The 115,343-nt window shown below is 52.1% G+C and carries 103 protein-coding genes (2 of these 103 running past the window's edge); 50 read left to right on the top strand and 53 right to left on the bottom strand.

Annotated elements, in window-relative coordinates; all coding sequences use genetic code 11:
- Positions 1-971: the 5' portion of a methyl-accepting chemotaxis protein gene (locus ACN1CO_RS14325; RefSeq protein WP_419139496.1), read on the bottom strand. The gene continues 688 nt to the left of window position 1, outside the view; the window shows 971 of its 1,659 coding nt (coding positions 1-971); its start codon is at positions 969-971; the stop codon falls past the left edge of the window.
- Positions 972-1,522: 551 nt separating this feature from the next.
- On the opposite strand from ACN1CO_RS14325, the gene ACN1CO_RS14320 reads away from it, so the two are divergent.
- Positions 1,523-1,939, top strand: a complete 417-nt coding sequence (locus tag ACN1CO_RS14320; protein ID WP_419139495.1) for a hypothetical protein — start codon at positions 1,523-1,525, stop codon at positions 1,937-1,939.
- A 65-nt stretch (positions 1,940-2,004) separates the two neighbouring features.
- On the opposite strand, the gene ACN1CO_RS14315 is transcribed toward ACN1CO_RS14320, so the two are convergent.
- Positions 2,005-2,238 carry a DNA polymerase V subunit gene (locus ACN1CO_RS14315; protein WP_419139494.1) on the bottom strand — a complete coding sequence of 78 codons (234 nt, stop codon included), beginning with the start codon at positions 2,236-2,238 and terminating at the stop codon, positions 2,005-2,007.
- Positions 2,239-3,198: 960 nt separating this feature from the next.
- On the opposite strand from ACN1CO_RS14315, the gene ACN1CO_RS14310 reads away from it, so the two are divergent.
- On the top strand, positions 3,199-4,416 hold the full coding sequence (locus ACN1CO_RS14310; protein WP_419139493.1) for a diguanylate phosphodiesterase: 1,218 nt from the start codon (positions 3,199-3,201) through the stop codon (positions 4,414-4,416).
- Between the two features lie 172 nt (positions 4,417-4,588).
- Positions 4,589-4,798 carry a CsbD family protein gene (locus ACN1CO_RS14305; protein ID WP_064738984.1) on the top strand — a complete coding sequence of 70 codons (210 nt, stop codon included), beginning with the start codon at positions 4,589-4,591 and terminating at the stop codon, positions 4,796-4,798.
- 150 nt (positions 4,799-4,948) lie between these two features.
- Here the strand turns inward: ACN1CO_RS14305 and ACN1CO_RS14300 are convergent, their stop codons facing one another.
- Both ACN1CO_RS14300 and ACN1CO_RS14295 read right to left on the bottom strand, forming a co-directional pair.
- Positions 4,949-5,437, bottom strand: a complete 489-nt coding sequence (locus ACN1CO_RS14300; RefSeq protein ID WP_419139492.1) for an Hsp20 family protein — start codon at positions 5,435-5,437, stop codon at positions 4,949-4,951.
- A 175-nt stretch (positions 5,438-5,612) separates the two neighbouring features.
- Positions 5,613-5,852, bottom strand: coding sequence for a transcriptional regulator (locus ACN1CO_RS14295; protein WP_090967092.1), 240 nt, complete (start codon positions 5,850-5,852; stop codon positions 5,613-5,615).
- Between the two features lie 369 nt (positions 5,853-6,221).
- On the opposite strand from ACN1CO_RS14295, the gene ACN1CO_RS14290 reads away from it, so the two are divergent.
- The 4 genes from ACN1CO_RS14290 (at position 6,222) to ACN1CO_RS14275 (ending at position 10,576) form a co-directional block, all read left to right on the top strand.
- Positions 6,222-6,446, top strand: coding sequence for a DUF3606 domain-containing protein (locus ACN1CO_RS14290; RefSeq protein WP_419139491.1), 225 nt, complete (start codon positions 6,222-6,224; stop codon positions 6,444-6,446).
- A gap of 521 nt (positions 6,447-6,967) precedes the next feature.
- Positions 6,968-8,752: an EAL domain-containing protein gene (locus tag ACN1CO_RS14285; RefSeq protein WP_419139490.1), complete on the top strand. Its 1,785-nt coding sequence runs from the start codon at positions 6,968-6,970 to the stop codon at positions 8,750-8,752.
- A gap of 195 nt (positions 8,753-8,947) precedes the next feature.
- Positions 8,948-9,154: a YdgH/BhsA/McbA-like domain containing protein gene (locus ACN1CO_RS14280; RefSeq protein ID WP_419139489.1), complete on the top strand. Its 207-nt coding sequence runs from the start codon at positions 8,948-8,950 to the stop codon at positions 9,152-9,154.
- A gap of 234 nt (positions 9,155-9,388) precedes the next feature.
- Positions 9,389-10,576: a diguanylate phosphodiesterase gene (locus ACN1CO_RS14275; RefSeq protein WP_419139488.1), complete on the top strand. Its 1,188-nt coding sequence runs from the start codon at positions 9,389-9,391 to the stop codon at positions 10,574-10,576.
- Between the two features lie 1,388 nt (positions 10,577-11,964).
- On the opposite strand, the gene ACN1CO_RS14270 is transcribed toward ACN1CO_RS14275, so the two are convergent.
- Entirely contained in the window at positions 11,965-13,038 is a 1,074-nt protein-coding gene (locus tag ACN1CO_RS14270) for a RepB family plasmid replication initiator protein (protein ID WP_419139487.1), read from the bottom strand.
- A gap of 1,968 nt (positions 13,039-15,006) precedes the next feature.
- Between ACN1CO_RS14270 and ACN1CO_RS14265 the strand changes: the two genes are divergently transcribed.
- From ACN1CO_RS14265 to ACN1CO_RS14235, 7 genes are all read left to right on the top strand, one after another.
- Positions 15,007-16,209, top strand: a complete 1,203-nt coding sequence (locus ACN1CO_RS14265; protein ID WP_419139486.1) for an AAA family ATPase — start codon at positions 15,007-15,009, stop codon at positions 16,207-16,209.
- Complete coding sequence (locus tag ACN1CO_RS14260) at positions 16,206-17,177, top strand: ParB family protein (RefSeq protein WP_419139485.1); 972 nt, start codon at positions 16,206-16,208, stop codon at positions 17,175-17,177. Before ACN1CO_RS14265 ends, ACN1CO_RS14260 begins: the two co-directional genes overlap by 4 nt.
- A 219-nt stretch (positions 17,178-17,396) precedes the next feature.
- The gene (locus tag ACN1CO_RS14255) at positions 17,397-18,323 is read left to right on the top strand and encodes an aminoimidazole riboside kinase (protein ID WP_419139484.1); all 927 of its coding nucleotides are present in this window, start codon (positions 17,397-17,399) and stop codon (positions 18,321-18,323) included.
- Positions 18,324-18,483: 160 nt separating this feature from the next.
- A complete protein-coding gene (locus ACN1CO_RS14250; protein WP_419139483.1) occupies positions 18,484-20,019 on the top strand; it encodes a carbohydrate porin in 1,536 nt (511 codons plus the stop codon).
- Between the two features lie 67 nt (positions 20,020-20,086).
- On the top strand, positions 20,087-21,457 hold the full coding sequence (locus ACN1CO_RS14245; protein WP_419139482.1) for a sucrose-specific PTS transporter subunit IIBC: 1,371 nt from the start codon (positions 20,087-20,089) through the stop codon (positions 21,455-21,457).
- Complete coding sequence (locus ACN1CO_RS14240) at positions 21,457-22,866, top strand: sucrose-6-phosphate hydrolase (protein ID WP_419139481.1); 1,410 nt, start codon at positions 21,457-21,459, stop codon at positions 22,864-22,866. Before ACN1CO_RS14245 ends, ACN1CO_RS14240 begins: the two co-directional genes overlap by 1 nt.
- 29 nt (positions 22,867-22,895) lie before the next feature.
- Complete coding sequence (locus tag ACN1CO_RS14235) at positions 22,896-23,900, top strand: substrate-binding domain-containing protein (RefSeq protein ID WP_419139480.1); 1,005 nt, start codon at positions 22,896-22,898, stop codon at positions 23,898-23,900.
- Positions 23,901-23,919: 19 nt separating this feature from the next.
- On the opposite strand, the gene ACN1CO_RS14230 is transcribed toward ACN1CO_RS14235, so the two are convergent.
- The 4 genes from ACN1CO_RS14230 to ACN1CO_RS14215 all read right to left on the bottom strand — a co-directional run bounded on the left by ACN1CO_RS14230 (position 23,920) and on the right by ACN1CO_RS14215 (position 27,700).
- Positions 23,920-25,110, bottom strand: a complete 1,191-nt coding sequence (locus ACN1CO_RS14230) for a cytochrome P450 (RefSeq protein ID WP_419139479.1) — start codon at positions 25,108-25,110, stop codon at positions 23,920-23,922.
- A 22-nt stretch (positions 25,111-25,132) separates the two neighbouring features.
- Positions 25,133-25,678 carry a chorismate mutase gene (locus ACN1CO_RS14225; RefSeq protein WP_419139478.1) on the bottom strand — a complete coding sequence of 182 codons (546 nt, stop codon included), beginning with the start codon at positions 25,676-25,678 and terminating at the stop codon, positions 25,133-25,135.
- Between the two features lie 321 nt (positions 25,679-25,999).
- Positions 26,000-27,166 carry a zinc-dependent alcohol dehydrogenase gene (locus ACN1CO_RS14220; protein WP_419139477.1) on the bottom strand — a complete coding sequence of 389 codons (1,167 nt, stop codon included), beginning with the start codon at positions 27,164-27,166 and terminating at the stop codon, positions 26,000-26,002.
- Positions 27,167-27,700 carry an SRPBCC family protein gene (locus tag ACN1CO_RS14215; RefSeq protein ID WP_419139476.1) on the bottom strand — a complete coding sequence of 178 codons (534 nt, stop codon included), beginning with the start codon at positions 27,698-27,700 and terminating at the stop codon, positions 27,167-27,169.
- A gap of 228 nt (positions 27,701-27,928) precedes the next feature.
- Here ACN1CO_RS14215 and ACN1CO_RS14210 point away from each other — a divergent pair, with 228 nt between their 5' ends.
- Positions 27,929-28,174: a hypothetical protein gene (locus tag ACN1CO_RS14210; protein WP_419139475.1), complete on the top strand. Its 246-nt coding sequence runs from the start codon at positions 27,929-27,931 to the stop codon at positions 28,172-28,174.
- A gap of 2 nt (positions 28,175-28,176) precedes the next feature.
- Here ACN1CO_RS14210 and ACN1CO_RS14205 read toward each other — a convergent pair whose 3' ends face one another.
- Positions 28,177-29,088, bottom strand: a complete 912-nt coding sequence (locus ACN1CO_RS14205) for an N-acetyltransferase (RefSeq protein WP_419139474.1) — start codon at positions 29,086-29,088, stop codon at positions 28,177-28,179.
- 359 nt (positions 29,089-29,447) lie between these two features.
- Here ACN1CO_RS14205 and ACN1CO_RS14200 point away from each other — a divergent pair, with 359 nt between their 5' ends.
- On the top strand, positions 29,448-29,657 hold the full coding sequence (locus ACN1CO_RS14200; RefSeq protein ID WP_419139473.1) for a hypothetical protein: 210 nt from the start codon (positions 29,448-29,450) through the stop codon (positions 29,655-29,657).
- 397 nt (positions 29,658-30,054) lie between these two features.
- Entirely contained in the window at positions 30,055-31,638 is a 1,584-nt protein-coding gene (locus ACN1CO_RS14195; RefSeq protein WP_419139472.1) for a diguanylate cyclase, read from the top strand.
- 22 nt (positions 31,639-31,660) lie between these two features.
- Here the strand turns inward: ACN1CO_RS14195 and ACN1CO_RS14190 are convergent, their stop codons facing one another.
- The gene (locus tag ACN1CO_RS14190) at positions 31,661-33,442 is read right to left on the bottom strand and encodes an EAL domain-containing protein (RefSeq protein ID WP_419139471.1); all 1,782 of its coding nucleotides are present in this window, start codon (positions 33,440-33,442) and stop codon (positions 31,661-31,663) included.
- Between the two features lie 352 nt (positions 33,443-33,794).
- Here ACN1CO_RS14190 and ACN1CO_RS14185 point away from each other — a divergent pair, with 352 nt between their 5' ends.
- The 3 genes from ACN1CO_RS14185 to ACN1CO_RS14175 all read left to right on the top strand — a co-directional run bounded on the left by ACN1CO_RS14185 (position 33,795) and on the right by ACN1CO_RS14175 (position 38,383).
- The gene (locus ACN1CO_RS14185; protein ID WP_419139470.1) at positions 33,795-35,174 is read left to right on the top strand and encodes a methyl-accepting chemotaxis protein; all 1,380 of its coding nucleotides are present in this window, start codon (positions 33,795-33,797) and stop codon (positions 35,172-35,174) included.
- A 416-nt stretch (positions 35,175-35,590) separates the two neighbouring features.
- Entirely contained in the window at positions 35,591-35,830 is a 240-nt protein-coding gene (locus ACN1CO_RS14180; RefSeq protein WP_419139469.1) for a transcriptional regulator, read from the top strand.
- Between the two features lie 423 nt (positions 35,831-36,253).
- Positions 36,254-38,383 (top strand): EAL domain-containing protein, encoded by a 2,130-nt coding sequence (locus ACN1CO_RS14175; protein ID WP_419139468.1) that lies wholly within the window; start codon positions 36,254-36,256, stop codon positions 38,381-38,383.
- A 45-nt stretch (positions 38,384-38,428) separates the two neighbouring features.
- On the opposite strand, the gene ACN1CO_RS14170 is transcribed toward ACN1CO_RS14175, so the two are convergent.
- On the bottom strand, positions 38,429-38,998 hold the full coding sequence (locus ACN1CO_RS14170; protein ID WP_419139467.1) for a GNAT family N-acetyltransferase: 570 nt from the start codon (positions 38,996-38,998) through the stop codon (positions 38,429-38,431).
- A gap of 167 nt (positions 38,999-39,165) precedes the next feature.
- On the opposite strand from ACN1CO_RS14170, the gene ACN1CO_RS14165 reads away from it, so the two are divergent.
- The gene (locus tag ACN1CO_RS14165; protein WP_419139466.1) at positions 39,166-39,735 is read left to right on the top strand and encodes a pyridoxamine 5'-phosphate oxidase family protein; all 570 of its coding nucleotides are present in this window, start codon (positions 39,166-39,168) and stop codon (positions 39,733-39,735) included.
- Between the two features lie 289 nt (positions 39,736-40,024).
- Positions 40,025-41,503 (top strand): YsnF/AvaK domain-containing protein, encoded by a 1,479-nt coding sequence (locus ACN1CO_RS14160; RefSeq protein ID WP_419139465.1) that lies wholly within the window; start codon positions 40,025-40,027, stop codon positions 41,501-41,503.
- A gap of 24 nt (positions 41,504-41,527) precedes the next feature.
- Here the strand turns inward: ACN1CO_RS14160 and ACN1CO_RS14155 are convergent, their stop codons facing one another.
- A complete protein-coding gene (locus ACN1CO_RS14155) occupies positions 41,528-41,731 on the bottom strand; it encodes a hypothetical protein (protein ID WP_419139464.1) in 204 nt (67 codons plus the stop codon).
- 26 nt (positions 41,732-41,757) lie between these two features.
- Positions 41,758-42,234: a hypothetical protein gene (locus ACN1CO_RS14150; protein WP_419139463.1), complete on the bottom strand. Its 477-nt coding sequence runs from the start codon at positions 42,232-42,234 to the stop codon at positions 41,758-41,760.
- 1,062 nt (positions 42,235-43,296) lie between these two features.
- On the opposite strand from ACN1CO_RS14150, the gene ACN1CO_RS14145 reads away from it, so the two are divergent.
- Positions 43,297-45,834, top strand: coding sequence for an excinuclease ABC subunit A (locus tag ACN1CO_RS14145; RefSeq protein WP_419139462.1), 2,538 nt, complete (start codon positions 43,297-43,299; stop codon positions 45,832-45,834).
- Positions 45,835-45,992: 158 nt separating this feature from the next.
- Here ACN1CO_RS14145 and yefM read toward each other — a convergent pair whose 3' ends face one another.
- Positions 45,993-46,244, bottom strand: a complete 252-nt coding sequence (gene yefM, locus ACN1CO_RS14140; RefSeq protein WP_419139461.1) for a YoeB-YefM toxin-antitoxin system antitoxin YefM — start codon at positions 46,242-46,244, stop codon at positions 45,993-45,995.
- Between the two features lie 473 nt (positions 46,245-46,717).
- Here yefM and ACN1CO_RS14135 point away from each other — a divergent pair, with 473 nt between their 5' ends.
- The 4 genes from ACN1CO_RS14135 (at position 46,718) to ACN1CO_RS14120 (ending at position 49,935) form a co-directional block, all read left to right on the top strand.
- Complete coding sequence (locus ACN1CO_RS14135) at positions 46,718-48,763, top strand: S-type pyocin domain-containing protein (RefSeq protein ID WP_419139460.1); 2,046 nt, start codon at positions 46,718-46,720, stop codon at positions 48,761-48,763.
- Positions 48,763-49,020: an immunity protein gene (locus tag ACN1CO_RS14130; RefSeq protein WP_419139459.1), complete on the top strand. Its 258-nt coding sequence runs from the start codon at positions 48,763-48,765 to the stop codon at positions 49,018-49,020. The genes ACN1CO_RS14135 and ACN1CO_RS14130 overlap by 1 nt, the downstream gene beginning before the upstream one ends.
- A gap of 362 nt (positions 49,021-49,382) precedes the next feature.
- Positions 49,383-49,628, top strand: coding sequence for a pyocin (locus ACN1CO_RS14125; RefSeq protein WP_419139458.1), 246 nt, complete (start codon positions 49,383-49,385; stop codon positions 49,626-49,628).
- A 16-nt stretch (positions 49,629-49,644) separates the two neighbouring features.
- A complete protein-coding gene (locus ACN1CO_RS14120) occupies positions 49,645-49,935 on the top strand; it encodes a hypothetical protein (RefSeq protein WP_419139457.1) in 291 nt (96 codons plus the stop codon).
- Between the two features lie 166 nt (positions 49,936-50,101).
- On the opposite strand, the gene ACN1CO_RS14115 is transcribed toward ACN1CO_RS14120, so the two are convergent.
- The 6 genes from ACN1CO_RS14115 to budA all read right to left on the bottom strand — a co-directional run bounded on the left by ACN1CO_RS14115 (position 50,102) and on the right by budA (position 57,685).
- Positions 50,102-50,941, bottom strand: a complete 840-nt coding sequence (locus ACN1CO_RS14115) for an MBL fold metallo-hydrolase (protein WP_419139456.1) — start codon at positions 50,939-50,941, stop codon at positions 50,102-50,104.
- Between the two features lie 164 nt (positions 50,942-51,105).
- Positions 51,106-52,419, bottom strand: coding sequence for a CitMHS family transporter (locus ACN1CO_RS14110; RefSeq protein ID WP_419139455.1), 1,314 nt, complete (start codon positions 52,417-52,419; stop codon positions 51,106-51,108).
- Positions 52,420-52,757: 338 nt separating this feature from the next.
- Positions 52,758-54,209, bottom strand: coding sequence for a flagellin (locus ACN1CO_RS14105; protein ID WP_419139454.1), 1,452 nt, complete (start codon positions 54,207-54,209; stop codon positions 52,758-52,760).
- Between the two features lie 205 nt (positions 54,210-54,414).
- Positions 54,415-55,188, bottom strand: a complete 774-nt coding sequence (locus ACN1CO_RS14100; protein ID WP_419139517.1) for a (S)-acetoin forming diacetyl reductase — start codon at positions 55,186-55,188, stop codon at positions 54,415-54,417.
- Between the two features lie 20 nt (positions 55,189-55,208).
- Positions 55,209-56,888, bottom strand: a complete 1,680-nt coding sequence (gene alsS / locus ACN1CO_RS14095) for an acetolactate synthase AlsS (protein WP_419139453.1) — start codon at positions 56,886-56,888, stop codon at positions 55,209-55,211.
- 14 nt (positions 56,889-56,902) lie between these two features.
- Complete coding sequence (gene budA, locus ACN1CO_RS14090; RefSeq protein WP_419139452.1) at positions 56,903-57,685, bottom strand: acetolactate decarboxylase; 783 nt, start codon at positions 57,683-57,685, stop codon at positions 56,903-56,905.
- 104 nt (positions 57,686-57,789) lie between these two features.
- On the opposite strand from budA, the gene ACN1CO_RS14085 reads away from it, so the two are divergent.
- Together ACN1CO_RS14085 and ACN1CO_RS14080 are read left to right on the top strand one after the other, a co-directional pair.
- Positions 57,790-58,683 carry a LysR family transcriptional regulator gene (locus ACN1CO_RS14085; RefSeq protein ID WP_419139451.1) on the top strand — a complete coding sequence of 298 codons (894 nt, stop codon included), beginning with the start codon at positions 57,790-57,792 and terminating at the stop codon, positions 58,681-58,683.
- Between the two features lie 72 nt (positions 58,684-58,755).
- Positions 58,756-59,001, top strand: coding sequence for a hypothetical protein (locus ACN1CO_RS14080; RefSeq protein ID WP_013356609.1), 246 nt, complete (start codon positions 58,756-58,758; stop codon positions 58,999-59,001).
- Positions 59,002-59,050: 49 nt separating this feature from the next.
- Here ACN1CO_RS14080 and ACN1CO_RS14075 read toward each other — a convergent pair whose 3' ends face one another.
- From ACN1CO_RS14075 to ACN1CO_RS14060, 4 genes are all read right to left on the bottom strand, one after another.
- On the bottom strand, positions 59,051-62,095 hold the full coding sequence (locus tag ACN1CO_RS14075; RefSeq protein ID WP_419139450.1) for an efflux RND transporter permease subunit: 3,045 nt from the start codon (positions 62,093-62,095) through the stop codon (positions 59,051-59,053).
- Entirely contained in the window at positions 62,092-63,225 is a 1,134-nt protein-coding gene (locus ACN1CO_RS14070; RefSeq protein ID WP_419139449.1) for an efflux RND transporter periplasmic adaptor subunit, read from the bottom strand. The genes ACN1CO_RS14075 and ACN1CO_RS14070 overlap by 4 nt, the downstream gene beginning before the upstream one ends.
- A 93-nt stretch (positions 63,226-63,318) precedes the next feature.
- Positions 63,319-64,488, bottom strand: a complete 1,170-nt coding sequence (locus ACN1CO_RS14065; protein WP_419139448.1) for a sensor histidine kinase — start codon at positions 64,486-64,488, stop codon at positions 63,319-63,321.
- Positions 64,485-65,180, bottom strand: coding sequence for a response regulator (locus ACN1CO_RS14060; protein WP_419139447.1), 696 nt, complete (start codon positions 65,178-65,180; stop codon positions 64,485-64,487). The genes ACN1CO_RS14065 and ACN1CO_RS14060 overlap by 4 nt, the downstream gene beginning before the upstream one ends.
- A 129-nt stretch (positions 65,181-65,309) precedes the next feature.
- On the opposite strand from ACN1CO_RS14060, the gene ACN1CO_RS14055 reads away from it, so the two are divergent.
- Together ACN1CO_RS14055 and ACN1CO_RS14050 are read left to right on the top strand one after the other, a co-directional pair.
- Positions 65,310-66,098 carry a MipA/OmpV family protein gene (locus tag ACN1CO_RS14055; protein ID WP_419139446.1) on the top strand — a complete coding sequence of 263 codons (789 nt, stop codon included), beginning with the start codon at positions 65,310-65,312 and terminating at the stop codon, positions 66,096-66,098.
- A gap of 8 nt (positions 66,099-66,106) precedes the next feature.
- A complete protein-coding gene (locus ACN1CO_RS14050) occupies positions 66,107-66,229 on the top strand; it encodes a hypothetical protein (RefSeq protein WP_419139445.1) in 123 nt (40 codons plus the stop codon).
- Positions 66,230-66,302: 73 nt separating this feature from the next.
- Here the strand turns inward: ACN1CO_RS14050 and ACN1CO_RS14045 are convergent, their stop codons facing one another.
- From ACN1CO_RS14045 to ACN1CO_RS14030, 4 genes are read right to left on the bottom strand one after another with little or no spacing between them, the layout of a single operon-like run.
- Positions 66,303-66,617, bottom strand: coding sequence for a PTS lactose/cellobiose transporter subunit IIA (locus ACN1CO_RS14045; protein ID WP_419139444.1), 315 nt, complete (start codon positions 66,615-66,617; stop codon positions 66,303-66,305).
- On the bottom strand, positions 66,614-68,014 hold the full coding sequence (locus ACN1CO_RS14040; RefSeq protein ID WP_419139443.1) for a glycoside hydrolase family 1 protein: 1,401 nt from the start codon (positions 68,012-68,014) through the stop codon (positions 66,614-66,616). Before ACN1CO_RS14040 ends, ACN1CO_RS14045 begins: the two co-directional genes overlap by 4 nt.
- A gap of 18 nt (positions 68,015-68,032) precedes the next feature.
- Positions 68,033-69,361, bottom strand: a complete 1,329-nt coding sequence (locus ACN1CO_RS14035; protein ID WP_419139442.1) for a PTS sugar transporter subunit IIC — start codon at positions 69,359-69,361, stop codon at positions 68,033-68,035.
- Positions 69,358-69,687: a PTS sugar transporter subunit IIB gene (locus ACN1CO_RS14030; RefSeq protein WP_419139441.1), complete on the bottom strand. Its 330-nt coding sequence runs from the start codon at positions 69,685-69,687 to the stop codon at positions 69,358-69,360. Before ACN1CO_RS14030 ends, ACN1CO_RS14035 begins: the two co-directional genes overlap by 4 nt.
- A 286-nt stretch (positions 69,688-69,973) precedes the next feature.
- On the opposite strand from ACN1CO_RS14030, the gene ACN1CO_RS14025 reads away from it, so the two are divergent.
- On the top strand, positions 69,974-70,927 hold the full coding sequence (locus ACN1CO_RS14025) for a LacI family DNA-binding transcriptional regulator (protein ID WP_419139440.1): 954 nt from the start codon (positions 69,974-69,976) through the stop codon (positions 70,925-70,927).
- Between the two features lie 12 nt (positions 70,928-70,939).
- On the opposite strand, the gene ACN1CO_RS14020 is transcribed toward ACN1CO_RS14025, so the two are convergent.
- The 3 genes from ACN1CO_RS14020 to ACN1CO_RS14010 form a co-directional block, all read right to left on the bottom strand.
- Positions 70,940-71,824 carry an ROK family protein gene (locus tag ACN1CO_RS14020; protein ID WP_419139439.1) on the bottom strand — a complete coding sequence of 295 codons (885 nt, stop codon included), beginning with the start codon at positions 71,822-71,824 and terminating at the stop codon, positions 70,940-70,942.
- A gap of 222 nt (positions 71,825-72,046) precedes the next feature.
- Positions 72,047-73,327, bottom strand: coding sequence for a beta-ketoacyl-ACP synthase II (gene fabF / locus ACN1CO_RS14015; protein WP_419139438.1), 1,281 nt, complete (start codon positions 73,325-73,327; stop codon positions 72,047-72,049).
- Between the two features lie 237 nt (positions 73,328-73,564).
- The gene (locus tag ACN1CO_RS14010) at positions 73,565-74,179 is read right to left on the bottom strand and encodes a TetR/AcrR family transcriptional regulator (RefSeq protein ID WP_419139437.1); all 615 of its coding nucleotides are present in this window, start codon (positions 74,177-74,179) and stop codon (positions 73,565-73,567) included.
- A gap of 265 nt (positions 74,180-74,444) precedes the next feature.
- Between ACN1CO_RS14010 and ACN1CO_RS14005 the strand changes: the two genes are divergently transcribed.
- On the top strand, positions 74,445-75,278 hold the full coding sequence (locus ACN1CO_RS14005; protein WP_419139436.1) for a winged helix-turn-helix domain-containing protein: 834 nt from the start codon (positions 74,445-74,447) through the stop codon (positions 75,276-75,278).
- Positions 75,275-75,772, top strand: coding sequence for a FidL-like protein (locus ACN1CO_RS14000; protein WP_419139435.1), 498 nt, complete (start codon positions 75,275-75,277; stop codon positions 75,770-75,772). The genes ACN1CO_RS14005 and ACN1CO_RS14000 overlap by 4 nt, the downstream gene beginning before the upstream one ends.
- 64 nt (positions 75,773-75,836) lie before the next feature.
- Here the strand turns inward: ACN1CO_RS14000 and ACN1CO_RS13995 are convergent, their stop codons facing one another.
- The 11 genes from ACN1CO_RS13995 to ACN1CO_RS13945 all read right to left on the bottom strand — a co-directional run bounded on the left by ACN1CO_RS13995 (position 75,837) and on the right by ACN1CO_RS13945 (position 87,495).
- Positions 75,837-76,268 carry a DcrB-related protein gene (locus ACN1CO_RS13995; protein ID WP_419139434.1) on the bottom strand — a complete coding sequence of 144 codons (432 nt, stop codon included), beginning with the start codon at positions 76,266-76,268 and terminating at the stop codon, positions 75,837-75,839.
- Positions 76,261-78,444, bottom strand: coding sequence for a peptidase domain-containing ABC transporter (locus ACN1CO_RS13990; protein WP_419139433.1), 2,184 nt, complete (start codon positions 78,442-78,444; stop codon positions 76,261-76,263). The genes ACN1CO_RS13995 and ACN1CO_RS13990 overlap by 8 nt, the downstream gene beginning before the upstream one ends.
- A gap of 17 nt (positions 78,445-78,461) precedes the next feature.
- Entirely contained in the window at positions 78,462-79,721 is a 1,260-nt protein-coding gene (locus ACN1CO_RS13985) for an HlyD family secretion protein (protein WP_419139432.1), read from the bottom strand.
- A 25-nt stretch (positions 79,722-79,746) separates the two neighbouring features.
- Positions 79,747-81,069 carry a TolC family outer membrane protein gene (locus ACN1CO_RS13980; RefSeq protein ID WP_419139431.1) on the bottom strand — a complete coding sequence of 441 codons (1,323 nt, stop codon included), beginning with the start codon at positions 81,067-81,069 and terminating at the stop codon, positions 79,747-79,749.
- Between the two features lie 35 nt (positions 81,070-81,104).
- Entirely contained in the window at positions 81,105-81,767 is a 663-nt protein-coding gene (locus tag ACN1CO_RS13975; RefSeq protein ID WP_419139430.1) for a response regulator, read from the bottom strand.
- Positions 81,768-81,823: 56 nt separating this feature from the next.
- Complete coding sequence (locus ACN1CO_RS13970) at positions 81,824-82,885, bottom strand: fimbrial protein (RefSeq protein ID WP_419139429.1); 1,062 nt, start codon at positions 82,883-82,885, stop codon at positions 81,824-81,826.
- 12 nt (positions 82,886-82,897) lie between these two features.
- A complete protein-coding gene (locus ACN1CO_RS13965; RefSeq protein WP_419139428.1) occupies positions 82,898-85,486 on the bottom strand; it encodes a fimbria/pilus outer membrane usher protein in 2,589 nt (862 codons plus the stop codon).
- Positions 85,487-85,512: 26 nt separating this feature from the next.
- Complete coding sequence (locus ACN1CO_RS13960) at positions 85,513-86,250, bottom strand: molecular chaperone (RefSeq protein WP_419139427.1); 738 nt, start codon at positions 86,248-86,250, stop codon at positions 85,513-85,515.
- Positions 86,251-86,310: 60 nt separating this feature from the next.
- Positions 86,311-86,874, bottom strand: coding sequence for a fimbrial protein (locus tag ACN1CO_RS13955; RefSeq protein WP_419139426.1), 564 nt, complete (start codon positions 86,872-86,874; stop codon positions 86,311-86,313).
- Between the two features lie 72 nt (positions 86,875-86,946).
- Positions 86,947-87,168, bottom strand: a complete 222-nt coding sequence (locus ACN1CO_RS13950) for a hypothetical protein (RefSeq protein ID WP_419139425.1) — start codon at positions 87,166-87,168, stop codon at positions 86,947-86,949.
- Between the two features lie 9 nt (positions 87,169-87,177).
- Positions 87,178-87,495 (bottom strand): hypothetical protein, encoded by a 318-nt coding sequence (locus ACN1CO_RS13945; protein WP_419139424.1) that lies wholly within the window; start codon positions 87,493-87,495, stop codon positions 87,178-87,180.
- 1,029 nt (positions 87,496-88,524) lie between these two features.
- On the opposite strand from ACN1CO_RS13945, the gene ACN1CO_RS13940 reads away from it, so the two are divergent.
- The 3 genes from ACN1CO_RS13940 to ACN1CO_RS13930 all read left to right on the top strand — a co-directional run bounded on the left by ACN1CO_RS13940 (position 88,525) and on the right by ACN1CO_RS13930 (position 90,131).
- The gene (locus ACN1CO_RS13940; RefSeq protein ID WP_419139423.1) at positions 88,525-89,115 is read left to right on the top strand and encodes a transcriptional regulator; all 591 of its coding nucleotides are present in this window, start codon (positions 88,525-88,527) and stop codon (positions 89,113-89,115) included.
- 36 nt (positions 89,116-89,151) lie between these two features.
- Positions 89,152-89,787: a helix-turn-helix transcriptional regulator gene (locus ACN1CO_RS13935; protein WP_419139422.1), complete on the top strand. Its 636-nt coding sequence runs from the start codon at positions 89,152-89,154 to the stop codon at positions 89,785-89,787.
- Between the two features lie 113 nt (positions 89,788-89,900).
- Positions 89,901-90,131 carry a hypothetical protein gene (locus ACN1CO_RS13930; RefSeq protein WP_419139421.1) on the top strand — a complete coding sequence of 77 codons (231 nt, stop codon included), beginning with the start codon at positions 89,901-89,903 and terminating at the stop codon, positions 90,129-90,131.
- Between the two features lie 224 nt (positions 90,132-90,355).
- Here ACN1CO_RS13930 and ACN1CO_RS13925 read toward each other — a convergent pair whose 3' ends face one another.
- Together ACN1CO_RS13925 and ACN1CO_RS13920 are read right to left on the bottom strand one after the other, a co-directional pair.
- Complete coding sequence (locus ACN1CO_RS13925; RefSeq protein WP_419139420.1) at positions 90,356-90,676, bottom strand: NirD/YgiW/YdeI family stress tolerance protein; 321 nt, start codon at positions 90,674-90,676, stop codon at positions 90,356-90,358.
- A gap of 38 nt (positions 90,677-90,714) precedes the next feature.
- Positions 90,715-93,570, bottom strand: coding sequence for an autotransporter outer membrane beta-barrel domain-containing protein (locus ACN1CO_RS13920; RefSeq protein WP_419139419.1), 2,856 nt, complete (start codon positions 93,568-93,570; stop codon positions 90,715-90,717).
- Positions 93,571-94,177: 607 nt separating this feature from the next.
- Here ACN1CO_RS13920 and ACN1CO_RS13915 point away from each other — a divergent pair.
- Both ACN1CO_RS13915 and ACN1CO_RS13910 read left to right on the top strand, forming a co-directional pair.
- On the top strand, positions 94,178-94,426 hold the full coding sequence (locus ACN1CO_RS13915; protein WP_419139418.1) for a DUF333 domain-containing protein: 249 nt from the start codon (positions 94,178-94,180) through the stop codon (positions 94,424-94,426).
- Between the two features lie 701 nt (positions 94,427-95,127).
- Positions 95,128-99,273: a S6 family peptidase gene (locus ACN1CO_RS13910; RefSeq protein ID WP_419139417.1), complete on the top strand. Its 4,146-nt coding sequence runs from the start codon at positions 95,128-95,130 to the stop codon at positions 99,271-99,273.
- A 179-nt stretch (positions 99,274-99,452) separates the two neighbouring features.
- On the opposite strand, the gene ACN1CO_RS13905 is transcribed toward ACN1CO_RS13910, so the two are convergent.
- From ACN1CO_RS13905 to ACN1CO_RS13895, 3 genes are all read right to left on the bottom strand, one after another.
- Positions 99,453-99,656, bottom strand: a complete 204-nt coding sequence (locus ACN1CO_RS13905; RefSeq protein ID WP_031593862.1) for an Hha/YmoA family nucleoid-associated regulatory protein — start codon at positions 99,654-99,656, stop codon at positions 99,453-99,455.
- A 252-nt stretch (positions 99,657-99,908) separates the two neighbouring features.
- On the bottom strand, positions 99,909-100,340 hold the full coding sequence (locus ACN1CO_RS13900) for a PACE efflux transporter (RefSeq protein ID WP_419139416.1): 432 nt from the start codon (positions 100,338-100,340) through the stop codon (positions 99,909-99,911).
- Positions 100,341-100,976: 636 nt separating this feature from the next.
- On the bottom strand, positions 100,977-101,987 hold the full coding sequence (locus ACN1CO_RS13895; protein ID WP_419139415.1) for a LacI family DNA-binding transcriptional regulator: 1,011 nt from the start codon (positions 101,985-101,987) through the stop codon (positions 100,977-100,979).
- A gap of 108 nt (positions 101,988-102,095) precedes the next feature.
- Here ACN1CO_RS13895 and ACN1CO_RS13890 point away from each other — a divergent pair, with 108 nt between their 5' ends.
- From ACN1CO_RS13890 to ACN1CO_RS13875, 4 genes are all read left to right on the top strand, one after another.
- Positions 102,096-103,109 (top strand): Gfo/Idh/MocA family oxidoreductase, encoded by a 1,014-nt coding sequence (locus tag ACN1CO_RS13890; RefSeq protein WP_419139414.1) that lies wholly within the window; start codon positions 102,096-102,098, stop codon positions 103,107-103,109.
- Between the two features lie 143 nt (positions 103,110-103,252).
- On the top strand, positions 103,253-103,789 hold the full coding sequence (locus ACN1CO_RS13885) for a tetratricopeptide repeat protein (RefSeq protein WP_419139413.1): 537 nt from the start codon (positions 103,253-103,255) through the stop codon (positions 103,787-103,789).
- 87 nt (positions 103,790-103,876) lie between these two features.
- Complete coding sequence (locus ACN1CO_RS13880) at positions 103,877-104,326, top strand: sigma-70 family RNA polymerase sigma factor (RefSeq protein WP_419139412.1); 450 nt, start codon at positions 103,877-103,879, stop codon at positions 104,324-104,326.
- Positions 104,323-105,108 (top strand): anti-sigma factor family protein, encoded by a 786-nt coding sequence (locus ACN1CO_RS13875; RefSeq protein ID WP_419139411.1) that lies wholly within the window; start codon positions 104,323-104,325, stop codon positions 105,106-105,108. Before ACN1CO_RS13880 ends, ACN1CO_RS13875 begins: the two co-directional genes overlap by 4 nt.
- 33 nt (positions 105,109-105,141) lie before the next feature.
- On the opposite strand, the gene ACN1CO_RS13870 is transcribed toward ACN1CO_RS13875, so the two are convergent.
- A complete protein-coding gene (locus ACN1CO_RS13870; protein ID WP_419139516.1) occupies positions 105,142-105,711 on the bottom strand; it encodes a YceI family protein in 570 nt (189 codons plus the stop codon).
- A 699-nt stretch (positions 105,712-106,410) separates the two neighbouring features.
- Between ACN1CO_RS13870 and arnB the strand changes: the two genes are divergently transcribed.
- The 7 genes from arnB to arnF are packed head-to-tail and all read left to right on the top strand — an operon-like array spanning position 106,411 to position 113,760.
- Positions 106,411-107,547, top strand: coding sequence for a UDP-4-amino-4-deoxy-L-arabinose aminotransferase (gene arnB, locus ACN1CO_RS13865; protein ID WP_419139410.1), 1,137 nt, complete (start codon positions 106,411-106,413; stop codon positions 107,545-107,547).
- Position 107,548: 1 nt separating this feature from the next.
- Positions 107,549-108,532 carry an undecaprenyl-phosphate 4-deoxy-4-formamido-L-arabinose transferase gene (gene arnC / locus ACN1CO_RS13860; RefSeq protein WP_419139409.1) on the top strand — a complete coding sequence of 328 codons (984 nt, stop codon included), beginning with the start codon at positions 107,549-107,551 and terminating at the stop codon, positions 108,530-108,532.
- Positions 108,529-110,508 carry a bifunctional UDP-4-amino-4-deoxy-L-arabinose formyltransferase/UDP-glucuronic acid oxidase ArnA gene (gene arnA, locus ACN1CO_RS13855; protein WP_419139408.1) on the top strand — a complete coding sequence of 660 codons (1,980 nt, stop codon included), beginning with the start codon at positions 108,529-108,531 and terminating at the stop codon, positions 110,506-110,508. The genes arnC and arnA overlap by 4 nt, the downstream gene beginning before the upstream one ends.
- Complete coding sequence (gene arnD, locus ACN1CO_RS13850) at positions 110,508-111,410, top strand: 4-deoxy-4-formamido-L-arabinose-phosphoundecaprenol deformylase (RefSeq protein WP_419139407.1); 903 nt, start codon at positions 110,508-110,510, stop codon at positions 111,408-111,410. Before arnA ends, arnD begins: the two co-directional genes overlap by 1 nt.
- Positions 111,410-113,077 carry a lipid IV(A) 4-amino-4-deoxy-L-arabinosyltransferase gene (gene arnT / locus ACN1CO_RS13845; RefSeq protein ID WP_419139406.1) on the top strand — a complete coding sequence of 556 codons (1,668 nt, stop codon included), beginning with the start codon at positions 111,410-111,412 and terminating at the stop codon, positions 113,075-113,077. The genes arnD and arnT overlap by 1 nt, the downstream gene beginning before the upstream one ends.
- Entirely contained in the window at positions 113,078-113,398 is a 321-nt protein-coding gene (gene arnE / locus ACN1CO_RS13840) for a 4-amino-4-deoxy-L-arabinose-phosphoundecaprenol flippase subunit ArnE (protein ID WP_419139405.1), read from the top strand.
- Positions 113,395-113,760 (top strand): 4-amino-4-deoxy-L-arabinose-phosphoundecaprenol flippase subunit ArnF, encoded by a 366-nt coding sequence (gene arnF, locus ACN1CO_RS13835; RefSeq protein ID WP_419139404.1) that lies wholly within the window; start codon positions 113,395-113,397, stop codon positions 113,758-113,760. Before arnE ends, arnF begins: the two co-directional genes overlap by 4 nt.
- Before the next feature lie 102 nt (positions 113,761-113,862).
- On the opposite strand, the gene ACN1CO_RS13830 is transcribed toward arnF, so the two are convergent.
- The 4 genes from ACN1CO_RS13830 to ACN1CO_RS13815 form a co-directional block, all read right to left on the bottom strand.
- Entirely contained in the window at positions 113,863-114,063 is a 201-nt protein-coding gene (locus ACN1CO_RS13830) for a hypothetical protein (RefSeq protein WP_419139403.1), read from the bottom strand.
- 17 nt (positions 114,064-114,080) lie between these two features.
- Positions 114,081-114,557, bottom strand: a complete 477-nt coding sequence (locus tag ACN1CO_RS13825) for an HAD family hydrolase (RefSeq protein ID WP_419139402.1) — start codon at positions 114,555-114,557, stop codon at positions 114,081-114,083.
- A 253-nt stretch (positions 114,558-114,810) separates the two neighbouring features.
- Positions 114,811-115,152, bottom strand: coding sequence for a helix-turn-helix domain-containing protein (locus ACN1CO_RS13820; RefSeq protein WP_419139401.1), 342 nt, complete (start codon positions 115,150-115,152; stop codon positions 114,811-114,813).
- On the bottom strand, positions 115,133-115,343 hold the 3' portion of the coding sequence (locus ACN1CO_RS13815) for a type II toxin-antitoxin system RelE/ParE family toxin (protein WP_419139400.1). Its footprint extends 170 nt past the window's final position; the window shows 211 of its 381 coding nt (coding positions 171-381); its start codon lies off the right edge, out of view; it ends in the stop codon at positions 115,133-115,135. Before ACN1CO_RS13815 ends, ACN1CO_RS13820 begins: the two co-directional genes overlap by 20 nt.

Below are 115,343 nucleotides of genomic sequence, written 5' to 3'. Positions count from 1 at the left end.
AGGCTGCTGGCCTGTTGCGCACCTTCTGAGTTCTGTCGCACCGTTTCGCTCAGTGTTGCCATACTGGCAGACGTCTGCTCCAGGGAGGCCGCCTGCTCTTCCGTACGCGCAGAGAGATCCTCATTGCCCGCCGCAATCTGCGTTGAACCGGTACTGACCGACTGTGCGGCATGACTGACCGAGAGCAGCGTGCCAGAAACGCGCGCCAGCAGCTGGTTAAATGCCATTGCCGTTTTGCCGATCTCATCTTTGCTGCGAACGTCGGCAGTATGGGTCAGGTCAAGCGTATGGCTGACCTGCGTCATGGTATTCACCATGCCTGAGAGGCTCTTTTTGATGCCGAGAATCACTTTAGCGGAGAAAGCACCCAGTATCAGAATGAGCAGCAGTGAGCCGCCAGACATCGTCCACAGCGTCTGACTATAAATGCGCTTGTTTTCCGCTCTGAGCTGTTCGCCAATATCGATGTTCAGCTGAATCTGACGGGTGAAGTCTGCTTCCAGTTTGCGTGCAGCGGCACCAATACCATTATCACTCTGTAATAATGGCAGTGTGACCGCATCATTGTGGGCGCGTGAGGCGGCAAGGAATGCTGGCAACGCGCTGCGGACCGCATCCAGGTTTTTATTAGCCTGCACGGTCATCTCTTTATCTTCATCGCTGGAGATATCGTTAGCCATATAATAATCATTGAGAGACTTAATCTGCGTCAGCAGGTTCTCAATACGCTCTTCCGCCGCCGGGAATTTAGTCGCGTCACTGGTGCTGTGATGGCGGTAAAGCGCAATGCCTAACTGATTGGTCACGCTAATCGATTTATTGAGATCGCGAATGCTGGGTATCGCGTTCACCTGTACATATTCAAAACGTGACTGAAAGCCCGAAATTACGGATAAAGAGATAATCACCAGTGCAATCAGTGACATTGCAAGCAGTGAAAAAATCAATACCAGACGTTGTGTAATAGACATACTTGCCCCCGGCAAAAAAGATTAATTTAAACATGGTGTAAAGCTGAATCGTTTATATCGGCGCTTGTCGGCAGGCCTTTAATTAATCGCATGCGATATATTTTTTTATTTTTTCTTGCGAATGGAACAAAGTGTGCCAGGCAGAAAAATACTCTGACCTTTCCTGACTTTCATTTTGACACACCCTCTTATACCTCATCATATTTATGAAATCGCCCACATTGCCGGGAAGCGGTTTTCTACTGCCGAATGGTCATAATTACGCGTCAGCTAACATGCATCGGAATCTTATGATTAGCCTGCTAATTCAACAGGGTGGCTGACGATAACTGTTAATAAGCGGATGTTTTAACCGCATTATATCTCGCAGCAGATTCAACAATGACAGGGTGGAGAAGCGGAACAGCCGGAGAGAACAAAAGCCTGTATGTCTGGCTGACATCAGATCCTCTGATAAGTGAATGACGGACTGCCCGATGCCTGGGGAGGTCCATTTGAGATTTTAGCCATTCGTGGCAGGACCAGATTAAATCAGCGAAAACACTGGCGGAATGCTGATTCTGGTCTATGCTCACTGGCCCGACCAGGCTTTAGTCTGTTGGATAGCAATAACGCTTAAAATAAAAAAGGTAGTTGTCATGGATTTAGCCACATTTGAAACCAGAACGGGTCTTTGGCCACACATGCAGTTCACAGATGTTGAATATGAACTTTGCAGCACTGGCGTTGAGATCTATGCCATTGATGTCAGTCGTCAGACCAAGAGCAAGCTGTTTATCTGTCGCGTCACCAGCGAACAGCAGGCAGCAGCGCTGACCGCTCAGTTCAAAGAGTGGTTACCAAAGTTAAAGCTTAAAAAACGCAAAGTTGCCCTGAATCTGGCACGCATGGCCTGCGATAAGAGCTATCCCGTCAATCCTAAATTCCAGGATCGTTCTGACATGCGTCGGAACACCTCCAGGCTCTGATGCCCGCTTCAGCCTGCGCATGTCATCGCAGGCAGGCTGAAATGGATCCGGTTCTGTGGCGCGTTTTAATCACGCGCCGCAGGAACCTGAAACAGCCGCCATTCACCATCCTCAATCGAGATATCACTGAAAGTGGTGATATGCATCTCTATCCACGTATTCGCGGCGCGAAGCGTGTGAGGTGAATTACGCTGTTCCAGTTCAGCGACAAAATCCCGGGTGCTTACTGTGCACAGACCGGAATTATCCCTCTTCATCGCCTCTCTGAATGCTAACCAGACTTCATCATCCTGTGACATCTCATTTACCTCACAATGACTCTCAGTTCAGAACAGACTGTATATATAAACAGTATAATTATTTCCTGAAGGGGTCAAGTCTGTGCGGAAAACCTGATGCAGCTCGCTATGCGACGTCTGGATTATGGCCATTTTTAGCATAAGCATATGACTGGAAGGGACTTTAATCCTAATCTTAGAAATCGTTTTCATACCACATTAACTCTTTGATTAAAAAAGATAACTGGCATTATTAGCTTTTTAATTATTTGATATCTAAATAAAAAAAGGGTTAACCGTAGCGGCATAAAGTCCGGTTTTGCCTTATCTTTAAATGGCTCTGTAATGAAATCCACTTCTTTTACAGAGTGAATTGACTCCTACCCTTGCCCCCTTTTACAGGGGGCACTTTTTCAGATAACGCAGATGTCGACATCTGCCTGTCATTGCTGACCGGCAACGCTCACGCGTTCCGGAAAAATGTGGTGATGATGTTAATGGACTGTCTGAAAAAATGGTGGATTTGTAACCTTATACTTCATTAGCTAAGCTTAAATCATAAGCTGCTCAAAACAGCTGATTGAATATCAAAGCATTTTTCTGAAATATCAGAAAAACTGATTTTTACCCGTATGAAAACCTTGCCATAACGACATGGTAAGGAGAGTAAAAAACGCGTAATAATCAGGCACTATCGGATTGACCGGCGCCTCACCAGGGATGCCGTAACGTTATAATAATGCGCTATATCTGCTGTTCGCCCCCGCTTTTGCGGGGGCTTTTATTTCCACGCTATTTCTGTGCCCGCTTCCTGTCGCAGTATGCTCTGCTTTGAAGTTCCTCCCACTCTGAAGTATTCCCTGAACCTATGGTCAGATTGATGACGTAAGCAGAACGGCATAATGGCTGTAGTTGTGCCCTTAACCATCAATATTTCTGTGGTATGGTTAATCAGTAACTTCCTGCCATATGAGTCTGCTTATGCTCTCCACCCTTATTTACCGTAGCCAGCTTTCGGATACTGTCTCGCCAGAGAGATTAAAGGCGTTGGTGGAGCATTCCAGTATCAAAAATGCCGCGGCTGAGGTCACCGGGATCCTGCTCTATGACGGGCGGCACTTTTTTCAGGTGCTGGAGGGGACCGTTGATAATGTGCATGCCGTATTCGAGCGTATCAGCCAGGATGATCGGCACTTTAACCTGATTGAACTGATGCGGGATTACGCGCCCGCCCGTCGGTTCGGCCATGCCGGAATGGCCTTGTTTGATTTGCGTGACTATGAGAAGCACACCGTAGTGGATGCCCTGCTGAAGCGGGTTACCCTGAATGATGAGCGCATCAGACATGACCGGGTCGTGAAGTTCCTGCGTTCGTTCGTCGAGGGACGGGATAAAGAGACGTTTATCGGGATCGATCCCGCCAGTCACTGGACGCTGACCACGCCTGTTACCGCCAATGTTCAGCCATCCTGGCAACCGGCACCAGATCAGCGCTGTGAATTCGCGCTCCAGCCTATCGTGGATACCACGAATCGCCAGATTGTTTCCTGCGAAGCCCTGATACGCGGTCTGCACGGCGCCTCACCCGCAGACTATTTTTCACAGCTGCAGGAAAGCGAGCGCTACCAGGCCGATCTGCACTCTAAAACCTACGCTTTCCAGCTGGCCAGACATCTGGGATTAAGGGAACAGACGCTCTCTGTCAACCTGCTGCCCATGTCGCTGGTGGTCATCGACGATGCGGTTGATCATCTTATCCAGCAAATCAGACAGCAGGGATTACGGCCCGAACAGGTAGTAGTTGAAGTCACTGAAGATGAAATCATTTCGCGCTTCGACGAATTTCAGTTTGCGGTTCAGCAGCTGAAAGCCGCCGGAATCAGCCTTGCACTTGACGATTTTGGTGCCGGTTTCGCAGGCCTGTCGCTGTTAGCTGATTTCCAGCCCGACAAAGTGAAAATCGATCGCAAGCTGATTACCGATATCCACCGCAGTGGTCCGCGTCAGGCGATTGTGCTGGCCATCCTGAAATGCTGCCAGGCGCTGGAGATTACGGTCATCGCGGAAGGCGTTGAAAAAATTGAAGAGTGGCTCTGGCTGGAAGGTGCCGGCGTCCGCTATTACCAGGGTTTTCTTTTCGCGCGCCCTGCCCTGAATGCGTTGCCTGCAGTGAGCTGGCCAGCACGCCGCCCGGTGTAAATACAACTGAATTAATCTCCCTTTCCCTCCCCTTTTGTTCAGAGTTTGACCCGGCTCACACCGCCTCGCTGCAAAAAGCAAAAGCTGTGCCATGCTTGATCCATCTGAGAGCCAACCGGCAAAACAGATACTCATCAGGTCCCTGGATAACAACCGAATTGGGAGAATCACCATGAACGAAGATCGCATTAGCGGTAACTGGAAGCAGTTCAAAGGTAAGGTTAAGGAAAAATGGGGTGATCTTACGGATGATGATATGACCGTGGTCGAAGGGAAACGCGATCAGCTGGTCGGTAAAATTCAGGAACGCTATGGCTACGAGAAAGATCGTGCTGAAAAAGAAGTGAAAGAGTGGGAAGATTCCAACAAGTACCACTGGTAACGCGTTCTTAATCGCCGGGCGTCTCTGCGCCCGGTAACTGTCCTGCCGCTTTCATCCCTGTCTAATCGCCTGTCATGCTGACATCGCAGTCTGTTGCAGTGAGTGATCAAAAAGGCGGAAACAGCCTCTGCCATTTCCGCCCTGTTCCCATTACTGATGTTCAAGAGTACGCGGTCCGCCGATCGAAATGGGGATACGTCGCGGTTTCTCGCTCTCTGGTATTTCCTGGATCAGATCGATGTTAAGTAAGCCCTCCGCCAGAGTCGCTCCGGTGACCTTCATGTGCTCCGGAATAGAAAAGCTCAGCTGGAAATCGTGTCGGGAAATGCCACGATGGATCCAGCTGCTGTTCTCCTCCCGTGCCTCGCCAGAGGTATCCTGGGATGTTTTTTCTCTGTGCCCCGCCACAGAAAGCCGTCCGCCACGTAGCTCAATCTCCAGTTCATCCTCTTTCCAGCCGGGTACGCTGACGGTCAGCGCATAGCGGTTATCCTCAACCCGCTGCAGATCGTAAGCGGGAGCGGTGGTTACCGGGCTGTCGCCAGTCAGCTGACTGAATAATTTATCGATGCGGTTAAAGCGGTCTGAAAACACAGAATCAGCCAGCGAAGGGAAAACGGAAAATTGTTGTACTGACATAGTGATAATCTCCTGAACAGGTTCATCCAAAAGTTCATCTGACCGGTATCATATTTCCGGTCATCTCCATAAATAGGGATTCGTTGTCAGCTTTCAAGTCGGGAAATAAAATTTTTTTACCGTTAACTAACAGCCGGTTACCAGCGAAATAAATGTCAGGGTATTAACGCAGCCGCTATTTCTTGCTCTGAGGTGTCAGAACGAAATGAGGATGACGGCCAGCCAGTAATAACAGCAGCTCATATTCGCCCTGACTTAATAATGTCGGGTTACCAGCGGCTTCTTTGGTTTGCCATACTCTCAGGCTAAGGTCAAAACGCTCAGCAGCGCTCTGTTGTGACAACCCGGCGGCAAGGCGAAGTTCACGCACGTTACTCTGGACAATCACAGGCGACTGGGGGGGACGATTAACCAAACAAAGACTCCTTCAACATGATGAAAATGCAAAAGCACAGCCCTTCGCGATCAATAAAAGCGAAGCGACCTGAAAGCAGCAAGGATGACAAGACCAGAGAATAATTGACTATTTTGAATAAATGTCAAATTTCAGGCTGAACATTTATCCCTGTTTCTCTGTAAGCGAAGCGGCATATTTCGTGCTGACAGCGACTTTTCTATTTCCTTAGAGTGCCTTATTCCTCCCGCCAGGAATTATCCTGTTATTTGCCTTAAGGGTGATTCAGGGATTAATCCGCTACCTCAATGCTTCTTTCTTCATCAGGATAGATGTTTAGCCTGAGGTTGATGTTCAGGCTGCATCATTGAAACCAGAGGAGGATAATAAATGAAAAATCCTATCCAGCGTCGTTCGCCAGACGATCTGTCGCAGGTGGAAATTCGTGAACAGTGGCAAATCACCTACTGGACTCAGGAGCTGGGGACAACCCAGGAAAGGCTGACACGCGCCATCCGCGAGCGAGGCCCGACGACAGAACAGGTCCGTGACTGGCTGGAACAAAACCCGCCGCCACGTCGCCCAACTCAAACCTCAAACGGCATCAAAGGTTAACCTGATTGCTGACTGAAGCGCTGGATAACCGCCAGCGTCGCGGTGGATGGGCCTGCATCAGCCAGGAGTGCGCTGACAGGTCATATCTGCCGTTCTGTGCCACTTCCCGGCTTTTGCTTTGTGTTTTAGGAGGTTACCGCCTGGATCAATCTGCAGTCGTGCTCCTCTCTCTGGCAGCAGGCACATTTCATGGCAATAACAGATTTATAATTAACGTTAACTCTCCTGAATAGTTATTCATCGCCTGACGGGAAATAAACATTAAGCATGCTGAAAACCGCCTGCTGCATATATAAAATGAACTGTTGTAAATAACCGGACGCCTCTTCGATTAAATTTTCGAATCGTAAACACCCATTTTATGCGTTAAAGAAAATATTAAGAGACACCCGCCGCGTAGTCACTTATCATCAGCATGAAAATAAAAATCACACCATATTTCCTGCCGCCCGAATCACATTTCGCTCCGGACAGTTTTCTTTTTTCGCTCCGTAATCAGCCGGTGCGGGGGTTCTACACACATGCTTAACAATCTCAACGGCGACAATGAACGCCGAAGCCGCGCTTTACAGGCGCTGCGCGACCCTGATGAAAGCCGCGATGAAGTGCTGCGGAAATTTGTCCGGTTAGCCAGTCAGGCCCTGGGTATACCAGGCAGCTTTATTTCTGTGCTGGATGATGAGTTTCAGACCGTACGCGCATCACACAATTTTGATCTGCAACGCTCAACGCGTGCGGACTCACTCTGCCGTCACGTGGTTGACAGTGACAGCGCGGTAATCGTCCCTGATACGTATCATGATGCGCGTTTTGTCACGCATCCGCTGATCACCGGGTCTCCCTTTATTCGCTTTTATGCCGGTGTGCCGCTCAAAACCCGCGACGGTATTATTCTGGGCACGCTCTGTGTGACCGACACTCAGCCACAGGCATTTGCCAGTGATCAGGTGACAACACTGACGCTGCTCTCCACGCTGGTGATGTCCTTCCTGGAAGCCTGGCATGCGGCTGGGTTTACCGATCCGGTGACCGGGCTACCTAATCGTCAGCGTCTGATACGGGATTTGCAGTATCTTGCCGTGACCGGCGATACCACGCCACGCCGTCTGGTTCTGATTGATTGCATCGATATGTCGCGTGCTTACGAACTGGCACGCTCTATGGGTATGACGCCGGTTGAGAGTCTGCTGAAAGATATGGCCACCTTGCTGCCGCTGCGCCTGCGTCCAGCGGTTGGGGAAATGATCTACACCGTGGCCACGGGCCGGTTTGCCATCCTGACTCGGGCGGACAGCCGACTGAGTGCTGCCTGGGTAGCCGGTCGTCTGGAAGGGATTAGTGCAGACATGGATGATGGTCTTTCAGTCGCACTCACTCCTCATACCGGTGAGGCTGACTTTGTTGCGGGCAGCATGCCAGCTTCTGAAATATTACGTCGTGCCGTCAGTGCACTGAATGATGCAGTCGGCAGGGGGCTACCCTCTCAGCGTTTTAACGCCGAGGCAGAAACCCAGCGTTCAGAAGATTTCATGCTGATGACCGATCTTAAAATGGCGTTACACGAGAACACCGGGCTTTATGTGGTCTATCAGCCGAAAATTTGTCTGCAAAGTGGTAAGCCGGTGGGTCTGGAAGCGCTTATCCGCTGGCTGCATCCCAGCCGGGGTGAACTCTCTCCTGGCGCGTTTATCCCACTGGCTGAACAGACCGATCTGCTCTCTGTGCTGACTGCCTGGATTATCGATCAGGCGGTCGAACGTCTTAGTCGGTTGCGTAACAACTGCATTCAGTTGCCGTTGACGATAAACGTCAGCGTACGCGACTTTGCGCGCGAGGGATTCGCTTCAGCGCTGGAAAGTAAGATGGTTAAGTCTAAGCTTCCGACCTCTTTGCTGGGAATCGAATGTCTTGAGACCGAACGCATCCTTGAAAGCCCGACCGCTCTGCGCGGACTGGAGATGCTCAGAGAGCGAGGCTTCACCATTTCACTGGATGATTTTGGCACCGGCTACAGCAATATCAGTTATCTGCGCCGTATGCCGCTGGATGTGATTAAGCTGGATCGTTCCCTGATCAGTGAGCTTTCCTCTGATACTGCTTCACGCATCATTGCCCGCAGCATTATCGCCATGCTCAAAGAGCTGGACTACACCGTGGTGGCAGAAGGGGTGGAGTGTCCGGATGCCGTGACCTCGCTGACTGAGTATGGCTGCGATCAGGCTCAGGGCTATTTCTATTCGAAGCCGCTGAACGAAGAAGCGCTGGATCACTGGCTTCACTGGAAGCTGCGTGGCGAATGTCATTAAACGGGCGGAAACGTGATCTGCTATCAGATCGCGCTTCACACATCAGGTCTTCTCAGACAACCCTTCTTCGAAATTCAAAATATTTGATTAACTTCAGCAAAACTTCGCTATTTCAGTCCGACATGATCGCGCCTATGATTCATTCCATCGAGGCAGAACGCCTCACCCTGAATAAAATAAGCTGAGGAACTGACCATGAAAACCATCAAAACTTTCGTTGCTGTTACCGCACTTCTGGTTTCTTTCGGTAGTTTTGCCGAGAGCATTACTGCTACCGGTTCGACACTGGATGCTGCTGAAGCGAAAGTCGCGGCGCAGGCCAAAGATGCTGGCGCATCCTATAAAATCACCGGCGCACGTGTTGATAATCGTGCTTATGTCTCTGCTGAGCTGATTAAATAACGTTTTTTCTTTAATATGATGAGGCTGCCATTACGGCGGCCTTTTTTATTATTCAGAAAACATCCGTTGGTTTACGGGGATTAATTTATACCCTGAAAAGTATTTCGGGAAATAGCCGCTTCGCTTACTGCCACCTGCTCTGGTGCAGTCTGTGCCACGGCAGAGAAGTAGAGATGAAACATTTTTTGAACAATGTTAGCGTGTCCGCAACAATCATATAAAGCGGAGCTGCACATGCTGACCACCATAATATATCGCAGCCATATTTCAGATGACTTTCCCATCAAAACCCTGCCCGCGATGGTCGACAATGCCAGCAAAATTAATGCGGCTCACGACGTAACCGGCATCCTGTTATTCAATGGAACCCATTTTTTTCAGCTGCTTGAAGGACCGGAAGCGGGCATTCAGGCGGTCTATCAGCGAATCTGTGCGGATCGGCGGCACCATAATGTGGTGGAACTGATGCGCGACTATGCGCCCTGCCGCCGCTTTGGTAATGCGGGTATGGAACTCTTCGACCTGCGTGAACACGATCGCTCATCGCTGCTGCAGGCAGTGCTGGAAAAAGGGACGTCGAAATATCGCCTCACCTATGATGATCGGGCACTGCAATTCCTGCGTACCTTTGTAGAATCCCGCGAGAAAGAGAACTACTACGAAGTTCTCCCGCCAGGTTACTGGGAGTTTATTTCTGAACACAATGATGTGCCGGATTCCCGTCCTGAGACAGAAGGCGTCAGCTTCCGCCCGGTGGTGGATCCCCTCGCTCGTCAGGTTACCGCGATTGAAGCGACCACTCTTCGGCCTGCATCCTCCGACGAGTTACTGGGCGAACAGCTTTATGTTAACGATCTGGAAAATGTGAAAAAGACGTTTGCCCAAGCGGGCCTGGTCTGCCCGGACGGTATGACACTCTATGTCAGCCTGCTACCGATGACACTGGTGGTGATACCCGATGCCGTCGATCAGATTGTCACCGCCATTCTGCAGGCGGGACTGGTGCCTGAACAGGTCGTTATCGGCGTGAGTGAAACTGCGGTGATCTCGCAGCTGGAGGCTTTTTCTGAAGCGGTGCGCATGCTGAAAGCGGCCGGGATCAGTCTGTCGATCGACAATTTTGGTGACGGATCGGCGGGATTGTCTTTGCTGACTCACATTCAGCCCGACCGTATTCGTATTGATGCCGGTATCACCCGCGACGTTCATCGCAGTGGGCCAAAGCAGGCGGTAGTGCAGGCGATTATCAAATGCTGTTCAGCGCTCGAAATCACCGTCATTGCGGCGGGCATTTTACAAGCCGAAGAGTGGATGTGGCTTGAGGCCGCAGGTATCATCAATTTCCAGGGCACGCTGTTTGCCGCTGCAGGCCACTACGAAGCGCAATCCGTTGCCTGGCCGGAATACCGGGAGGCAATGTAACAAACGCTGTCCGAACGGTGATTAAGCGGTATGCAAGAGAGCGGCCGCTTTTTTCGCCGTTGCCTGGTCTGAGATTACAGAGCGGCAGCCAGTACAGACCACAACTTATCCCCCTCCTCCCACCGTGTTCATCGCAACTCATTCCGATGATCAAAATCCGGTGACTCTGCCTGTCGATACCTTTCTTATGGCTCAGCTCACTGCTGCCTGCGTTTCTGATAACCACTATAGAGAGTAAATTTACCTGTTTAACTACTATGGAGAGCGGTTACGCCGTCACCGATCTGCACTTAAAGTATCAAAATGGAACGGATATCCACTGTAGCGAGTAAATTGCGCTTTACATGTGATCAGCAACCACTGTAGTGAGTAACAGGAGACGTTACTGAAAAGCACCAACTTTTGCAGCTGATATTATGATGATCTTAACGGCTAAATGAACTGCTCTATCTCACAGCAACCACTGTAGCGAGAAGAATCAGCATGAGAGCAGACTCAAGCAGCGGCTAAAGCCCCCTGTATGAGCTCTAAGGTAAAGAATTCCTGCCCCGCGCCTGTTCTGAGGTTGAAGCAGTACCTCTGTCATTAAAAGTATCTCTGGCAGCTAACCACTATAGTGAGTAATCATTCACCTGTGTTCTGATTTATTAATCTGACAAAGAAACCGCTTTCAACGGTGTAAATTGATAGTGAGTGCTTACTTTTAATGGAATGATCTTGAAAGAATCATAGGATAGAGATCATGACAACCACTATAGCGAGTAGATTTCTTGTTTCTGGTCCCACTTAGTAACCACTGTAGCGAGAATTTTTCCTGCTTCAGCGCGATGCTCTGATCATTTACTGACCGAGCTGGTCATTAAACAGTCTGGCAACCACTGTAGCGAGTGATTTTCTCGGCGGAATACCACAAAACACACACCTTCAGAACAGAAGACATGAAAGATAACCACTATAGCGAGTAAAACAGTCATGTTGCTTTCCCTCACAGAACTCGCCAAGGCTTTACTGTCCCACCCCTAGCCTCGCCTGAATCAGTTAAATGGAAACAGGATAACCACTGTAGCGAGTAAAAACAGAGGCCATTTCTGGCTATGTATCCTGGGCCCTTACCGCTGAGGCTAGTGAGTAACCACTGTAGCGAGTAAAGATACTTCCAGAAGCTTAAAAGGTGTTCGTATAGAAGTTAGTTAGCGCGGCTACAGATGAGCTTACAGGGAGGATCAAAACGTTACTGATTCGCAGACAACCACTGTAGCGAGTAAAATACTCGCTACAGTGGTTGTTGAATATTCTCAGTTAAGGCGACCGTTTTCTTAGCCAAAAAGAATATTTCCTGAACCTGAAGCAGGCCCGGACGCCACCCGGCGAGAGTCGGCAACAGGGCATTACTGCTTCTTTTGCTTCCTGATTTTGTTAAGTAATTCCTTTTCCTCACGCGAAACCATCACCAGCTCACTGCTCTCCTCTTCAATCCCCAGCTCAGGCGGGCTGACGTCAATCACGCCAGGATCGATATCAAGATCGTCAAAATCATCCATCTCATCATCGATCAGCCCTGATTGACTGAGCGGCAGTTCAGCCGGGCGCAGCTTAGGATGGCGGTAATGGACCCAGAAGTAGACAGACGAGCCGCGTCGGGTTTCGGTGTAGTCCAGATATCCAATCTCTTTTAACTGCTCCATCGCCTTTCTGACGGTCGCATTCTGGGTAATCACGCGCGAGGTCAGGTTAAGTCTGGCGCGCAGACGCGCCATAGATATCGGCGCAGGCTTCGGCGGAAGGCTCTCAATGAAGGTGTAGAGCGCCTGAGCGGACTCTTTGCGAGCCAGCTCATTGATGGCTTTAAGCTGCAACAGAACCTTTCTGTCGAACTGATACAGCTCAAAGATCTTGGGATCGGCCTGCAGCGTGACCGTGTCCTTTTTGATGCTGTATTTAGCGGACTGCACCAGATGCGTCGTGTAGTTCTCTCCGCCCTTGCTGGTAAAAGTCAGCGTATTGGATGCAATACGGGTCAGAGACGCGTCCAGACGGCTCCTGAGCTTCGAGGAGAGCCTTGCTGAGGGTATGCCACAGAGTTTGGCGAATTCGACGAAAGAGAGCGTTACAGTGTCTCCCAGACACTCATGCGTCGCGAATGCACGAATGATCCCGACCCAGGTTTTAAAATCATTATCCATATCCAGGCGGGCACCCAGAATCTTAATGTTGTCATAGCCTTCCGACCTGACCAGGGATAACTGCTTAAGATCCTGCGTCACATCCATGGAATTCATCTGGTTCTTCTGACTGCGCGCAGTAGATTTCAGTGTCGGAACAAATAAACCAAGCCGCATCAGCGCAACCGGCTGCACGGTGTTGTTACTATTGGGGGTAAGAGTAACAACTTCACCTGTACGTTTGTCTGTTTCGCTAAATGCATCAGCTATGTTCAGGATATCTGGTTCTTTTCTTGGCATTAGGAAGATCCGTGATGTGAACAGGCGAGACCCGCTGTTACTCGATACAGTGGATACTATCACTCACTACAGCGGTTAATCTACTCGCCATAGTGGTTATTTCTCTCGATACAGTGGTTACTTTACTCGCTATAGTGGTTAGTGAACCTGTCTTAACACAGACACACCAGGGCCTGGCACTCGATGGGGATCTTTCAGGAACTTATTAGGATCTTAAAAGGATCTGTTATTGGATCTATTCAGTGGATAACCCGGTAAAAATGCCAGCTAAAAATCCCTCAGATGCCCTGCCTTTACCCAGGAGCACCCTGTTTCATCACAGACGGTCGGTAAAACCTGAGCAACTGAGTCTGAACAGGGTTATGCACACGCTAAAAGGCCGTTTACTCGCTACAGTGGTTGTTGGTTACTCGCCAGCGCGGTTGCTTTACTCACTATAGTGGTTGTTATACTCCCTATAGTGGTTATTCTTCTCGCTACAGTGGTTACGAACACCCTCTCAGGCCATGTGCCACAAGGCTTCAGGCACTGTAGGGATCTGTTAGGGATCTCAATTTGATCTATTGAGGATCGACCAATTGGATCTGACCTGTGGATAACGGGGATAAAACAGACAAAAATAAGGTAATAGTGGAGTCGCAGATGGAACTGATTATTTAATAGCTATAGTCAGCTCATGATTAGCCACGAACAGTGGCAGGAAGGTTAACCATGAAGGTGGTTTAAAACAGAGCGTAAGAATTACACAGCTCGAATCCCCCTAATGACAACTCAAAGAGTAAGGCTATTCGATTTTGATTGAGAATACTTACGATCTAATCAGTGCTAACGTGAGTTTTCACCCTGAATGAATCACTTTATCTATATGATATATAAGTATTTATTTAATATTTTCATGATGAAAACACCATAAAATTGGCTTTAAAACAAAATCGCTGATTCATAGATGCAGATATATTGCTAAAAACAATAAGTTTGTACTTTGAAGCAGATAAGCCTGACCTGGTCAGAGACTTCGGGCAATAAAGCCCGCCATCAGTAATCCTACCCCAATCAACATAAAGAATTATTTGAAGAAGACTGCGGATGTGAATGGCTTTATTAATACGGAAGTAAAGTGAGTCGCTCAAGGCTTTAGATTTAGAAGTGACTGATCAAAAGATTTTGACAGGAAATCAAACAAAGCTCAGAAGCATTCGGCATCTCTCATTCACTATGAATACCCTGTTGAGAATTGAGACCCGCCTTCCGATTATATCCCCCTGCCCTCGTTCATAAGAATCGCCGTTCCGCTGGTATTTAAATGAAACCACTCAAGTGACTGGGGGGATATAGCCATACTAGGTTGCTCAGACTATCACTGACTAAAGAACAGAATCATTCTCCGATATAAGAAAAATCGCTACAAAGCAATGTTGAAATACAGCAATCCAAAGTATGCAGGAATCATAATGAGGAAGGGGCAAAAGAGATTGAAATGAGGGATGTGATTAAAGAGAGTGGATGATAGAGACAACTTTGAATCCACCGACTTTACCTTCAAACCCGGTGCTCAGAAATGAAACCGTATACTGGGTAAAACGTCCTTCATATCAAATTTCCACCATTAGATTTCACATTCATCTATATGATTTATAATGTAATTTTTATGATTTTCACGGTGAAAACACCATTCCTGTTACCTGAAAATGATTATGCTGCTCTTATATTAAAAAACCATTCTCGGAAAACTCATCCGACGAAATGAAACCCGGGAAACTCCCCCAAACCGATTTCCTGGCTTCATCAAGAATCACATCAACTGACATAAAGCAGTACTCCAAAAGCATCCTGCTTCGAAATCCGCAGGTCTCTCATCCCGGCCTCACTATCCCGCACAAGAAATCCAGGTTTTTGTCATTTTTGTTATACATTGGCAGGTATATCCTTTTTATGTAGTATGCAAAAAACATTAACGCAGAGGGGCTTATGAAGCGTGATTATGGTGGAGTGCTGGAAATGGCCACACGGGCCAATTCCATGTTACATGGATTGAGTAACCACATTGAGCAGCAGCGTCAGGAATTTAACCAGACTGGTTTTTATCAGACCTTCTCGCGCAATGCTGTCGCGAATATGCCTTTGCTGAGTAAGCATGCCGTTGTGGCCGCCATTAATGATATGGAAGCAGCGGGCTATCAGTTTGGTAAGAAACAGACCGGTAGTACTTCGCAATATGCCCTGACCATCGAAAACGTGGTCGACATCTATGCGCATCGTAAAATACCAAAATATCGCGATCGTCACGATGGACCCTTTGTCGTCTTTGTTGTCAGCCTTAAAGGCGGCGTCTCTAAAACCGTCAGCACCGTCACACTGGCTCACGGTATGCGCGCCCATCCTTCTATGCTGCACAATGACCTGCGTATCCTGGTTATCGACCTGGATCCACAGGCATCGAGCACGATGTTTCTGAGCCACACTAATAGCGTAGGTTCTGTTCTGGAAACGGCAGCGCAGGCAATGCTCAACGATCTCGATGCAGATCAGCTCCGTGCACAATTTATCAAGCCGACCGTCATGCCTGGCGTGGATGTTATCCCGGCTTCTATCGACGATGGTTTTGTTGCCAGTGACTGGGAAGAGCTGGTGGCTGAACATCTGCCAGGCGTTGCACCTTCAGAAGTATTGCGCCGGAACGTGATTGATCGCCTGGCGGGAGATTACGATTTTATCTTCCTTGATACCGGTCCTCATCTCGATTCCTTCATGCTGAACGCGATTGCGGCCAGTGATGTGCTGCTGACACCGACGCCGCCGGCGCAGGTCGATTTCCACTCCACCATGAAATATCTGACGCGTTTGCCGGAAATGCTGGAGCGTATTGAGTCCGAAGGTATCGAACCACGGCTCAAAGCTAATATCGGCTTTATGTCTAAGATGACCTCTAAACATGATCACCTGACTTCGCAAAGCTATGCCCGGGAAGTGTTTACAAAATCGATGCTGGACTGCAGTTTACCGCGACTGGATGGCTTTGAACGCTGCGGGGAATCTTTTGATACGGTGATCAGCGCCAATCCTTCCTCATATCCGGGCAGTGCAGATGCTCTGCGCAAAGCGAAATATGAAGCCGAGCAGTTCTCAAGAGCTGTGTTTGACCGCATCGAATATATCAGGAGTACTCTGTGAGCAAACCTATACAGCGCATTGGCCGCAAGTTTGGTGATTCTGCTATCGCGAACATGATCGATAGCAGCAGCCAGTCGCGCACCTTTACGTTGAAGTCGGGCGCGAAGGCGACCTTTGTGCGCCAGCTCATCCTGCACGATGATATTGAAACCCGAACCAGCGTTGATCCAAAAATAAACGGCCGTGATCAGAGCACGCTGACACCGGAATCGCTTCAGGAGATCACCCGCACCATAACACTGCAGCAGTTCTTCCCGGCTATTGGTCGCGTCAATGATGACAGGATTGAGATCATGGATGGCTCGCGCCGCCGCGCCGCGTGTATTCTTTCCGGTGCCAGTCTGGAAGTGCTGGTCACCGCAGATGAACTGAGCCTTAGCGATGCGCGTCAGCTGGCTGCGGATATTCAGACGGCGAAAGAGCATAACCTGCGTGAGTTAGGTCTGCGCTTTATGCTGATGAACGAAAATGGCATGAGCAAATCAGAGATTGCTAAAGCCGAAGGTATCTCGAACGCCAAGGTCTCTCGTGCGTTCCAGGCGGCATCTGTACCCGCTGAGTTTATCGAACTCTTTCCGGTTGTCTCTGAGCTGACCCTCCAGGATTACCAGTTGCTGCTTGACGTCTGGGAAGAAGCGAAAGCAGAAGCGGTTGAGATCTCTGCGTTAGTCAGTGAGATCCAGCAAAAGCTGAATGAAGATGATTCACTGCAAAGCGCCAACGCGGATGATAAGAAGAGCGCTATCCTGAGCGGCTTCAAAAGCGCTCGTCGTCAGTTAAAAAAACCGTCACCTGTCAGCAAAACCGTAACGGAGAAACTGGCAACGTTTACCACAGCCAATACCTATGCGCGTCGTAAAACCAATGACGAGAAGCGCACCGTGCAGTATGAATTCAGTCGTCTGCCGAAAGAGATTGCTGAACAGATCGATGCGTCGATCAGACAGATACTCTCCACGCTGAAGTAATTAACATCACACTTTTCCGATAACCAAACCGGCCGCTGCGCCGGTTTTTTATTATGTTATCAGGCGTCGCTACAAAGCAGCTCTCCATACCCGTCTCCTTAGAAAGACAACCTCTTCTGTAAATACCCATCACTTCCGCATCGTAACGCTTGAACTCATTACGGTTTAACGCTATAGCTAAAACGGTTTAGCTTTCAGGTTCAACCAAAGGAGTTTTTTATGTCTGTTCGCGTATGGTGCCTCGGGGATGCCGTGGTCGATTTGCTACCCGAAATGCCGGGTCGCCTGATGCAGTGTCCGGGCGGAGCTCCCGCCAATGTCGCCGTTGGAATTGCCCGTCTGCAGGGAAACAGCGGTTTTATCGGCAGGGTAGGTGCTGATCCCTTTGGTGAGTTTATGCGGCAGACGCTCAGTGAGGAGAAAGTTGATACCCGCTATATGATCGCCGATTCACAGCACCGCACCTCAACCGTGGTGGTCGGGCTGGATGAGCAGGGCGAACGTTCATTTACCTTCATGGTGCGACCCAGTGCTGACCTGTTTCTTGAACCATCGGACCTGCCCGCGTTTCAGCATGGAGAATGGCTGCACTGCTGTTCGATCGCCTTAGCAGGTGAACCCTCACGTACCGCAACACTGACCGCTATGAAACAGGTCCGGGCGGCAGGTGGTCATGTCAGCTTCGATTTAAACCTGCGTGAAGACCTCTGGCCCGATCCGACACTGTTGCATACGGTGGTGAATGAAGCACTCAGTCATACCGACGTGGTCAAACTCTCCGATGAGGAACTTGATTTCCTCTGTCCGGGTCAGGAAGCGGCTGTCAGCATGCCGCAGTTGGCCGAACGATTTGGCATTCGCTTATTACTGGTGACGCGGGGCAGAGAAGGGGTGATGGCCTGGTATCAGGGCCAGATTACACACCATGCGACGACGCCTGTGGACAGCGTTGACACCACGGGTGCAGGTGATGCCTTCGTGGCCGGATTACTCTGGGGACTGGCGAAGTCGGGTCTGCCTGCCGATGAGTCACAGCTCGCCAATTGTCTTGCCAGTGCACAACGCTGTGGCGCACTGGCAACTACCGCGAAAGGTGCCATGACTGCACTTCCGTGGCTCCATCAGCTGGACGATCTGGCTGACTAATCGTCATCTGACAGCCCTGTTTTGCGAGCTATCTCACATTCACTAAACCGGTTTAGCTATTTTCATTGCAGAGGGAAATTACCCATGGCTATGATTTGCGCCTAAACCGGTTTAGCAAAAAATACCGGTGATGATAGCCTCTCCTCAGGGATATAAAAAAATGAAAAAAAGCACGTTAGCAGTGGCCCTCTCTACGCTATTCCTTTCCACATCCGTCTGGGCCGATCCCAGCATGAGCAGCATTGAAGCACGCCTTGCGGCGATGGAGCAGCGACTGCAGGCTGCCGAGCAGCGGGCGAATGTCGCTGAAACCCGCGCAGAAGTCGCTGAAAAGCAGGCACAGGTGGCTGAGAAGCAGGCTCAACAGCTGGCAGCCGTGCAGCAGCAGAACCAGACCTCTAACGCAGAGGCCGCGCAGCGCACCGCGAAGCTGGAACAAAAATCTGCCGATGAAGGTGGCTTTGAGTTCCACGGTTATGCCCGCTCCGGATTGCTGATGAACAGCTCAGCCGCCAAAACGCAGGGCGGTCCGACCGTCACCCCTGCCGGGGAAACCGGCGGCCACGTCGGGCGTCTGGGTAATGAGCCGGATACCTACGTTGAGCTTAATCTCGAACATAAGCAGACGCTGGACAATGGCGCGACCACCCGCTTCAAAGCAATGCTGGCCGATGGACAGCGCACCTACAACGACTGGACGGCCTCCAGTAGCGATCTCAACCTGCGTCAGGCGTTTGTCGAACTCGGCCAGCTTCCGACCTTCACCGGCGCGTTCGATAACGCAACCGTATGGGCCGGTAAGCGTTTTGATCGTGATAACTTTGATATTCACTGGATCGACTCCGATGTGGTGTTCCTTGCCGGTACCGGTGCCGGTATCTATGACATGAAATGGAGCGATCAGGCGCGCAGCAACATTTCGCTGTATGGCCGTACTTTTGGCGACATCGAAAACAATGAAAACACCGCGCAGAACTACATCCTGTCGCTGAATAACTTTGTCGGTCCGGTGCAGATGATGGTCAGCGGTATGCGGGCGAAAGATAACGATGACCGCCGTGATATCGACGGTCTCAGAGTCAAAAGCGATGCGGCCGAAACCGGTGTACATGCGCTGCTGGGACTGCATAACGATAGCTTCTATGGGCTGACAGAAGGCACATCGAAAACCGCGCTGCTCTACGGCCATGGCTTGGGCGCAGAGGTGAAGTCGATTGGTTCTGACGGCGCACTGCTGCCGGAAGCGAACACCTGGCGGCTGGCAAGTTACGGTATTACCCCGCTAGGCGGTGGCTGGCACATTGCGCCCGCCGTACTGGCACAGCGCAGTGACGATCGTTACGTCAAAGGTGACAGCTATGACTGGGCGACAGTCAACCTGCGGCTGATACAGGAAATTACCCAGAACTTTGAGATGCAGTATGAAGGGTCTTATCAGTACATGGACCTGCGTCCGGAAGGCTACAACAACCGTAACGCAGTCAGCGGCAGCTTCACGAAACTCACTGTTGCACCGACCCTGAAAGCCGGTGATGTCGGTGACTTCCTTAAGCGTCCGGAAATTCGTCTGTTTGCAACCTGGATGAACTGGGATCACCGGCTGGATAACTATGCCAGTGACGACGCGTTCGGCAGCAAAGGCTTCGAAGCGGGTGGCGAATGGAACTTTGGCGTACAGATGGAAACCTGGTTCTGACCGGGCGGCCCCGGATGCCGGGGCCTTACCACTACGCGGATAAAAACATAACGAGACTGAGGTGTGTATGGACTATGTAAAAATATCGCGGGCATTGCTGCCCCTGCTGGGTGGCAAAGAGAACATCGCCAGCGCGGCTCACTGTGCGACGCGGCTGCGGCTGGTGCTGGCAGATGATGAGAAAGCGGACACCACCGCGATTGGCCGGATCGAAGGCGTTAAAGGCTGCTTCCGCAATGCGGGACAGCTGCAGGTTATCTTCGGCACCGGCGTGGTGAACAAGGTCTACGCCGCCTTTATCGCCGAGGCGGGTATCAGCGAATCGAGCAAGTCTGAGGCTGCTGATATTGCGGCGCGTAAGCTCAATCCTTTCCAGCGCATTGCCCGCCTGCTGTCGAATATCTTTGTGCCGATCATTCCGGCGATTGTGGCGTCAGGTCTGCTGATGGGCCTGCTGGGGATGGTCAAAACCTACGGCTGGGTCAATCCGGAAAATGCGCTCTATATCATGCTGGATATGTGCAGCTCGGCGGCCTTTATTATCCTGCCGATCCTGATTGGCTTTACTGCAGCCCGCGAGTTTGGCGGTAACCCGTTTCTGGGGGCGACGCTGGGCGGCATTCTGACACACCCGGCGCTGACCAATGCCTGGGGCGTCGCCGCCGGTTTCCACACCATGAACTTCTTCGGCATTGAAGTGGCGATGATTGGTTATCAGGGCACGGTGTTCCCGGTGTTGCTGGCGGTGTGGTTTATGAGCATGCTGGAAAAGCAACTGCGTCGGGTGATCCCGGATGCACTGGATCTGATCCTGACGCCATTCCTGACGGTGATTATCTCCGGTTTTATTGCACTGCTGATTATCGGTCCAGCGGGCCGTATGCTGGGTGATGGCATCTCCTTTGTTCTCAGCACGCTGATTGCGCACGCAGGATGGCTGGCGGGACTGGTGTTTGGCGGGCTCTATTCGGTGATTGTCATCACCGGCGTCCATCACAGCTTTCATGCGATTGAGGCAGGACTGCTGGGCAATCCGTCGATTGGCGTGAACTTCCTGCTACCTATCTGGGCGATGGCGAACGTGGCTCAGGGCGGTGCCTGTCTGGCGGTATGGTTCAAAACCCGCGATGCGAAGATCAAGGCGATCTCGCTGCCCTCCGCGTTTTCAGCGCTGCTGGGGATCACCGAGGCGGCCATTTTTGGTATCAACCTGCGGTTTATGAAACCCTTTATCGCCGGATTAGTGGGTGGCGCGCTGGGTGGGGCCTGGGTTGTCTCAGTGCACGTCTATATGACAGCTGTCGGGCTGACCGGTCTGCCGGGCATGGCGATTGTACAGGCGGGTTCTATGCTCAATTATGCCATTGGCATGGCAATCGCATTCACCACCGCGTTTGTGATCTCTTACCTGCTCAAATACAAAACGGATTCTGAATAATGGCCTCATCAACACGTCTTGCCGCCATTCTGCAGGCGGTGATACAGGGCATGCCGAAGGCGCTCAGCGACAGCCACTATCCCGGCTGGCATCTGGCGCCGGTTACCGGGCTGCTTAACGATCCCAACGGCTTCATCCATTTTGACGGTCACTATCATCTCTTCTACCAGTGGAATGCCCTGGGCTGTGCGCATCAGCATAAATGCTGGGGACACTGGCGCTCAGCCGATCTGCTGCACTGGGAGCATCAGCCCATCGCCCTGATGCCGGATGAGGAGTATGACCGCAGCGGCTGTTACTCCGGCAGCGCGGTAGACGATAACGGTCGGCTCACGCTGATCTACACTGGCAACGTGAAGTTTGATGATGGTTCGCGGACTGCGTGGCAGTGCCTGGCGCAGCAGAACAGCGCAGGCGGTTTTGACAAATTCGGCCCGGTCATCGCTGTGCCGGAGGGCTACACCGGCCACGTTCGCGATCCCAAAGTGTGGCGTCACGAAGATCACTGGTACATGGTGCTGGCCGCGCAGAATACGCAGTTGCAGGGCAGGGTGCTGCTGTTGCGCTCTGCCGACCTGCGGGCGTGGGAGAATACCGGTGAGATCGCGGGCAGTGAACTGGGTGGTCTGGGCGCTGCGGGTTACATGTGGGAGTGCCCGGACATGTTCTCGCTCGGCGATAGCACGTATCTGATCTGCTGTCCGCAGGGCGTCGCGCCCCAAGAAAAGCGTTATCTGAACAGTCATGCCTGCGCCTGGCTGAGTGGCTCGCTGGATTATCAGCAGCCTGCCTATCAGCACGGCCCGCTGAACGAAATGGATGCCGGGTTTGAATTTTATGCACCGCAGACCACGCTGACCGCGGATGGCCGGCGTCTGCTGGTGGGCTGGATGGGAACGCCGGACGGTGAAGAGATGGCTCAGCCTACCGTCGCGCAGGGCTGGATCCATCAGATGACCTGTATGCGTGAACTGAGTTCACGCAACGGCCGACTCTTTCAGCAGCCCGTTGTTGAACTGCAGGCGTTGCGGCAGACAGAGCAGCACTATCAGGGCCGCGCCGAGGATGCGCCGCCGATCGGCGCACAGCGGCTGGAGCTGGAACTGGAAAGTCAGGGCGACATCGAACTCAACTTTGCCGATACGCTGATCCTGACGTGGCAGCAGAATGAACTGCGGCTGGCCCGTCGCAGCCTGGTGACGGGTAAATGGACGTACCGTTACTGGACCGGCGAAGCCCGCCGGTTGCAGATTCTGTGTGACCACTCCAGCGTTGAGATTTTCATCAACGACGGAGAAGGGGTGATGAGCAGCCGCTATTTTCCGGACCAGCCAGCGCTGCTGACCCTGCGCGGGCGCGCAGAACTGCAGGCCCGCTACTGGTCGTTACGTCGCTGCATGGTAGAATAAGCGCTTGTTTCATTAACCGATGCCTTGCCGTGAGAAAAACAAAACGCGTTACCATTAGTGACATCGCTGGCCTGGCAGGGGTTTCAAAAGCCACTGCCAGCCTGGTGCTCAACGGTCGTGGCGAAGAGTTACGGGTCGCGAAAGAGACGCGTGAGCGGGTTCTGACGCTTGCCCGGGAACACCATTATCAGCCCAGCATTCACGCCCGGATGCTGCATGACGCCCGCAGTCATACGCTGGGACTGGTGGTACCGGAAATCACCAACCACGGCTTTGCGGCCTTTTCACATGCGCTGGAAAATCTCTGCCGTGCAGCCGGTCTGCAGCTGCTGATCTCCTGCACCGACGAAAATGCCGGTCAGGAGATGGCCGTGGTCAACAACCTGGTGGCGCGTCAGGTCGACGGGCTAATTGTCGCCTCCAGTATGCTGAGCGACAGCGACTACGTCAGCCTCAGTGAACAGTTGCCGGTGCTGCTGTTTGACCGCCACATGAACAACACGAAGCTGCCCTGGGTCATCACTGACTCTGTAACGCCCACCACTGAGCTGGTAGAAAAGCTGGCGCGCGCCTGCCCGGATGAGATCTACTTTATGGGCGGACAGTCCGAACTCTCCCCGACCCAGGATCGTCTGGCGGGATTCAGAGAGGGACTAACGCGGGCGGGTGTGACGCTGCAGCCGGAGTGGATTATTCAGGGTAACTATCATCCCGGCAGCGGCTATGAGATGTTTGCCGCGCTCTGTGAGCGGCTGGGGCGTCCGCCTAAGGCGATGTTTACCGCCGCCTGCGGCCTGCTGGAGGGAGTGCTGCGCTACATGAGCGAGCATAACCTGCTGACCAGCGACATCCGTATCGCCAGTTTCGATGACCACTACCTCTATGATTCACTCTCGATTCCCATCGACACGGTAGAGCAGAATGTCCCGGCACTCGCGCAGGCCTGTTTCTCGATGCTGACCACCATGATCGCCGGTGAAGATCCGGTCAACAGCCAGCTTATCCTGCCAGCTACGCTACGGCTGCGCGGCTAATCGTCGGGCGTTGTCTTTTTTACCACTCGACCGGCAGGGCGCTGACGCCGCGCAGATTGGCCCGGTGATTGCGGCGAACGCCAGCGGTCACGGGTCGCATCTCTGGCAATCGGGTCAGCAATACCTTTAGCGCCACCTCCATTTCCGCCAGCGCCAGCCGGTAGCCCATGCAGTGATGGATCCCGCCCCCGAACGCCAGACAGCGTCCTTCATGCCGCCGGATATTCACCCGCTCCGGCGAGGTAAAGACACGTGGATCGTGATTGGCCGCGCCCAGACTCAGAAAGAAGCGGGTGCCGGGCGGGATTAGCTGGCCTGCTACCTCAATCTCTTCCAGAGTGGTGCGGTAAAGCATCTGGACCGAACTGTCGTAACGCAGACATTCCTGAATGGCATCGGGTATCAGCGCATGATTCTGCTTCAGGCACGCCAGTTCCTGCGGATGGTCATGCAGGGCCAGAAGGGTGTTGCAGAGCATATTTGACGTGGTCTCATGACCGGCAAGAAACAGCAGTATCACATTGGCGATAATCTCATCGTGACTTAACCGGTCGCCATCACTGCCGCTGCGCAGAAAAAGCGACACCAGATCACTGGCGGTGCTGTCACGGCGGGAGACGATCAGTGCGCTGAAGTAACTTTCCAGCACGGCAAACGCATCAGCGGCTTTCAGCAGATCTTCCTGACTGATTTGGGGGTCGAAAACGTTGACCAGCGCGGAGGTAAGACGGCCCAGTTCAGGCGCGTCCGACTCAGGGACATCCAGCATCCTGCAGATAATGCGCACCGGTAGCGGAAAAGCGAATGCTTCAACCAGATCGCAGGTGCGACGGCCTGCCAGCGCGTCCACCAGCTCATTGGCTACCGTCAGCGCCATCTCCCTGAGGGGTTTGGTCTCCCGGGCGCTGAACGCCTTCATGACCAGCGCTCTTAACCGGTTATGATCCGGCGGATTCAGCACCAGAAACATTCTGCTGATCCCCTGAAACAGCGGCATGTTGGCGGCGTCATCACCAAATCTCAGCCTGACACTTTCCATGTAGTTCTTACCGACCCGCCGATCGTTCAGCAGGGCATCCACCACCGCGTGACTGCCGCTGATGATGATCTTATCTCCCGCAGGAATAAGCGGTCCCTGCCGATGGAGTTTCCGATAAAGCGGAAAGGGATTGTCAGCGTAGTCGGGATTCATCAGTTCATGAAGCTGCATAGCTCACTCCGCTGGCTGAGTATTAATGCAACCGCTGAATGCGGGAGAGGGCAGCGAAGAGGCTGTTTTTATCACTTTCACTGAGGTTGGGGGCGGTGAGTTGTGAAATCAGAAACGCTTTGTCCTCCTGGGAGAAGGTGCCGGTCATCAGGCGCTGGCTGATCGCAGTCAGGAGTTGAGTATCCAGCTGTTCTATCTGCTTGCGGGTTTCGGCCAGATCCGAGACCGGGAGACCACTGTCCGGTGCTGACAGCCAGTCAGCCCGATAGCGATACTGAATCGCTTTGCTGGCGTTCATCAGCGCGTGAACAAACGGCTCCACGGAGTGCGGCTCAAGCCCGGCCTGCTGAGCGTTCTGCAGCATATGATCCAGCACGACCTGCTCGCGTGGCAGATCTTCGATGGGCAGATGATGCAGTGCTTTATAACCTGCCACCGCTTTCATCACCTGCATCCGTTCATTGAGCGCGGAAGAGAGTGATCCAAGAGAAACAGATGAAACCGAACCTGCATAGACGTTACTGCACATAAACAGTGAAGAGAAAAAAATTGCCACAAAGTGAGTCATTTGCCTGCTCCATTGATAAAAACTGGAACTAATTTAGGCATGAAAATGTCACTATGTGTGATTATTTTGTTTTCAAAATGTGAACAGGCGTTTGTGCATGCTGAATCCCTGCAGATAACTCATTTAAATGCGTTTTTTCATTTTAAATTCATGAAATTTTCACATACGCATGAAATTATGGCCGGTTACTTCAGGCTCAGTATGATTGTGGCTGACTCTCATAAACTGAATTTTCGCATCCGGAAAGGGGTGGGGTCTTTTGGCAGGAGGAAAGAGAGGTTTAGCAGGGCGGCAGTGCCGCCCGAATGAGTTGATGCGCTGTCAGGGAACGAACACGGCACGAACGCAGCCATCTTCTTTATGTTTGAACATCTCATAGCCTCGCGGGGCCTCTTCGAGCGGAAAACGATGCGTCGCCATAAACGCCGGATTCAGCTCGTTTCTGGCAACATGTTCCAGCAGACGGTGCATGTAACGTTGCCCGTGCTGCTGGGCAGTCCGAATCGTCAGACTCTTGTTGATCAGCAGCCCCAGCGGGAACTTATCCATCACGCCATACACCCCGAGAATGGCGATGTTACCGCCTTTACGGCAGGTATAGAGTGCCTGACGCAACGCCGCGCCGACATCCGTTTCAAGATGCAGCATCTGTTTCGTCTTGTCATAGACCTGGCTTAACCCTTCGCCACGCGCTTCCATGCCGACAGCATCAATACAACTGTCCGGGCCACGTCCGCCGGTTAACTCCAGCAGCGCTTCATTAATATCTACACTGGTGTAATCCAGCGTTATGCTGCCCGCGAAGTCTCGTGCCATTGCCAGCCGTTCAGGATAGCGATCGATACCGATGACCTGATGAGCCCCCATCAGCCAGGCGCTTTGCTGCGCCATCAGTCCGACACCGCCACAGCCCCAGACCACCACCGTGTCACCAGGATGAATATTACAGAAATCGGCCCCCATGTATCCGGTAGGGGTCGCATCAGAGAGGAACAGTGCCTGCTCATCGGTCACGCCTTCGGGCACCACGAAGCAATCATTGTCGGCAAAGGGCACGCGAACATATTCTGCGTGTGAGCCGGCATAACCGCCAAATGCGTGGCTGTAAGCGTAGATGCCACCCGTCGCATGGCCCAGCACCGTTTCGCCTTTCTCCCACTGCGGATGGGTATTGTCACAGCAGGAAGGCAACTGATGCTGGCAATACCAGCAGGAGCCACAGGAGATAAAGGAGGGCACCACTACCCGATCGCCGCGCCGGATATTTTTTACCGCGCTGCCGACTTCCACCACCTCTCCCATGAATTCATGACCCAGGATGTCGCCCTCCCGCATACTCGGGATAAGACCGTCAATAACATGCAGATCAGAGCCGCAGGTGGTGGTGAGCCTGACGCGAATGATGGCGTCGTGGGGGTTAATCAGACCGGGATCGGCCACGGTTTCAACACTTAAAGCGTTAATACCATTCCAGCAGAGTGCGCGCATTTACTCCTCCTTATCCTGACGTTCGCTATGGCGACCCGCAGGCTGCCCCTGCAGCGTTGGGATCTCACCGGTCTCAGCCAGACTTTTAAAGCGATGTAACGCTTTGCTGGCCACCTCTTTCGGTAGCAGATCAAATAACTGAGTCACCTTTTTCCCCAGTACGCCACCGGGCGGGGTGAAGTGCAGCGTCAGTGCCAGTTCAGTGCCCCAGTCACCCGGCGCCGGGCGCATCCGCAGTTCACCTTCATTGGGGATGTCGGCACCGTCAAGGGAGCGCCAGGCGATAATTTCGCCTGGCTGTGCTTCAACAATGCGGGTCTCCCAGCGGTAATGCTTACCCAGCGGCCCCTCAATCTGCCAGTGCGCATCGCTTTTATTGACCGGCGTTACGCTGGCGAAGTGGCTCATGATGCGGGGCAGGGTATCGGGCTCAAGCCACAGGTGAAAAAGCTCGGTAGCGGGCAGGCCGACAGTAATCCAGCGCCGCAGTGTGAGGGTATTATCACTGGCGGTTGTCAGAGATGTTGTTGTCAAAACGTCCTCCGATAGTTCTCTCAGTGGAACAAAATCACTGAAGTTGAGTTAAGGACAGCTGGTGGAATATTGCGAGCGAAGCCGCGCCATTCAGGTCATGTCTGCGATGCGTAAAATGTTTTACGATGCGTATCGGGGCGTGCGCACAGGAAGGCGTAATACCGAACCGGGTTCAGGTATAATAGACGCCGCCAGTGTGGTCGTTTTTAGCAGCAAAAAGAGGGTGATATGTCGGTAACTCAGGCTTGTACCGGTGGTAATAATGTCGCGGAATTAGTTGAGAGTCTGGAAAAACAGGCGGCCAACCGATCAGATGCGAACTGGCATCGGGGGCTGAAAAGCAGCACCAAAATCGCCCTGGAAAAAATTAATAGTGCGTTTGATGCAAAATGGATCAGCGCAGAAGAGAGTCTGAGCCTGAAGCAGCGCATTTACAGCGTACAGGATAAGTTGATTGAGCTGGCTTTGTGGTGATTTCAAATAACGACAAGGTTCGGTGCCAAATCGGCTGGGGTGAAAAACTGGTACTTCAGCACGCAGCGCCGTCCGGCATTTTGCGCGCTTCGCAGTGAAGGGGTATTACCGGGCAGAATGGTGCCGGTCAGCAGCGCCTTCTCACCATAGTGATGATGAAGCTGCTGCAGTAAAAGCTGCTGAGCGCGCGCGGCAAGTCCACGGCCCTGATAGCCAGGCATAATCACTTCATCCATAATCTGAAACCCCTCAATGAAGGTCAGTGTCCGGCGAACACAAATCATCAGCCCAGCCACCATGCCCTGCCAGACAATTAAAAGCACATGTCCTCCAGCGATATCTTCCCGTAATTCCTGTTTGCTGGTTGCCATCAGTTGATCGCGCAGATGCGGCAACGTGTGCCAGCTGGCGCGATAGGCGTGATTAATTGCCTGGAGACAGGCGGGAAAATCTTTCCGTCCAGCCTTCACCAGTGAAATGTCTTCGCCGGGAGGCGCAGCGAGTGCAGCCGAATCGCTGATGAATATCAGTTGATCGTTTAACCCGATATCTGGATGGCTTGCCGGTAACAGGATGCGCAGCTTTAAAGGTTTCAACGGCTGCCACGCCTGCATGATGGCGCTGGCAACCGCGTAATCGATGGGCCCATCACGGGCCACGATCTCAATAAATGGCTGAGCAGGATCACCTCCCAGATAACGTGGCCCGGTAAGATAACGCTGGCCGTTAACCGTCAGTTCACGCTGCAAAAAGGTGTGCTGGGGCAGACCGGTTTCACGCCAGGGAAAGTCGGCGGAGAAATGATGATCGTGGCATCGGGTCTGCTGCTGCACCAGCCAGCCGGTAATCCAGTCGCTGAGACAGTCAGATGAGACAGGAACAGTACGGTAGAGCGACACCATATAATCCAGCATAAGATTCCTTATTGCCCGCCGTCAGTAATCTCCTGCCTCTCTCCGCGGTCTGTCACAACCGTTGCCGGATTGCAGATGAGGCTGCTGAGAGTGTAAACGATGTGCTCTGTTTATGACCATCTCAACCTGCCAGCCAGCAGCATTCCTTTCCTGCAGCAGGATGGCCGGATCAGAAATAGATGGTCAAATTAATTGATGAAATAAGGCAGAGTTGCCCAAAATAATAAATCAGAAATAGGAAGCATAATTTTTACGTAAATATTACGGAATCAGATAATCGGCACGCAATAAATAGATTATGCTAAAGAGGCTGTTCAATAATTATAAAATGTCCGATCTTTTTAACACCCGGGGGTTACATGGTTCATATTGATTTATGCACCAAAGAGGGCGTGATGAAAGCTTATGCTTTTCAGACGCCTGTGCAGGCAATGACCCTGCTCGAAAAAATTAAAGATGATGAATTTCAGTGGTTTAATCTGGAGTGGGATGGGCATCGCTTTAACTGTCCGCATCATTTTATTAAAAGACTCAGCAGCCGTTCTTATATCAAAGCATTCTGGCGTTAAAGCAATTTAAATGTTTATGTATATTCATAATTACCTGTTTCCGACGCTGACATAATTAAACTGTTCAACGCCTGTTTCAGCCGTAATGATAAACGGGGCAGAGCCTGTCCCGTTATTTTCAGCCCCGGAAGGCATTCTCATCGCAGTCAGCGATAATAATTGCGCGTCATCTGCACAGATCCCGGCTCAGTCAGTCTCATTATTACCGCTTAATCATTTGCTGTTTATCGTTGTCCTGCCCAGCTGAAAGCTAAACCCGGCTTTATGTAACGCCATACGATTTTGTGCTGCGCCCTGCAATACGTCTCGATCCTCTATAAATCCACGTCTGTTCTCCCCTTGACCTGCAGCGTCAACTGTTACACTCAAATGACACTTAATCCGGATCCTGACCGCAATGCTCCATGAAAAAATGCGCCTTCGTTCGCTGCTGACTTTGCTGTCTATTGGAGGCGTCATTCTGACCTCCGGTCTGCTGCTGAGCGCGCTGCTGCTGTTTCAGAAGGCCAATATCGAAGACAGCCTGCTTGAAGGGAACATTGCCTATGCCCGCAAACTGGCTGATACCACCGATCGTTACCTGGCGACAGCGCAACGTGAACTGGCCTGGAGTGCCTCGCAGATCAAAGAGCTGAGCAATACACAACGGCTTGAAGCAGAGACTGAACGCCTGCGCATGCAGTCGGGTTTTTTCAACTCGGTGGTAGTGGTCAATCATGATGCCATCATTGCGGCAATCTCACCCGATAGCCTGAATCTGATTGGCGTGAAGCTGCACTCAACGGCCAGCCTGCAGGCCATTGCGACTCAGAAGCCCTTTATCTCCGCGCCCTTTACCTCTGCCGCCGGTAACTATGTGGTGTTTTTATCTCAGCCGCTGTTCAGCGAAGAGGGCCATTACCTGGGCTACATTGGTGGCACCATCTATCTCAAAAAACAGAGCATGCTGAGTGAGATCCTGAGCCAGCATTTTTACACCAGAGGATCGACGGTCAGCGTAGTCAGCAATGAAGGGCTGATTATTTTCAGTCACGACCCGGCGCTGGTTGGGACAAAGATGCTGCTGAGTCTGGCACTTCAGAAGCGGCTTGCCACCACGGAAAGCGGACACTTCACGCTGGAGAATGACGGGCAAAACTATCTCACCGGCTATGGCACGCTGCATAAGACCGGCTGGAATGTGTTTATTACCGGAACCTCTGAAACGGTCAGGCATATTCTGATGCGCACAGCGGAAAGCGCCATCTGGTTCGTTCTGGGCATTATCATCGTGACAGCGGGCGTTATTGCATTTATGGCAGGTCGGATTGCTTCTCCACTGGAAAAGCTGGCGGACAGAGTACGCGATGGCGGCAGCGAAGCGCAGGCGGAATCCCTCGCCACGGTTAAAACCTGGTACTACGAGGCTGACCGGCTTAAAGAAGCAGTGCAGGAGCATCGCCACGCCGTGGCGGGCCACATGGCCGCGCTGAATGATGAGGCGATGACCGATCCACTGACCGGGCTTTGCAACCGACGCGGATTTTCGGTGCTGGCGACGCAGTCTGACAGCGACCAGGAACAGTGTGCCATCGCCATTGATATTGACCATTTCAAGAAGATTAATGACTGGTACGGGCATGATGCGGGCGATGCCGTTCTGGTGAGCCTGGCGGCGTTGCTGCGTCAGCTCTGCCGCACCGGCGATATCGTCAGCCGGTTTGGTGGCGAGGAGTTTATTCTGCTGCTGCCGCGCACCACGCTGGTGGATGCCGCCCGCACCGCAGAACGCATCCGTGAGACCGTCAGCGCCACTACCTTCCCGTTTGCCGGGACAGTGACGATATCAGCGGGAGTGGCTTCACGAGGTGAACAGGCTGGCGATCGCGAGGCTTTACTGCGACGTGCCGATGAAGCGCTCTACGAGGCAAAAGCGGCCGGGCGCAATACTGTGATGATTGCCGGGCCAGAGGGCTTCAGCGCGTTTGAGTTAAACAGTTAAGAATGGGGCAGGCGAGGGCGGCTCAGTACTTACTGCGTAACCGCCAGCCCAGCCACTCATCCAGCGCGGTTTCCGCCAGCGGCCTGGAGTAGAAAAAGCCCTGCGCCTGGTCGCAGCCGAATTCGGTCAGTACTTTTACCGTTTCTTCATTCTCCACGCCCTCAGCCAGCACCATGTAATCGAGATCTTTGAGCATCCCAATAATACTGCGGGCGATCACGCGCGATGCGGTGTCTGACGAGATTTCGCTGATCAGTGAACGGTCCAGCTTGATGACGTCCAGCGGCATGCGCCGCAGATAGCTGATGTTGCTATAGCCGGTGCCAAAGTCATCGAGTGAGATACCGAACCCACGCAGTTTCAGCATCTCAAGCCCCTGCATCGCGGTCGGGCTTTCCAGAATCCGTTCTGTCTCCAGACACTCAATACCCAGCAGTGAAACCGGCAGCTTCGCCCTGATCATCCGCTCTTCCAGTTCGTCGGCAAAACCGTCGCGGGAAAAATCGCTGCTGCTGACGTTAATGGTGATGGGCAGCTGAATATAGCTGTTGCGAAGCCGGGAGAGCCGGGCGATGGCGTGCTCTGTGACCCAGGTCGTCAGCTCGCTAAGCAACTCGGTTTGTCCGGCAACAGGTAAAAACTGTGCCGGTGACAGTTCACCTCGCTCCGGATGCTGCCAGCGGATCAGCGCCTCCAGTCCAATCGGCTTGCCGCTGTGCAGACAGATTTTAGGCTGCCAGGCGAGCCACAGCCCTTTATCCTGACGTATTGCCTTGGCCAGATCGTGCATCAGGGTGAAATCCTGGGTATGGCGGATATCGGTGGCCTCACTGAAGGGCATCGAGGCCACGTCGCGGGTAATGGCTTCGTGCAGCGCGCTGACTGCACGCCGCAGGATCTCCTGAGCGGGCATCTCTCCGGTTTTGAAACTTGCTTCCCCGGTGTGGGTCATCAGTCCAACTGACAGACCATCGCCGATATCCGCGCTGATCCCCGCCAGCCTTGTTGCCACCCAGTCGGCATTGAGTTTGCTCTCCTGACGTGTCAACAGGGCAAAGCGTCCGGTTGCCACGGTATAAAGCATCTCGCCCGGCGCAGGGCGCAGGCGCAGCGGCAGCAGTGTTGCCACATCTTTCAGCAGGCTTTCAACCGGCCCCATACCCATTGAACGCGCAAGCTCATAGGCGCGTGGCATATCAATACAGTCTATCAGCACCAGCCGCCGTGGCGTGGTGTCCCCGGAGGCGGCAAGAAACTGCAGATCGCGAATCAGACGCTGGCGGTTGGGCAGGCCGGTTACCGGATCGGCAAAACCTGCCGAGTGCCAGGCATCAAGAAATGACATCACCAGTGTCGCCAGCATTTTAAGCATCGCCACCTGATCGCCACTAAAGCGATGAGGTGCGGTGTCGGTCACGCACAGCGTACCCAGTATCAGACCGGTACTGCTTTTCAGCGGCACACCGGCATAGAAGCGGATATAAGGCGCGCCAGTAATCAGCGGATGTGCAGCAAAGCGGATATCCAGCAGCGTATCGGGCACCACTACGGTGGTATCGCTGTCCACGGCATGCCGGCAGAGGGAGTCCTGCCGTGAGGATTGGGTGAGTGTGAAATTATGCGCCGCCTTAACATACTGCATCTCATCATCCAGTACGGAGATAAAGCTGCCGGGAATACCGAGTGCCTGGCTGGCGAGCCGGACGAACTGTCGCAACACATCGTCACGACTTTCGTCGTTGCTGCGCAGCGCGTGCAGGGTTCGCGTGCGGCATTCGTCACCGACGCTAAGGCTCATAAGCATGGATTCCTCCGCACCGGCTGGTTACGGAGCGAAACTAAACAGAATTATTAAAGGATGTAGTGTCATGACTACAGGCTATTTCTGTAAAAAGATATAGCCGTTACGTTTTTATTTTTTATTACGTTGCACGTCACCGCTGGTCAGAATAGCAAATTCCTTTTCTTTAACGAAATATTTTCGTAATGACGATTCTATTATTTTGTCGTTAAAAACTATTAATTTCTTAAATATCCTGCCAGTATAGAAGGCATAAACATAGTGCACGATATAATAACGCATTAAAGTAGATGACATAACTTATTTTTGCTTACTTTTTTTTAACTACACCAATGACAACATCGGGGAAAACCTCATGAATTCACTCAGGCATTTCACTATCCGCCGCGTTGTTCTGTGGATGATGATCGTCTCACTGGGCGTCGTCGCGCTGGCTGGCGGTTACAGTAGCCAGGTCGTGCGCGACATCTTTCGTCAAACCGACCGCTCAGAGGCTCTGACGCAGCAGCTAGGCTTTCTGGCTCGCAGCGCTATTGTTATGCAGAGCGGGTCGCCAGTTGATATTAAGGCTCTCGTAGCCTTAACCCCGGCCGATGCTGACTGGGATAGCTTCCGTGCTGCACTTACAACCACGCCAGCAGAGTACGCATCCGTTGCCCGGGCACAGCTGGATAAATTGACGCAGCAGCTGGCTGAGAATCAGGCACCCCTGAAAGCTGACCGGCATCGGCTGGAAAACGTATTACTGGCAGCACTGATTGCGGCAGTAGCACTGCTGCTGTTCTGTGACCGTTACCTGGTTGTCCACCTGGTGCGTCCGGTAGGTAAAATTCGGGGTCATTTAAAAATCATTGCTGATGGTGATCTGACGCGCGAGCCGGAAGACCTGGGGCGCAACTGTGTCGGGCAACTGGTGCCGCTGGTCAAAGAGATGCAGCACAGCTTGTTGCAGACGGTCAGCGCTATCCGCGACAACGCAGCAATTCTTCATCGTGAAGCGGGTGATATCGCAACAGGTAACGCCGATCTCTCCGACCGGACATCCACTCAGGCCGCTGCGCTGGAGCAGACCGCAGCCAGCATGGAAGAGATCACCGTTACTGTGCGGCACAATGCACAGAATGCCCGTGAAGCGCGTGAACTGGCTGCCAGCACCACCAATACGACGCACCAGGGTGTGGAACTGGTTCAGACTGTAGCGGCAGCCATCGCCAGCATTGCGCAGGGTTCCGAAAAAATCCGGCAGTTCACCGCCACTATCAATGGCATCGCGTTTCAGACCAACATTCTGGCGCTCAACGCCGCTGTAGAGGCCGCCCGTGCAGGCGAGCAGGGTCGCGGTTTCGCCGTGGTCGCCAGCGAGGTCCGTTCACTGGCGCAGCGCAGTGCAGCTGCCTCTAAAGAGATTGAAGAGCTGATTGCCGATACCGTGAGTCGCGTTGATGATGGCCGTCGGGCTGCGGAGAGTGCGGGAACCACTATGGCTGCCGTGCTGCGAGGTGTTGACGGTGTCAATGAACTGATTGGCCAGATTGCGCTGGCCTCGGATGAGCAGAGCAAAGGCATCGCCCAGGTCACCGTCGCTGTGGCAGAACTTGACCGCGTGACGCAGCAGAATGCGACGCTGGTTCAGCATGTGTCAGCGACGGCGGGCAGTCTCAGCGGCCAGACCGAAACGCTGGGCAGCGTGATCACACGCTTCACCCTGCCTAATCATGCTGCCGTGCTGAATTAACGCATTATGCCGTCTAAAAAAGTCGGCTGGGCGAGTTCCGGTCAGGTATAGCCTGGCCGGATATTTTTTTGATCTGCAAATAATGGCTATCTGTACCGGAATAACAATTCACGATTATTCTTTATTTAAAAATTAAAAGAATGTGACCCTTTTTTGAGACTGTGATTGACGCCGATCATCATCTGGCCAGTATCACCCTTCAGAATGGCGAGTGTTATTTTCAGCAGCGCAAAAATTATCCGGCAGCAGGTTAAATATAATTACAGTTAATTTCTGTGGTTTTACTCATGCCTTGCGCTTTCCTGACGATTACGGATTGCCAGGCTTTTAAAACTTAACTCAAATTTATGTTTTGGCTGCAGGCAGGTTCTTTCGCCAGGCCTTCACACCGGGGCACCGTATGCGGAGCGTTTCATATGGGAAATCAGATTTTACAGCGGCCTGTCGCCGTACAGCACAACGTGCGTGAACTGCGCGTTGCAGCCGGTCTCTCTCAGGAGATTGCAGCAGAACGTTTTGACCTCAGCCAGCGCGTCTGGCAGACCAAAGAGGCATCGAAAAATCCGGCGCAGCTCAGTCAGGGCGAATATGAACTGCTGATGCTGCTGGCCGGAGAGCATCCGTATTTTGAACTGGTGCCGAAGCTGAAAAAGTAAGGCTGTCAGCCGCTATTTTCCTGAAGTTAAGTCATGCCAGGCCGATATATAAAGACAAGCGAAGCGTATTTAACGCTCGTCTGAAAGCCCTGGCCAGATGATTCTGGCGTGGTCCGCCATAAGCCGCTGATCCGCAGTAACCTCTCTGCCAGGCCAATCGTATTAACTGGCGCTTCTTTGTCTGCGGTGCCAGCTTCATCGGGCTCAGCGCGGCAACCCGTTGCTGCAGAGTTCACTGACGGGCCTTTCTTCCGGCAGCGGGTCGGCAGCCAGTTCTGCATGTCCTGTCTGATTGAACGTGTCCTCTTTACGCTGTGTCATGCCGGCCACAGCAGATAACATCAGAGGGGAGTTACGCTGAAACGTCCAGTTTATCATGATGCCGAGGCGGCTCGTCTCGACGCACTGAAGCAATATAATCTGATGGATTCACCGCCGACTGATGCGCTGGATCGCCTCACCACGCTTGCTGCGCGACTGTTTAAAGTGCCGGTTGCTTTTGTATCGCTTATCGACGAGAAGCGGCAGTTCTTCGCCTCCCGCTACGGTTTAAATATCTCCGGGACATCGCGTAACGTCGCCTTCTGCCACCATACGCTGGCAAAGGGCGATATCCTTTGCGTCCCCGACACGCTGAAAGATCCGCGCTTTCGCGAAAGCCCGCTGGTTCATGGTTACCCCTTTATCCGCTTTTACGCGGGCATTCCGCTTTCTACCCCGGATGGCCATCACATCGGCACGGTCTGCCTGACCGACAGTCATCCGCGTGAGCCACTGACCGTAGAAGATCGCAGGCATCTGACCGACATTGCCGCGCTGGTGATGGATCGGATGGAGATGCATCGTCTGGAGTTACTACGCTACACCAGCCAGCAGCGTCTTCAGGCGATCTCATCTACTTCACCTGATGCCATTGTCTGCACCGACCTGCGGCGCGGCATCACCTTCTGGAATCCGGCCGCCACGGCGTTGTTCGGCTACACAGCGGAGGAGATGAGGGGTCAGTACGTCAGCGAGCTGATTCCGGCGCGCTGCCAGACTGACTACCGCAATGAACTGGCCCGGATTAGCTCTGATGAGGCGGCTATCTCGCATCCCCGCTCATTGCAGATATGGGGTGTGACGCGAGATGGTCGTGAATTCCCGGCCGAGGTCTCTTTCTCAGGCTGGCGCGAAGAGGGCGAACGGCTGGTGGGCATGATCATCCGTGATGTCACGGCCCGCTATGAGAGTGAGGCACGGCTCTGTGAGCTGGCTTCAATGGATATGCTGACGCGTCTCGCCAGCCGTAGCGCGTTTATGGAACAGGTCGGACAGCTGACCACCGCGGGCGTGCCCTATACATTACTGATGACCGATCTCGATGGTTTCAAAGAGGTCAACGATACGCTGGGACATGCCGCCGGGGATGCGCTGCTGTGTCACGTCGCCGAACAGATTCGGGCGGTGTGTGCGGGTGCTGTGACGGCTGCGCGGCTGGGTGGTGATGAATTTGTGATCCTGTTAGCAGGCGGCAGTGCAGAAGCGGCAATCACGGCAGAAAAACTGATTGCGGCGGTACAGACGCCGTTCCGCTATCACGACTCGCCGGTGGTGGTCGGTGCCAGCACCGGCATCGCCTCTTACCCTGAGCATGGGCGCGATCCTTCTGCGGTGATGTCCGCTGCTGACCTCGCACTTTATCGCGCCAAGGCGTCAGGCAAAGGCTGCAGTATCCTGTTTATGCCCGCGTTTCGTGAAGCAGAGCAGCAGCGCCGCCGCTTTGAGCGCGAACTGGAAACCGCGGTGCGCCAGCAGCAGTTCACGCTTTACTATCAGCCCCGCTTCGATGTTGAGAGCGGAAAGCTGGTTGGCTGCGAGACGCTGGTGCGCTGGCAGCATCCGACGCGCGGGCTGCTGTTGCCTGCCGAATTTATCGGCATGCTGGTTAAGAGTCCGCTTTCAGTGACGCTGGGGGAGTGGATCATCCGCAGTGCCCTGGCACAGGTCCGGCAGTGGCAGGTTCGTGCGCCTCAGCTTCGCGTCAGCATCAACCTCTTTCCGCGCCAGCTGGCAGGTAACAGTCTGGAAGCGGTGATCCGTGAAAGCGCCGGCGGCGATGCTGGCTTCGTTGAGCTGGAAGTGGATGAGCCACTGCTGGCAGTGCTGGTGCAGGATATGCCGGTTCAGGTTGAAGCCGTTCGCCGGACCGGTGCCTCGTTTGTTATCGATCATTACGGACGCACGCTCGGGGCCATTAACCTGCTGCGTTATAGCTTTGTGGCAGGCTTTAAAATTGATAAGTCGCTGACGCACGAGCTGGGTTCCAGCATGCGGGTGCGGATGATGTTCCGGGCCATTACCGCGCTCGGCAAAAGCCTGGGTATCCGGGTGGCCGCAGAAGGTGTGGAAGACAAAGAGCAGATCGCTTTTGTCACCACCGCCGGATGCGACATCATGCAGGGCAATGGCCTGTGCCGGCCAATGACGCCCGCGGACTTTGAAGCGATGCTAGGTGAGGAAGAGCACTATCCGCCTGCTGTCGCCAGCGGTCACGATGTCTCGCCACGCTGAACGGGCTGACAGAGGCAGGCGAAGAGCAGAATGATCGACGCCTGCTCATTTGTCTGTCAGGTATTCCTGTTTCAGCAAGCCAAAGATCCAGTCATCCTGCCATTGACCATCAAGAAAAAAGTTCTGCCGCAATGTTCCTTCCTGAACAAAGCCCGCAGAAAGCAAAGCCCGGCTTGAAGCTGCATTGCCTGCCGTCACCGTGGCGGTCAGCTTGCGATAATCCTGCTGCTCAAAGCAGAACGCGATGGTGGCATGGAGCGACTCGCGGCCATAACCTTTGCTCTGCGCATCTGCCGCCAGAATAAAACCAAACTCCGCAATGCCTTCATCGCGATCGATAAACCCGCAGAAACCAGCCGGTAAACCAGATGTCTTCTCCTCAATCACCAGACACAACCAGTGTTTGCAGCCCGGATACCAGGCGGGCAGGCGGACATCAAAAGAGTGGGTTCTGATCTCCTCTGCATCGCGTGGGTCGCTGATGTACTTCATCACCGAACGATCCTGACTGACCGCCAGATAGAAGGGCCAGTCTTCCTCGCGCAGCGGACGGTAAGTCAGGCGCGGCGAGATGACTTGCGGTGGCATTGCTGGCGGTAGATCTTCAGTGGACATCGTGCATCTCCCTGTGTGTCGAATCGGTATGGCGATGGCGCAAAAATAGCACAGAGATCCTGATGGACATATTGGCTGTTATCGCTCCCCTGTGGGTCATCCGCGCACTTCGTTGCTACGCTTTTAGCCACATAACTGAATATTGAAACTGATGAGAGTCATTCCCAATGGATCTGAATAGGTTTGAAGCCGCAGCCTGGGCGGCACTCAGTGAGGCAGCTGCTGATCCGCAGTCCGGATTTCGTTACCTGACGCTTTGTACCGTGGATGCTGCACTGCAACCGCAGGCGAGGACTGTGGTACTGCGGCAGTGTGCTGACGACCGCCGGACGCTGACCTTTCATACTGATGTGCGCAGTCCGAAGTGGCAGGAGATGGCGGCGAACCCGCAGGTCACCGTGCTGGGATATTGCCATCAGCGCCGCCTGCAGTTGCGGCTGACGGGGCAGGCTGAGTGTTATGCAGCGGGAACTGATATTGCCCGGGCTGCCTGGTATGGCTTGCCGCAGCATACGCGGCAGACTTACACCGGTGGACCACCGGGTGAAGCACGGGCAATAGCTGATGGGTTGCCTGAAGCTGCAGCGGCGGAAGCGGGAGAATGCCGTTTTGGCGTTGTGATCGTGCGGGCCAGCGTGCTGGATGCCTATCAGCTTCAGAGAAACGATAATCAGCGCGCCCTGTTTCATTACTCCTTTGATGGCGGACTTCAGGAGCGTGAGTGGCTTAACCCCTGATCCCCGACGCGCCTGATTCACATCAGGCCAGTTTCACGCCTGCCAGTGCTCTCTTCTTTCGTATGCCGGTAAACAGATTTCACTGTTTACCGCTACGCTTGCCACTTTTAATCTTCCGCATCGCTTAATTGATTTTAGCGCCATTTTATCTTCATATAATAATGTATTTCTGCTTTTTCCTGTCTTTTACCATTGTTTGTGCCAGGCTTTAACCAGACGGAAAGCAGTGACTTATGCTTAAGGTAAGTAAAATAACAATTGATCGCTCTGTATCACAGGCAGGTTAACTATGAACAATCAACCTCCTGAAAAACCAGAGTCAGAAGGGAGTGACCAGGTGATAAGCCTGGCGGAGGAAACCGTTGAAGTCTCGAAACAGCGGGTCACTGATGGCTATGTCAGGGTTACCCGACAGGTCACCGAACATCAGCAGAAGATTGCGCTGATGCTCCGGCATCAGACTGCGAAAATAGATCGCATTCCTAAGTCTGAACGGCTGGCAGAAATGCCGGAGATCCGTGAAGAAAACGGCGTGCTGATCATTCCGATCGTCGAAGAGGAAGTCGAAATTGTTCGTCATCTGGTGCTGAAAGAGGAGTGGCATATCCGCAAGGTTGTTAGCGAGGAAGCCACAGAACAGGTGGTCTCCCTGCGTAAACAGCACGCTCACCTGACCCGAACACCCTATCCAGAGCCGTCCGAATCCACCACCGAGGAACACACCATGGCGCGTGAAACAATCGTAACAATGTTCAGCAATCTCTCACTGGCAGAAGGTGCAAAGCGTAACCTGATTAAGGCCGGGTTCCTGGATGATGACATTGATATCATCTCCGGTGATCGCCTGCGTACCGAAGGTCACGAAGCCCGTCACCCTGGCTTCTGGCAGCGCCTGTTTGGCAATACGCTGGAAGAGGATCAGGCCGAGGTTTATGAAGACGCAATGCGTACCGGCGGTGTGGTGCTGTCGCTGCGGGCCGATGAAGATGAGTTACCGCGCGCACTGGGCATCCTGGATGCGCATGAAGAGCTGACAGAGCGCAGTGCAGCCTTACCTGATGATTACGCGACCGGTTACCCGACCAGCGATGGCCTGACTGCACCCGCCAGCGAAACGCTTTCGGACAGCGAAGCCGTCGATCCGCTTCATACCGATCCTGCCCATCGCGGCGTTGCCCGTACCGCGTTAACGGGCGACGAGAGTGACGAGGATGTGCTGCGTCTGGCTGAAGAGCGACTGGAAGTCGGTAAACGTCTGGTCAGCGAAGGGTCAACCCGTGTCCGCCGCTACACTGTCACCGATCAGGTGTCAGAAAATATCTCGTTGCACGAGCAGCATGCCGAAATCTTCCGTCGTCCGGTCAGCGAAACGGGTTCACCGGGAAATGTCGACTGGTCTGAGAAAACTGTCGAAGTCGAAGAGACGCATGAGCAGCCGGTAGTCAATAAGACCGCGCAGATCATTGAAGAAGTGGTACTGCGTAAAGAGGCCAGCGATCGGGTTGAAACCATTAACGATTCGGTACGCCGTCAGGAAGTAGATATTGACCACGCTGGTGCCGATCATCTCAGTGCAGACCCGGTGACCGGCAATCGCACCGCGACCGATCCGCTGGTTGAAGGCACGCGTCAGGCCCGCGCTGACCACGACACCCGCCCTGTAACGCCAGGCAACGACCCGGCGCACAAAGAAGGTTTAGTGGAGAAAGCCGGGGATAAGATCGCAGAAGCAAAAGAGAAGGTCGAAGATAAGTTTAAAAAGCCGTAATGCTGTCACGGTGGCATTTGTCTTTCAGGACTTAATCGTCTGGAAAACCATTATAAAGGCCGCTTTGCGGCCTTTATAATCAGGAATGGCGTAGCGTACGACGAGCGCGAACTGTTGCAGCAGGAATGCTTTCGCCGAGGTATCCAGCACCACTTGTTTTAACGGCTTCCGAAAGTGATTTTGCACCTTCAAGGCGATCTGTACGCGCAATGCGTAAAACGTCATCACGGGTTAATCCGTTTACGGTTTTAGCATTAGGTTTCAAGTACATATATAGAAAACTCCTTATATGATTCGTTATAATTATAACCTAAAGCTGCTGAATGATCGCGCATAATTTCATCATAAAACTTCCCCAGGCCCGGTCTTGTCGGCACGGCTACGATTGCATGAGGATGATGATTTTCAACAAAGTGTTTTACGGCTCCGCCAATACCCGTTCCTAAAAACTCATAAAGCTCATCTGCGGAGTAACGCATTGAAGTATCTTTAGCAAACTGATCGATCTCAGCAGACAATTTATTCAGTGCAAAGAAGTCCGTCATAAAAAAATTATTAGCTATATCGTTAAGATCATATTGGTCGGTGAAAATTCCTTGTAAAGGTGCGGGAAGATGATGAATTCTGACTACATACTGGTTTTTCTCACCAGTGGGCTTTGTCACCATAACCAGGTAAAAATATCCTGCTAAATTACCGGGAGGTTGATAAACGTTTATCTGTATTAGCAAAATGCATCTCCATTGCAACATAACAACAATACGATTACAAAGAAATATCTATCAATAGCGAATATTATACAATCATCTGAACTATAACCGTCAACGATAAATTAAATGTTTATGGTAAGTCAGAACTCTTTAATGAAATTATGATGTAATATAAATCATTACTTTGCTAAAACAAGTCAGTAAGTAATATCAGGGTTTATAATTCTCAGCCTTTTCATACTCACTGGATAGATTGATATCTTTAGACTTATCTTCTGCAGCAATTACTGTCTGTATTCATTTCCGACGATTAAGATCGCCTGATTGATTTTTTTATATTTTTCTTGTGGATTCAGTATCATATATCGAGCATTGCGCGTTACGAACACATTAATTAAATCGGCGCACTGCGTGATGTCTTAACTCCCATTTTTTCATGTAAATCAAAGATAAGGTTAGTAATAATGTTCTCGCCTTTGGCGTGAGCCTTATAATGCCCCCGCATAAAATAGTGAGTCTATTTTTCGCCTGTCACATCATCAAAAAAATAAACGATCAAACCTTTGGGGTTTAAGCTGGATAGAAGCACGAGATAGATTAAAACACTGATGATCATATTCACTATTCAGTATGTTTTTTATTAATTTTGTTATGTGGATCTTTAAACTAATATCTTTAATCTATGACATTGTTTTTTCGAATGGGCTCAATAAATCATTGGGTGAACACCAATGTAAATCAAGTTTTAATTATGCCAAAACTTACAATTGTGATAAAAATGAGAAAAAGAAATTTAATGTCAGATAAAAGACAGAGCAGTGACGAAATTGCTTGATTACAATTTGCTACAACGACTTCCTGAAGACAAGGGACATCTTATTGCTCATGATGGTTACCGGTCTGTGCTGTCATGACTTAATGAATACTCCCTTCGCGTTGTGAACACCGCGATCCCTGACTACCCTTGCTGTTGTTTCTGTCCCCAAACGGGCCGGATAGCCCAACGCCGGGTGAGATCTGCAATTTTAAGTCATTCACGGCAGGCGATCCTGAATCTGCCGTGCATTATTAAACAGGGTAATCATGCCAGAACAACGCAACGCCGATCATTACCGCGCTGATGAGCACATCGACCCTTATGTCTCGGTACAGGGTGCAAGAACACATAATCTCAAAGACGTTTCGCTGCGATTTCCCCGCAATGCCATGGTGGTGTTTACCGGGGTTTCAGGCTCCGGTAAATCATCACTTGCCTTTGATACCCTCTATGCAGAAGCGCAGCGCCGGTTTATTGAGTCGGTTTCACCACACGCCCGTCGCCTGATCGATCAGGCCGCTGCGCCGGATGTAGACAATATTGACGGGCTTCCGCCTGCGGTGGCGCTTCAGCAGAGCCGGGCTGGCGCGCAGGAGCGTTCAACGGTGGGCAGCCTCACCCGAATTTCCGTCACGCTACGCCTGCTGTTCTCCCGAGCAGGTGCAAGGCCCGACGGTGTTCCCTTTATGACCGCCGATTATTTCTCGCCTAACAATCCTGAAGGCGCCTGTCCGCATTGCCAGGGACTGGGAAGAGTTCACACCGTTAAAACCGAGTCGATGGTGCCGGATAGTTCACTGAGCATCCGGCAGGGCGCTATCGCTTCCTGGCCCAGAGGCTGGCATAACAAGAACCTGCGCAGCATCCTTGAGACGCTGGGCTACGATGTCGATGCACCCTGGCACACGCTTTCAGCCCGTGATCAGCAGTGGATATTGCTGACTGACGAACAGCCGTCGGTACCGATTTTTGCTGGTCTGAACGCTGAGCAGCGTGAAAAAGCGCTGGCAGCAGGCGAAGAGCCCGCTTATACCGGCACCTACACCAGCGCAGCAAAAATCGTGCTGCAGAGTTATTCGGGTGGCAGCGAGACGACGAAGAAACGGCTGGCGCGTTTTGTGACGGTCACGCCCTGTTCTGAGTGCCACGGTAAACGGCTTAACCGCAACGCGCTGTCCGTGACCTTTGCCGGTCATGACATTGCCAGCCTGAGTGAGCTGTCGGTCTCTGAGCTTGCGGAACTGCTTAAGCCTTATGCGGCTGGCACCTCACCGGACCTGCCTGGCGAGGCAGCGCTTCGGGAGGCGGTTATCCGGATGGCGTCGGATATTGCGATGCGGCTTGATCAGCTGGAAACGCTCGGTCTGGGGCATCTGTCACCGGGACGGCGCACCACCATGCTCTCATCCGGCGAGTTGCAGCGCGTGCGTCTGGCAACTCAGCTGATTTCACGGCTGTTTGGCGTGCTTTATGTGCTGGATGAGCCTTCAGCTGGCCTCCATCCCGATGATGTCAAAGCGCTGCTCGCGTCCCTGAAGAACCTGGTGCGTGCAGGTAATTCGCTGGTGGTCGTCGAACATAACCTTGACCTCATCGCTGAGGCCGACTGGCTCATCGAGGTCGGCCCCGGTCCGGGGACGCATGGTGGTGAGATCGTCTATAACGGAGAACCGGCAGGACTTGAAGAAGTCAGCGCGTCACCGACCTCGGGCTATCTCTTCTCCCGCAGCTATACCGGACTGCGCCAGCGTCGACCTGCCGAGAGCTGGCTCCGCTTTGAACAGATCTGTTGCAACAATATTGTCGGAATGGATATCGCCATCCCACTGGGGAGGATGACGGCAGTCACGGGTGTGTCCGGCTCCGGAAAATCGACGCTGCTGAATCGCGTGCTTCCGGAAATGCTCGGACGTTTTGATAAAACGCCTGATATCGAGGAAGGCGAGGAGGAGGATCTGGTGCCAGACGTTAAGGGCCAGGTCGTCAGCGGAAGTGACGCCATTGGCCGACTGGTCAGAATCGACCAGCGTCCTATCGGGCGCACGCCACGCTCGAATCTGGCCACTTACACCGGATTTTTCGACATCGTCCGCAGGCTGTTTGCCGACACCCCCGCAGCGCAAGCCAGAGGATTCAGCGCCAGCCGGTTCTCATTCAACCTGCCAGCCGGACGCTGTCCCGCCTGTGAAGGGCAGGGACAGATTTCGATTGAGCTGCTCTTTATGCCCAGCGCGACCGCAACCTGCTCCGTCTGCGCGGGCAGTCGTTATAACCCCGAGACGCTGGAGGTGAAGTGGAACAACCTGACGATAGCGGATGTGCTTAATCTCACCGTGGACGACGCTACTGAGGTGTTTCAGGGTTATGACGGGATCCAGCGTTCGCTGTCGGCCCTGACGTCGCTGGGGCTGGGATACCTGACACTGGGTCAGCCCGCCACTGAGCTGTCCGGTGGAGAGTGCCAGCGTATCAAGCTCGCCTGGGAATTGCAGCGTGTCCAACGGACCTCCACGCTCTATCTGCTTGATGAACCGTCTACAGGCCTGCATCCATCGGACATGGATAAGCTGCTGATTGTGCTGGATGAACTGGTGAAGCGCGGCCACACCGTTCTCATGGCGGAGCACACTATGCGCATTGTGGCTGAGGCGGACTGGGTGATCGATCTGGGTCCCGGTTCGGGGCTCAAGGGCGGAAGGATTGTCTCATCCGGCTCACCGGAAGAAGTGAGCACATCTGCAGCGAGTCTGACGGCACCCTGGCTTTCCGCGCAGCTGAAAAAGAGGGCGGGCGATCCGGCGTAACGGGATTGCGGTGGATGACGCCGCCGCTGAAACGGTTGCACTATAAGGGCTCAGGAGTAAGCTTCTGAGCCCATCAATAATGATAGCGGCATGAGGCGATTAATAAAGCGTCTTCACTGAAGTCACAGTCCAGTGGGCTTGTGCGGAGCAGGTCAGTTTCACTCAATAATATCCCTGTCAGTCCCATTACTGCTTCGCAGGCTTTCGATGGAATCCATCAACCTGCGGGCATTTTTAGGCGATCGCAGCAGCCAGGCTGTCTCTGCAAGTGAGTTATATTCTTCAGGCGATATTAGCACAAAGGACTCGCCGTTCTGGCGAGTAATCAATACCGGTGCTTTATCTTCAACCGTCTGAATCATAGTGGCAGAGAGATTCCGTCTGGTTTTGCTATAACTTATTTTATGCATGGAAACCTTCAATTAAGACGTGCTGATTTTTTTACTGTGATTAATGCTGGCAGAGATATTCATATTGTGAATTAGTATTTTACCTGGGGTTTTTATTGTCAAATCAATCTTGCAATGAAGCAGGGCGATGATTGGGTTGTTGTTGTTTTCTTGATTATCTTTTCTTACTTTTAGTATGTGTATTTTTAATGCACAAGAAGAATTTGTAACATCACCATCAAAAAGATTGCCAAATAACAATATTTTTCTGAAGAAATAATTTTTATGTGTTAATTGCGATGAGGTATTCTCAAAATTAAGGGGTTTCTATTATTATAATTAAAAGGGGGGTAAAAGGATGAATGGGTTTTCCATTTAATCATTATTAAATTTAAAAGTAGGTATTTAAAAGCAGTCTAAATTTTTTAGAAAAAAACGTCCCGCATGTTTTTATATTTAATGTTCTTGATGACCAAATGGATGAGGCAAAGAATATGAGTAACAGTAATGATCAGGGAACTATGACAGTTAATGGTCCATCATCTAATCCTGGATCAGAAAGTCCACGTGGTAATAGTGGCGGTTCTGGTAATGATAGTTCTGGTGGGGGAAATAAACAGGGTGATGTTACCTCAATAAGTTTGCGTTCTGTTGCAGATAAGTTAGCACGATCATTAGGCATTCCAGGTTCGGATTTTTCGATCTATTTTATCGAGGAAGGTCACTTATTTGGATTGAGTAAAGTCGCAACGGTAGAAGTTATGGGTGATGTCTCACCAGCCTGGGTAGATCTGGGTCCTGTCCCTCAAGAGCTAAAAAATACTACTAATAGTGCAGAAGTATTGGCTCAATCCAATAGCAGCATAAGCATCACTTATCAGGGAGATACTTCGGATGCACGTGTCGCAGTCCTGCAGAAAGTCATTGCTGATAATGCCGCACTGGCAAACCGCGCACAGGCGGGCCGAAGGATTACTGACGCGCGGCAGAGAACTCAGGTTGCTAAAAATGAAATCGGAATGATTTATTTCATTCGTCAAAAACGCTCTGAGAGAGAAGCAGCCGAAGCCCAGGCCAGAGCGGAAGCAGAGGCCCGCGCCAGAGCAGAGGCAGAAGCCCAGGCAAGAGCGGAGGCAGAAGCCCGAGCCAGAGAAAAGCCACTTGAACAAACCATAAAGTTACTCAAGGAAAAAGCCGAGATCTTGTTCAGAGAGGCTCTTTTTTCCCAGGCTGGGGTTGTATCTGCTCCTGAATACACCCCGGAAATGGTAAAAGCTGCGGAGACCGCTTTGGGCGCAGTTGGTGTAATGTCACTAAATAACGCTCCGGCCTCAATGCAGCTTTCATTGGCAGGCCGGGGGGTATGGGCTGCTTCCGGTAATACGCTTACTCTTATTGATGCAAGTATCAGCACATCACTTCGATATCTCATAAGTTCGAGTATTGCTGGTGTGGCTGGGGCATCCGTAGCCTCGGTTACAATGCTGCTCTGGTCAGCACCGGTTGGAGCAGGCTCTGATAAAGTGCCGGACAGAGACATTGAAGCGATGTTTGCGCTAAATGCTCAGCATCTCATTGATACTAAGACAAAAATCCTGCCGGGTCCCAGTAAAATAAATATGCCGGTTCGCGGAAATCTGGTAAAGCGAAATGGTCAGCTGGCATTGCAGCTGCTTAAAACGAATAGTGTATCATTTCCAGCCGCAGTACCTGTTCTTGAGGCAATTCGAGATAGGGTAACAGGTCTGGATCTTATTATATTGCCAGCCGTAGCTGGCGTACCACCGCGCAGCATCCTGATAAATCCCGCACCCCTGTCTGAAAGAGAATGGAATACAGGGAATCAGAACCCACAGGTTCCATCAAGCCTCATAATGAGTGGGGTGACTGTCACCCCCGTTGATTTTGGTACGCCATTAACTGCTGTTTCTGTCGGAAATAAATTTATTGCAGTGCAGGAACCACTGATTACCACTACTCCTGTGTCAGAGCTCAAGGGGTTCAGAGATTTTATCTACTGGCGTCCTGATGCTGCTGGTACGGGCGTGGAGGCAGTATATGTAATGCTGAGTAATCCGTATGGTGAAACTAACGCCAGGGGAAAATATAGCGGTCGCGAATACAATAAGGACAAGGCCGGTGGTCCAATTCAGGAGCTGGATTGGAGAACGGCTTCTATAGACCATGAAGGTGTTGAGAAGGTTAAGCTGCATACAGGACGGTTTAGTGAGTCAGATGCGAACAATATAATGATTGAGAGGTTGGAACAAGTAGTGAGGGGAGAAATGCAGCCAACAGATATTGATAAGCGGTTTTATACTCACGAAATCAGGGAGTTAGAACGATACCGTGCACTTGGTATAAAAGATGGTGAAATTTCCAGAAGTGTCCAGGAACAAAAAGCCCTATGGAACAATACGCATACAGCCACTCTCGAAGACTATAAGATAAACGAAAAAGAGCAGCCACTTTACACGCGCGAGGCTCTGGAGGCTGCTTATGAACAGGAATTAAAAGATGCCTTTAGAGGAACAAAATAATGCATTTGAAAGAAATAATTGAAAATGAAAGTGTAGAAGACGTCGTGACTTTTTTAGGTCCGACTTCTGATTACTCAAAATTGGATCGTTTATATGCTTATAACCGCTTCGATGTAATTTCCAGTGGCGAGCTATCTTCGGCTTATGATGATCTACTTAAAAAAGGTGTGCTTCAGGATCAAAATGGTAAAGTAATAAAAGGACCTAACTGGAAAGCACCTGCTTTCGTAACTGAGAAAAAATACGGTTTGGAATAAAATTTTATGTGCGCGCCATCCTTGTGGATGGCGTTTTTAACTTAACTTTTTTTGATTTATGACTGCAGTTTAGTGCTCTTTTTATTTGCCTCTGCCTACTTTACATAATTGTCGAAATTACTGATTATTATGGTGTTTGAAATATAATTTAATTAAAGGTGTGGAGGCGGTATATTTAATGCTGAGTAATCATTATGGTGAAAATTAGGCAAGGGGGGATATAGCGGTCGTGAATATAATAAGGACAAGGCCGGTGGTCCAATTCAGGAGCTAGACTGGAGAACGGCTTCTATAGACCGTGAAGGTGGGATAAGGTTAAGCTGGATACAGGACGGTTTGGGCAATCACCAGAAAACGCATTGATGATTGATCGATTGCAGAAAATCCTGACGGAAGAGTTGCAGGTAAGTGATACTGATAAGCGTTTCAACACGCATGAAGTCAGAGAGCTTGAGCGATATCGGTCTTTAGGCGTTTCAGATGGTACAGTTCCGGAAAATGGCTTTGAAGTCTGGAACAATACTCATACAGCGACATTAGAAGATTATAAATTGAGTTATGATGAAGCACTTTTATATGTACCTGAAGCTCTAAAATCACTTGAATAAGTATTGAGGTATAAAGATGATTGATTTTGACAAAATGATTCAAAATGAAGAAATGGCCGATGTAATTCTTTTTCTGGTTAGCCGTAGTGAAAAAGGTATAGCGTATCCGTCTATAGACCGCTTCTTTGGAATACATAATGCCGCTGAAAAATATAAATCATATAACATAGAGCTAATTCATCAATTAAAAAAGCTTGAGGATACTCAACAAGTTTCCTCAACAAATGTTTACGGTTCGGGATGCCAAAAAGGTCCTGACTGGAAAGAACCTGCTTTCGTAACTGAGAAAAAATACGGTATCGAATAGGTATTTCCAGCGAAAAAGCCATCCTTCAGGATGGCTTTTTTATGCTCATACAAGGCCGAAGCGTCATGAGCCAGCGAGATTATCTAAGTATCACAATACGATTTGAAGTAATCATCTGATATACACCAATACTAACCCTTATAACCCTTATAACCCTTATAACCCATCAACGCAGTGGCGCATTGACCTGCAACGCATCCAGTTCGCGTGCATCGTGACTGCAGAAAAAGGTGATTTCGCCGCCGCGCTGGCAGGAAAGTTCACGCAGTCGCTGCTGGTTGTGCCGCCTGGCCTCGTTATCCATCGCCATCATCCATTGATAAAAGCGCAGTCCCGGCGTGCAGTGCCGCGTCGGCTGCCGCATTTCGCCGCGGTAAAACCAGGCATCGCCGCCGTGCAGCAGCCAGCCATCGGGTTGCTGAATCGCAATGCCCGCATGGCCCGGCGTATGGCCTGCCAGCGGCACCAGCAAAATCTCCGGCGGTAAGTCACGCAGGCGGTTAACCGCCTCAAAACCAAACCACTTTTCTCCCTGTGACTGATAGGTCTCCCAGTTGCTGATACCCCCCCATTGTCCGGGACGATAGCGCTCGCGCGACAGCCAGCTATGACGCTGGTGGGCGGTATCGACCTCCTGCTGCATCAGATGGATGCGCGCCTGCGGAAAATCGGTCAGTCCGCCAGCGTGATCAAAATCGAGATGGGTCAGAATGATATGCCGTACATCGTCAGCCCGGAAACCCAAGGCTCTTATCTGTGACAGGGCGGTGAGCTCGCTGCGGCGCTGAATGTTGTTCAGGGCACGGAAGAAGCCGGACAGGCGGCTGCCGGGCGTATGAATATCCTGCCCCCCAAAGCCGGTATCCACCAGCACCAGCCCGCTGCGGTCCGTCTCAATCAGCAGGCAATGACACACCAGATGTGCCTTCAGGCCTTTACTGAACCCATCGTAGAATGCGCCGCCCAGCGGGCACATGCAGCCACAGTTGAGGTGGTGAATTTTCATCGGGCCTCCATAGTCTCTTCGGCAAAATTGTCGCGTAGCTGGCGTCTGTCCGGCGCGCAGCAAAGCAGCATGGCTATAGAGTGTAGAGAGGGTTGAAACAACAGGCGAAGCGGTGAAGCGGATAACCGGGCAAAAAAGCCGGTTATCCGCACAAAAGCAGAAGGTTAACTGTGGAACAGCGGGAACGCACCGGTCAGCAGACCGCCCGCCATCAGCACCAGACTGACCAGAATCCCCCACTTGATCGCAAAGCGCTGGTGGTCGCCGATATCGACTTTCGCCAGACCCACCAGCAGGTAGACTGATGGCACCAGCGGGCTTAGCAGGTGGAACGGCTGGCCAACAATCGACGCGCGGGCAATCTCTTCGGCAGTAATGCCATAGCTGGCGGCCGTCTGAGCGATAACCGGCAGAATGCCGAAGTAGAACGCATCATTCGACATAAAGAAGGTGAACGGCAGGCTGACCAGCGCGGTGAACACTGCCAGGTACGGCCCGAAGCTGTGCGGGATGACCGCCAGCAGACTCTTCGCCATTGCATCAACCATGCCGGTGCCGGAGAGGATACCAGTGAAAATACCGGCGGCAAAAATCAGCGCGGTCACCGCCAGTACGTTACCGGCATGGGAACTGATACGGGCTTTCTGCTCCTCCAGCGTCGGATAGTTGAGCATCACTGCGATCGCAAACGCCAGCATGAACAGGATCTGAATCGGCATTAAACCAATGACCAGCAGCACCAGCAGCACGGTGGTCAGGATGAAGTTAGGCCAGAACATCTTCGGACGACGATTGGCAGCACACTCTTCGGCATCGCCCAGACCCAGCTCGATGTTTTCGAGATGGTGATCTTTCATGGTCATCACGCCTAAACGTTTACGCTCACGCAGGCCAAAAAGGACCGCCATTGCCACCAGACTGACGCAGGCGAGCAGCATGGCTGGCAGCATCGGAATAAAGATGTCGAGAGCGTCAATGCGCAGTGCCGCCGCGGCACGGGCGGTCGGGCCACCCCAGGGTGAGAGGTTCATGATGCCGCTGGCGAGGTTGACCAGACAGGTCATCATCAGCACGTTCATGCCCAGCCGGTGATAGAGCGGCAGGAACGCGGCGATAGCGATCATATAAGTGGTCGAGCTGTCACCATCCAGTGAGACCAGCAGCGTCAATACCGCCGTTCCGACCAGCACTTTCAGGGGATCGCCGCGCACCATGCGCAGAATAAAGCGCACCAGCGGGTCAAACAGTCCGGCATCGATCATCAGACCGAAGTAAAGAATGGAGAAGGTCAGCATCACGCCGGTAGGGGCCAGCTTTTTGACGCCATCCAGCATCATGGCGCCCAGGCCTGCGTAAAAACCGCCAATCAACGCGAATATGGTTGGTATCAGGATCAGCGCAATTAAGGCTGACATGCGTTTGGTCATGATTAAATACATGAAGCAAACGACCATCGAAAAACCCAGTATTGTCAGCAAAATAACAGACCTCGCATGGCGTAAAAGTAATGAAAAGGTTACGTAAAGCCAGGAAAATTCAGGTTATTACTTAGCGTGGTAACAATTAACCTGTTGTTTTAATTAACCCTGCACTGAAAGATGATATTAAATTGTTGTCAGGATTTAGCATTTCTTTAACAAAGAAGAGTGATCGCGATCATCATTAAACGAATCTTAAACGAGTTTGTGTGACTGGGATCAAAGGGTGACGAAGTGTAACCGGGCATTTCGGGCCAGCAGGGAGAGGAATCAGGCGGGTAGGATGGTGAAGAAACAGGGTAAACGGCTGAGTCAGGACGCTCAGCCGGTTAATAGTATTAATTGCCTAACAGCTGGATAATCATTTCAGGTGTTTTGTTCGCCATCTTGCTGACGGCCGTCTGGCCCTGCTGAATAATCTGGTTGCGTGCCAGCTGACTGGCTTCTTCAGCATAGTCCGCATCCTGTATACGACTGCGAGCCGCTGAGGTATCCACGCCCTGCTGTGACAGTACATTACGGTTCGATTCGTAACGGTTGATTTTCGCGCCATAGGTCGACTGATAGCTGCTGATCTTCGCCAGCGCACTATCCAGTGCCTTCATGGTACTGGCGATGTCGTCACTGTTCAGCAGCGTGGTGTTGTTCAGCCCCAGGGTTTTGGTATCTGACGGCGTCGCGGGGATGCTATCCGACTGTACTGGCTGACCATAATCGGCGCTGGTGACCACTTCCAGAGGGCGACTCTCATGTGGCGGCGTAGCGGGCGCGCCTTTGGGTTCCGGCAGTTTTCCCCAGGTCAGGTTACCGGTGAAGGAACCGTTGCCCACTACGACCACAATCAAATCTTCGTTTACGGTATCCAGCGTGATGCGCTCAAGCCGGTTACTGGTAATGGTACCGTTGTTGAAATCGCCGCTGGCGACATCCTCATAACGGTCGCCGTCACCGCTATAGGTAATATTCATGCCGTTGACGGTGCTGCTGTTACTGCCCGCCAGCGCCCAGCTCGGGCCGCCCTCGAGCAGTTGCGAACTGTCATACGTTGCACCGCTGTCAAAACCGTTAGTGCTGGTCAGCAGGCGGGTATCTGCGGTTGCCGCATTCGTGATGCCTTTGCTGGCCCAGGTGTAATCGGGCGCGCTGCCGTCCAGCGGTGTACCGACCAGATGCTTACCATCGCGGGTAAAGAGCTGGAGATCGTCATCCATACCCAGCGAGTCGATGGTGATGCTTATCGATGTCGAGCCTGCCGGGATATAGGCCAGCGGGATCACGCCAGAGGTAAAGGAGTAATTCTTGCCCGGAACCGGAAACTTCGTGTTGATGGGGTCAACATTACCCAGTTTTGCCGGTGGCAGATCGGGATTATTGGTCGCCAGCGGATAACGCCCGAAAATCTCGGTGTGATCCGCGACTTCGTTGATGCCTGCCAGAATCTGCTGATACGCACCGTTGACGCTCTGCCGATCCGCGTCCGACAGCGTACCGTTAGCGGCCTGAACCGACAGCGTGCGTGCCTGGATAAGCAGATCGACGATGCTGCCCAGGCCGCCACTGGCGGTCTGGGAATAGCTGATGGCGTCATTAAGGCCGCGCGCGACTACCGCATCGGCGTTGATACTGGCCGTCATGCGGTTGGCAATCGCCTGACCTGCCGCGTCATCTTTCGCACTGTTAATCCGCATCCCTGATGATAACCGTTCAACCGTTCGTCCCAGAACAGAGTCAGTGCTGTACCGCGTTTTGTTCGTAATGGCGGCGGGTTCGTTATGGTTGATCGTTAACATGGTCGCTTTGAACAGGGAGAGGAGTCTCTGTTTTATCGGCAGGATAATAAGCAGCTTTAATCACTTCGGCGACGAAAACGCAGGGCTGGCGCGGTTAAACGGTCAACAGGCTGATGGCTAACCGTTTTTAAGATAAAAAAAATTAATGTTTAAATCAGAACAGAAGAACAGCCTGCTGCGCCTGAACGCAGCAGGCGTGGGCAGATCAGTTAAAGACCATGCCGCCATCAATCAACAGTGACTGACCGGTCATGTAATCGGAGTCGGGACTGGCCAGATAAGCAACGCAGGCGGCCACATCTTCTGGCTCAGACAGACGTCCCAGCGTAATGCGTTTCGCAAATTCCTCGGTGCCGTAACCGGCCGGTTTTCCGGCGGCTTCCGAGATCTGCCGGTCGATCTCTTCCCACATCGGCGTTCTGACAATGCCGGGGCAGAAGGCGTTGACCGTGATGCCGGCCGGGGCGAGATCGCGCGCGGCGGTCTGCGTCAGGCCGCGCACGGCAAACTTACTTGAGATATAAACCGCCAGCTCCGGATTACCGACGTGCCCGGCCTGCGAACAGGCGTTGATGATCTTGCCGCCGTGTCCTTCTGCAGCAAACGCTTTAATCGCGGCCTGCATGCCCCAGATCACCCCTTTAACATTGACGTTGTAGACCTTGTCGACCACCGCCTCGGTGATCTCCGCAATCGGCGTGGAGGGCGCGATACCGGCGTTATTGACGATGACGTCAAAGCCGCCCAGCGTGCGACGCGCCTCTTCTACGGCGTCCATCACCTGATCGCGCTGCGAGACATCGACTTTCAGCGCAATCGCTTTGCCGCCCTGCTGGTTAATCTTCTCTGCGACCTTGCGGGCGGTCTCCTGGTTGAAATCGGCCACCGCGACTGCCAGTCCATCTTTCGCCAGACGCAGGGCGATCGCTTCACCAATGCCCTGGCCTGCGCCGGTCACAAATGCCACTCTGTTTTTCATCATGATGTCCTTTTAGGAAATTAAAGAAGCTGGCTCAGATGCAGCTGACCCATCAGCAGCGGGTTGTCGGCGTAATCGACCGGCACCGCCACCACCGCAGGACCCTGAACATCCATCGCTTTGCGCAGCGTCGGCTCAAGCTCTGCCGCGCTGGTCACCGCAAAGCCCGCTGCCCCAAACGCTTCGGCGTAGGCTTTGAAATCGACCGGGCCAAAATTGACGCCCGAGACGCGGTGATATTTTTTCTCTTCCTGCATCGCCACCATGTTGTAGGCGTTATCGACCCAGACGATGTGCAGGATGTTGGCTTTTAACCGGACGGCGGTTTCCAGCTCCATGCTGGATTGCAGGAAGCCGCCGTCACCTGAAACCGACACCACTTTGCGCTGCGGATCGACCAGCCAGGCACCAATCGCCCACGGCAGCGCCACGCCCATGGTCTGCTGACCGTTGGAGATCATGATCTGGCGGGCGCGGAAGCTGTAGAGATAGCGGGCGATCCAGATATGGAAGCTGCCCATATCGACGGTGAGGCTGACGTCGCTGTTAATGATGTCCTGCATAGCGCGCACGATGCGCAGCGGATGCAGGGCGAACTGATTGAGGCTGGCACCCTGCATCGCCAGCAGTTTGCGCTGTTGCTGACGATCCTCAAGGATGCTGGCCGCTTCTGATGTCAGTTGCAGCGGGGCGGTGATGCGTGCCGCCAGTTTACGCACGGTGGCGGCGATATCGCCCACCAGCTCGGCATCCGGCAGATAGCGGTTGTCGGTCTCTGCGGGTATCACGTCGATGTGAATCAGGGTCGCGTTGCCGCTATTCCACATCGCCGGTTCATATTCTACCGGGCTGTAGCCGATGGTGATGATCAGGTCAGCCTGTTGCAGCAACCGGTCGCCTGCCTGGTTGTTAAACAGCCCCACACGTCCGGCGAAACGGGAGAAGTGATCCTGTCTGACCGCGCCCGCCGCCTGATAGGTGCTGGTGACCGGAATGTGACTGCGGGTCAGCAGATCGTGAATCGCTTCGCTGTTCTCGGGCTGGCTCGCCATTAATCCCAGCAGGATGACCGGATTTTTCGCTCTGGCAATCGCCTCGCTGACAGCATCGATCATCGCGTCTGGTGCGGCACCCAGTACCGGACGGCCTTTGCTGCTCAGCGCTTTACCGGTTACCGGCTGATCGACAATATCCTGCGGCAGGCTGATAAAGGCACCACCGCCGCGGCCATGCTCGGCGTGACGGAACGCATTCGACAGGCATTCAGAAAGCGCAGAGGGATCGGTCACCTCAACCGCATATTTGGTGATCGGGCGAAACATGGAAACGGTGTCCATGCTCTGATGAACCTGCTTGGCGCTGTCGGAGCGTTTCACCTGGCCGCCGATGGCGACCACCGGATCGCCTTCGCTGGTGGCGGTGGCCATGCCGGTAATGAGGTTTGAGCAGCCAGGCCCGGAGGTGACCAGCGCTACACCCGCGTTGCCGGTGAGACGGCCGACTGCAGCGGCCATAAACGCGGCATTGGCTTCGTGGCGGACCGGGATGGTCTGGATGGATGAATCCAGCAGCGAGTCAAAAACCTTATCGATTTTTGCGCCAGGGATGCCAAAGACATGCTGAACGCCCTGCGCCTCAAGCTGCGCGACGACCAGGTCAGCGCCGCAGGTCCAGAGCGTGGTATCGGTTGGAGTTTTCATCGTCATTCCTCTGATTAGCTTTCTACCGCACGGATCGCGGCGTCAAGATTGGCGGGGTTCAGGTCGGCATTCAAAAAGTCACTGTCCTGCGGCAGATCCACGACCAGCTTGCTGATAGCACCAAAAGTCAGCGTGCCCTGTTCCAGCGCGTAATCGAGAATGTGGCCGCCGCCTTCGCGGTCGTCGGTAATAAAATGTTCGTGATAGCCCGCCACGTTAATGCCCTGCATATATTGCGGGGTGCGGAATCCGATCAGTTCGCCCGCGCGCTGGCTAAAGGAAAAGGTCGGCTGGTCGCCCAGCACTTCCGGCATGGAGCGATAGGGGCGGCACTGGCACGGTACGGTGCGGGTGTCGACACGGCTGAAACGACCGCTGATGCGCAGCGCGCAGAACTGGTTATCGGAGGTGATTTCGCTGTCGATCACCCGATGGATTTCCTCGCGCGACATGGGCCGGTCAAATTCAAACCGATGCTGCGGCCTGAAAAAGGTCATGACCGCAAAGGGGGTTTTCTGCGCCGGATCGGCCGGATGTGCGCTGCCGTCGGCGTGCAGCTGATAGACTTTGCTGTCAAACGCGATCATCTCGCCATCCAGTCGGTTGAAGGTGCCCAGGCCGAAATCGCCTTTGCGCAGCAGATCAGCAATCCTGACGTTGCCATCGTAGACGCCGCTCAGCAGCGCACTCATTAAAGAGGTCTGATAGATAACGCTTTCTGGTGCATCCTGGGAAAGCGTTAGGACAGTATGTTTTAGTTGATCCTCACAGGAACAATCAGTTACACAATTGCTCATTTGATGCCTCATCGATTAACCGTTAAGCCGTGTTAACCTAATGGTGAACCGATTCAGTCGGTGGGTCCAATAGCGAAACCTGTTAACTTTGAGACGTTTTTGATATGGAACTTCGCCATCTGCGTTATTTTGTTGCCGTAGCCGAGACGCTTCACTTCACCCGGGCCGCTGAAATGCTGGGGATTTCGCAGCCACCGCTGAGTCAGCAGATACTGCGTCTGGAGCAGGAGATTGGCACGCCGTTGCTGAAGCGGCTGACGCGTGGCGTGGAACTCACGGAAGCGGGGGAAGCATTTCTGGCGGATGCCCGGCAGATTGTGCAGCTGGCCGATCAGGCGCTGGAGAACGCTCGCGGTATTGCGCGCGGAATCAGCGGTCAGCTGTCGCTGGGATTTGCCAGCTCAGTGGCATTTAATCCGCGCATATTCACCCTGATCCGTCAGTTTAAAGAACGTTATCCGGCGATGGAGTTGCTGACCCGCGAAGAGAATATGTCTCTGCTGATGCAGGATCTGCAGGAGGGATTGCTGGATGCTGCTTTTATCCGCCTGCCGTGCGAAAGCAGCAAGGCGTTTAATCTGCGTGTGATCTCCACCGAAAAGATGCTGATTGCGCTGCCGCGTTCCCATCCCCTGAGCGGCACACCCACCGTGGCGCTCTCCGCGCTGGCGGATGAAACCCTGATAATTTTCCCGCGCGATGTCTCGCCGAGCCTGTATGAGCTGATTGTCACAGCCTGCCTGCGGGCCGGCTTTTCCCGCCACACTTTCCAGCAGGCGCCGCAGATCACTACCTCGCTGGGCATGGTTGCGGCGGGCTGCGGAATTGCGCTGGTGCCTGAGTCGATGCGCTGTGTCGATAACCCGGAAGTCAGCTTCTGCGATATCGAAAACAACACGCTGTTTACCGATGTGGCTTTTGCCTGGCGTCGGCATCACCCGTCAAAAGCGGTGCTGCATCTGCTGGCGTTGCTGGCAGAACCAGACGAAGCGGGTTGATAAGCACCGGCTATTGTACTGAAAACAATAACCAACTGGCGGCGGCGGGGCCGGGATGCCAATAATCACTGCATGACTACATACCGCGTAAGAGTCGGGTATCACAACCCGTCAGCCCTGACATTCAGGCAACTGGATGAAATTCTGGAGCCGCAGCGATTCTGGAGAACAGATTCGGCGGGCGGCCAGTTCCGCTATTTCATGGAGTATGAGTATCAGTCTGACGTGCGCGACCTCTGTTCGGTCTGCTCGCTGGCCTACAGTCAGGCCTGCAAAGTCAGAAAGTGCCCACTGATTCTGGTCGAGGTGATGAACTGAATACGCCCGGCAATCCCGCTGCTCTCAGCCGGGAACACCGGGCGTTCTATTAATTTGCACGGCGCTCCATCATCAGGCTTAACGCCGCGGGCAGCACCGTAAGCGTGACCAGCGTTCCGCTGACCAGACCGCCAATAATTGCCAGCGCCATGGGCCCCCAGAAAACCTGATGGGCGATGGGGATCATGCCGAGGATCGCAGCGCAGGCGGTCAGCAGGATGGGACGCGCCCGGTGATGTGCGGCCTGCCGGATGGCCTCACCCGCGGGCAGTCCGGCGCGGCTGTTGACATCCACTTCACTGATCATAATCACCGCGTTGCGGATGATGATCCCTGCCAGCGCAATAATCCCCAGCAGCGCCACAAACCCCAGCGGTGTGCCCGCCGGCAGCATCGCGGATACGATACCGGGCAGGCCAAACGGCGCCATGCTCAGCGCCAGCAGCATGCCTGAGAAGCGTTGCAGCTGAATCATCAGCAGGACCAGCATGGCGCAGATCGTCACCGGCAGCAGGGCAAACACTGACCCGTTACCTTTGTCCGACTCCGCCGCTACGCCTCCTTCCTCAATACCATATCCGGCAGGCAGTGAGGCGCGCAGCGCGGCGACACGTGGCGCGAGCTGTTGCGAGACCTGTTCTGCCCGCTGACCGGGCGCGATATCGGTCTGCACGGTGATGTAAGAGAGCCGCTGACGTCGCCAGATCACCGGATCATCCACACCCCAGTTCAGGGTCGCCACCTGGCGCAACGGAATCTTCTGTCCGCTGGCATTGGTGATCATCAATCCCTCAAGCGTGTCCGTGTTCTGCCGTTCTGCGTCATTGCTGCGCAGCACCACATCAATCAGCCGGTTGCGGTCGCGCAGGGTTGTTACTACGCTGCCGGACATCAGAGTGTTCAGGGCGCTGGCGATGGTGTCGGACGAAAGTCCGGCTGCGCGCGCAGCGGTCTGGTTTACCGCCAGCGTCATGACCCGCTCAGGTTCTCCGGCGGTCAGATTGACCTCGCGGGTCAGCGGAGAGCGGGCGATCAGCGCCGCCAGCTGACTGGCCGCCTGCCGCACCTGGTCATTGTTCGGGCCGGTGATGCGATATTTCAGCGGCCAGCCGACCGGCGGCCCCAGCTCCAGCGGCGATATCCGCGTCGTAATGTCACTGAAATCCTTTGTCAGCGCCTGCTCCAGCCTGCTTCGCAGCCTGTCTCTCGCCGCCAGATCTTTCGCCACCACGACCAGCTGCGCGATATTTTCATTATCCAGCAACACCTCCATCGGCAGATAAAAGCGTATCGCGCCTGAACCCACGTAGCTGGTGAAGTTCGCCACATCCCGGTTATTACGCAGCATCTGTTCCAGCTGTGCGGTACGGCGCGTGGTTTCGGCCTGGGCTGCGCTGGCGGGTAGCGTCAGGCTGACCAGCAGTTCGGGACGATCTGACGCCGGGAAAAATTCACCCTGCATGAAGGTGGTGGCGTAAAGACTGATCAGCAGTACCGCCAGCGCCGCGCCAGTCGTCACCAGCCGGTTGCGCAGAATGACCTCCAGCAGGCGATGATAGCCTCGCGTCAGCACGCCCGGCGGCTGATGAGCCTTGATTTGTTTCGCTGACAGCAGCCAGCAGCCGGTGAGTGGGGAGAAGATGATCGCGACCACCCAGGAGCAGAGCAGCGCCAGGGTGATCACCACAAACAGCGAGTAGCAGTACTCCCCGGCACTTGAGGCGGCGAATCCGACCGGGATGAAACCGGCGATCATTACCAGCGTGCCGGTCAGCATCGGGAACGCGGTGGTTTTAAATGCATACGTCGCGGCCTGCCACTTACTGTCGCCCTCTTCCAGCCGCGCCACCATCGCCTCGACGGTGATCATGGCGTCATCCACCAGCAGCCCCAGCGCGATAATCAGTGCGCCAAGCGAGATGCGCTGGAGTCCGATGCCCGCCAGTAACATGCCGGTGAAGGTCATCGCCAGCACCAGCGGGATCGCCGCCGCCACCACCAGGCCGGCACGCAGTCCCAGCGAGACAAAGGAGACGGCTAATACGATGACGACCGCTTCGCCCAGTATCCGGACAAAACCGCTAACCGCGTTTTTCACCACGGAAGACTGGTCGGCCACGCGGGTCATGGTGATGCCGTGCGGCAACTGACCGGCCAGTGTCTGCATACGCTGGTTAAGCTGTTTGCCGAAATCGAGCATATTGCCGCCTGGGGCCATGGAGATCGCCAGTCCAATAGCCTGAACGCCGTTAACCCGAAATGTTGGCGCCGGAGGCTCGGCAGGTTGCAGGCTGATGGTGGCCAGATCGGTCAGCGGGATGAAACGCTCACCGATATGCAGGGTTATCGCCTGCAGACTGTCGACCGAGGTCAGGGTGCCGCTGACCCGCAGCGCGATGTTCTCGCGGTCGGTACGCAGGCTGCCCGCGGGCACTACGTCGTTCTGCGCTTTGATGGCATCGCTGACCTGCTGTAAATCGAGACCCATGCCGTTCAGCTTGCGCGGGGAAAAAGCAATAACCACCTGCTGTTCCTGAACACCCAGCAGACTGGTTTTGCCGATGTCGGGCAGACTGTCCAGACTGCGGCGCAGGTTATCGACCCGATCGCGCAGCTCTCTGGGCGTAAAGCCATCGGCCGTGAAGCCATAAATCGTGCCGAAGGTGTCATCAAATTCGTCGTTAACCGCCGGACCCTGAACTCCCTGTGGCAGTGAAGGCGTAACGTCATGCATCTTTTTGCGCAGCTGATACCAGATACCGGCCACCTGAGACGGCGGCGTGTCATCGCGCAGGTTGACATAAATTACCGTCTGTCCGGCGCGGGTTTCACTCTCAACCGCATCCAGCGACGGGATCTCCTGCACCTTCTGTTCCAGCACGTCTGTGAGCAGTTGTACCGTGGTGTTTACGTCAGCGCCGGGCCACTGGGCCGAGACCACCGCCGTTTTGATGGTAAACGCCGGATCTTCGTTGCGAGACAGACGTTCATAGCTCAGTACACCCGCCGCCATCACCAGCAGCATGAAAAAGATCACCAGCTGCTGATGCGCCAGCGCCCAGCCGGAGAGGTTAAAGCCTGTCGATTTTTTCATGGTGCCTCCTGCGCCAGCGCCACTTTTTCGCCAGGCTGCAGTGTACCGACCCCGGCAGTGACGATGCGCTCCCCTGGGCGAATCCCTGCGGTAACAAAGATCTGCTGCGCGTTAAAGCGTGCCAGCACCACCGGACGAAGCTGCAGGCGTGATGCCGCATCCACGACCAGCAGAGCGGGTTTTTCGGCGAAGCGGGTCATTGCGCTGGCAGGCAGGGCGATGACGGGCGGTTGCGCATCCGGAAGGCTGACGGTAACCGTGGCACCAGGTGCCATCGCCTCAGGGGGCTGATTGAGTGAGATACGCAGCCGCCACGTGCGGGTCTGCGGATCGGCCTGCGGGCTGATGTCACGCACTGTGCCATTGGCTTGCACTGAAGGATCGGCAAGCAGCTTTACCTTCAGCGGTGTGCTGTCATCAGGTCGCATTAGCGCAGGCGTGGTCAGGTCAAACACCGCATCGCGTGCGTCACCTGCGGCCAGCGTCATCACGTTTTGCCCGGCGCTGACCACCTGACCGGGCTGAACCTGGATGGCAGTGATGCGGCCTGCGGCGGGCGCGGTCAGCTGAGTCCAGCTGAGGTTATCCTGGGCATTTTTCAGAGCGGCTTCACTGCTGAGACGTCGGGATTGTGCGCTCTGCCAGTCACCCTGAGCGCTGTCCAGCTGGCTGCGGGCGATGGCACCGCCGGGCATCAGCAGCCGCATCCGGTGGAGGTTAAGCGCAGCGACGCGTTCGGCGGCACGGGCGCTGTCGAGATCGGCCCTCGCGCTACTCAGCTGATTACGTGACTGATCGTTTTCCAGTGCGGCCAGTGTTTGCCCGGCGCTGACATGGTCGCCCAGCTCAACGGCGCGGTTCACGACCCTGCCATCCAGCCGGAAGGCCAGTGCGACCTCTTCATGGGCGCGGATTTCGCCGGTCAGCACCAGTGACGCGTCACTGCGGAGCGGCGGGGCAATCACCGTTTTAACCGGCCGAAGTGGGGCGGCTGGCGGAGCAGCATTATTGTCCCGGCAGCCGGTCATGATGAACACGCCGAGCAGCACAAACACGATCGGCGCGAAGATGTGAACACTGAAGAGATGACGCCACACCTGGCGGGCAGCATCAGATAAGAAGTCTGTCATAACCGGGTTCCTTTAATGAGTTGTGCTCATTGAACCCGGCCTGTGTCCAGAAACGTTCCATGAACCATCAAGAAATGGTCAAGTCAGAACAATTTATCTCGTCGGCAGCGTTATCCCTATCAGCAGACCGCCGTCGGAAGGCAGCGTGGCGTGAAGCGAACCGCCGTGTGCCTCGATGATCGCCCTGGCGATCGACAGCCCCAGACCGCTGCCGCCAGAGTGGCGGGCGCGTGAGGAGTCGGCGCGGGTAAAGCGATCGAACAGTTGTGGCAAAAAGTCCGGCTCGACACCCTGGCCGTAATCGCGGAAGGTCATCGTGATCGTCTGATCTTTCTGGGTGGCAGTAATCAGTAAAGCGCCACCGTCGGCGGCGTAGCGCAGCGCATTTTCACAGATGATGGTCACTACCTGACCCAGGCGGAACGCATCGGCATTGAGCAGCAGATCCTCGGGTGCGATGACGGTGATGGTCACACCCGCCTGTTCGGCCTGCGGCAGCAGCCAGCCTGATCGCTCGCGCAGTAGTTCACCGGGATTTACCCGCTCCCGGTTCAGGGTCAGCTGCCCGGCATCCGCCAGTGATAAGAGATGCAGTTCGTCGGTCAGACGACTGAGCTGCGTCAGCTGCTTCATGATCATCGCCAGCTGTTGCGGCTCGGCGGGAAAAACGCCATCCAGAATGCCCTGCAGGCGGCCCATCGCTGCCGTCAGTGGTGAGCGAAGTTCGTGCGCCATCGCCACATGCGAGGTGCGCAGCTCACGCTCGTAACGCGCCAGTTGCTGCGTCATCTGATTAAAATCTTCGGTAAAGCGCACCAGCTCCTGCGGGGCTTCTTTCACCACCGCCGCCGTTCGGCCAAATTCGCCTTTCGATACGGCACGCGCCGCCGTTGCCAGCTGGCTGAACTGGGCCGACAGCGGACGGGCGAATCGCAGCGCCATCAGCACCATAAACGGGATGGTGACCACCACGAGAACGAATACGGTAATCCAGTCAGAGGAGGCCAGCGAGGGATCGGAAAAATTGATGCCCCACCACTGATCGATAATCTGATGAAAGCGCGCCGGATCGCTGTCGGGATGGTGGCGCAACTGTGTGAACTCTTCGAGCAGCGCGGGTGGCATCCGGTAGTAGACCCAGAACGCCTGTACCGCGAAGCGCAGCCACATACAGATGGCGATCAGCATGACGCTGCCTATCGCCAGAAACAGCACCCGGATGCAGATCCAGCGCCACAGTGAAGTATGCGTATCGTTCTTCATGGCTGTCTGAACCGGTATCCGACGCTGCGAACCGCCGGTAAGACGTCAGAGATACCCGCGGCTTCGAGCTTGCGGCGCAGGTTGTAAACGTGGGTATCGACCACCCGCTCCAGTGCATCGCTCTCCGGCAGGCAGTGCTCCAGCAGAAACAGGCGGGTAAACGGCCGCGTCGGGGCGCGCATCAGCGTCACCAGCAGAGAAAATTCCGTAGGTGTCAGATCGAGGCGACGCGGTGCATCACTATCGCTATCGACCACAGCGGTGAGTGCCACAGGATCAACCACTAAGCCCGCCCAGCGCAGGGTTTCCGCAATGGGAGCATGGCTCTGGCTGCGGCGCAGCACGGCCTGAACGCGCGCCACCACTTCGCCGGGATGATAGGGTTTGACCACGTAGTCATCTGCGCCATAACGCAGTGCGCCGATGCGATCCGGTGCATCGCCCATCGCCGTCACCATGATCACAGGGGTATCGTCACGACGGCGCAGCGCGGCCAGCACTTCGGTGCCGTTCATGCCGGGCAGCATGATATCCAGCAGGATTAGATCAGGCTGCCAGCGTCGGGCAGCATCCAGCCCGCCCGGGCCGTCACCAGCAATCAAGACCTCATAATTTTCACGTTTCAGGTAGGCCTCAAGTACGCCCGCGGCATCCGCGTCATCTTCAATAATCAGTACACGTTTTGACTGCATTTTCGGATCACCTTGACTGTTTCTTCATAAATCCCTGGTCGTTCATTGACACTCGCCTCGCATACTCCGGCCAGTGACGCGGCACTGAATCCCTCAGCTCCGCACCCGATGTGATAATGAGGAAACGTGATGATAACCGGAAAAATAACGCTTCACATGGTCTGTTTTTCGCTGGGATTCAGCGCCGCTGCTGCCATGGCTGATGAGAGTGCCGCACCACCACCCAGCCTGACTCTGGGCGTTGCGGGCATTAATGCCCCACGCTATAGCGGTGCAGATAAGCAGCACTGGCAGCTGATGCCAGTGATTCAGGCGCGCGATGGAGCCTTCTTCTTCGATTCCCAGAAAGGGATCGGCTACGACCTGCAGGCGGATAACGGACTGTATCTGGAACATACGCTGGGTTACGGATTGGGCCGCTCTGACCGGAATTCATCCTGGCGTGACGGTGACGACCGGCTCAGGGGCATGGGAAATATCGACGCAACGGTTAACACCGCACTGGCGGTGGGTTGGTCAGTCACGCCATGGTTTGTGCTGGAGGGCAAAGCGACACTTCCTTTGAGTGATAGTCAGGGCGTTCAGTATCGGACTTCGGTAACCCTGATCCCCTGGCAGACCAGCGACGATACTGTGGCACTGCAGGTGGCGGGTCTGTTTGGCGACGGGCGTTACATGAATACGTATTATGGTGTGAATAGCGAACAAAGTGCGCGCAGCGGCTTTGATCGCTACGATGCTGCGGGTGGCTTTTATGGTACAGACACCAGCCTGACCTGGAGCCATCAGCTTACGCCTGCCTGGGCCGCCAGCGTCATCGGTGATTACACCTGGCTGGATAAGCATGCTTCAGATAGCCCCATTGTCGCGCGAAATAACGGCGCCTCGGCCACGCTTGCATTGAGCTATACCTTCTGAATGGCACTATGAAGAAGAGAGAGATGCGCAGCCACCGGCTTTTGCTTGCTGCGCTGATTCTGTTGTATCTGCTGGTTTATGCAGTGATGGTTGTGGTGTTGAGTCTGTTTGATGCGCCGGTGCGGGGATAGCGCACTGCCGCGGTTGTTCTCCTGTGAGGCGCAGCGTGACTGCGCCAGGGGTTTTCACTTTCTGCTACTGGCGTCAGGCACGCTGTTCGCGTTGATAAAGATGAATGATCTCTTCAGAGAGTTCGCGAGCCAGCATCGAGGTCATTAAGTGATCCTGTGCATGAACCATAATTAAAGTCATGGGTTGACGACCTTCGCCGGCATCCTGTTCGATCAGTCGGGTTTGCATTTTATGTGCCTGTCGGGTGAAGGTATCCGCCTCCTGCAGCAGAACCCGCGCCTGTTCGATTTTACCCTGACGCGCCGCCTGTAATGCCTCAAAGCACAGGCTGCGAGACTGGCCCGCATTAACAATAATTTCCATAACCGCCTCTTCCTGATCGATCATGCTAAATTCTCCGGATGGTTGAAACCGTTGCGGGCAGCAGTGGCAGCAAACCATTCACCGCTTTTTTTCACTGTGCGTTGCTGGGTGGTGATATCAAGCTGGACAAAACCGTAACGGTTTTTATAGCCATTGCACCATGACCAGTTATCAATAAAGGTCCACATATGGTAACCGAGACACTGGCTGCCCTCGGCGATCGCCCGGTGAACCCACTTAAGATGTTCAGCAATAAAGTCGATGCGGTATTGATCGTGGATCTGCCCCGCCTGAACAAAGCGTTGTTCATCCTCTACACCCATTCCGTTTTCTGAAATAAAACAGCGTGGGTTGCCATAATTCAGCCGCAGATTAGTGAGAATGTCATAGATGCCTGGTTCGTAGATTTCCCAACCTCGGTAAGGGTTCATTTTCCGGCCCGGCATCTCATAATTTTCAAAAAACCATTCAGGCATAAACGGAGCGGCAGGATTAATTGCGCTATCGCGGCACTTAACCCGACGCGGCTGGTAATAATTGACCCCCAGCAGATCAATGATGCCGTCTGCGATCAGCGCTTTGTCCTCTGCCAGCGTTAACGGTAACTGGTCATATTGCCTGAGCAAGGCGACCAGATCTGACGGAAATTCCCCCCGTAAAACCGGGTCAAGAAAGCTGCGATTAAACAGCAGGTCTGCATGATGAGCGGCCGTCAGATCCGCCGGGTTCTGCGACCGGGGATAGGAAGGCGTGAGATTCAGCACAATGCCGATTTCTCCCACGGAGTGGCTGGCCCGGAAATCGCGGACTGCTGAGGCATGTGCCAGTACGGTGTTATAAGCCACCGTAGCCGCCCGGCGGAAATCCACCACGTTTGGATAATGGAAGTCATACAGGTAACCCCCTTCTACCGGCACAATCGGCTCGTTAAAAGTAAACCAGTGCAGAACACGATCGCCGAATAGCTCAAAGCAGAGGCGGGCATAACGACTGAAAGCTGCGACCACCTGACGATTTTCCCAGCCTCCCTGAACCTGCATCGACACCGGCATGTCAAAGTGAAACAGCGTAATAAAGGGCGTAATGCCCTGAGCCAGAAGTTCATCAATCACCTGGTTATAGAAAGCCACGGCCTCCTGATTGACGTCGCCGATGCCATCAGGGATCAACCGTGACCAGCTGATGGATGTGCGGAAACTATTGTGTTTCAACTGCTTCAGCAGGGCGATATCCTGATGCCAGTGCTGATAAAAAGTGGAAGTCTCGCCTGGGCCAATCTGCTGATGAAAACGCGATGGCTGCTGGGAATACCAGTGATCCCAGATGGTGGCGCTTTTGCCACCGTTCAGGCTATCGCCTTCGGTCTGCAAAGCGGAACTGGCACTGCCCCACCAGAACGTATCAGGAAATGTATAGTGCATGTTGCCTCTCTCAAGGAATCAGGGTGTACCGGCAGTTTGCGCTAGCGAAGCAGGCGACTGAGCCTTATCCTGCTCATTTTTCATCAGCGATCGTTCATATGCTCGCAGGAACGGCAGGTAACACAGCGCAGAAAGCACCATGCAGACCAGACACATGACCACAGGACTGATTGCCCAGTTAGCCGCCCATGAGGCGCCAATCGGCGCTGGCGTTGTCCATGGCGTAAGCGAAACTACCTGAGCCAGCCAGCCCATCCGGGTGGCGGTATAAGCCAGTACAGCGTTTAGCATCGGCACGCAGACAAAAGGAATAAACATCAGAGGATTCATGATGATTGGTGCGCCAAACAGGATCGGCTCGTTAATATTGAAAAAACTCGGCACGATACCCATCCTGCCGATGGTTCGCAGATGGGTGGTACGGCTGCGCAGTAACAGGAAAGCCAGTGGCAAAGTAGAGCCGACACCCCCGATCAGAAGATAGTGATCCCAGAAGCCCTGGAGATAGATGTGCGGCAACACAGTGCCTGCTGCCAGGGCGGCCTGGTTGGCAGAGAGATTAGCCATCCAGAACGGATTCATGATACCGGTTACAATCAGTGCGCCGTGAATGCCAGCGAACCAGAAAATCTGACACAGCAGCACCGACAGCAGAATGGCAGGTAAAGAGTCAGACGCGGAGACCAGCGGTGCCAGCAGATGCATAATAGCCTGTGGAATGATCATCCCTGTTTTAGCTTCAATGAACAGGTTCAGCGGGTGAAGGGTGCCGATAATCACCACTACCGGAATCAGGATCTCAAACGATCGTGCGACGCCGGTCGGTACCTCTTTTGGCAGACGGATAGTGATATTGTTGTGCTTCAGCCACGCGTAAATGCGGGTAGCGTAAATGGCTGTAATCAATGCGGTAAAAATGCCCTGACCGGAAAGATACTCGGTTGAAATAGTGTGATTTGAATAGGGAGCTGCCACCAGCAGAAAGGCCATAAAGGCCAGCAGACCAGACATCACCGGATCCAGTGCGAATTGCCGCCCCAGGCTGGCCCCGATACCCACCGAGATAAAGAAGGTCATCACTCCCATACTGAGGTTAAATGGCAACATCAGCTGGTCACGGTAGGTGGCAGAAAAGTCGAGCCAGGCACGGGCTACGCTATTGGTACTGGTAGCAGAGAAGGGAGGAAAGATAAACACCAGCATAAACGAGCCGATAATCATAAACGGCAGGGCAGCCGTGAAGCCGTCACGAATGGCGATCACATATTTCTGCTGACCCAGCCGACCGGCAAGGGGCGTAATTGATTGCTCAATCACCGCAATCATCGATTGGTAGAGAGAACTCATAGGACCGCCTTTTCATTTGCTGCTGCGATCAGCGACAGGGCAAAATCCAGTACCTTATCGCCCCGCTGCATGCCGTAATCCATCATATCGATCGGTTGTACCGGGATATTCTGGCCTGCTGTTTTTTCCGTCAGGCTTTGCAGCATGTACTTCACCTGTGGCCCAAGCAGTACCACCTGATAGCGGGAAAACTGCTCATCAAACTCCGCCACACCAAACGCATTGATCTCAACGGCTAATCCCTGTTGAGCGGCCGCTTCTTCCATTTTCCGCACCAGCATGCTGGTAGACATACCTGCTGAGCAACACAACATGATTCTGTACATGGTTACTGTCCTCGCCTCTGATACTCAAGTGACGCTAATTGGACATCATATGGAAACCGGTTTCCATTGTGGCTGATAAAAAATGTGATGCCTGTCATAAAGGCTTTTTTACTGGTTTTTTTAATTTGATTGCGCTCCAAAAAATGACTGAAAAGCCACTATAAGGGGTGTGTATGGGAAATCGGTTTCCATGACATACTCAAAAAGCTATACTTGGCGCTGAGAACTGATGTACAGCAGGACAAGATTGAATTTTTTGGCGTGCCGCCATTTTCAGGGGAGAAAAATGTCTACTATCAACGATGTATCGCGGCTGGCTGGGGTCTCTAAAGCCACAGTTTCCCGGGTGTTGAGTGGTTCACGTGGAGTAAAAGAAGCCAGCCGGCTGGCGGTACTCAAAGCCGCTGAAGAGCTGAATTACCGGCCTAATGTGATAGCACAGTCCTTATTCAGTCAGACAACCCACTGTATTGGCGTCATATGTGCGCAGGAAAATGTGAACCAGATTACCGCCTGGCTTTTCGCGCTGGAAAAACAACTGCGTCAGCATCAAAAACATCTGTTATTACGCTTTGCGCGAAGTAAAAGTGAAATCCTCACCGCACTTGACGAGCTGAGTTGTGGCCTGTGTGATGATGTGCTGATTATCGGTGCGAATTTTCCTCTCAATATTGAAGATGAACATGTCATTCTGGTCGACTGTGCCGAAGCGGAAGGTCCAAACAGCATTCAGTTCGATCACGCCTTTGCCGCTGAGACAGCCTGCAATTTCCTGATTAACCAGGGCCGCCGTCAAATTGCGTTAATCCAGCCAGAGAATGGCAGCACGGCCGGACAGGTGTTACATGGCTATAAGCTGGCGCTGGAAAATAATGTTATACCCTTTAACCGCAATCTGGTCATTACGGATGCGGTCTCATCATCGGTGGCTATTCAGATGTTGTTGAATAACGCCAGTAGCCGTACCTTTAATGCATTGCTGGTGGCTAACGAGCAGGAAGCACAGCGTGTGATGACGCAGTTGCAGGCGTTCAATAAAGGGGTGCCTGACGACGTTATGGTCTTTAGCCTGGCGGGTTCTGTTAATTTGCCTGGCTTACCTGTTATACCGGCAATTGAATATTCCCTGGATGCGCTAGCCTCCCGAATCGTAAGCTGGTTAACCGCCACTACCCAGCAGATGCTGGGTAGTTCGGTATTACGCGGTGATTTAATTATTCCTGACTGGCGGCAGCGCTAATCCAGCGTGCGGTTAAGCGATGCGGCTCCGCTGGCGCTGCAGAAAATTCCAGGTTGCGCCCAGCATGCCGGAATCGTTGCCGTAGGTTGCGGCATCAATCGGAATATCCAGATCATATTTTGCCAGCTGCTCTCCCAGTTCCTCCAGGAACGGTTCGCGCGCAGTAATCCCCCCACCGATAAATATCATCTGCGGATCGAAGACACTGAAGAGATTGTATAAACAGGCCGCGAGGTCCTCGTAGAAATTATTCACCACTTGCTGCGCGGCTTCTTCATTTCTATCGTATGCGTCAAAGACATCTTTACCACTTACGTCTTCTGTAGGCCGATCGGTGAGCTGACTGTAATTCTCCCGCAGCGCCGTCATGGTACAGCTCTGGCTCATGGTGTGGCGTTCAATATCGCTGCTGGTGGGACGTGAGGTCAGCAGACAGCCAAACTCGCCCGCCCGATTACGACCACCACGGATCAGCGCGCCATTGCAGAAGGCCGCTCCGCCTAATCCGGTGCCGATGGTCAGCATCAGAAAATCATTGAGCTTTTTCGCTTTCCCCACCCACTGTTCAGCCAGCAGGGCGCAGTGTGCATCATTTTCGACCGTGGCAGGCAGTGAGGTTTTTTCGGTAAGCCACTGGCTCAGATGAAACTGGTCGAAGTCACGAATGGTACCGCCCATGGCGATGTATCCGGCTTCAGCATCTATATAACCGGGCGTACTCACGGCAATACCTTCACAGCCGGGATTTTTCTCCAGCCACTTTAGGATCTCATCAAGGATTTTGTCGCGTGCGTTATGAGAGATATCTGCACTTTCACTTGTCAGAATATTTCCCTGATCGTCAATCACACCCATTTTTAAAGAGGTACCACCAATATCGAAAGCTGCAATCTTCATCAACGTTCTCTGAGGTTGTTTTGATTCGATTAATTGTAGTGCTGAAAGAAAAGTACAGGCGGTGGAAGGGCGGCAATTTTGTCAGGAAAGGTACAGATTGATAAAACTATTGCTGAAAAGGGCGTGTCTGAGATTACCCCGCGCACAGGAATGTCTCTGTAATTTAAAACCTGCGCAGCCAGTGTGGCTGGTGGCGCAGGTTTAATGGTTACAATGATGTTACTACCACTTGCGCAGCAGGATGCTGGCGTTGACGCCGCCAAAGCCGAAACCGTTCGACATCGCATAATTCAGCGTGGCAGGACGGGCATTGAGCGCCACCAGGTCAAGATTGCCTGCGGCCTCATCGGGATGATGAAGGTTCAACGTCGGCGGAATAAGCTTCTGGCGCAACGCCATCAGGGTAAATATCGCCTCAACGCCACCTGCGGCACCCAGCAGATGGCCCGTGGCAGATTTGGTTGAGGAGATCGCAACCTGTGAATCATCGCCAAACACGGCGCGAATAGCGGCCAGCTCACCGTGATCGCCAACCTGTGTTGAGGTTGCATGAGCATTGATGTGCTGGACGTCGTCCGCGCTGATACCCGCCTGGCGCAGAGCGGTTCTCATGGCCCTTGCAGCGCCACTGCCATCCTCCGGACCTGCGGTCAGATGGTAAGCATCGGCGCTGGTGCCATAGCCGACAATCTCCGCCAGCGGCGTCGCACCGCGTGCTTCGGCATGGGCCAGCGACTCAATCACCAGCAAACCCGCACCTTCGGCCATCACAAAGCCGTTTCTGTCGCGATCAAAAGGGCGTGAGGCGTGATGCGGATGATCTTCATAGCCCACGCACAGAGCACGTGCTGCCGCGAAACAGCCCAGAGTTACGCGATCCAGCGCCGCTTCGGTGCCGCCACAAATCGCAATGTCTGCTTCGCCGCTTCTGATTAACCTTGCTGCATCACCAATGGCCTGCACGCCTGCGGCACAGGCAGTCACGGGTGCGCCCAGCGGACCGGTAAAACCGTGTTTTATCGAGACATGACCGGCGGCCATATTGGCCAGAAACGAGGGTGCAGTGAAGGGAGAGAGTCTGCGCGGACCGCGCGCATCCGTGGTCCTCACGGCGTCAGCAATCGCGCCAAAACCGCCGACGCCGGAGGCAATAATGGTCGCGGTGCGTTCACGTGCGGCGTCATCTTCTGGATGCCAGCCCGCCTGATTAAGCGCTTCCTCTGCTGCGAGTAATGCAAACTCAATAAATCGCGACATCTTTTTACGTTCTTTCGGCGCAATGAACGACTCAGGGTTATATCCCGCCAGCGGGTCTTCATCAATGCCGGGCACACTGCCACCCACTGAAATGCCGGTACCGGCAGTGAGCGTGTCGGGTAGGGCGCGGATACCTGATTCACCCGCCGTTAATCGCTGCCAGACGGTTTCAACGCCACATCCCAGTGGCGAGACGATACCCGCGCCGGTAATGACGATGCGTTGTGATGAGGATAAATGACTCATGCGGTTGCTCCCGTAAAGCGTCCGGGCAGCAATTGACATGCTGACGCGGAGAGTTGATAAGCGTCTGAAGCGCAAATAGCCAGGCCTTGCGTACGCCAGTGTGATGTGCGAGCGCAGAGAGGGAACGGAACAGATTGAGATAAGTGTAGCAGCATCGGAATCCTGAGCGATAACCAGACAGGCTGCCATCATTAATGTTGTGACCAATTAAGTCAATAGTCACAAAAAGAGTATCGCTCAGGGCGCAAGACTGCGAAGTACCAGCGCGACCAGTTGCGCAGAGGCGGCCTCTGCCTCATCAAGGCTGTACTGTAGCAGCACCGGACTGACATAAGGTTTGATCACCCTGTAGATCGCTTCTGCCGCTTCGTCAGCTGGGGTTTTACGCTCAAACTCACCCGTTTCACGCCCCCTGAGTAGGATTTCCTGAATCAGATTAAGAATGCGCTTTTCGTATGCCATGGCGGATGGCCAGCGATCGCGCGACGCGACGGCGGCAATGTCATAGAGTTTGCGTTCGTGAAAAAAAAGCTCAGTGCTGGTAGCAGAAAGCGTGCGAAAAAGTCGCCGCAGTTGTTCCGTTGCCCCAGGTGCATCGGCGATAGCGACCTCAGCACGTTCCATGATCATCGCCAGCCGGTTTGAACAGATAACTTCGCCAATTGCCTGTTTCGAATCAAAAAACTTGTAGATGTAGGCTTTGGAAAAGCCGATAGCCCGGGCGAGATCGGAGACGGTGGTTTTTTCGTAGCCGTAATGCGCGAAATGCTGCATGGCTGCATCGACAATCTGGTCACGCACGCTGTGTCCGGCCGGGCCGCGTGTACCATTTTCCGTTAGGGATTGGGTCATTATTATCGCCTGACAAAGCAAAGTGGGTGAAAAGTTCAGTGACCACTGTTATAGGTGGTCACATTTTAGGTCCTGTTGCAGTTAAAAGCCATAATTTGCAGCGGATGGAAAGGGAAAGGGCTAACCTCTGACTGGATGACAAATTTAAAAGTTAACCTAACCCGTACCTCAACTCTGTGAATCGGCTGATTCAGGTCTCTTTAGTGCTTCTTTATATAAGCTGAATTATACTGTCGGCAATCAGCGCAAATTCAGTGATTTCTTAATGATTTACATTATCGATGACCAGATTACCTACAATTCAGATGACTGTACGCTGAGCCATCTTCCTACCCAGGAAACGCTGAGTCTGAGTATTTCAACGGGTCGGCTATTTGAGCAGTTACTGAATTCAGAAGGTGAAATACTGGCGCGCGATACCCTTTTGACTGAAGTATGGGACAAATATGGCCTGCGCGGTTCAAACAGCAATCTGAATCAGTATCTGAGTATTCTGCGCAGAGCGCTTGCAGCTTATGGCTGTGAAAACCTGATCATCACCATTCCGAAAATCGGCATACGACTTAATACCGACATCAAAATAGAACGCGAATCCTCTCCGGCTTTTGTTGCGACGCAGGTTCAGATTGATGAAATGCCTGGAGAGCATGTGGTGTCTGTCGCAGACAGTCAGCCTGTGCTACCCGATCCTGTTATCGCAGAGCATATTGTTGAAAAATCAGCGCTAAATCTCAGAAAGGTCCTGTTCGCCCTGATTATGCTGATGCTGCTGGGAAGTGCTTTATGGTACTTCACTGCACGTCAGCCTGCTGATAAGAACGCCTCTATGAGCAACATCAAACTGGAAGGCGGTTGCGAAGCGGTTATTATTCCGGGGTTAGATGTGTTCGAGCAAAAGTCACTGGAGAAGCAAATTCTTGAAATGCTTAAAGAGAATAATCAATCCTGTGTACCGGGAAGACGCATCTATTTCGATAAAAACACGGCATTCACAACTACAGATTATGGCAGGACCATTATTTCTGCATGTAACCTGAACAGCAGTGGTCATATCGTTTCCTGCGACAACTTCTACTATCTTGACTGGAGAATGTTTTGAAACGGAAAGCCACTCTTACGCTGACGATAACGCTGGCTATGCTGTTGCTGGTGATCTTTGCAGGCATTAACTATTTTAAACCCCGGACAAACGAGCTGCCTTTCCGCTGCTCAACGTTCAGCCGCTACGATCTTAGTCGCAACGATAATAAGAAAATTGAGTTTGCTGTCTCCCAGGATCTACGTTTTATTAATTCTGATTCGGGATATCTGTTACTGAATGGGCAGGTGACTTTTGGTGATGAGGTAACAACGGTTAATCGACGGATTGCGCTTAGTGCCGGTAATAAAATTGATAGTGACACTTACCGCTACAAAATAAGAGAAATTATCACTTCGACTAACGATACGACGCCAGATGCCGTGTTTAATCTGCTGCTCGCTGAGATCACTCTCGATCCTGGTTATCTTCAGCTGGATATTACCCAGGTCGATAAAAAGACCTATCTGGTTGGCGGGCCGCTCTCCTATCTCTTCACCTGTCAGCGTTACTGAACGCAGCAACTGATAGCTGAAACGCAAACCGGAAGAGCGCATGCTCTTCCGGTTTGACTGCAGATTACGAGGTACGGAAGCTTTTCAGGGTATCTGAGAAAAGCTGAATATCGGGAGCGGTTATGGGGCTCGCTTTCGACACAGAGAAAATCAATATATCTTCCATGTTAAGTGTGAATACGGCTTGTTTCTGATAAAGACGAAGATTATCTGGCCGCAGGAAGTCATAGCTGATCATGATACCGGTAGTCAGGTTATCCCCCAAAACCACTGGCTGATGGGCTTCCTGTTGCCAGTCTTTCATCTGCTTTTGCAGGATAGAGAGCTGGCTAAGAATATACTCTTCCGGGTTGTTATGGTCGCCTAACTTATCACGGGAAATAGTGATTGGTGGCAGAACAGATCGTATATCAGCCAGTGTATTCAGTGTTCGCTCGCAGTAGCCTTCCGGCAAGGTGATTGTGCCTTCAGTGAAGCGGCAAATAGTCTTATCCATGGGTAATCTCCGTTTCATTATGGGTTGTTGTCTGGCCAAATAACTGCTCTGCCGTGACTTCGCTGAGCGTACCGTTATTTAACAGGACGATTTTATCGGCACTTCGGATAGTTTCCGGACGGTGTGCAATGATGATTCGGGTGATCTTCATCTGCTTAATTGCGTTGTTGATCTGCGCTTCGTTATAGATATCCAGATGACTGGTGGCCTCATCCAGTACCAGAATTTTAGGTTCGCGATAGAGTGCGCGCGCCAGCAGGATACGTTGTAGCTGGCCACCCGATAAAAACGAGCCCATATCACCAACCAGGCTTTGATAATTCATCGGCATTTTCATGATATCGCCATGAATCTGAGCCAGGCGGGCCACGCGGGTAATTTTTGCGTGATCGGGTTCGTTATCAAAGAAGCTGATGTTCTCGCTGATTGAGCCTGAAAAGAGAATGTCATCCTGCATTACGCAGCCGATGCGATTACGGTGATGTTCAAGTCCGGTCTGCGTGATGTCCATGCCACCCACAGTGATGGTGCCTTCTTCCGGGTGCAGCAGGCCAAGAATAATTTTGGCCATGGTAGTTTTGCCCTGGCCGGATGGCCCCACGATGGCAAGGCTCTCACCCGCTTTAATCTCCAGATTCGCACCATCGACAACCCAGGGTTCAGTCGGCGCATAGCGAAAACGGATATTGATAAGCTTGATATCCTGCGGTACGTCTGTCTCCTTGTCGGTTTCCTTACTAACCAGACCTGGATTGCCCTCAGAACTGGCCTCTGTTTCAGACAGAACAATATCGGCCAGGCGTTCACCATGCATTCTTAGCATACGGAAATCGATGATGGCATTGATCAAACCTGAACCACGACTCATAAACTGATCGGAAAAGCTGATAAAGGCGGTCAGCATACCGGCAGAGAAGTTGCCATCCAAAACCTGCAGCGCAGCAAGCCAGACCAGAACCACACGGCCCACTGAGGTTAGCAGTCCCTGAGCCGAACCAAACAGGATGTTGAGCTTCTGTATCACGATGCCTTTATTGGTGGTATCCACCAGAAAGTTCATGTAAGCCGAGAGTCGGGGCACCTGTTTATTATTGGTTTTGACCGCCTGAATCCCACGTAGCGTTTCAAGCAGAGAAGACTGGGTACGGGCCGAGCTGATGATTTGTTCCTCATTGGCGCGGCGAACCGGATCGTAGGCCATGAAACGCAGCAGTGCATAGGCGAGAAAAAGTCCAATGACCAGCCACGCCAGTTGCGCGTTATAGATGAAAAGCATCACTACCGTAACGATTGACATGACACCGTCCAGTACGGTGCTGATAAAACGGGAAGTCAGCGTACTCTGAATCGTATTAAGCGAACCGTAACGAGAGAGAATGTCTCCAACGTGGCGTGATTCGAACCATTCCAGCGGCAGCTTTAACATATGGTGGCAGACGTTTATGGTCCACTGCACACTGAGCTGGCTTGAGAACCAGCTCATAACCCATGAGCGCAACGCTGTAACGATAGTCTGAAACAGCGCGATCATGATAAAGCCCACACCGAGCAGCGACAGCAAAGAATAGTCAGCAGACACCAGCACCATATCCATTACCCACTGCATAAAGAAGGGGCCGAGGACGCCGAATAGCTCCAGTGCGATTGAGAGGATGAGCACCTGAGCAAAGGCAGACTTTACCCCGGTCACGCTGCCCACCAGCTTCATCATTGAGATGCTTTCTTTCTCTTCTTTTACTTCAAAGGTAGAAGAGGGAACCAGCTCCAGCGCGACACCGGTGAAAGCAGTCGAGGCTTCTTTAAATGTCAGTTCGCGGATCCCGCGCGCGGGATCGTGAATGGTGATTTTATTGCCGCGTACTTTCTTCAATACCACAAAGTGATTCAGTTCCCAGTGAAGAATGCAGGGCATGCGCAGTTTAGACAGCTCTTCCATTTCCACTCGCAGTGCGCGGGAAGTCATATTGAGCTGTTGTGCCATAGCGATGACATCAGCCAGTGTGGCGCCTTTGAGTGATGTGGCGAACTGGCGACGTAACGTGATCATGTCGATCTGATGACCATGATAATTAGCCACCATGCCAAGACAAGCCAGCCCACACTCCGCTGCCTGTGACTGACGAATCATCGGTAAGCGGTTAAACCATTTAAAATTGAGTTTCTCTAATAACAACACAGAACAGACCTTCTAAATCAGAGAGAAATTTTGTGTCCCAGCGCGAAAATCGGCTCCAGTACCCATTCATAGAGACGACGTTTGTCGACAATAAAGTCGGCATCCAGCGCCATACCTGGCTTCAGTTTTTCATTCTGCGAATAAGCAGAAATAGTTTGTTTATCCAGAGAGACCAGTACCCGGTACTGCTGTTCCTGAACATTGTTTTTACCGGTTAAGGTGGTGACTTCCTGAGGAGAGAGGGCGGTTCGAGAGACCTCGATTACCTTGCCATATTGCTGGCCAAATTTTTGGTAAGGGAAGGCTTTATAGCGCAGCACGACACGCTGACCTGGCTGGATAAAGCCAATGGATTGCGTGTTAACCATGATGCGGGCAACAAGATTGGTATTGTTAGGCAGAATCGCGACTGCTGACTGGCCGGCGTTCAGCATCTGACCATTTTTGACCATGATCATGCCGACATAACCACTCTTCGGCGCACGAAGCTCAATGGATCGGCGCGCTTCATTCTCTGCCATTGACTGACGGTTATCTGCCAGTTGCCGTTCGATATCGTTGCGTTTTTTCTCATCATCCAGCGGCTTTTCATGCAGTTGCTGTTCCGCCTGAACAATTTTTTGCGACGTGTCCAGCAGCTGACGCTGGTACTCCTGGTAACGTGCCTGGCTGTCGAGCAGATTGGATTCCTGCTCTTCCAGTTGACGGTTTGAGGCGTACCCCTCCAGGTGCATAGCGTTAAGTTTATCCAGTTGCAGTTTCGCTAACGCTACCTGTTTGCGACGGTGTGACAGCTGAAGTCTCAGCTGTTCCTGCTGGAGTTTCAGACTGGCGATGGTATCGGATAGCCCTTTCATTTCGACGTCATGCAATTTGGCAAGCGTCTGAAGATCCTGCTGAAGTCGTTCCCGCTGACCCACCAGATTTTCAGCGATAACCTGACGCGTCTGTCCCATCTGTGTTGAGACTTCTGATGACAACACCATAAGGACGTCATCTTTTTTGACCAGTTGTCCCTCTTTAACCGGAATATCCACCACTGTTGCGCTAACAGGAGGAGGAACGATTAACATGCCATTCTCAGGCAGCAGTTCTCCGGTAGAGGATTCATATTTCGTATAACTGCCAAAAATGAAAAACAGGGCTGTAACGGCAGTAATAAAGACCACCACCGAAATAACAAGCCAGCGATAGGGCGGACAATAAAGTGCCACGATGCCCAGGTTACCCCGGTTAGCGGCATCAAGCGCCTCCTGACGGAAGAGTGATTGTTCCATTTATAGATTCATCATGATTAAGGGATTAACGGCACTGAAAAAAATTCAGCATGTCGAGTGATAACGATCCGGTGCTTTGCGCCAGATTGATCAGGGCATTGAGATAACTTAAGCGTGCTTCAGCCTGATCTTTGAGTGCGGTGTAATATTTCTGCTGAGCATCCAGTTCATCGTTAACGGTGCGGAAGCCCATTTCACGGCCATACTGGACCGACACCACTTTTTCACGTGCTGAGTCGACGGCATTCTTTTGAGCACTGATTAAGGCTTTGCCATTGGTCAGGCTAAGCCAGGCAGAACGGGTATCGGTTGCCGCTTTGCGTTGTGCTTCCATCGTGGAGTACTTTGCTGCCTGACGGCGATAAGACGCTTCAAAAGATTGTGAAATCTGACTGCCGCCGGCAAATAATGGAACAGAAACGTTTACGCCATATTGCAGGTTATTACTCTTTGAATTCGTCCCGAAGATCGCGTCATACAGGATATTGTCGTCGTCGTCATTACGGCTCCAGTTCTTGCCATATCGCGCATAGAGCGAGACCACTGGCATGTGTGCGCCGTCAGCCGCAAGAACATCTGCATCTGCCTGATCATTCTGAAAAAGTGCAATTTTAATATCAGTATTACGCTGCTGGCTGGCATTAATTGCATCGGTCAAAGAAGAATAGGGCGATGCTTTCAGGCACTGAAAATTCACCGGTTCAACAGTGTCCGGGCTGATACCTGATAAACGACGAAATGCCTCGCCTGCCAGCAACAGCTGATTGCCAGCTTCTATTTCCTTAGCCTGTGCCAGAGCGTAGTTAGCTTTTGCCTCGTCCAGTTCAGTGCGGGTATTTTGCCCATTGATTAAGCCGGTCTGAAGTTTTTGCTGTTGTTGCTTAAAGTTATGGCTGGCGGCTTTTGCGGCCTGCAAAACTTCCTGCTGATAAAGCACCGTAAAATAAGCATTGCTGATAGCGTTAAGTAACTTTTCTTCAGCCTGTTTTGCCTGCGCTTCAGCGGTGTTGGCAATAGCAACACCTTTACGCCATCCGGCATACTTACTCATATCAAACAGCGGTTGTCTGACGCTGAGATCGTAACTGTGGTTGGTTACCCCACTCTGATATTTCTTATCAGGTTGTTCTTGACGATCCCAGTTTCCTTCCAGGGTTAATGTTGGCAGCATTCCGGCCATGCCTTGCCAGTATTTTTGTTTATCTGCGGCACTGGTCATCTGACTGGATTGTAGTGCTGAGTCATAGCTCAATGCAGCCTGAGCAGCTTGCTGCAGGTTAGTTGCAAATGTGCAAAATGGAGCACAGGTTAGTGCCAGTATTGCAATATTCAGATTATGGAATTTCATGATTTTCGCTGTATATAAAAATTTTGTGCTAGGGGTTAAATGAGTTCCTGTGCAAAAACATACTTAATCAAATCTGTATTTGATTGCAGCTGAAGCTTACGCATGGCGTTATATTTCTGTGTTGCAACGGTGCTTATGCTACGTTTACGCGCTTTTGCTATCTCCATCAGGCTATATCCAATGGCAAATAATCGAATGACCTCTACTTCTGAAGGCGATAAAAGTGTTTGTGCCGGATCTGCGGGTGCAGAGAGCATTAAATTCTTCATCTGTTCTGAGTAGTATATTCCTGAATTGGATGAGCAAACCCAATTGAATGCTTTGACCAAATCACGAATGTCATCTCGCTTGTGCACGATGGCATTAACCGGGATTTGTAATATACTTTTCAAAATAGCCTGACTGTTTTGTGCAGTGAAGATAATAATTTTTAAGTCCGGGTTTTGCTTATGTATCTGTTCTATTTTTCTCACGCCATTAACATCATTGCGCTCAAAATTAAAGCAAAAGTCTGTTATTAATATATCTGGCATATCCTCTCTGATAATTGACAGCAAATGATCGGCTTCAACCGGATAAGCAATAATATCAAGTTCTAAAAACTCCTTTACGAGTATGTTCTGAATGGAGTAAAGAATAAATGGACTTTCATCTGATACACCAAGCCTGAGCTTATTTTTTCCCTTGGGTTTATTCACAGACAATCCTTTTCTGTAGATAAAATGTGAAGAAGGGCTCCGCAGAGCCCTGCTGATTATTGGTAACTAAGCGTATACGTTGCTACTGCATTGGCCGTTCCAGGATTTATTTTCGCCGCCGTCTGATAATAACGTGCATAGAGTGGCACTGTGATTAAGGCAGATGAGAGCGGGTAAGTCGCAATGTTAAACGGTGTAGCGAGTGCAATCGGCTGCTGATTTTCATTAAGGATTTGCACGCCGACACCACTGGCCGTTGAGGTGGTGTTGAGCGCTACAACACCGACATCAGACAAACCGCTAGGTGCGTCTCCATCGAACTGCATCATTACGTCAAATGTGCCTGAGAGTAAGGCCTCACAGTTAAGCTGAATGTTGAAAGCTGTTAAAGCACTGGTCTGGCCTATGCCTGCCCCTAACCCGCTGGTGGGGTTAGTGGTATAACTTCCCAGTGGCACATTCTGATTTACATCGCCTGCAACTGAGCAGGTCTGATCTTTTACAGTAATACCTGTTTTAATATTGGTAAACTGGAATGTCTCATCTGTCCCTGTCACTAACGAGCCTACATCAAATGGGTTTACATAGCTTTTCAGTGACTTTGAAGGAGTCATAGAATTAGATGTCTTAACGATTTGATAAGGTACGTTTAAAGAGACATCTGTATAAGCACCTACCGTTCCGCCGCTGGTAAGGGCATAAGTACTGATCATTATCCCGGTTGGAATATTTGCCACTTCTGTACCCAGCTCGCCGCCATAACCGGTATATAACGTTAGTCCATAACCAAGCGCATCTGCGTCAATTGCTTTGCGTTTAATATAGACTTCACCAGATAATCCATCTGCGTACTGCTGCAAATTATCCAGCGCACATTTGACGTTAGCCGTTGCTGTGCCGCTATAAACGATCGTGCCCACCGGTACCGCGGCTGAAATATTAATGCCTAATGATTTCACGTCGACTAACGTACGGGAGGTCGACATTTTACACGTCAATGTCACATCGGTTGATGTACCCGCTGCATTGGCGTTAAAAATAGCCATCAGCATCAGACTTAATATTAACGAGATCGAGCCAGTGAGGCGCATTATTTTCTTACCTGAAATTAAAAGCATGATGTCACCTCTTTAACCCTGATTATCTTTATTTTCGGTGTTAGAAGCGTAACGAACCGCCTGCATTTGATCATTGCTGCAGGTTGTCGTCAATCTCGCCAGAGTCTTGTTGTCACTGGACTGAACTGATCCAGACTCAAGGTTAACCAGACAATTATCATTGGCTGTTTTACCCCAGGAAACATGCAGACGACTGACATCTTTATTAAGTCTGACGTAAATCTGACCACCCTGTGAAACAGTCGTCACCAGATTGCCATTTTCATCATTAACTGACGCACCAAAAGGCAAGGCATTACCATTAGGCTGATTCGCCCGTATTAAAAGTGGTCTTCCCTTACTGGTTTTATAGTCCAGTCTGACCACAGCACCTTCAACAGGAATAACACGCTGTTGAGTTGATTCCATCTCAACATCGAGCGGAATACCTTTTGGATCAATCGCCAGCTCATTTATTCTGTACGGGTTAAGATTAGGTACAATTGCTCTGCCGCTTCCGTCCAGCACTATATTGGGATAGCCGTACACGCGGGCGCCTGCTGCATCAGCGGCGCTTACCACAGCATACGTTGTCGACTGATAAGCACTAAAGTTAATGCTATCAGGCAAGGCAATAACTGTTCCACTGGCGCCTGCGGAGGCGGAATAATAGTCCTCTCCCTTAGTATATGACGCTGTCAGCATGCTATAAGGTGAACGATATTGGCCACCGACCGAACCTGATTTTTTATTATCGATATCGCGTGCGGCACCTACGTTATAGCTAAATTGATCGTTCTCACCTACAACACCGTTGACTGCAGTTTGCGCGGTAACGCCTTCTTTATTGTGTGTTGCACTTCCTGTCACATAAGTTTTACTTTCGCTACCCAGTGGTATTGAGAAGTCCAGTGAAAGTTGTGTGTCGCGCCCGCCGGTTGAATATAATAATCGGTTTGCTGATAATGTATAGGATACACGCCCAATTCTATTATTGTAACCTAACTGAAACTGGGTGTTTGTACCGGTGCTGTTCCAGTAATTCTGAACGAAACCAGTAAGATAGATATTCCCATATGACTCTCCAAAATTTTGGCTTGCAGTTATTGAAAAACGCTGTTTTGGACGAGATAAATAATTTATCCCACTATCTTTTTTATTCTTCTTATAGTAGTTATTAATTTGTAATGCATTGTCATAGCTGTAATAGCCTGATGATGAAAACCGGTACGCTGCGAGGGAGAAGTTGGTGTCAGTCTGAGAAACTTTTTTACTGTAAGTGGCACGATAGCTCACACCCTGCTTTTTCTCATCGCCATATTTTGTCTGAGCACCGGTGATATCAAGAGAGATCGCGCCGATCGGTAATCCAAATGCCCCGCCTAACAGCGCCGAGATATAGTTATCTGATCCCAGGATACCGGTATAACCGGTCAGGCTATTGGTAAAGCCATGCTGAATGGTGCCCTGATAAACAGAAGGCGTATAAGCCATGTTGTCTTTACGCGATACACCACCCGTCACAGAATAGAACGTCATACCCGGACGTTTCAGTCTTGTCATGGCTGCATAAGGTACTGAAAAACGCGTTTCGCTACCGTCAGCTTCTTTTACCGTGACATCTAAGTCACCGCCGTAGCCGGTAGGGTAGAGATCAGTGATGTTGAAAGGGCCTGGCGAAACGGTTGTCTCATAGATTTTGCTGCCATTCTGCAAAACGGTTACCTGAGCGTTAGTACGGGCAACACCCCGAATTTCTGGTGCGTAACCACGTTGTGAGTCAGGCCACATTTGATCGACAGTCGATATCTGCGCACCGCGGAATGAGAGGGTATCAAAGAGCTCGCCACTCGTATTCCCTTCACCTAACAGTAAGCGTGATTTCAGTTGCGGGATATCACGCTGAACATAGGTGTTGATGGCATTATAATGATGAGACTCCTCACCTTGCTGGCGTCGCCAGCTCAGTGAGCCGTCATGGCGAAACATCCAGCCGCCAAGGTTAAAGCCTGCCAGCGCTCGGCCATAAAAAGAGTCATATTCACGGCCGTTATTAACGGAGCGGTAATAGTTGGTGTCATAGTTAAGTGTTAATGCTGTTTCGCCCTTATCCCAGAACTCGGGTGCTACATAGCCACGTGCTGAGCGCAACAGGTAAATCTGTGGAATTGAGATGTCCATCTGCATATCAGCAGAGTTGATTGTGGCATGACTCTCCTTAACCACATCTTCCAGCGCTAAACATTGCTTGCCCGAACGTAACTCTTCAGCTTGCTCAGAGCTGAATACTGTATCTTTAATGGATAGGCTTTTTACCAGGTCGTAGGAAAGACAGGCCTTGGTACCTGTTCCCTCCCGAATAACCTGAACATTTTCACGACTAATCTGGCGACCATTTAAAATGATATCCAGCGTGTAGACACCTGGATCAATGGGGTTACCTGTTGCATAGCGGGAAACATCTACTTTTACACCAGATAGATTTTTTACAAATGATTCATCGAAATCATAAGCTGTTTCAGCAAACGCTGACTGAGTTGCTGCGGTCAGAAAGAGTGCCAAAAAAGAGCGATAAAAAACCCTGCCAGTTGGTTTATTAAAAAATACCGTCCTTGCCATCATTATTTCCCCTGGATAATTACCAAAAGCTACTCGTTTATTTTGCTTTCAACCTTACGCGCGGCACCAAAGTCGTCCAGATACTGATAGTTAAATGTTGTTTTTATTTGACTTGTATTCATGCCTTTCATCAGAAATTCTTTTGTTTCTCCTGGTGCCAGCATTTCCCCTTTTTCGCTGACTAATTTATGACCCGCGTTATCTTCTGCATCAATCTGCGAGACGTTAACGTAGAACGGTGAGTTGTTAGTGGCGGAAAGAGAGTTAACTTTTTGACCGTGACGCCATACCAGTCCTGACGCAGCTTTGTTGGCCTGCGCTATATCGAACTGAACCGGACGATAAAAAATCTTGATGCGACTCCGGATCGCCATTTGCAACTGGTTCTGGTTAGCCAGACTTTTATCACGAGGAGGTATATCAAGGACATTTAGCCAGAAGATAGACTCTTTGTCGGTGGGCAGATTGGCACCAGTAAATACAATACGTAACGTTTGCCCTTTATTCGCCTCCATACGAAAAACCGGAGGTAATAAAATGAAAGGAACATTTATTTTATCTACTGCTTCGTTAGGATTTCCGTTATCAACCCATGCCTGAATAAGAGCGGGCTGATCGCCGCGGTTATCCAGACGAACGGTAACCTCTTTCTCGGAAGCGGGGTAGATTACCCGGGTACCAATGATGGTCACACTGGCAAAGGCAGACGAAGTCATTGCGCAAGTGAGCAAACAGGAGATTAGAAACTTAAAGCTTTTTTTTTTCATGATATTAACAGAAATGATGAAGGGGAAGAGTGGTGAGGGCAGTGCCCTCACCATAATCAATTACAGGTAATTGATTGAATAGTTAACTGTTGATGCAACAGTACCCGCTACTGCAGCAGCAGTTGCGTAGTACTCAGCAGAGTAAGACAGAGTACCTGCACCCGCTGTCAGAGCCACAGTTGCAGGAGCGGTAGACTGCTCGCTGCTGCCCGCATTGATAGCTTTGTTATTGTTGTCCAGCAGCTGCAGATCAACTCCTGTTGCAGTACCGGTGTTGGTCAGACGACCGTTAGCGTTCACACCCGCACCCTGCTCAAAGTAAGCGTAGACATTACCGGTTGTTGCAGAGCAATCGCTCAGCGCCAGAGTGAAGCGAGTGTTACCTGCTACAGCACCTGCAGTTTTCAGCACGCCTGCTGCAACTTTTGGCAGGGTCACGGTTGCAGTGCTGCCCGCGCCGTTAACGCTGACAGTACAGGTCTGAGATGCAATGGTGCCGGTGAAGTTAATTGTGCCATCCGAAGCTTCTACTGCACTAACCTGAGCTGTAGCCAGCAGCAGACCCATAGCAACCATAGATACCTTTTTCATATACTTTCCTTTGTATAAAATAATGAACAACATGTCATTATGAGCATTTGCACTTTATGGCAATGGCTCATTCCTTCCTGAAAAAATTATGCTTTTCCAGGCAAATTAAAATGTCAGCAGGCCGAAAACCACGGCTGCAGCAATGCCGACAATACCCATGCCAAATGCAGATCCACTAATTGGATTTGCAACAGGCACTGAGTCAGGGCGCACCCACTCAGTTTTTTCTTTTGAGCTTGCGCCTAATTGGTTGAAGAAATCTAAAATGACGGAAGTTAAAGAACCTCCACTAACGCCTTCAATTTCACGATTGTTCAATTCACGCATGATATTCCCTTATGCAGTAATTACTGGAGCAGTCGCATCAAACTGGTTTTCAACAATCTGGTTGAACCAGCCCACAGTTGAATCCCAGCCATTTATGGCACCATAAAGTGCACCATCAACCAGGCCAACAACTGCGCCGACAATCAGGCCGACACCGCCAGAGATAATACCTAAACCCGCGATGCCACCCGCGCTACCGCCGCTCATGGCCCATTTGAGACCGAAAGCAGTTGTACCGGTAACACTACCTACAACGACTGAACCAATAAAATCAAAAAAACCTGCGCCTGAAACATTTTGCATTTCAACAGGTGTTAACTCTCTCATTTATATCTCCAATATTAATCAGTTATTCAATTGTTCAGTATTGAATTTTTTAAAATGCCGCCTCAAGCGAACGGCGCTATTAGATTCGGAGACCATAAAAAATAAAATAGTAAAATATCCATAATTAATATTACGTGCTATTGGCATTAATAACTTAAGGCCTGTTTCATTTACAATGTGTTTACATTCATCGTAATTTAGAGTGTCAGCGTGAATGCATTCGTATCGTTATATTTTGCTCGGCTATTGATGAGTTTATTTAATTTTTAGCGTTACCAGTTTTTTAAAATGATGAGAAAGGTACGCATTCTGTGTTGAAAAAGCTTAAGCGGGACGGAGTGCAGTCTGGTTAAAAGACCCGAGAATGAGAAATCGGTCCTCATATGCAATCTAAAGTGAAAGTTGCAGGAATGAAATGGATGTATTTTTTAGGTTTTATGTCTGCATTAAATATAAAAATCAGCATATAAATCTATATATAAAGTGGTTTGTTATTTAAATATCTGTTTTGGGAGTGCTGTGGTTTAATTTATGCCATCAAATGCTGTCGTGTTTTTTTATTTTTAGAGAGGAATTAACAATGGTTCCATAATGATTAAAGGTTTATCAATTATGCCGTATATTTAAACTTGTAGCGCCTTTTTGTGTGCTTAATATAGCGGAATTATAACATCAATGTTCATATGATGATGATTGATTCCTTTTTTAAGAAAAAAGTTATAACACTATCAGTAAGTCTCTACTTGTTAGTTTGATATACTGATTAATTGGCTTTTGAGCGGTGAAATATCTGGTTGTGACGCCGAAAGATGGCGTGATACTCTTCCTTTTTGCGTGTTTATGGTGTTGAATTTTAGCGTGATGGTTTTACTATAGTGAAACCAGTAGTAACCTTTCTATGGCTCATATTTGGGGGAGAGCCAAAGATCATCAATACACCAGGCGAAAAAAAGAGACTATAACAAACGGATTTTTGCTAATTTTTCTACTAATCACTAACCTTGTGTTAGTTAGATTGAGTTAATTATTATGTATAGAGTGACTGAAAATCATGAACGGATCATCGATGCGCTAGCCGGGTATACCCAGGTTGCTAATCCAGATGAGATTTCGCGCGGCAAGCGTCGTTATCATCTCACTAAAGATAATGTACGCCGGGTTATGTTCATTCTTGATGGTGATTTCTTACTCAAATTAAAGAGCGAAAATAAGGTATTAAATATCTTATCGGCTCCTTTTGTTGTCGGAGTCACTCCAGCACTTGATGAACCACCTGTCTATCTGGAAAGAATTGACTACGGAAAGGTCAGTTTCATTGATTACGATGTGTTCTGGCGCCTGGTGTTTGAGAAAGACCTTTTCAATGATGCCATGTCCATTCTATCTGGCCAGTACTCTGACCTGATGAACTACATTCAGCTGCCTAAAAGTAACTCACATGATGAAGTGATTTCGTTGATTGGCCGCTGGGGGAAACTGCCACCGCATCTTAAGAAACGATTTTCTGCACTTTACCTGATTGAAAACAGTTCTCATCTTTCAAAAAGCTCCATTTGCAGAGTGCTGAAAGAATTAAAAGAGAAAGGTGAGCTCACCCTGGTTAATGGCAAGTTTACCTGATAATTTTTTTTAAACTTTGAGATGCTTAAGGGAAAAATGGATTTTAAAGTCATTTGTACAAATGAAAACTACTTCTTTCGGCTGGGCATCTCAAAAATTATTGAGCAAGCACTGTTATGTGACACGCCAGTAGAATTTTTACCCGCTTATGACGCACAAAATTTATATCAGGCGGATTTCATACTGATCAGTGTTGCACAGTGGCGCCTTTATATGTGTCAACCTGCCTACCGGGAACGGAAGTCCGGTAGCATTTTAATGGTGTTTGTTGATGAGGTTGAAGACATCATTACGGAACACCTGCCTCTCTGCTATCGTTCTTTGATTATTATCTCGCGCAGCGATTCTGTCCGTATTATTTCTGAAAAACTCATCCGGTTCTGGCTAGAAAATCAGGGAAGCGTCAAGGGATTTGTACCTTCAGATTGCTCACATTGTGATTTTGCGCGTATCACGGTTGTCCAGTTGCAGGTACTAAGTTTTTTAAAGAAAGGGTACAGCGTGGGCCAGACAGCTAAACGTCTGAACCTTTCTGCTAAAACGATCTATGCACATAAGTATAATGTGATGAGGAAGTTTTCGCTAAGTGGTGATAAGGAGTTTAACGCTTTCATTAATGATGTCACTCTGCTGGAGCTTTATAAAGGCGTTATTGAATATGCAAAATTTTAGCTATTTATTCAGTCCACATTTGAGTGTTTTCTGACGTTAATGTTCATTTCTGGTGATCTGCTTCCCTGTGATGCACAGACTGCCTTTCATATTCAGGGTGTAAAGAGGTTTTTGTGAAGAAAGAACCACTAAAAAAAGATAAATCTTTGGTCATTACTTTTAAAATGGTGACGGCAATTATGTTAGGTTTGATTATTCTGCTATCTGTTTATATTTACAGTAACTATGTCGTTGCTGCACCCATTCTTCATCTTCCTGATGCGTTTCAGCCAGGCGTGGATAGCCGTAATCTCTCGCAGTCTGTGCCAACACTCAACTCTTCGCACGAAAGTCAGCAGGAATAATCCCTACATAATCGGGAATTATCAACCGGGCTACTTTTCAGCATCTGAAGTGGCAGTATAAGGGACCACTTATTGTATCAGCCACCGCCACCGCCTGAGTGCGAAGTTGTGTGTCACTTATCTTTTCGCGCGATGAGTTGCCCGAAGTTGCATGAACCTTCTGATAGGTTGATGAACTTAAGAAGCCAGCGGTGACGCTGGCTTTTTTGTGTTTTTGCAGAGGATTATTTCAGGATAAAAACGCGATCTACATTGATTTCGCTGTAGCCATCATCGCGGTCGATTTCACCGGTAACCCGGACCTTTTTGCCAATCAGATAACGATCGTCATCATCATCGTCGTCATCATCTATATCGACACGAATACGGCCAGTCGAATCTTTTAACCAGTAGTGATCATCATCGGCCCTGCCACTAATAGTCCCTGTAAGCGTAACCTGTCGATCGTCGTGCATCGTTTTCGCCTCTGCAACGGTGACCTCCTGACGAGCAAACGCCGAGCCCGAGCTGAGTAAAGCCAGTATCATCCATAATATTTTCTTCATTCACGTCTCCTTTAGCACTTATCTTTTACTGCGTTTTTTTAAAAACTAAAACGGTAGCCGGCGTTCACCTGGCGCTGGTTGAAGCGATTTCCATCAACCATATCGGCCTCGATAAAAAGGGTATGGCTACTGATTTGCGCGCTGACACCGACACCGTTATTCCAGCCATTACCTTTAAACGAGAGACGCTCATCTGAGCCATTCAGAGCATAAGCAGCGTTACCTTCAAACTCGCGTAAAACACCTGTTTTGAGATAAGTGTTGAGTTTGTAATTGCTTTGATTGACTTCATAACCTGCCAGTACACTGGCTCGTCCCATCATCGATTTATAACTTGAGAGAGTAATATTGAGGCCATTTGATGCCCGTACCGAGGATCCATCCTGATGACCTGCTGTCAGTTGAAACTGTGGTTCCAGATAAAAACCCGTGAGATTGTCAGAGAAGCTGAATTTTTTCCCAGCTTCGAGTGATCCACTCAAGCCCGATGAGACACCATTGCCAGATATGCGATTATTCTGTGTATCGCTGACATCAAACTGATTCCTCAGGCGGTTGAATTTCACTACGCCGTCCAGATAGAAGCCAGCGTCATTCAGCCATGTGCCGTAAATACCAAAATGTTCAGATTTGGTGGTGCCATCGCCAGCCCGATAATGAGGCGTTCCCTCCGTTGCTCCCATAAACAAGCCCAGATAGATCGGCATCTCATCTGACAGACGTTTATCTACCCCAAACTGATAGCCTGTGTAGTTCATGCTGAAGTGACTCAGCTTGCCATTGGCAAAACCGCTGAATCGGCCATCCATCCCACGCAGCCATACATTACCGGCCGTTTTCCCCTGACGCACATCCCCCATACGCTGCATCAGGGTCTGCATTTCGGCATAATTCATCAGATAGCCGACGTTGAGAAAGTTAGCCCCGGCATTCGCGGTGCTGGTGATGGTTGAATTATTACTTTGTTCTGCTGGAGTCGTGGATACCCCGGCGTCCTCAGCTGAAGCAGGCTGGAGAGCGTCATTATCTGCAGGTGTTACGGACTGTTCATCCGCCGGGGGCGTTTCAGGTGCTTTCGGCGATGAGAGCACCCAGTTGTTGCCCTGTTTATTAACCGAATAAACATAGCCGCCCAGTTCAACGTCGGTGTTGCCCCTGAAAGTCGCAATGCCATCGGTAGTTTCAACAACGGTCAGTACTTCATTGCCTGTGGTGACGGCACTACCACGGTTCAGAATGTTCAGACCGTAATCACCTGCGCTGCTACCCGTCACTACAATTTTGTCGCCAATGTTGTTCACACCTTCGCCATCGCCAGCCAGGCTGGTACGCAGGGAAAAGTTACCACTACCACTGAGGTTCGCGATGGTGAGAGTGGAGTAGGTTGTATTGTCGGTGGCGGCAGAAAGGTCTACCAGTGAGTTATTTAATGTCAGGTTATCGAGATTAGAAGTTTGACCAACGTTCCATGTGCTGTCGGTGAGGTTGACGTTTAAATGGCCGCCATTCACATTATCGCTGGCGGCGCTACCGGACCAGAGTGAACCCGGCGCTAAGTTAAGATCGATTAGTCCGCCCATCGAAATGACACTGCCGGTGATCTCCGCTTTACCCTCGGAAGTGATCACGCCCGGCGCAAAACCTTCGCTGTAAAGGGTGGCAATGGCTACGCCAGCCGGGGAATCCATTTTGATAGAGAGATCGCCTGTCAGGCTGATCTGGCCACCATCCCAGGCTAAAGCACCAGCTGCTGTATCAGGGCCAGTAACGCTGATTCCTTCGCCATTGATCATGCCGCCCTGCAGAGACCAGAGGCCCCTGCCAACCATGTTTGAGTTTTTAATCACAACATCTGTGTTTGCCAGGTTGATGACTGCACCTGCCGACTGGGCGGATGCACCATAGCCTACTGACTGAATGGTGTTGCGTTCCTCTTCAGTGCCTGAAAAGTTGACGGTGACGTTATCATCCATCGCAACAATACCGCCCGTTTGCGCTGAAGATATTACGCTACCTGCGCCGATATTTATCAGGCTATTTTCCCGGGCTGAAATGCCGGGTGACGTCGCGCCGGAGGTACTGATAGTCAGGTGATCGGCGACCAGTTTACCCAGGCTCCAGATGCCTGCAGAAATGTCACCAGTGGTGATAATGGTTGAATTGCTGCCCAGATCAACTGAGCCGTTATCCTGAATGTTGATGCCCTGAGAAGCTCTGCCAAGCGTATTAATGGTCAGCGTATCTGCTTTAAGCGTTGCGTCGCCATTACCAGAATCACCGGTCAGCGTATCCACCTGCACAGCATGGCTGTTGATACCATTGGTCTGTATATTGCTGCCGTTGCCTAAATCAACGTTCGAGCCGTAACCGCTGACACGCAGTGCTATACCGTTGGTGCCCTGGGTACTGATTTGTAATGCGTCGGCCTGCAGTGAGGACTGATTGCTCACAACCACCCCTTCTGCGTAAGCAATACCTGACGCAATCGATGTGACAGAACTGCCCGATCCTAAATTGGCAGAAACCTGTTTTCCGCTCAACTCAAAAGCGACTGCGGTTATCCCTGAAGCATTGAGCACTAATTTATCAGCAGTAAAGTGACTGCCCGCAGACTGGATGAAAATGCCTTTTGCATAGTGCTCAGCATCTTTCACGGTAACAGTACTGCCTGTACCGGCAGTGACTTCAGCGGCAGTTGCACCTGTTACCAGGATCCCATAATAACCATCGCCAGTTGACTGATCGGCGATCAATGTAGTGCCATCAGCCAGAGCAACATCTCCACCCCTCTGGCTTCCGACAACAGCAGCAGAACTGACCAAAGGCAACATCCCCATTCCGCCAGCCAGCACCATCGCTTTTACGCGTTTATTTCGGTCAGGATTTTTATTCATACCTGTAACTCTTCCTTAAGGTTTTATTTAAGGGCTAATAGCCTACGAATAGCGCTAAATAAGCTTGCTACTTATCGCCTCATAATGTGTCTTAGCCCGATACGAATTAAGCGTATTGTTTATTAAATCCATTAATAACAGCACGTTTACTAAAGGTGGCAGGATTATGCGGGGTGGGAGGGAATTGTGTAAAGGGAGTGAAAATGTCTATCTTTTGACGATAGGTTAAAAGGATGGCGGCATTCTTAGAGAATTTTCATTGAAAATTAAGCTTATGTGTTAGTTCTAACTCAGGAAGACTTGTTATTTATTATTACAGTCATTCTTATTTGGGAGTTATTTATTCTCTTTTGCAGGGAGGATATAAGATTGTCAGCAGCAATACGGCTTGTTCAGAGAGAGTTTAGCAAGTTATTGCTATCATTATTGCACGCTCAGATACACTGACAGGTTTCAGAAGTGAACTGGCTGAAGAGGTGTTCTGATAAACGTCCGGTTAAGAGCCACTTAATTAAGACACTGATCGTTGTTGCGCGCTGAGTCATAGTCTGGTGAACATGAGAAACGTAGTCTTACCGGCCTGAAGTTAATGTTGAGAGAGTGTTAAATGAAAATAGTAAACAGAATAACAGTCTGTTCCCTTATGCTGGCTACTCTGCAAATGAGTGCCTGCACGCCCCATAGTGCTGAATCACCGCGCCTTACAATGCGTAATCCCGCAAGCGAATGGTGTGCTCAGCGTGGCGGACAGCAGATACAGCAGGCATCATCGAACGGGAACACACTCTATTGCCTGTTACCATCCGGAGAAAAGATTGAGCAGTGGGCACTGTTTCATCGCGATCACCCGAAATAATCTCCTTGCGATTCGCCAGCCAGCAGGCGGGATGTGAGTGAACTCTATGAAATTGAAGGTCATTGTTAGCTATCACTTTTTGCGTTCGATCTCGTCCAGATATTGATAAAAACCTTGTTTTTTTATTACAGTTCTTTTTTCTGTACGCCCTCGGCTTTGTGGCCTCATTCCTGCCCCGGAGAATGAGGCTCAGCCTTGGCATTTCTTTGCAGCTGATATGGGATTGGTTAATATTATGAATGATTTTGAGTGTTATCTAATCAAAATAATTGCAGGTGTGTTTAAATAAATGCAAAGTCGCGATGTAGAAAAGGATTTTCAATCCCAATTAATAAGTAATTTTTTATCAATATGTGTGCTTGCATCTTTATTCTTATCTTATTTGGCAATTAACCTGATATTCATTTTAAGGGTTTTCTTAAATAATAAATATTCAATCCATTTTGGCAATGAGTTTTTATTGTCTTGTAATACATAGAGTTATCACGGGTTTTTCGGCACCCCTTCTCCTTTTTTTGATCTGAATCAATTTATATTAAAAACTCAGTTTCTGCTGCTGATTACCATAATGGTACTATTTAATTAATTAAGGTACTTTTCTTAAATAATAATAGTCTCATGAGGATGATCCATTGAAATATTTTGGAAGCGCAGCGCTATATTGCACCTTTTTTATCTGCACCAAATCTTATGCGGGTATCATGCGACACGATATTGATGTGCAGGAATATCGTGATTTTGCTGAAAATCTGGGGAACTATTCAGTTGGTTTGACAAATATACCCGTTTACAAAATGGATGGCTCTTTATCGGGATATCTTGATTTCGCCATGCCTGATTTCGGCATGGTAGCCAATTATGGCTATAGCACCCTTGTTGCACCCTCCTATGTTGCCAGCGCACGTCACAATACCGGTTATCAATCGGTGGGGTTTGGTAAGGGTGCGCAATATGGGGCGACCTACAAACTGATTAACCGCAACGAATCACCTTTGTCAGATATCGATTTCCACTTACCGCGTCTGAATAAAGTGGTTACGGATGCTGCGCCGATTGAGACTGTAGATAAGACAGAGATCCGTAGAGGGGATACTTCACGCTATTCCTGGTATACCCGGATCGGTGGTGGTACACAAAGTCAGGTTAGTGAAGATCAGGCAGAACAGATTACCCTGAGTGGTGCTTATAACTGGGTAAGCGGAGGAACTATCAATTCCGGCACGGTCACCACCCCATCCGGGACTTTACGGGCAATTGACTATGGTCCGGATAATCCGCTGACCTCACCACTCGCAATAGGCACTATGGCAGGTGACAGTGGCAGCCCAATCATGGTCTATGACGAAGTGGACAAGGTCTGGAAGATAGCTGGCGTGCTGCACGGTGCAGTTGTGAATGATCAGGCTTATGGCACCATCAGTATGTGGGAATATATCCCGGATGATTATATTCAAAACACCATTGCCGCCAACACCTCGCCCGATGTCGTCGATATCGCGGGTAACGGCACGATTTTCTGGGACGATAGTGCAATCACGCAGTACGGCTCCTCATGGTCATGGGCTGGTCTGGGGACGGCCTATGCGACTACGGCTCCCTCTGCTGCCACTAATGCAGAACTTGATGCCACCAAAGATCTCCGTTTCAACGGGGCTGGCGGACTGATCACGCTGAATGCACCTATCAATATGGGCGCAGGCAAACTTCAGTTTTCTAACAACTATACCGTGGCTTCAGCAGAGGGTGTGAATGCGACCTGGGCAGGCGGCGGCATCGAAGTTGACGCAGATAAAGAAGTCCTGTGGCAGGTTAATGGGTTGGCCAGCGATGCACTGCATAAAATCGGCGCAGGCACCCTGCACGTTAATGCTAAAGGCGTTAACGCAGGCTCTCTTAATGTGGGAGAGGGTACGGTTATCCTCGATCAACAGACTGATGCTTCAGGCAATAAACAGGCGTTTTCTTCAGTCACTTTAGTGAGTGGCCGGCCAACCGTGGTGCTGAATGATGCAAATCAGGTGAGTACAGACCAGATCTTCTTTGGTTATCGTGGCGGTCGTTTAGATTTGAACGGCAATGCACTCAGCTTCAGGAAAATTAATCATACCGACAGTGGCGCTACGCTGGTCAACCACACTGATACCGCGGCAACGCTGAATATTACGGGCTACACCGCCGCTGACGTTTCCTTTAATACCTTCCAGGGTAGCAATCCCAAAGGCACTCCGGGTTCAATCTATGTGTATAACAACCCCTACACCAAAGATACCGAGTACTTTCAGTTAAATACCGCCTCTTACTGGTATTTCCCCACGGATAAATCCTCTACGTCCACCTGGACTTACCTGGGTACTGATGCCGATGAAGCCATTAATCATCGGCTGACGCAGCTCAACGTTCAGGTGTTCCGCGGTTTTCTGGGTGAAACGCTGGAGAATGCGCTGAACGGCGTCATGAACGTTAATATTTTGCCGCGCAACGCCACGGCTATTACCGCACTCACCGGTGGTATGAATCTTAACGGTAATCTGGATGTTACCAGCGGTACTGTGGTCCTTTCCGGGCAGCCAGTTCCACATGCGGGTGGCATTGTCGTTGATGACGACTGGAACACTTCACTGTTCAAAGCCGATCAGATCAATGTTGGCACCGGAGCGCATTTCCAGGTGGGAGAATACGCGGGTTTGAAAGCGAATATTGTCGCCGCTGAATCTGCAACCCTCTCTCTGGGCTACAACGACAGCGCGCAGGCAGGGGAGAAAAGCTGGCGCTGCTATTCTGCGATCTATTCTGATGATATTTCCTGCAGTCAGCCGGTGCGCAGTACAGATGCGCTGGCGCTGCTGCCTGCCAGTGAGGTTGAGGGCGATATTCAGCTGGCAAATAACAGTTCTCTCTATCTGGGCAAGGTGAATTATCAGGGTGCAGTGACTTCTACCGGTAGCAGCCTTATGACGCTGGATGCAAATGCGAACTGGACAATGACTGGCAACAGTAATGTCACCTCACTGCTGGCGCAACGTGGATCAACACTTTCGATGGTTCCTTCAGGCAACTGGAGCGCTAAAACGCTGAATGTTGATACGCTGGATGCGACCGGCTTGAATCTGATGTTAGGCGTCAAACCATCAACGCTGGAAAGCGACAAACTGATTGTTAAAAACTCGGTGAGTGGTGGCGATAACCTGCTGGATGTGAGCCTGTTAGTGGGCAGCAAAGAACAGGTTGCGCTGACCCAGGATCTGGTGATGGTTGATGCACCCGCCGGCACGTCGCACAGCTATTTCTCTTTTGCAGACAGCTACAGTGGATTCAGTGTTTACACGCCGAATTATCAGGTGAAAGAAGATAACGACCGCGTGCTGTGGGTGCTCGAAAGTAACAAGTCGGCTGAACCTGAACCAGCACCGGAAGTGACACCTGAGTCAGAACCAACGCCAGCACCGGAAGTGACACCTGAGCCAGAACCGACACCCGCACCGGAAGTGACGCCTGAGCCAGAACCGACACCCGCACCGGAAGTGATGCCTGAGCCAGAACCGACACCCGCACCGGAAGTGATGCCTGAGCCAGAGCCGACGCCCGCGCCGGAAGTCACGCCTGAACCAGATCCGACGCCCGCGCCGGAAGTCACGCCTGAACCAGAACCGACGCCCGCGCCGGAAGTGACGCCTGAACCAGAACCGACACCCGCACCGGAAGTGACGCCTGAGCCAGAGCTGACGCCAACGCCGGAAGTGACACCTGAGCCAGTAACACCTGCTGAAAACCCGGTGGATGATAGTACTGCTGATCAGGCTGCTGCTGAGAAAGCAAAAACCGAAGCCGATGCAAAAGCGAAAGCAGAGGCCGAAGCAAAAGCCGAAGTGGAAGAAAAAGCGAAAGAGGAGGCCGCGAAAGCTGAAGGTGAAGCCCAAAAACCGGCGTTTAACCCGGACGACTGGTTCTCTGTTTACGAAAACCTGCCACTGATCCAGCGTACACGAGCCTTACTCGCCTCGCGTCAGTACATTTTCAGTGAAACGGTCAGCCAGTTGCATAACCGTACCGACAGTCTGCGTGCCTCGCCAGAAAGTAGCGGTTCATGGGCAACCATTGAGCAGAGAAAAGGGCGTTTTCTGGGTCTGAATACTAACCAGCAGACGCTGAATGTGGGCTGGGATACCCGCAGCGATACGCAAACTGTCGGTTTCAGTGCCAGTTATACCCAGGGAGAAGTCAAAGGAGAAGGCCATGAAAAGCATCGGCTGGCTACGGTTGGCGCCTATTATTCATGGCAGTCTGATGCCGGGTGGTTCGTTGATGCTGCCAGTCGCTATATGTATCTGAACCAGGAGTTAACGCTGGATCCTGCCCTGCATATCAACGGCATTAAAAAGGATAGTCAGATGCTGGCAGGCAGTCTGCGGACGGGATATCAGTTCGGTCTGGCTGACGATACGCTGTTTATTTCACCCTACGTGGGAGTCAGCGGTGGCATCATGTCAGGTTACACCCTGAAAGGAGAGGATGCAGAAGTGGCGTTGAGCTCAGCGACGCCTTACTTCACGACCACCGGCATTATGGCGCAGAAGCGCGGTCTGGGTGTCTGGCTGCCAAACGTGAACCTGAGCGCGAGCATTGAGTATCAATATTCGCCGGGTAAAAACGGCTCAACCACGACGCTTTCAGACCGTCAGTCGAATCGCCAATACAGCGCCTGGTCTGACAACCGCTATCGCAGCAGCGTGGGTCTGCAGGGTGTCATTACGCCTGACCTCTCACTCATCGCGAAAGTCGATACCAGTTTTGGTGGCGAGTTTAAAACGGATTACAGCGGTCAGGTCGGTTTCGCCTGGCACTTCTGATAGCGTTCAACAACAGAGCATCACTGTTATACAGCGTGATGCTCTGTTTATTAATGCACGGTATCATTCACCAGTAATATTCAGAAATATAATATCTGAAAGCGTTATTAATGAGACACAGGAACGTTAACACCTGAACAATAATTTAACGTTATTGATCCAGACACCGTTTCACTGGATCAGCATACCAGTCGCCACACTTCAGCAGGCACTTCGCTATAGGTCTCATTCATTATCAGCTCGGCTTTGCGATGATCATAGGCGCCTTCAAAAGATGAGAGGTCGTCAGAAGGAAGTTTTTTCCGCATATAGCTTGTCACGATATCAAGAATATCGGTTGACGGGCAGTTTCTTAATTTATTCAGATAATAGATCTTATTCATAATTTTTGCTGAATTTAACCTGTAAAAATGGGCTTATGCGCGGCCTTAACTTTATCTAAGCTGACTCGCTGTGATATCGATGCTGCCAGGAGAAATAACTACGATCCTGACAACAGATATACGTGTATCCTTACGCACTGGATGCGTTCAGATGCACAGTGTCGCATCTGACGCTTCACTTACCCGGCTAAGCGGAAGGTTAATAAATCAGTTTTGCCAACTTGAAATGTTCATAACTCAATGAATTTATTTTTATTTTCTTCGTGTAGCTCTGCCGTAATCCCATATCAGATTGAAAAAATATGCATAGACCAGAAAAAAGATCACCAGTCCACACTCCAGTTTCAGCGCTTCGGGTAGCGTAATATCCAGCCACCATGCTGCAAAGGGTATCAACACTAATAAAAGACCGGCCTCAAACAGAACGGCATGGAGGCATCTCATTCGCCAGTCTTTTTTAAATCCTGTTCTTAGCTGAACACTGTCAAATATCAGGTTGAACAGATAGTTCCATCCCATAGCCAGCGTTGATGAGACTATAGTTAAAAGTGCCGATTGCGCAGGCGCTGCAGAAGCCCAGATAATCAGGATAATAAAAACCAGCACATTAGCAGCAACTTCGAAAATAACCGCGTGCAGTACTCTCTCTGTAGTGGTTCGTACCGGAGATAAATAGTGTTCCAAACCAGACTCTCATTAATCAGCCAGGCACCGTTGCGGGTGCAGGAAATTTCAGGATAACCGTCTCGTCAACACAGTTTTAAAAAAGGTCTGCAAGTTGCCCGGTCTTTAAACGGATGAGAATTTAGCATCGCACCCGCAGAAAGTGAAAACGTAACGCGACTCCGCCATTAAAAACCCAGCCATGCTTGATATTTATCAAATTTTATACAAAACGTGCTTTATCAGTTACCCGCCTTTGCGTATCAGCACCACTATTGCTCATTTTGCTCAGCTCTCCAGGGCCAGGGAGGCTAAGTTGATAGTTTTTTTTCGTTGCAGCGCGGTGTCGGTCTGCCAGGTCCGAGGCGATGATAGCAACTCTGGATTGGGATGAAGCATTAAAACGAAAAGTTGAATATATATAGATTTATATTTTAATATTTATATTAAATCCAGTTTTTAAGTCTGACTGGTGGCGGTGTTTACCGTTCTGAAGCTCTTGCTGATTCAGGCGAACAGGGGAAAGGTGTTGCTGTATAAAATTAAAATCGCGTTATCCGCTGGGCCTTCTCGAGGGCATTCAACAGATCTCATCAGCGTAACCTCCACAACAAAAAATCCGTGCCCTCATTGGATAGCATGACCTGACGGTTTGCTTCATATTGAGTTCTCGGCGGTATAAATCATGAAGTCCACTTTCCCGCTGACATACTCATCGGGTTTCGCTCCCTGCTCCAGATAATTCAGCATCAGCTGCAGCGCGAGCTGGGCATGCTGCCGGGTGTTTTGATCCAGTGTCAGCGCAACGCTCTGCTGCGCCATCAGCGTGCGGGTGGTGGCGTAAAGCTCATGAGTGATCCAGATGCACTGATTCAGCCGACGATGTCGTGCCAGCGCCTGCCCGATCTCGGTATTCCCCAGCCCGGTGTTATAAATGCCCTGCAGATGACCGCTCTGAACCAGCTGCTTCTCCAGCAACTTACTGAGGGTGTCGCGATTTTCCTGGGCGGCCAGAACTTCACGTAACTGAAGATGGGGAAACCGACTGGTTATCAGATCACGAAACCCTTCAATACGCTGACGATGCGCGCTGTAATCCCGGTGCCCACTGACCATCAACACCTCACCGGGCTGATGCAGCATCTTGCCCATCAGCTGAGCGGCTGTACGTCCGGACTGCAACTGATTGATCCCCACATGACAGAGCCGGGCGGCACCGGGTAAATCGGTGACCAGCGAGATCACCGGTACGCCACGCGCCTGGCAATGGTCCAGCGCCTCATAGATCGCCGGATGTTCATGGGCAAAAACGATCAGCCCATCACGCGTCTCACCACCCTGTCTGATAAGTTTCGCCAGTCGCTCAGGCTGTGCCTCCGGAACAAAGGTGCGATGCAGCGTTAACCGGCGATAGCCCAGATGCGAGGCGACCTCCGTAAAATCCTGCGCCAGCTGTTTAAAGAAAAACGAATCGTTGCTGCTCAGCAGCAGTTCTATCTGCCAGGAATGACGATGCTCCTCAGGCAGGATCCGCTTCAGGCCGATTTCCCGTGCTGCCTGCAGTACCCTGTGAACCGTCTCCGGCGCGACGCCGCCACGTTCATTAAGCACCCGGTCCACGGTTGCCAGTCCCACACCTGCCCGTCGGGCGACTTCTTTCAGCGACATGCCGATCTCCTCTGAGGTAAACACCTCAAAACACCATGCCGTGAGTGTAAAACGCAGCGCTATTCTGCTGATGCAGCTTTCTGCCGGACTATGATGGAGTTCAAATAAATGAATAAAAAGCAACGTGTTGCCCTGCTGGGGTGTGGCTTTATTGGTGAAGTTCATGCCGCGAATCTTCAGGCGCATCCCGGAGTAGAGCTGGTGTGGGTGGCGGATGCGGAACCGGCGCGCGCTGCAGCTTTTGCGACCCGCTATGGTGCCCGGGTCGCGTCTGTCACAGAGGCGATAAATGATGGGCAGATTGACATGGTGTTGATCGCCAGCGCGACGCCAACCCATGCCGATTTGCTGGAAGCCGCTGCCCGCGCCGGTAAAGCAATCTACTGTGAAAAACCGGTCGATTTATCACTGGAACGTGCCCGCACGGCCGTAGCTAACGTCCTCCCTTACAACGTGCCGGTCACGGTGGGATTTAACCGCCGTTTCGATGTCAGCCATCAGCAGCTGAAGCAGCAACTCCGTCAGGGGCGGATTGGCCCGGTGGAACTGATTCAGATGGTCTGCCGCTCCTCGGCAATGCCGCCGCTGGCCTACCTTCAGGCGTCCGGGGGGCAGATGCGTGATCAGGCTATCCACTTTTTCGACCTGCTGCGCTGGCTGACTGAAGATGAGGTAACAGAAGTAGCAGCGATGGGCGCAGCGCTGGCGTTGCCTTCTATCAGTGAATTTGGTGATGTGGACACCAGCACATTGCTGTTGCGGCTGCAGAACGGGGCGCTGGCACAGCTCGATAATACCCGCCGCACCGGCTATGGCTACGATGAACGCATCAGTGTGATGGGACCAGACGGGATGCTGGAATCGGCCTCTCAGGCGCAGCGCGGCGTGAGCTGCTATCAGGGCGCGCAGATTCAGCAGCCAGGTCTGCTGCCCGACTGGTTCAGCCGGGTGCAGCCAACCTATTATGCTCATCTGGATGCGTTTATCCGATCCCTTAACGGTGAGCAGGTTGACGACCTGCCGGGCCTGGAGGACGGCCTGAAAGCACAGGCGATCGCAGAAGCTGCGGTGATCTCCCTGGCGGAACGGCGCTTCTGTCAGGTGGAAACACTTCGGTTCTGATTCAGCCTGGCAGCCTGACAGAAAATAATTTTATTTTTATCGAATAGAAACCGGCGCTGAGCTGTTTACCGTATAGCGCCGCGATAGCGGACTGCATCCGGCAGGCATTATCGCCTGCCTCACCGCCCCGATAAGGATAAATTATGACAACGCGCTCTGGTATTTCTCTGCTTGCTGTTCCGGCCCTGTTGCTAATGCTGCACTCTCCGCTGAGCATGGCGATGGGCGACAATGACAGTGAGAAAAAAACGCCTGACTGCCCCAAAGGTCAGGTCTATGACAGTCAGACTAAAAGCTGCGTGCCCGAGAAAACCAGCAAGCTGAGTGACGACGATAAAACGCGCTACGCTTATCATCTGGCGAAAAAGGGCGAATATCAGGCGGCGCTGAACCTGCTGGATACGCTGAAAAACCCGGATACCCGCGAAGCCTGGAACTATCGGGGTTATGCCACCCGCAAACTGGGCCGCACGGATGAGGGCATTGGTTATTACCAGCGCGCCATTGCACTCGATCCCCGTTACGCTAAAGTGCGTGAATATCTGGGCGAAGCCTGGATGATCAAAGGGCGTCCCGACCTGGCGCGCGAACAGTTACAAACTATTGCCGGAATCTGTGGCACAGATTGCGAGGAGTACCGCGATCTGCAGGCCGCAATCAATGGTCATCCCGAGGTCTGATGCGGCAGGGAGGAGCGTAAAATCACTCACAGTGACATCCGTAAGCACCTTGCGGAACATCTGACGCGGCTCTGGCGTTACGGCTATGTGCTGTCGCATAACCGCGACATGGCAGAAGAGCTGGTCCAGTCAACCTGTGTACGCGCGCTGGAACGCAGCGCGCAGTTCACGCCGGGCACGCGTATTGATCGATGGCTTTTTTCGATCCTTCACTCCATCTGGGTCAGCGATTTACGGGCACGAAAGGTGCGGCAGGGGCAGGGATTCGTTGATCCCGATGCGCTGCTGGCCGCAGATAACCACGCCACCAGCGACGAAAACCGTCATTTCCAGCGGATTATGCAGCAGGTTAACGCCTTACCCGAGGCGCAGCGTAATGCGCTGTTTCTGGTTTACGTTGAAGGGCTGACCTATCAGGAAGCGGCGGAAACGCTGGCCGTTCCGATTGGCACCATAATGAGCCGTCTGGCCGCTGCCCGTGCCACGCTGGCAAGGCAGCCGGCGATCTCGTCCGCACCGCAGGAGAAACGGAGATGAACAGGGAAACTTTTACGCCACCGTGGCGCGATGAGGCAATCGTCGCCTGGCTGGATGGTGAGATGACTCCGCAGGAAGCCGCCCGGTTTGAACAGGCGATAGCTGAGGATTCCGAACTGGCCGCGCGGGTTGAGCAATTCCAGCACAGCAGTCTCGATTTTGAGCAGGCGTTTGCGCCGCTACTCGAACAGGCACCGCAGGCAGGAATGGCGCAGCGACTGGCGGACATTCCGGCACCCGCCCCGATGCCCGCAGAAGGCTACAGCCGTCGGACACTGATTGCGGCATCAGTCAGTTTTTTGCTGGTGGGCAGCAGCATCGGTTTTCTGGCAAGACCGTCAGAAGGTGAAAAGGATGAAAGCCAGAATATCCGCGATCTGGAAGCACGTTACATGTCGCTCTACAGTGCTGAAACGCTGGCCGATACGCCCAATGACGCTGCCATGCTGCAGAGGGGCCTGGACCGAACCCGACTCGATTTAGGATTGCAGCTGCATCCGCAGCAACTGCACCTGCCAGGAGCTGAACTGAAAATGGTCCGGATCCTGCGCTACGAAAGGACGTCGATTTCGCAGATTGCCTGGCTGCACGCTGATTATGGCCCGATGGCGCTCTGTATCTCGCCTGCAAAGCAGGATACCAACCCGATTGCCCGCGAACAGCGCCACGGCATGCAACTGGCCTGGTGGACGCGCGACGGCTATCAGTATGTATTGATTGGCCGCAACCCCTCGGCTCAGCTGGCTGCCACAGCGGAAACATTGCAGACCGCGCTTGGTTGAACCGGCTTTTCTGAGGCGGAGACGGAACAGCGGCTATCTGGCCTGCGCAGCAATGGCCAGCGCAATGTTTACGCGGTCATCAACCACACCCACCAGCCGATCCATGCCGAAGGCGGAGCGTGAGATAGCTGTGGAGGCATGCAGCGCCAGCGAGCGTGATGCCGGATCAATCGTCTTACCGCTGTCCAGCGAGGCCCGCATCACTACTGGCCGACTGACATTTTTAACCGTCAGCACGCCAAAAATGCGGTAATTACCGTCACCCAGTGAGGCAACGCGTGTGCTCACAAAATGAATCTGCGGGTAGCGCTCCGCATCAAAAAACAGGTCACTTTTCAGTTGCCAGGTTAACAGGCTATTCGAGGCCACCAGCGTGCCTGCCGGAATAGTCACTTCAATTCGATCGTCCCGATCTTCATCGGGATTGAGCGTCAGCGTGCCGGTCACGCCCTGCAGTCTGGCCTGCGAAAAGTCGTGACCAAAAGCACGCCATGAGAGGCCAATCGATGTTTTATCGGGCGTTATGGCATACGTTACCGGAGCGGCATGAAGCACCGGGCTGAGCAGGGCGAACAAAGTGCATAAACAGGCGGTACGTATCATCACTATTTTTCTCTTTCTTAGGCAGACCAAACGTTAACGCCTGAAACCGCGATCTTATTCACTTTTTTTAGCACTGTTTTTACCATACAGGCACAGATAATCTGACAGATATTAACTGACTGTCATCATAGATTCACCAGACTGTCATGATTATTGAGAGGGCGGAACATTAATAACTAACAATATTAAGAATACATTAAGACGATATTATTACTCTGTGATTTTACTGAAATCAGCAGGGCGGTATTTTTGTGAATATGAAACCAGAGCGAGGCGGTTGAAGATAACCCTTAAATTTCAGTGTGTTAAATTTTACATCAGGAAGTAACTTCGCTCTGGTGCGCTAATTTCTGGCCTGATGACACTAAGATCCTGCTCTTTTTAAACAAAATATAAATAAATCAAAAAGAGTTGAGGTCAGAGTCATTATTAGCAAACTAATAGTGAACTTTTTCGGAAACCCTTAACTCACTGCGCCTTGATTTTATTGTAATTCACGCTATTCATTTAATGTTCAGTTAAGTTTCATACGGTAGTTTGTATTAGCAGTCCGGTAACCTTAATTCCAGAACGGGAAAACGTGGTGTCGATAACGCCATATCCGGATGTTGATAAATCGCTATTCCAATCTTTTTTCCGGCGTTGTCCCTGATTAACAACATGCGACAGCTTATGGGTTTGATCTGCAGGAGTTTTAGCATGGATTTTTTGCCATTTTCCCGCCCTTCATTTGGTGATGAAGAGCTGGCTGCTGTTAAAGCGGTATTTGACTCCGGGTGGATAACAACCGGCGCAAAATGCGCCGAACTGGAGCAGGCCTTTGTTCAGCTGACCGGCAACCAGCATGCCATTGCGGTGAGTTCAGCTACTGCGGGAATGCATGTCACGCTGATGGCGATGGGAATCGGGCCTGGTGATGAGGTGATCACGCCGTCCATGACCTGGGTCTCTACCCTGAACCTGATCACGCTGCTGGGCGCAACGCCGATGATGATTGATGTCGATCCAGACACCCTGATGGTGACGCCGGAACGGATAGCTCAGGCCATTACGCCCCGTACCCGCGCCATTATTCCGGTGCATTACGCCGGTGCTCCCGCCGATCTCGACCCAATTTATGAGCTTGCTGAGCAGCATGGCATCGCCATCATCGAAGATGCGGCTCACGCGGTGGGCACGACTTATCACGAAAAGCCGGTCGGGCATCGCGGTACGGCGATCTTCTCTTTCCACGCCATCAAGAATATCACCTGCGCCGAAGGGGGCCTGGTGGTCACCGATGACGGCGCTCTCGCCGATCGTATTCGCAGCCTGAAGTTCCATGGCCTGGCGGTGGATGCATTTGACCGCCAGACCCAGGGGCGTCTGCCGCAGGCAGAAGTGATGATGCCGGGCTTTAAATACAATCTGCCCGATATCAGCGCAGCCATTGCGCTGGTGCAGTTACAGAAACTGCCGGGCTTTATTGCCCGCCGCCGTGAGATTGCTGAACGCTATCTTGACGCACTGCGCGCGCTGCCATTTACACCGCTGTCTCTGCCCGCCTGGCCACATCAGCATGCCTGGCACCTGTTTATTATCCGCATTGATGAACAGCGCTGCGGTCTGTCGCGTGACGCATTCATGCAGGCACTGAAGACGCGGGATATTGGCAGCGGTCTGCATTTCCGTGCAGCACATACCCACAAATATTACCGCGAGCACTATCCCGACTTACGTCTGCCCGCCAGTGAACTAAACAGCCAGCAGATGTGTTCGATTCCGCTGTTTCCGTCAATGACGGATCAGGATGTCGGGCGCGTAATTCAGGCTTTACATGACATTGCAGGAGCCTGAGATGCGCGATATCAAACCGATCAATATGCTCTCCGTGGTCATCCCGGTCTATAACGAGGAGGAGAGCCTGCCGGAGTTGCTTCATCGTACCTCCGCTGCCTGTGACTCCATTAAGATTGAGTATGAAATCCTGCTGGTGGATGACGGCAGCAGTGACCGTTCAGCCGAACTGATTGAGCAGGCCTCTGTCGTTCCTGGCAGCCGGATAAAGGGCGTGCTGCTCAACCGCAATTACGGTCAGCACTCCGCCATCATGGCCGGTTTCAGCCAGGTTCGTGGCGATCTGATTGTTACGCTGGATGCCGATCTGCAGAACCCGCCGGAAGAGATCCCGCGCCTGGTAGACGCCGCGCGTCAGGGTTATGACGTGGTGGGCACCGTCCGGCAGCAGCGCCAGGACACCTGGTTCCGCCGTAAGGCCTCGCGCACGCTCAACCACCTGATTCAGCGGGTCACCGGCAAAGCGATGGGAGATTACGGCTGCATGCTGCGCGCCTATCGCCGCCATATCGTCGAGGCGATGCTCAACTGCCATGAGCGCAGCACGTTTATTCCTATTCTGGCCAACACATTTGCCCGACACACCATTGAGCTGCCGGTAATCCACGCCGAGCGGGCCTTTGGTGATTCGAAATACAGCTTTATGCGCCTGATCAACCTGATGTATGACCTCGTGACCTGCCTGACCACTACGCCGCTGCGATTGCTCAGCGTGGTGGGCAGCCTGATTGCGCTCTCCGGCTTCGCCTTCTCGCTGGTACTGATCATCCTGCGACTTTTCTTTGGTGCGGCCTGGGCGGGTGACGGCGTTTTCGTGTTATTCGCCGTGCTGTTCATGTTTATCGGTGCCCAGTTTGTGGGTATGGGACTGCTCGGGGAGTACATCGGGCGCATTTATAACGACGTTCGGGCGCGTCCGCGCTATTTCGTTCAACGCATTGTTCAGGCTCCAGAAGAGCCTTCAGTACAGGATACTCAATCATGAAGACCGTTGTTTTCGCCTATCACGACATGGGCTGTGTCGGCATCAATGCCCTGCTGAGTGCAGGCTATGAGATCACCGCCATTTTTACTCACAACGACGTGGCGACCGAAAATGCCTTTTTCGGTTCAGTAGCCCGTCTGGCGGCCGAGCACGGTATTCCGGTCTATGCACCGGACGAGGCGAATCACCCGATCTGGCTGGACCGCATACGCACCATGGCGCCAGAGATGATCTTCTCCTTCTACTATCGCAATCTGCTGAGCGATGAGATCCTGCAATGCGCTGAGAAGGGCGCCTTTAACCTGCACGGCTCGCTGCTGCCAAAATACCGTGGCCGTGCACCGCTGAACTGGGCGCTGGTCAACGGCGAGCGTGAAACGGGCGTGACACTGCACCGCATGGTGAAACGCGCGGATGCCGGTAATATTCTGGCGCAGCAGACGGTGGCGATTGAGGATCTGGACAACGCGCTGACGCTGCATCGCAAACTGACCCAGGCCGCAGAGCAGTTGCTGAACGACGTATTGCCTCGCCTGCGTAAAGGTGAGGTCAGTGAGTGGCCGCAGGATGAGAGCCAGGCAACCCGTGTGGGCCGTCGCACGGCCGAAGATGGCCGTATTGACTGGAACCAGCCTGCTGAGAGAATTCACAATCTGGTCAGAGCGGTCACCGATCCCTGGCCTGGCGCTTTCGCTTTTGCCGGTTCGGTTAAATTTATCGTCTGGAAGAGCCGGGTACATCCGGAGCAGCATCAGGCGAAGCCGGGCACAGTGCTTTCTAAACAGCCGTTCCTGATCGCCTGTGGCGAGGGCGCGCTGGAAATCCAGACCGGACAGTCTGAGCATGGCGTCTACATGAACGGCAGTCAGCTGGCGCAGAGTCTGGGCATGGTGCCTGGGGCACTGCTCTATTCAAAACCGCAGTCGGCGCTGCAGCGTCGTACGCGCGTGCTGATCCTGGGCGTTAACGGCTTTATCGGTAATCATCTCACCGAGCGTTTGTTGCAGGATGAGCATTTCGAAGTCTATGGTCTGGATATCAGTTCAGACGCTATCAGCCGCTTCCTGGATCATCCGCGCTTCCATTTCGTCGAAGGGGATATCGCAATCCATTCCGAATGGATTGAGTATCACATCAAAAAATGTGACGTCATTCTGCCACTGGTGGCGATCGCTACGCCGATTGAGTACACCCGCAATCCACTGCGCGTGTTTGAACTCGATTTCGAAGAGAACCTGAAAATCATCCGCGACTGTGTGAAGTATCAGAAGCGCATCATTTTCCCATCCACATCAGAAGTCTACGGCATGTGTACCGATGACAGCTTCGATGAGGATACCTCTAATCTGGTGGTCGGGCCGATCAACAAACAGCGCTGGATCTACTCCGTATCCAAACAGCTGCTGGACCGCGTGATCTGGGCGTATGGCGAAAAAGAGGGGCTGCGCTTTACCCTGTTCCGTCCGTTCAACTGGATGGGGCCGCGTCTGGATAACCTCAATGCGGCGCGCATCGGCAGCTCCCGTGCGATCACTCAGCTTATCCTCAACCTGGTGGAAGGTTCACCGATTAAGCTGATCGATGGCGGCAAACAGAAACGCTGCTTTACCGACATCAGTGATGGTGTGGAAGCACTGTTCCGCATCATCGAAAACAAGCAGCAGAATTGTGATGGTCAGATCATCAATATCGGTAACCCGGATAACGAAGCCAGTATCAAAGAGCTGGCCGAGCAGTTGCTGGAAAGCTTCGAGCGTCATCCGCTGCGCAGCCAGTTCCCGCCGTTTGCCGGTTTCCGCGAAGTAGAGAGCAGCAGCTATTACGGCAAAGGCTATCAGGATGTGGAGCACCGTAAACCGGCCATTCGCAATGCGCGTCGCTTACTCGGCTGGACGCCGACCGTAACGATGGATGTCACTATCGACAACACGCTCGACTTCTTCCTGCGTACCATTGAGCAACAGGCTGATAAGTGATGAAGAAGATCGGTCTGCGGATTGACGTAGATACCTGGCGCGGCACGAAGCAGGGCGTGCCGGCGCTGCTTGAGCTGTTCCAGCGCCATGCGGTGCGGGCCAGCTTTTTCTTCAGCGTGGGACCGGACAACATGGGCCGTCATCTCTGGCGGCTGGTGAAACCGGCGTTTCTGGTGAAGATGCTGCGCTCCCGCGCGGCATCGCTCTATGGCTGGGACATCCTGCTCGCCGGAACGGCCTGGCCGGGAAAACAGATGGGACGCGGCCTGCGGCATATCATTCAGGATACCGCCCGTTATCACGAAATGGGGCTGCACGCCTGGGACCACTTTGCCTGGCAGACCTGGGCCGGTGTCTGGCCACAGGATAAGCTGGTGGAGCAGATAGCGCGCGGCACCGAAACGCTGAGTGAGATTCTGGGTCATCCTGTCAGCTGCTCAGCCGTCGCAGGCTGGCGCGCTGATGGCCGGGTGATCGCCGCCAAACAGGACTTTGGCTTTCACTACAACAGCGACTGTCGCGGCACCGGGCCATTCCGGCCCATGCTGCCGGATGGACAGATCGGTACCGTACAGATCCCGGTGACGCTACCCACATGGGATGAAGTGGTTGGCCGTGAGGTCAGCGCAGAAGGCTATAACGACTATATTCTGGCGAAGATGCTCGCTTCTGACGAGGGTGCGGTCTACACCATACATGCCGAAGTCGAAGGGATTATTGGCTACCCGGACTTTGATCGGCTGCTGACTGCTGCGGCCCGTAACGGCATTCAGTTCTGCCCGTTGAGCGAACTGCTACCCGACGATCTGAGCACCTTACCGGTGGGCAGGGTAGTCAGAGGCGAAATCCCCGGACGGGAAGGGTGGCTGGGCTGCCAGAAACTGACTGAAGAGGCGAACTAGTGCGGATACGTAACAACACGAAGTGGCTACTTTTTTTCGGCTTTTTTGTTCTCTATTACCTGATCCCACCGATGTTGCGCGACCTCTGGCAACCGGATGAAACCCGTTATGCGGAGATCAGTCGGGAGATGCTGGCCACCGGTAACTGGGTCACGCCGCACTTCTTCGGCCTGCGCTATTTTGAAAAACCGATTGCTGGCTACTGGGTCAATTCGCTGGGCCAGTGGCTGTTCGGTCATAACAACTTTGGCGTACGGGCTGGTTCGATATTCTCAACGGCGATCACTGCCGCGCTGATCTTCTGGCTCGGCAGGCGGATGTTTGGTTCGGCGCGCACCGCCGCTATCGGTAGCCTGATTTTCCTCAGTTCGCTGCTGGTCTATGGCGTCGGCACCTATGCGGTGCTCGATCCGATGCTGATGCTCTGGCTGGCGGCCGGGATGTGCAGCTTCTGGCTGGCGATGGAGGCCAGCGGACGTGCCGGACGTGTGGGCGGTTATCTGCTGCTGGGTCTCGCCTGCGGCATGGGATTCATGACCAAAGGATTTCTGGCGCTGGCGGTGCCGGTGCTGGCGATACTGCCGTGGGTGGTCTGGCGCAGGAGAGTGCTGGAGCTACTCTGCTTCGGGCCGCTGGCGATTCTCTCTGCTGCGGCGATCAGCGCGCCCTGGGCGCTGGCGATCTACCATCAGGCCCCCGATTTCTGGCACTACTTCTTCTGGGTGGAGCATATCCAGCGCTTTGCTGAAGAGAATGCGCAGCACAAAGCGCCTTTCTGGTATTACCTGCCGGTTCTGGTGCTGGGAACGCTGCCGTGGCTGGCGCTGTTACCAGGCGCTTTGATGACCGGCTGGCGCGAGCGTCAGCAGCATCCGGGTGCGCTCTATCTGCTGAGCTGGACGGTGATGCCTCTGCTATTTTTCAGCCTGGCAAAAGGCAAGCTGCCGACCTATATCCTGCCGTGTTTTGTGCCGCTGTCGCTGCTGATGGCGCACTATGGGCAGAACGCCGCGCAGCGGGCAGGGCGCGCATTAACCGTCAATGGCTGGCTTAATCTGGTTTTCGGCATCCTCACCCTGGCAACGGTCGTGCTGGTGCTCGCGCCCTGGAGCGTGACGCATCATCCGCTGTTCGCCACCCACGAGATGCTGAAACTGGCGCTGGGGGCACTGGCGTTTCTGATCTGGGGCCTGGTCGGCGCATACAGCTGCCGATCTTCACAGCGCCGCTGGCTGGCGGCCGCGCTTTGCCCGCTGGGTGTTGCCCTGTTTATTGGCACGGCGATCCCGGACAAAATCCGGGACGCCAAACAGCCGCAGCACTTTGTCTCAACGATCAGCGAGCGCCTGGCCTCCAGCCACTTTATTCTGGCGGATAATCCCGGCGTGGCCTCTGCGGCAGCCTGGCATCTGCAACGCAGCGATATCGGTTTCTATGACACTAAAGGCGAGCTGGAATATGGGCTGAGCTACCCGGATGCGCAATCCCGCTTTGTCTCTCAGGCAGACTTCGGCGGCTGGCTTGCCGATCATCGCCGCACGGGAAGCGTGTCACTGCTGTTGCTGGTTGATTCGCCACACAGTGATATCGGCGAGGATGTTCCGGTGCCGGACGCCGTCTATCGGCAGGGCAGGCTGGTCTGCCTCTATTACAGTCAGATGAAGTAGATGCTGCTGCTGATTATATTGGTGAGTCTGCTGAGCTGCAGCGCGCAGCTGTGCCAGAAACAGGCGACTCACGCGGCATCGCGTCGGGTTCGCCTGAGCTGGATTGGCGTGAGCGTGCTGCTGCTAGGTATAGCGATGCTCCTCTGGCTGCTGGTGCTGCAGCGGGTGCCTGTCAGCCAGGCCTATCCGATGCTGAGCCTGAACTTCATCTTCGTTGCGCTGGCCGGACGCATCCTTTGGCGTGAACGGCTGACGCTGCGTCAGATCGCCGGTACCCTGCTGGTGGTGACGGGTGTGGCACTGATGGCGAGCCAGCTATGAAAGGGTACGGATGGGTTGCGTGCAGCGTGCTGCTGGTTTCAGCGGCACAACTGATGATGCGCTGGGCGATGCCGCGCCTGCCCGATGTCAGTAGCCTCACGTCGCTGCCTGCGATTGCCATACTTCCTGCCTTGCTGCTGCTTGCCGGGCTGGGCGCGTACGGTGTCTCCATGCTCTGCTGGATTCGGGCGCTGCACTATTTTCCGCTGAACCGGGTCTATCCGCTGCTCAGTCTGAGTTACGTGCTGGTCTGGCTGGTGGCTGTCTGCCTGCCGATATTCCATGAGGCGTTCAGCTGGCATAGCCTGGCGGGCGTGGTGATTATCGTTATCGGGCTGCTGTGCATCGTAATTAAACCCTGATTCGAGAGGCGTTATTGTTTTCGCATCAACTACGCCTTTTATTAGCGTTTTCGGGCAACGATTAACGCTATTGGCATACAGGGATAAGCGCTTGACGGCTGATTAGCAAAGCGGTTTTATCTTTGCAGCCAGCTCGCCAATATCACTGACGGTCAAATCGGGCACAGGCGCCAGCGGATACAGTGCCTGTCCCTGACGGCTGACAAATGCGGTCTTCATCCCGGCACGTTTTGCTCCGCCCACATCCCAGCCATGCGCGGCAATCATCATGCACTCTGCTACCGGCTTGCCTATCTCCTTCATAGCCCACTGATAGACTCTCAAATTGGGTTTATAAACCTGCACTGTTCCACGCTGAGAATACGCGTAAACAGCGGCGTCAGCCCGGCTGAACCCAGCTGTTTTTCTGCTAAGGCAGCTGAAGAGTTGGTCAGCGCAACCAGCGTAAAACCCTGCTGCTGCAAGGCAGTCAACCCCGCGGAAACGTCAGGATGGGCTGGCATCGCTGCGATGATCTCAGCCAGCGGCATCGCGTTTTTCGGCAGAGTAACGCCGTAACGCGCGGCCGTCATCTTCAGTACCGCTTCAGCGATTTCACCAAAGCTATGCCAGCTGCTCGTCACTGACTCGACCAGTGAATGATGTAACAGCGAGGTAAACCAGGCCTCGGCTCGCTCCGGTCTGTCGCCAAGCCGCTGCGCGACAACCCGGTTCAGTTCGGTGGTGTCCAGCAAGGTTTCGTTGACATCGAAAAACAGGGTGCCGCTATAGGATTCGGGATTGCTAATGTTGCTCATTGGGGCCTCCAGTTGACCTGGCGAGTATGATTGTGAGGCGTTATGGGCGCTGATTGAAGGTAGGACACGGGCGAGGATTGCTCAAGATTTGGGTCTTAATACAGGTTTGAGACTCAGAAAAAAATAAAATTCAGGCTGCTCCGCAGGCGGGATTTAGGTACTCGTGCAGGCGATTTTAGCCGCTATCGTATTCAGGTTATAAATTGCTTCCAGGGGCTGAGATGAAAGGGTAGCGAGTTTGTTTAAGCTCATATCACGGGCGAGATTGAGCCAGTCGCAGTTGTCCGGTTTCGGAAGACGAAGGACGTATAACGATCTCAATATCGCAGCCAAGGCGGTTCAGACAGTCCATCAGCTTTCGCTCTGAAAGATTAGTAAAATCGCCTCTGAATAAATTGGACACTTTGGCCTGACTTATTCCCATTCGTTTACCTGCTTCTGCCTGTGTCAGTCCAAGACGCCGTAGAGATTTTATGATTTCGATGGCCAGTCCGGATTTTATTTTCTGTTTATCTGCATCAGCCACACCGAGGTCGGCATAGACATTACCTGTGCCATATTCAACAGCAACGTTATCAATGGTTTTGTTTTTCATTACGAATCTCCAAAGCTACAGCTTCAGCTACTTTTAGACGGTTTCTAATGATCTCCATATCTTCCTTTGGCGTGGCAATACCACGCTTACTTTTCTTCTGGAAAGCATGCAGCACAAAGATGGCTTCAGCAAACCGCACTGTGTAGACTGCACGATAGGTCCCGCTGATATCATCCTCTACAACTTCTAAT

Origin of the sequence: Pantoea sp. R13S299 (assembly GCF_048515925.1) — a bacterium.
Classification (GTDB): domain Bacteria; phylum Pseudomonadota; class Gammaproteobacteria; order Enterobacterales; family Enterobacteriaceae; genus Pantoea.
Note: the sequence above shows the minus strand (reverse complement) of the source record. Positions and strands in the feature narration are given on the sequence as shown.

What these genes read in the sequence shown, in the direction of transcription:
- ACN1CO_RS14060 (WP_419139447.1), bottom strand. Translation starts at nt 65,180, where the DNA reads ATGCAGTCAAAACGTGTACTGATTATTGAAGATGACGCGGATGCCGCG.
- ACN1CO_RS14265 (WP_419139486.1), top strand. Translation starts at nt 15,007, where the DNA reads ATGAAGCGTGATTATGGTGGAGTGCTGGAAATGGCCACACGGGCCAAT.
- ACN1CO_RS14270 (WP_419139487.1), bottom strand. Translation starts at nt 13,038, where the DNA reads ATGCCAAGAAAAGAACCAGATATCCTGAACATAGCTGATGCATTTAGC.
- ACN1CO_RS13950 (WP_419139425.1), bottom strand. Translation starts at nt 87,168, where the DNA reads ATGCGTGAATTGAACAATCGTGAAATTGAAGGCGTTAGTGGAGGTTCT.
- ACN1CO_RS14050 (WP_419139445.1), top strand. Translation starts at nt 66,107, where the DNA reads ATGAAGAAGAGAGAGATGCGCAGCCACCGGCTTTTGCTTGCTGCGCTG.
- ACN1CO_RS14250 (WP_419139483.1), top strand. Translation starts at nt 18,484, where the DNA reads ATGAAAAAAAGCACGTTAGCAGTGGCCCTCTCTACGCTATTCCTTTCC.
- ACN1CO_RS14025 (WP_419139440.1), top strand. Translation starts at nt 69,974, where the DNA reads ATGTCTACTATCAACGATGTATCGCGGCTGGCTGGGGTCTCTAAAGCC.
- ACN1CO_RS14230 (WP_419139479.1), bottom strand. Translation starts at nt 25,110, where the DNA reads ATGCAGCTTCATGAACTGATGAATCCCGACTACGCTGACAATCCCTTT.
- ACN1CO_RS13870 (WP_419139516.1), bottom strand. Translation starts at nt 105,711, where the DNA reads ATGATACGTACCGCCTGTTTATGCACTTTGTTCGCCCTGCTCAGCCCG.
- budA (WP_419139452.1), bottom strand. Translation starts at nt 57,685, where the DNA reads ATGAGCAATTGTGTAACTGATTGTTCCTGTGAGGATCAACTAAAACAT.
- ACN1CO_RS14160 (WP_419139465.1), top strand. Translation starts at nt 40,025, where the DNA reads ATGAACAATCAACCTCCTGAAAAACCAGAGTCAGAAGGGAGTGACCAG.
- ACN1CO_RS14125 (WP_419139458.1), top strand. Translation starts at nt 49,383, where the DNA reads ATGATTGATCGATTGCAGAAAATCCTGACGGAAGAGTTGCAGGTAAGT.
- ACN1CO_RS14075 (WP_419139450.1), bottom strand. Translation starts at nt 62,095, where the DNA reads ATGAAAAAATCGACAGGCTTTAACCTCTCCGGCTGGGCGCTGGCGCAT.
- ACN1CO_RS13875 (WP_419139411.1), top strand. Translation starts at nt 104,323, where the DNA reads ATGAACAGGGAAACTTTTACGCCACCGTGGCGCGATGAGGCAATCGTC.
- ACN1CO_RS14225 (WP_419139478.1), bottom strand. Translation starts at nt 25,678, where the DNA reads ATGACTCACTTTGTGGCAATTTTTTTCTCTTCACTGTTTATGTGCAGT.
- ACN1CO_RS14195 (WP_419139472.1), top strand. Translation starts at nt 30,055, where the DNA reads ATGCTCCATGAAAAAATGCGCCTTCGTTCGCTGCTGACTTTGCTGTCT.
- ACN1CO_RS13890 (WP_419139414.1), top strand. Translation starts at nt 102,096, where the DNA reads ATGAATAAAAAGCAACGTGTTGCCCTGCTGGGGTGTGGCTTTATTGGT.
- ACN1CO_RS13945 (WP_419139424.1), bottom strand. Translation starts at nt 87,495, where the DNA reads ATGAGAGAGTTAACACCTGTTGAAATGCAAAATGTTTCAGGCGCAGGT.
- ACN1CO_RS14170 (WP_419139467.1), bottom strand. Translation starts at nt 38,998, where the DNA reads ATGTCCACTGAAGATCTACCGCCAGCAATGCCACCGCAAGTCATCTCG.
- ACN1CO_RS14020 (WP_419139439.1), bottom strand. Translation starts at nt 71,824, where the DNA reads ATGAAGATTGCAGCTTTCGATATTGGTGGTACCTCTTTAAAAATGGGT.
- ACN1CO_RS14065 (WP_419139448.1), bottom strand. Translation starts at nt 64,488, where the DNA reads ATGAAGAACGATACGCATACTTCACTGTGGCGCTGGATCTGCATCCGG.
- ACN1CO_RS13830 (WP_419139403.1), bottom strand. Translation starts at nt 114,063, where the DNA reads ATGAAGGAGATAGGCAAGCCGGTAGCAGAGTGCATGATGATTGCCGCG.
- ACN1CO_RS13940 (WP_419139423.1), top strand. Translation starts at nt 88,525, where the DNA reads ATGTATAGAGTGACTGAAAATCATGAACGGATCATCGATGCGCTAGCC.
- ACN1CO_RS14120 (WP_419139457.1), top strand. Translation starts at nt 49,645, where the DNA reads ATGATTGATTTTGACAAAATGATTCAAAATGAAGAAATGGCCGATGTA.
- ACN1CO_RS13985 (WP_419139432.1), bottom strand. Translation starts at nt 79,721, where the DNA reads ATGGAACAATCACTCTTCCGTCAGGAGGCGCTTGATGCCGCTAACCGG.
- ACN1CO_RS13825 (WP_419139402.1), bottom strand. Translation starts at nt 114,557, where the DNA reads ATGAGCAACATTAGCAATCCCGAATCCTATAGCGGCACCCTGTTTTTC.
- ACN1CO_RS14085 (WP_419139451.1), top strand. Translation starts at nt 57,790, where the DNA reads ATGGAACTTCGCCATCTGCGTTATTTTGTTGCCGTAGCCGAGACGCTT.
- arnE (WP_419139405.1), top strand. Translation starts at nt 113,078, where the DNA reads ATGCTGCTGCTGATTATATTGGTGAGTCTGCTGAGCTGCAGCGCGCAG.
- ACN1CO_RS13915 (WP_419139418.1), top strand. Translation starts at nt 94,178, where the DNA reads ATGAAAATAGTAAACAGAATAACAGTCTGTTCCCTTATGCTGGCTACT.
- ACN1CO_RS13965 (WP_419139428.1), bottom strand. Translation starts at nt 85,486, where the DNA reads ATGATGGCAAGGACGGTATTTTTTAATAAACCAACTGGCAGGGTTTTT.
- arnA (WP_419139408.1), top strand. Translation starts at nt 108,529, where the DNA reads ATGAAGACCGTTGTTTTCGCCTATCACGACATGGGCTGTGTCGGCATC.
- ACN1CO_RS14320 (WP_419139495.1), top strand. Translation starts at nt 1,523, where the DNA reads ATGCTGATTCTGGTCTATGCTCACTGGCCCGACCAGGCTTTAGTCTGT.
- ACN1CO_RS14240 (WP_419139481.1), top strand. Translation starts at nt 21,457, where the DNA reads ATGGCCTCATCAACACGTCTTGCCGCCATTCTGCAGGCGGTGATACAG.
- ACN1CO_RS14080 (WP_013356609.1), top strand. Translation starts at nt 58,756, where the DNA reads ATGACTACATACCGCGTAAGAGTCGGGTATCACAACCCGTCAGCCCTG.
- arnC (WP_419139409.1), top strand. Translation starts at nt 107,549, where the DNA reads ATGCGCGATATCAAACCGATCAATATGCTCTCCGTGGTCATCCCGGTC.
- ACN1CO_RS14245 (WP_419139482.1), top strand. Translation starts at nt 20,087, where the DNA reads ATGGACTATGTAAAAATATCGCGGGCATTGCTGCCCCTGCTGGGTGGC.
- ACN1CO_RS13935 (WP_419139422.1), top strand. Translation starts at nt 89,152, where the DNA reads ATGGATTTTAAAGTCATTTGTACAAATGAAAACTACTTCTTTCGGCTG.
- ACN1CO_RS14045 (WP_419139444.1), bottom strand. Translation starts at nt 66,617, where the DNA reads ATGATCGATCAGGAAGAGGCGGTTATGGAAATTATTGTTAATGCGGGC.
- ACN1CO_RS14190 (WP_419139471.1), bottom strand. Translation starts at nt 33,442, where the DNA reads ATGCTTATGAGCCTTAGCGTCGGTGACGAATGCCGCACGCGAACCCTG.
- ACN1CO_RS14005 (WP_419139436.1), top strand. Translation starts at nt 74,445, where the DNA reads ATGATTTACATTATCGATGACCAGATTACCTACAATTCAGATGACTGT.
- yefM (WP_419139461.1), bottom strand. Translation starts at nt 46,244, where the DNA reads ATGCATAAAATAAGTTATAGCAAAACCAGACGGAATCTCTCTGCCACT.
- ACN1CO_RS13980 (WP_419139431.1), bottom strand. Translation starts at nt 81,069, where the DNA reads ATGAAATTCCATAATCTGAATATTGCAATACTGGCACTAACCTGTGCT.
- ACN1CO_RS14290 (WP_419139491.1), top strand. Translation starts at nt 6,222, where the DNA reads ATGAAAAATCCTATCCAGCGTCGTTCGCCAGACGATCTGTCGCAGGTG.
- ACN1CO_RS14285 (WP_419139490.1), top strand. Translation starts at nt 6,968, where the DNA reads ATGCTTAACAATCTCAACGGCGACAATGAACGCCGAAGCCGCGCTTTA.
- ACN1CO_RS13955 (WP_419139426.1), bottom strand. Translation starts at nt 86,874, where the DNA reads ATGTTGTTCATTATTTTATACAAAGGAAAGTATATGAAAAAGGTATCT.
- ACN1CO_RS13995 (WP_419139434.1), bottom strand. Translation starts at nt 76,268, where the DNA reads ATGGATAAGACTATTTGCCGCTTCACTGAAGGCACAATCACCTTGCCG.
- arnD (WP_419139407.1), top strand. Translation starts at nt 110,508, where the DNA reads ATGAAGAAGATCGGTCTGCGGATTGACGTAGATACCTGGCGCGGCACG.
- ACN1CO_RS14200 (WP_419139473.1), top strand. Translation starts at nt 29,448, where the DNA reads ATGGTTCATATTGATTTATGCACCAAAGAGGGCGTGATGAAAGCTTAT.
- ACN1CO_RS14220 (WP_419139477.1), bottom strand. Translation starts at nt 27,166, where the DNA reads ATGCGCGCACTCTGCTGGAATGGTATTAACGCTTTAAGTGTTGAAACC.
- ACN1CO_RS14310 (WP_419139493.1), top strand. Translation starts at nt 3,199, where the DNA reads ATGCTCTCCACCCTTATTTACCGTAGCCAGCTTTCGGATACTGTCTCG.
- ACN1CO_RS13905 (WP_031593862.1), bottom strand. Translation starts at nt 99,656, where the DNA reads ATGAATAAGATCTATTATCTGAATAAATTAAGAAACTGCCCGTCAACC.
- ACN1CO_RS14100 (WP_419139517.1), bottom strand. Translation starts at nt 55,188, where the DNA reads ATGAAAAACAGAGTGGCATTTGTGACCGGCGCAGGCCAGGGCATTGGT.
- alsS (WP_419139453.1), bottom strand. Translation starts at nt 56,888, where the DNA reads ATGAAAACTCCAACCGATACCACGCTCTGGACCTGCGGCGCTGACCTG.
- ACN1CO_RS14275 (WP_419139488.1), top strand. Translation starts at nt 9,389, where the DNA reads ATGCTGACCACCATAATATATCGCAGCCATATTTCAGATGACTTTCCC.
- ACN1CO_RS14180 (WP_419139469.1), top strand. Translation starts at nt 35,591, where the DNA reads ATGGGAAATCAGATTTTACAGCGGCCTGTCGCCGTACAGCACAACGTG.
- ACN1CO_RS14280 (WP_419139489.1), top strand. Translation starts at nt 8,948, where the DNA reads ATGAAAACCATCAAAACTTTCGTTGCTGTTACCGCACTTCTGGTTTCT.
- ACN1CO_RS14210 (WP_419139475.1), top strand. Translation starts at nt 27,929, where the DNA reads ATGTCGGTAACTCAGGCTTGTACCGGTGGTAATAATGTCGCGGAATTA.
- ACN1CO_RS14135 (WP_419139460.1), top strand. Translation starts at nt 46,718, where the DNA reads ATGAGTAACAGTAATGATCAGGGAACTATGACAGTTAATGGTCCATCA.
- ACN1CO_RS13970 (WP_419139429.1), bottom strand. Translation starts at nt 82,885, where the DNA reads ATGCTTTTAATTTCAGGTAAGAAAATAATGCGCCTCACTGGCTCGATC.
- ACN1CO_RS14030 (WP_419139441.1), bottom strand. Translation starts at nt 69,687, where the DNA reads ATGTACAGAATCATGTTGTGTTGCTCAGCAGGTATGTCTACCAGCATG.
- ACN1CO_RS14105 (WP_419139454.1), bottom strand. Translation starts at nt 54,209, where the DNA reads ATGTTAACGATCAACCATAACGAACCCGCCGCCATTACGAACAAAACG.
- ACN1CO_RS14145 (WP_419139462.1), top strand. Translation starts at nt 43,297, where the DNA reads ATGCCAGAACAACGCAACGCCGATCATTACCGCGCTGATGAGCACATC.
- ACN1CO_RS13960 (WP_419139427.1), bottom strand. Translation starts at nt 86,250, where the DNA reads ATGAAAAAAAAAAGCTTTAAGTTTCTAATCTCCTGTTTGCTCACTTGC.
- ACN1CO_RS14255 (WP_419139484.1), top strand. Translation starts at nt 17,397, where the DNA reads ATGTCTGTTCGCGTATGGTGCCTCGGGGATGCCGTGGTCGATTTGCTA.
- ACN1CO_RS14070 (WP_419139449.1), bottom strand. Translation starts at nt 63,225, where the DNA reads ATGACAGACTTCTTATCTGATGCTGCCCGCCAGGTGTGGCGTCATCTC.
- ACN1CO_RS14130 (WP_419139459.1), top strand. Translation starts at nt 48,763, where the DNA reads ATGCATTTGAAAGAAATAATTGAAAATGAAAGTGTAGAAGACGTCGTG.
- ACN1CO_RS13885 (WP_419139413.1), top strand. Translation starts at nt 103,253, where the DNA reads ATGACAACGCGCTCTGGTATTTCTCTGCTTGCTGTTCCGGCCCTGTTG.
- arnF (WP_419139404.1), top strand. Translation starts at nt 113,395, where the DNA reads ATGAAAGGGTACGGATGGGTTGCGTGCAGCGTGCTGCTGGTTTCAGCG.
- ACN1CO_RS14165 (WP_419139466.1), top strand. Translation starts at nt 39,166, where the DNA reads ATGGATCTGAATAGGTTTGAAGCCGCAGCCTGGGCGGCACTCAGTGAG.
- ACN1CO_RS14315 (WP_419139494.1), bottom strand. Translation starts at nt 2,238, where the DNA reads ATGTCACAGGATGATGAAGTCTGGTTAGCATTCAGAGAGGCGATGAAG.
- fabF (WP_419139438.1), bottom strand. Translation starts at nt 73,327, where the DNA reads ATGAGTCATTTATCCTCATCACAACGCATCGTCATTACCGGCGCGGGT.
- ACN1CO_RS13820 (WP_419139401.1), bottom strand. Translation starts at nt 115,152, where the DNA reads ATGAAAAACAAAACCATTGATAACGTTGCTGTTGAATATGGCACAGGT.
- ACN1CO_RS14205 (WP_419139474.1), bottom strand. Translation starts at nt 29,088, where the DNA reads ATGCTGGATTATATGGTGTCGCTCTACCGTACTGTTCCTGTCTCATCT.
- ACN1CO_RS14010 (WP_419139437.1), bottom strand. Translation starts at nt 74,179, where the DNA reads ATGACCCAATCCCTAACGGAAAATGGTACACGCGGCCCGGCCGGACAC.
- ACN1CO_RS14040 (WP_419139443.1), bottom strand. Translation starts at nt 68,014, where the DNA reads ATGCACTATACATTTCCTGATACGTTCTGGTGGGGCAGTGCCAGTTCC.
- ACN1CO_RS13920 (WP_419139419.1), bottom strand. Translation starts at nt 93,570, where the DNA reads ATGAATAAAAATCCTGACCGAAATAAACGCGTAAAAGCGATGGTGCTG.
- ACN1CO_RS14305 (WP_064738984.1), top strand. Translation starts at nt 4,589, where the DNA reads ATGAACGAAGATCGCATTAGCGGTAACTGGAAGCAGTTCAAAGGTAAG.
- arnB (WP_419139410.1), top strand. Translation starts at nt 106,411, where the DNA reads ATGGATTTTTTGCCATTTTCCCGCCCTTCATTTGGTGATGAAGAGCTG.
- ACN1CO_RS14055 (WP_419139446.1), top strand. Translation starts at nt 65,310, where the DNA reads ATGATAACCGGAAAAATAACGCTTCACATGGTCTGTTTTTCGCTGGGA.
- ACN1CO_RS13925 (WP_419139420.1), bottom strand. Translation starts at nt 90,676, where the DNA reads ATGAAGAAAATATTATGGATGATACTGGCTTTACTCAGCTCGGGCTCG.
- ACN1CO_RS14115 (WP_419139456.1), bottom strand. Translation starts at nt 50,941, where the DNA reads ATGAAAATTCACCACCTCAACTGTGGCTGCATGTGCCCGCTGGGCGGC.
- ACN1CO_RS14175 (WP_419139468.1), top strand. Translation starts at nt 36,254, where the DNA reads ATGGATTCACCGCCGACTGATGCGCTGGATCGCCTCACCACGCTTGCT.
- ACN1CO_RS14035 (WP_419139442.1), bottom strand. Translation starts at nt 69,361, where the DNA reads ATGAGTTCTCTCTACCAATCGATGATTGCGGTGATTGAGCAATCAATT.
- ACN1CO_RS14185 (WP_419139470.1), top strand. Translation starts at nt 33,795, where the DNA reads ATGAATTCACTCAGGCATTTCACTATCCGCCGCGTTGTTCTGTGGATG.
- ACN1CO_RS13910 (WP_419139417.1), top strand. Translation starts at nt 95,128, where the DNA reads ATGCGACACGATATTGATGTGCAGGAATATCGTGATTTTGCTGAAAAT.
- ACN1CO_RS14300 (WP_419139492.1), bottom strand. Translation starts at nt 5,437, where the DNA reads ATGTCAGTACAACAATTTTCCGTTTTCCCTTCGCTGGCTGATTCTGTG.
- ACN1CO_RS13895 (WP_419139415.1), bottom strand. Translation starts at nt 101,987, where the DNA reads ATGTCGCTGAAAGAAGTCGCCCGACGGGCAGGTGTGGGACTGGCAACC.